Raw genomic sequence first — 112,769 nt, 5'->3', positions numbered from 1 at the left:
AGATTTCGGTACACCCCGGCAAGTTCGTCACGCTCTGCGTCGTTCAACTCGGCGAGGTCCGCCACATCGCGGCGGGGGGCCAGATGGACCTCGACCGGCCACCGTGACGCCGCCGGGACGTAGGCAACCCAGTGTTCGGCGTCGACGACGATGCGACGACCCGAACGCAGCTCGGCCGCAAGGACATCGGCCAGCAGTACTCGTCCGGTGCTCTCGAAGTGTGTGCGAGACTGCCGCATCAGTGCGTCGGTCCGGGGCGGGAGGTAGGGGTAGGCGTAAATCTGACCGTGCGGATGCGTCAGCGTGACGCCGATTTCCTTGCCGCGGTTCTCGAAGCAGAAGACCTGCTGCACTCCAGGTATCGCCGAGAGCGCGGCGGTGCGATCGGCCCAGACGTCGATGATGGTGCGGACCCGAGAGAGCTCCAAAGACACGAAAGAAGCGTCGGGATCACTGGCGAAGCAGATCACCTCGCAGCGGCCCGTCCCGGGCGCGAGTTGCCACAGCGCCTCACCATCCACCTCGGTCGGAAGTGTTTGTTGTGCAGCAGTTTCGGACAGTGACGGGAACCGGTTCTCGAACACCACCACGTCGTAATCTGCCGCCGGAATCTCCGTCGCCGGCCGGTCCGGTCGGCTCGGTGCCAACGGCGATGCGTCGGCCGGCGGCAGAAACGTCCGGTCCATCCGTTGGGCGGCGATGACGATCCATTCGCCGGTGAGAACGTCGAATCGCATCTGCGACTGCGACATCGACGGCGAGAGAGCCCGCGTATCGACCAGGTCGCGGGTGGCACCACCGGAGACGTACGGCTCGGTGTCGTCGTAGTAGATCAGTTCTCGGCCGTCGGCCAGAGTCGTCGACGTCTTGCGCAATGCGTGCGTCGTGGCGTCATGCGCGGTCATCGAGTACTCGTTCCTCGTTCGTGTCGACAGGTTCTCCGGCGATCACCACGTCGTCGACCACCTCGGCCAACGCGTCCTGGACACCGGGATCGAGTCCGGCATCGGTGACGAACACGTCGACCCGAGAGAGCGGGATGGTGTTGGCAAGCGCACGCACACCCCACTTGGTGTGGTCGGCCAGCACGATGACGCGTCGGGACGACGCCACCAGTGCCTGATTGGTCTGCGCCTCCATGAGATTGGGGCAGGTGAGCCCCGATTCGATATCCACCCCATGCGTTCCGAGGAACAGCATGTCCAGGTGGATGCTCTGCAATGCGCTGACCGTGAGCGGCCCGACCAGCGCATAGGACGGTGTGCGTTGCCCACCGGTGAGCAATACGTTCTGATCCGTCCGACCACCGGTGTGGAAGACCTCGGCAACAGGAAGAGAATTGGTCACGACGGTGATGTCCGGGACGTCGAGCAGTTCCTCGGCCAGCGCGTGCGTCGTAGTGCCGCCGGAGATTCCGATGGATGTCCCCGGCCGCACGAAACGTGCAGCTGCTTTCGCAATAGCGGCCTTGGCGTCACGATCGAGTTCGGACTTGGCGGAGAACCCCGGCTCGAACACACTCGCCGATCGCGGCAGCGTGACGCCGCCGTGCACTCGCTCGACCAGACCGCGGGCGACGAGTTCGTTGATGTCGCGTCGAATGGTCATGTCCGACACCGACAGCGCAGCACCCAGATCGGCGACCTTGACTGCGCCCGAGGCCGTCACCTGGTCGAGGATCTTCTGCTGACGCTGATGGGCGAGCATCAGCGGGTCTCGGCGATCACTGCACTACCGCCTGCAGCCACGATCAGCTCACCGTCGACGTGCGCTCCGCTGACCAGGTCCATACCTGTGGCCGGCACGCTGACCTTGTCGGTTCCGTGGTTGAGTACGAAGAGCCAGGACTGCTCCCCTGACGATCGTCGTACGATCTCCACATCGGATCCGAGGTCGCGCCGGAGGTCGATACCTGCTGCAGCGCAGAGCTGGTCGGCCAGCGCGTCCCAGCCCGCCGCATCGGGAACGGTGGCCGCGTACCAGGCGGCACCGTGGCCGACGGTGCGCCTGGTCAGCGCCGGGACTCCACGCAGATGACCCTGCGTGTGCCGTGCCAGTACATCGACGTCCTCGGACGCGGTGAGGTATTCGCTCCAGATCTCGCCGAGGGTTTCGTCGTCGAGAGTCAGGGTCTCGTTGTCCGCGAGCGGAAAGAACTCCTCGACTCGGACGCCGAGCAGCTCGCGGAAAGCACCCGGGTAGCCGCCGAGTCGTACGTGATCGTCCTCGTCGGCGATTCCCGAGAACGCAGTGACGAGCACCTGCGCACCTGCTTCTGCGGCGCCGGCTATCCGCGCGGCGGTCTCGTCGCTGCACAGGTAGAGAGCGGGGACGACGATAACGTCGTAACCGTTCAGGTCCGTCGACGACGGGACGACGTCGCAGGTCACGCCTGCTGAGGTGAATCCACGATGTGCGCGTCGAGCAATCTCCATGGGCTGCATCGCCATCGAAGGATGGCCCTCCTGCTCGCACGCCCACTGCGAGGCCCAGTCGAAGAGCACGGCAACCCGAGCATCGACCGTGCTGCCGGCCACCGGGGCCATGCGACGCAGAGCTGCGCCGAGCTCGACGACCTCGCGCCAGCGAGCGGAGTCCTCACCTGCGTGCGGAACCAGAGCCGAATGGAACTTCTCTGCACCTGCTTTGGAGGCGCGGAACTGGAAGTAGGCGATGCCGTCTGCGCCGCGAGCCATGTGCGCCAGCGAGTTACGCATCATCTCGCCGGGAACCTTGGCGCGGTTGATGTGCTGCCAGTTGACGGCACTGGTGGAGTGCTCCATCAACAACCAGGGCCGACGGCCGGCCACGCCGCGGGTGAGATCGGCCGAGAACGACAGCTTGTGATGTGCTGCACCGTCCCCTGTTTCGGGTCCGACGAGGTAATGGTCGGTGGAGACGATGTCCTGCTCGGGGGCCCACGACGCGTAGTCCATGTTGCCGGCAAGCGCGGGGCCCTGGCCCATACCCACCATGAAGTTCGTGGTGACCGGCACTTCCGGTGTGATCCGGTTCAGCACGGCCTTCTCGGCGCGGTACTGCTCGAGCAGTGCGTCGGAACAAAAGCGTCGCCAGTCGAGCTGGTGGGTGGGGTTGCCGAACGTGGTGCTCACCGAGGGAGGAACGATCTCGTCCCAGTCGCTGTACCGCTGGCTCCAGAAGTCGGTGCCCCAGGCGGTATTGAGCGTCTCGAGGTCGATGTACCTGGCGCTGAGCCATTCCCGGAACGCGTGGGCACTGTCGTCGGAGTAGCAGAGAGCGTTGTGGCAGCCGAGTTCGTTGGAGACATGCCACATCGCCAGTGCAGGGTGCTCACCGTAGCGTTGCGCCATCTTCTCGACCAGCGTGAGTGAATGTTCCCGGTAGACAGCGGAACTGGGGCTCCACGTCTGACGACTTCCGATGGCGTACCGGTAACCGCGCTCGTCGACCGGACGCATCTGCGGGTAGGCCGTGGCCAACCAGGGCGGCGGCGACGCGGTGGCCGTGGCCAGGTCGACTCGAATCTCGCCCTTGTGCATCAGGTCCATGACTCGATCGAGCCATTCGAAGTCCCACGTCGCGGCAGTCGGCTGGAGGCGCGCCCAGGAGAAGACTCCGACGGTGACGAAGTCGACGCCGGCCTCGTGCATCAGCTCGACGTCGCGACGCCATACGTCCTCGGGCCACTGCTCGGGGTTGTAATCGCCCCCGAAAGAAATTCCCTGGGTCGGCCAGGTGCTGCGTCGCGCTGTGTCCATGCTCACAATATGAACCAGCAGCTTTCAGATGTCAACATGAATGAACATTTTCATACTTACCCAGGTAAACGAGCTACCGAGAGCTTGACAGACGTCATCTGGCCGTGCTTCTGTAACCTGCATCACCCCGAACGGTCATCAACTGCATCGGCTTGCACCGTGCAGATGTTCATTTCTGATCGTTATCGATATTTCCCGGCGAAGGACTCTCATGAACCCACACGAGTGGCCGCGTACATGGCAGCCGTCTCGGCGCGACTTCCTCAGGTCAGCGCTCGTTGCCGCGGGCGCTGTGACCGCCGGTGGCGTGCTGTCGTCGTGCTCGAGCAGTCTCGATCCCAACACGGTCACGCTCGGCTCACGGCTGTCGGACAAGAACTCCAAGGTCGGAGTCGAGGACTTCGTTGCCATGTATCGGCAGCAGACCGGTGGCGACATCCGCGTCAACACCGTCGATTCGACGTCGTTCCAGGAGAACGTCAACAACTATCTCCAAGGCACGCCCGACGACGTGTTCACCTGGATGGGCGGCTACCGCATGAAGTACTTCGCAGACAAGGGTCTGGTGGAGGACATCTCGAATGTGTGGGCGACCAACGGCGGCGGATACAGCGACAGCTTCAAGGAGAACTCGACCGGATCCGACGGCAACCAATATCTGATCCCGTTCTTCTACTACCCCTGGGCGGTGTTCTACCGGCCGAGCCTGTGGGCCGAGCGCGGATACGAACCACCCAAGACCTACGACCAGTGGGTCGCGCTGAACAAGCAGATGCAGGCCGACAACATCACCCCGATCGGCTTCGGCGCCCGCGACGGCTGGCCACCGATGGGGACGTTCGACTACCTGAACCTGCGCCTCAACGGCGTCGACTTCCACCGCACCCTGTTGGCCGGTGAGGTCAGCTGGACCGACAATCGCGTCCGCACGGTCTTCGACACCTGGCGCGAGATCCTGCCGTTCCACCAGCCGCAGCCGTTGGGCCGCAAAATCGCCGATGCGCAGACGGCGTTGCTGAACAAGAGCGTCGGGTCCCTGGTCGCCGGCATGTTCGTCGCACAGAGCTTCCCCGCCGGGGCCGAACGCGACGACCTCGATTTCTTCCCTTTCCCCGAACTCGACTCCGCCATCGGCAGTTCCGCGGTCGAGGCACCGATGGACGGTTTCATGATGCGCGCCGATCCGCGCAACCGTCCCGCTGCCGAGAAGCTGCTGACCTTCCTCACCGGGCCCGAACCTGCCGTCGCTTATGCGAAGCAGGATCCGCAGGCCATCCCCGCACACCGCGACGCCGACCTGTCGGAATTCCCTGCACTGGTGCGCAAATCGGCGGAACTCGTGCAGAACGCCGGCGACATCACGCAGTTCTTCGACCGCGACACGCGACCCGACTTCGCGTCCATCGTCATGATCCCGGCTCTGCAGCAGTTCATCGGCAACCCGAACGACGTCGACGGATTGGTCCGCAGCATCGAGCGACAGAAGTCGGCGGTGTTCGGAACATGATCGTGCGCAGTGTGATTCGGCCCCCATCATTCACCGACTTCGAGATCAGGTAATGCCATGACCGCACCCGAACGGGTCAAGTCGCCGAAGATCCGGCGCAGTGTTCGCGAGAAGTGGACCATCGCACTGATGCTCGGCGTGCCCGCGATGATCGTCATCGGCCTCGTCTGGATTCCCACCGTGTTCACGGTGATCCTCTCGTTCGCACGATGGGACGGAATCGGCGGTACCTCGAGTATCGAGTGGATCGGTCCTCAGAACTACGTCGACGCGGTGCAGGCGTATCCGCCGTTCCAGCAAGCACTGCAGAACAACGTGCTGTGGCTCGTCTTCCTATTCCTCGTCCCCACCGTCATCGGCATCCTGCTCGCGATTCTGCTGGACAAGAACCTCAAGGGATCTCGGCTGTACCAGAGCATCTTCTACATCCCCGTCGTGCTGTCGATGGCCCTGATCGGCTTCATCTGGCAGCTCATCTACTCCACCGAGGGCGGCGTCCTCAACAGCCTGCTGGGAACGGACGTCGACTGGCTCGGCGATCCGGACATCAATATCTGGGCCGTGATGGTCGCGGCTGGTTGGCGTCACACCGGCTACATCATGCTGTTGTACTTGGCCGGCCTCAAGGCCATCGACCCGTCCGTCCGCGAAGCTGCGGTGATGGACGGTGCCGGGCCGATTCGCACGTTCTTCAGCGTCATCTTCCCGCTGATGAAGAACACCAATCTGCTGATCATCGTCATCACCGTCATCGAGGCACTGCGCGCGTTCGACCTGGTGTGGGTGATCAACAAGGGCCGCAACGGACTCGAGCTGATCTCGGCTCTCGTGACGGCCAACGTAGTCGGTGAGGCGAGTCGGATCGGATTCGGTTCGGCACTGGCCACCATCATGCTCGGTATCTCGCTCGTCTTCATCGCCCTGTACCTCGCCATCGTTCTTCGGAGCAAAGACTGATGACCACTTCACTCACGCGCACAGCACCTCCCGAGCGCGATCCGTTGACCCGCAACCGCGCGGCCGTCGCCAATCGTCGACGCGCAGGCACCGCACAGATAGCGATCTACGTGCTGCTGACGGTCATGGCGCTGGCCTGGCTGTTCCCTCTGGTGTGGGCGGTGTACAACTCGTTCCGCGACTACGACTACGTGTTGCTCAACGGGTACCTGTCGGTGGGCGGCTTCACGTTCGACAACTACATCGACTCCTGGCAGATCGGCGGCATTCCGCACTACTTCCTCAACTCGATGATCATCACCGTTCCGTCGGTGCTGCTCATCCTGTTCTTCGGCTCGATGGCGGCGTTCATCCTGGCGCGGTTCAGCTGGAAGTTCAACATCTTCATGCTGGCCGTGTTCATCGCAGGTAACCTGCTGCCGCAGCAGACTCTGCTGACACCGTTGTTCCGGCTGTACAACGCAATTCCGGTTCCGTACTGGTTGAGTTCCTCGGGCTCGCTGTACGACAGCTACTGGGGACTGATCATCGTGCACGTTGCATTCCAGACGGGCTTCTGCGTCTTCGTGCTCAGCAACTACATGAAAACCGTGCCGTACGAACTGCTCGAGGCCGCGACCGTCGACGGAGCCGGGTTGTTCCGGCAGTACTGGCAGGTCGTCATGCCGCTGTGCCGGCCCGCGCTGGCCGCACTCGCCACACTCATGGTGACGTGGATCTACAACGACTTCTTCTGGGCCCTGGCCCTGATGGTCAGCGGTGACAAGCTTCCGGTGACGACAGCGCTGCAGAATCTGCAGGGCAGCTTCTTCACCGACACCAACCTGCTCGCCGCGGGCTCGGTACTGGTCGCCCTACCGACGGTCTTGGTATTCATTGCGCTGCAACGCCATTTCGTGTCCGGACTGACGATGGGTGCCAACAAGTGAGTTTTACCGTCCTGCGCCGTGCCGGTGTCATGGTGATCCTCGGACCGTCGTCCACCGCCGTTCCGGCCGTGCTGCACTGGGGTGCCGATCTCGGTGAGCTCACCGATCACGACCTTGCCGAACTGCGCAGGGCCGCAATACCCGCGGTTCCGCACTCGAGTGTGGACGTGCCGCGGTGGCTCACCCTCGCCCCCGGTGGCGACGACGCCTGGCAGGGCACCCCGGCTCTGGCCATGCATCGTGACGGTGCGGTGCAGTACCCGCGGTGGGCGGATGTGACGGTCTCCGCTACCGAATTCGGTTGCACTGTGGACGCTTCCGATAGCGAGCTGGCCATCTCGTGGTCGATCGAGTTGTCCCTGGAGGTCGGTGGATCACTGCGAGTTCGGCAGGGTGTTCGGAACGTGAACGGCGGACCCTTGACCGTCGACGGCGTCGTGACCCTGATGCCGTTGCCGGACACCGCAACCGAACTCCTCGATCTGACGGGCCGCCATTGCCGCGAGCGCACCCCGCAGCGTCGACGGTTCGACCATGGCTCGTCCGTGCGCGCGTCACGCCGCGGAAGAACCGGACACGACGCCACCCTGGTACTCACCGCAGGCAGCGAGGGCTTCGGCTTTCGCAGCGGCGAGGTGTGGGGTGCCCACGTCGCGTGGAGCGGCGATCATCTGCACCTGGCCGAGCGGCTGCCCGAACGCGCCGGTCAGGCCTCTGGTGTTCTGGGCGGTGGTGAACTGCTCGCTCCCGGTGAGGTGGTGTTGCAGAACGGCGAGACCTACTCGACGCCGTGGGTGCATTTCGTGTACTCCCAAGCCGGACTGGATGGTTCGGCGCGTTCGCTGCACCGCTGGATGCGTTCGCGTCCAGCGCATCCTTCGTCGCCGCGGCCGGTGGTACTCAACGTGTGGGAGGGCGTCTACTTCGACCACGATCTCACCCGACTGCGCGGCATCGCGGATGTCGCAGCGCGCGTCGGTGTCGAGAGATTTGTCCTCGACGACGGTTGGTTCCGCCACCGACGTGACGACCGCGCAGGGCTCGGCGACTGGCAGGTGGACGAGGGAGTCTGGCCCGACGGCCTGGCTCCCCTGTTCGATCACGTCCGAGCGCTCGGCATGAGCCCCGGCCTGTGGTTCGAGCCCGAGATGGTGAACCTGAACTCCGATATTGCTCGCGCACAACCCGATTGGCTGCTCGCCGCTCCTGGCCGCATCCCACTGGAGTGGCGTCATCAGCACGTACTGGATCTGACCCGCGACGACGTATTCGATTATCTCCTCTCGGCCATCGATGCGGTGTTGACCAACGAGCGGCCGGACTACGTGAAGTGGGATCACAACCGTGACCTGATGCTGGCCGTCGATTCGGACGCACGCGCTGCGGTGCACGCACAGACCTCGGCGTACTACCGATTGCTCGACGCCTTGCGGTCCCGGCATCCGCAGGTCGAGTTCGAATCCTGTGCATCGGGCGGTGCCCGCATCGATCTGGAGGTGCTCGAACACACCGACCGCGTCTGGGCGTCGGACACCAACGATCCGCTCGAACGTCAACGCCTGCAGCGTTGGACCACCCAGCTGCTGCCGCCGGAGCTGATCGGCTCGCACGTCGGTCCGCAGATCGCGCATACGTCCGGCCGTTGGTCGACTCTCCAGTTCCGTTGCTTGACATCACTGTTCGGCCATGCCGGATTGGAGATGGATGTCACCGAGCTCTCGTCGGAGGACCACGAGTACCTGACGTCGTGGACCGGGCTGTACAAGGACCTGCGCGGGTTGTTGCACACCGGCGATGTGGTGCGCGCCGACCATCCCGACCCGACCGTCTGGGTGCACGGTGTCGTGGCAGCGGATCTGTCGGAGGCCGCGTATTCGATAGTGCGGATGGATACCTCGCCCGAGGATCGAACCGATCGGGTCCGGCTTCCGGGTCTCGATCCGGCCGTGCGGTATCGCGTCGAGTTCGTGCGTGAGCTCAGCGACCTGGGCAACGGCATCGAGCTACCACCATGGATCGCCGACGGCGGAATCGTCGAGCTGTCGGGTTCGATGTTGGCGCAGGCGGGCGTGGCTCTTCCGGTGCTGTTCCCGCAGACCGGAGTGTTGCTGCGGGTGCGAGCTCTCTGAGGCGTATCGGGCCTGCGGTCAGTAGTCCTCGTCGCTGTCCGAGGCCGACTGGCCGCGCCCGATCCTGGTGAGATGCACGCGCCGGGCGAGGCGGATCATCGGCCGGATGAGCAGTTCGATACTTCCGAGGAGGAACAACCACGTGCCGGCCACGGTGGTGCTCTCGTGGAAGAACAGGATGCTGCCGATGATGAACCAGACCGCAACGAGGATGTCGTTGATGATGCTGACGACTTCCCATCGCTGCCGGATCACCAGTTCCTCGTGGCCGATGGTGAAGGTCAGGTCGTTCATGGCGGCTCCTCGGCGGAATGAGTGGTTCGGGTTTGCCTACCCCATTCGAGCTACTCGAACCACTGGACCCGAGACGCCATGGACAGTAATTTTGCGCGACGCGTCTCGTTCGTCTCGCCGATCCGGGCGATACGTCCGTAGACGTGTGCTCGAAAGTCGTTGTGGTCGTGCAGGTTCTGCTCAGATGGTCCGGTGCTGATGCAGTTGTGCAGCAGTGCCCTGAGATTGTCGTACTCCTCTCGGGGCACTGCCGGCCATGAGTTGACGACGAGCCCGGTCAGCTGTTGTCGCTGATGAGCACGTCGAACCCTGGTCTTGTCGGGATGAATCGTGAAGCCTTCGTCGTGGGTGATCTGGGAAATCAGCCACAGCAGTCTGTCGACGTCGATGTCTGCACCACCGGAGAACGCCAGATCGTCGGCGTATCGGCTGTAGCGGGCACCGACGGACCTGGCCAGGCCCGCGGCTCGGATATCGAGTTGTCGGGCAGCCAGATTCGCCAACGCAGGTGATGTGGGCGCACCCTGCGGCAAGTGGGTGGCGCGAAGCCGCGCCGCAGTGGGACGGTCTACCCCGACCAATTCGCCGGCAGGGGTGACTGTTGTGCAGAGCGCGGCGAGATTCGCCGCAACCCTCTTGGGGTAGCCGACCGCCTCGAAGATCGCGACCACTCGATCGAACCCGATGGACGGAAAGAAGCGTCGGAGATCCACCGAGACCACCACATCGCGCTCGGAATGCGGCATCGCGAAGGTACGCGGACTGCGCGCCTTCCGAAAGCCATGCGCCGCTGGATGGGCAGGAATTCGATCGAGTATGCGGCGCAGTATCTTTCGTTGAATCTCACGCAAGCGTGGTTTCGGGACCTCCAGCAGTCGGATGCCCTGACGTTTGTCGAGTCGTGCAGATCGGTAGTGCTGCAACGGGAACGGCGCAGTACGGAGCCGGCCCTGCAGGTCGGCGAACCATTCGATTTCGGAGATCGTCAGGTCGAGAGATCGAGCCAGCTGACCGGTCGTTTCGTACCGTGGTACGTCGAATCGCCATGGCTTGACGCCGGGCCTCGACTCGGGCCGCTGCGAGGACACGGAGGGCTCCGAGATGAACGGAAGGTCGCGTAGCAGAACAAAAATCGATGCCTCGTCGAATGGCGGATCGGGATACAGATTGATGATTCGATCCGCGAGCCACGACGCCCTCTCGGGCATCAGACGTGCGAACGCAACCTCGAGCCCCGACCACGTCCATTCGGCATCGGCGGCCAACCGCGCCAAAGTCGCGGCGGCCTGTGGGGTCAATTCGCGTTCGGTCACAGGCGGCTCTCGATCGGGTGCAGCGCTGTGACATGTAACGCTGTGACATGCAACGGCACGGGGCGACCGAAATCCTTCGTCCTCGGAGCAGTCAAGCACGCGGAGCGTGCCGAGCTGCTTCGGACGCAGTGCTCGATTCTCGTGATGTACCCAGGGGTTACCCCTGAGACCGGTCCCGCGGACCAACTCTCGCCCACGCGCCGCTGCATCCCTCCACCATGCCAAATCGACGCCGATCTGTCAGCGCGTTGCCCACGGGACCGTCACGGAAGGATCGAGTCGAGTGCGCCCAAGACGATGGTCGTCAACGACAGCCCGCCGGTTCCGAACGCCGCGGCCACGACGATGCCGACGAGGGCATCCTCGCGGGACGGCGTCGGTGGTTCGATCGTCTTGTTCACCATTCTGAACGGCAGCGACCACAACACCTCGATGCCTTCACCGAAAACGCGAGTCAACACCCCGAATTGGTTGTCGCCCCGATCCGACGAACCATCCAGTAGCACACTGTCTTCCAGATTTTTGGCGCGGAGCGACAGAGTACGTCCGTCGTACTGGATACCGACGCGATAGGACCGTTTGAAGAGCCTCGCGCGGCCGGGATCGAGAAGTATTTCGCAACCGTCGATGCTCGCTTTCAGCTGTGCGGCCCTGCGCGTGCCGATCGGGACTGTTGCCGATGTGCGAGCGCCTATGCGAGCGATCGTGGCGGTCATCGGTGGGCCTTCGCGATACGAGCCGCAGATTTCGTCGTCCCGGTAGATCAGATCCAGTTCCCCGTAGATACCGGTCTCGACCACCACAGTCGTGGAATCTCCGACACTGTCCCGGTCATCCTCCACGCTCGTCACCCTGTCATAGGTCTGCGACTTCCGAATCGAGGACCGTCGGGAACCGACGCGGGCTGTGGTGCGTCCAAGAACGTAGGTGTTCTCGAGGAACGGATAAGACCAATGCGCAGGGCACGTCGATGGATCCCCGTTGTATCTGCTTTTGCGCTGCTCGCTGGCTGCTCGAGCACCACCGAAGGGGAAGCGACGCCGACCCCTGCGGCCAGCAGCACCATCGCGGCACCGGCTACACCATGGGACCCCTGCACCATCCCCGACGCGGCCATCGAGCGAGCGGGATTGAACGTGGAGACGAAGGAATCGGGGATATTCGGCCGGGATCAAAACGGATTCAAGATCTGTGGTTGGGAGGATCGCCCACCGAACAACAAGTACTACGTGCGAATCTTCGTCGGGCTCGAAAGCATCGACTACGTCGATGACCCCGGCTACTTCGACCGGCTTCAACCCGTCCGAGTCGGCACGCGCGATGCCGTCCAGTATCAGCAAATCGGGTCCGATGCGTCTCTCAATTGCGGAGTCGCCTTTCCTGCGGGGCCCCAATTGATTCGAGCGACGCTGCTCACCGATGCAATTGACCGGAATCCGCCCTACGACCCATGTACCGAATTGAACTCGCTGGTCGCAGCACTCGATTCCGAACTTCCCGCCTAAGACCATTGCTCGAAGGATGCACGAACATGACCGATGCCCAGCCAAGCCTCATCGCACACTGGCAAGGACTCAACGCCCAGGCTGACGCCGGCACCATCACAATCCCGGCCGACGTCGCCAAACAATGCGACGCCGCCTGCGTCACCTACATCTCGCACCTCAGGCAGATGAAACGCGACGCTCGCGGACTGACCGAGGTTAAATCCTGGGGCGACTTGAAGTCTGCGCAAGATCTGCAAGCCCGGTTCGGTCGTCTCGCCACTGGCACCGACCGGTCTCTCGACATCATTCTGCAGCAACACATCGAGGTCATCGAATCCATGCGAATGCTCTTCCGCCGCTACTTCACCGAGACCGCCGCTACCGATGATCTGACGTGGTCGAACATCACGGCACTCGCTCCACCCAACTGAAGGCGCACAACCCTTCTCGATTCCTTCGGCTGTCAGATTCGTTCTCGTAGTCCACGCCGGGTCACCACAACGGTTGCGGCGGTGGCGAGAGCCAAACATCCCGCAACCACCCCCAGCAGCGTCGTCCCCGAGAGCTGGAGACCCACATCCGTTTCGGTCACCTTCGACAATCCGGCCGCCATCGCCAGCAGTGGGGGCACGGTCACCATCACTCCGAGCGCAGCGCCGATCAGAACGACCACGCTGGTTTCACCGACGGCCGCGGACAGGAGTTGCCGGTCGGTGCCACCAGTTCCTTTCAGGATCGCGATGTCGTCTCGGCGCCCGTATGCAGTCATCGCCATGCTGTTCGCCACCGCAAGGCCGCTGTAGCCGACGGACATCGTGATCAGCACGACTGCAAGCCAATTGGTGAGCCTCGCATCGACCAGATAGTCCTGCAGCGCGAACCTGTGCGCGTCCTCGACCGAAGCACCCGCAGTCGAGAGAGTCGGTGCCATGTCTTCGGGAAGGAACACGACCTCGGTCAACGCAGACGGATCATGATCGCGTACCAGCGCACGCGGCAATACGAATGCACCACGAGCAGGGTCGAGCGGGAGCACCTGCGACACCACTACGGTCTCGGAACGACCGTCGGCGAAGGTCACCGCCATCTCCTCACCGGACCGCTTACCGAGCAGATCTGCGGTTGCCTCGTCCAGGACCGCCCGACCCGGCGCAGCATATCGCTCATCGAGACTTCCGACCGCGTCGACGACGGTAACGTTGCCGCCCGATCCCGTGACGAACACCCGAGTCGGCAATCCGGCAGTGGTTCCTGCCGGTCCCGCACCTGTGTCGGCCACCACCTGGTCGCTCAGGCCCGCGGTTTCATCAGGGGTCACGGCTGCCAGTCCGCGTAATTGCTCGGTCTGCTCGGCCGGATACGCCACGGCCATCGTCTGCACCATTCCGCTCAACAGCACCGCGAAGCCGACGGCAGCGATGACCGGGGCAGCGGTAGCAGCGACGCGGCGTGAGCCTGTGGTCAGCTCCGCTCCGACCAACATCGATGCGGCCGAGCGCGATTGGCGTGAGAACGGCATTGTAACGAGGCCGGCGATCGGCCCGATCACGATCGGCGCAAGTAGCGCCGCGGCCAGAATCAGCAGCATGGCCGCGGCGACCGCAGTATTGACTCTGCTGTCTGTCGCCGCTGATGCTGTCGACACCGTCGCAGCCAGACCGCCGACGAGCGACACAAGCCCGGTGAGCAAACGCAACGTCGACATGGAACGTCGTTCGACGGCTGAGTTCAGAAGTGCCTCGATCGGGGCCACCGTGGCAGCCGATCGAGCGGGCACCCACGCGCCTGTCACCGCCACACAAACTCCGATGGCCACCGACACCAGTGGCGGCCACGCCGAAATGCGCAGCTGGAAGTCCGGCGGTTGAACGTCGAGTTTCAGCAGCAACAGCCGAAGCACAGGAGCCCCCGCCAGGCCGACGACCGCACCGACAAGGCCACCCACCACTCCGATCACCGCTGCCTCTCCGAGCACCATGCGTCGCACATGTCCCGTCCCAGCACCGATGGTTCGCAGCAACGCAATCTCTCGTCGGCGTTCGGATGTCGAGAGAGCGAACGTCGATCCCACGACGAAGACGGTCGTGAACAGGCCGATGGTGGCCATCGCGACTATCAACTGATTGCCCAGATTCCGTCGATGCGAGACGAACTCGGGCTCCAGCGCTGCGCGATCGCTGCCGACGGCTACTCGAGCTCGGTCACCCAGTCGTTCTTCTACCCGTGTCACCAGATCGTCGATCCGCGCATCGGCCCTGGCTACGATGCCGATTGCGCGCACTCCGGGGTCGAGTTGGGTGGCACGGTCGTCGGTGAAGAACATGCCAGGTCCATCATGCGTTCCTGCGACCGTGAAGATCTCGAGTCCTGCCGCAAGGTTGACCGAAACCGACTCGCCCACACTGAAACCCAATGAGTCGGGGACGACAATCTGGTCAGGGTTCGTCGGTGCTGCACCGGATGTCAATCGTGAGGGCGACAGTTGCGCACTGGCCCAGCCGTGGCCGGCGTCCTGAGCTCCCTCGTCTGCGACCGGCGCACCGTCGATGAACGGCTGGGCATAGAACGACCTGTCTGTGACGGCGGCCTCCGCCCCGGGCACTGCACCGAGATCGGCGGCGATCCGATGAGCCTCCTCTGCGCTCCACGGAACGAAGTCGGCGACGTTGCCGAACTCGTTCTGGGCCTGCGCGGGCAGGACGAGCACTGTCGCGCTCTCCAGCCGTGGCTGTACTACCGGTCGTGCGGAGTCGTAGATGATGAGCGTCGCGCTCATCAGGGCAACCCCGAACGTCGTAGCCAGCAGTGTGGCCAGAAAACTTCTCCAGTGAGTACGAAGGTTCGCCGCTGCCAGCATCATCCGTCCAGTCCGGCCATCCGAGCGGCGATCACTGCGGCATTGTCCGGTCGCTCGCGTTCGATCTCCAAGGAGTCGACTATGAGCCCGTCCTCGAGGAAGATCGCTACGTCGGCGTAAGAAGCGGCAAGCGGGTCGTGCGTGACCATCAGCGTGGTCTGCTCGTGATCGTCGACGAGCTTACGGATCAGCGACAGAACATCTTTCGACGAACGAGAGTCCAGGGCACCGGTCGGTTCATCCGCGAAGAGAACGTCCGGTCGGGTGATGAGCGCCCGCGCCAGGGCAACGCGTTGCTGCTGGCCGCCCGACAATTCGGCCGGACGATGCGACGCGCGATCGTCGAGACCCACTGCTGCCAGTGCCGCCGTCACATTACCCGCCGGAAGACGAGTGCCAGCGAATCGTGCTGGTAGCTCTACGTTTTGCGCTGCCGTCAACGAATTCACCAGATTGAAGGCCTGAAATACGAACCCTATGCGGCGGCGACGCAATTCGGTGCGCGCCTTCTCGTCGAGCTGAGAAATGTCGGTGCCCGCAATGGTGACGGTGCCGCTGGTCGGACGATCGAGACCTGCCGCGCACTGCAACAGCGTCGACTTTCCCGAGCCCGAGGGACCCATGATCGCAGTAAAACTGCCCCGCCCGAAGTCCATCGACACCCCGCCCAGAGCGGTGACTGCGCGATCACCCTTGCCGTGGACCTTCCGAACCTCGTCGAGCCGAACTGCGGGTTCATATCGAATCATGCACTCATTGGATCTCTTTCGCCGACACAGCACAGTGCCGCACGCACTACACAATATTCGGGGGTCAGCCCTACCCACTGCGACCTGAGCGGGGCTTACGATGGCCAGCCCCTCGATCTACGCCCAGGCTGGTCGAACGCACTTCGTCGACGGGTGAAGATCCCACCATCAGATGCATACCTGGCACCTGGCCCGAGAAGGGAACCGAAAAGTGCCGGCCTGCGTCAAATGAGTTGGGACTTTCGCGAGAACAGGTGAAGCAATGCGTGGCGCACGTCGATGGATAACGGCAGCAGTGGCACTTGCGCTGCTCACTGGCTGCTCGAGCGATGCCGCGGGGCAAGCGTCTCTCAAGGATCCGACCAGCAGCATCAGCGCAGCGCCCACAACGCCATGGGACCCCTGCACCATCCCCGACGACGCCATCGAGCGGGCGGGATTGAACGTGGACACCAAGGAGTCGGGAATTTTCGGACGCGACCAATACGGATTCAAGATCTGCGGATGGGAGAACCGGACGCCGGCCAGCAAATACTACGTGCGGGTTTTCGTAGGGTTCCAAACCATCGACTGGATCAGCGACACCAGTCGTTTCAATCGGCTCGAACCGGTGCGGGTAGGTGCACGTGCGGCTACCCAATTTCAGCAGGTCGCTTCGGATGCGTCCCTCGACTGCGGGGTTGCTTTCACTGCTGGGGCCGAACTGGTAATGGCGACACTGAACACGAGTGCACTGGCCGATCACCCCATTGACGATCCGTGCGCGGAAGTCAACGGAATTATCGTGAGGCTCGATTCCGAGCTACCCACCTAGAAGTGCCGATACGAGAGATGTCGAAACCGTGGCCGATTCCCAACCAGATCTAATAGCGCATTGGCAGCATCTGAACGCCCAAGCCGACGCTGGCACCATCACAATTCCTGCCGACGTCGCCGCCAAATGCGACGCTGCCTGCGTCACCTACCTCGCACACCTCGACAAGATGAAGGTTGACGCTCGAGCGATAGATGTCGTTACTTCCTGGGGCGACTTCAAGTCCGCCCAGGATCTACAAGCCAGGTTCGGACGCTTGGCCACCGGCACCGACCGGTCTCTCGACTTCATTCTGCAGCAACACATCGACATCATCGAATCCATGCGCATGCTCTTCCGTCGCTACTTCGACGAGACGGCCGACACCGATACCCAGACGTCGTCGAACATCACGGCGCTCACCCCGGAGAACTGATAGACCCCAACGCTTTTCGATGGACCTCGACTTCGCGTTTGTCGTTGTCCAGACGCCGTTCCATAGTTTCGTAACCGCGGGAACGCCACCATCCGATGCTCTCGACCATGCTCACCATCGGACCCACGAACACATGGGTCCACCCCTGTGCCTCGAGAATGCGCTCGAGCGCCGCCAGAACCGGATTCGCCACCCGGTTATGCTCGAGTTCCCCGTCGACGATCAGACTCCCCACCCACGGTTGACCTTCGCGGGGATGCGGAACCAGCAGCGTCATCGCCCCCACGATTCGTTCTGCCGCACGAATCACCAGGCAGTGGGAGTTCTCCATGACCGTGTTGTGCCAGAGGAACTTCTCGACATCCTCGCAGGTGAAGGCGGTGACTCCGGTACGCAACGTGCTTGCGTCGAGGAACTCAGGATTGCTGTTGAACACCGCCAGGAAGTCCTCGGGACTATCACTGCCGTCGACCTCACGCACCGCATACGCTCCCGCGTCGAATCCGAATTCCATCCCGCCACGATAGGTCCCCGCTCGATCCACGCCCCTGATCGTCAGGCACACCGCTCCGCTGCTGCGGTGTGGTTGTCCACGAGGGTCGTGAATCCCACGTGCTGGCCTTGTGACGGGCCCGTAGCTGCATTCGATCGTTTCGCTGGACCGGCACGACGCGGGAACGACGCAGTTTGGGCGCCGACTCCCGCTTCGTCGCAATCGAGAGTCTGACATCTCGCCGAATCGTCTGTACAGGAACCAGGTCGGTGACGGGCCCTACTCGAGAACCATTGCGGCCCGTGGTCATCTCCAGGCGACTATCATTCAGCTCGGACCGAGCCGCCCGCGAAAACATGTAGCTGAGCACGCACCTGGTGGTTCGCGACCGTCGCTCGTGCGCGGGAAGCCGCCGATCCGATGCGATCGTGAATCCTCAGGTCTGCTGAAGACTCAGCCTCCGTGTGCCTCGACGGCCACCGGCTGCCATTCGCGCCAATTGGCCAGTCGCGACTCGTAGTCCTTCGTCGCGATCTGCAGCGGAGCATCGCCGAAAAAGACTCGCAGCGGGGGCTTTTCGGCATCGATCACCTTCAGCAATGCCGAGCGTGTTGCGCTCGGATCACCGGGAGTTGCCTGCCGGGCACTGCGCAGCTTTGCAGCCTTGTCTCGAATCGGGTCGTACGCGGCGATGTCGGTGGACTTCTTGGCAGACGGGCCGGACCAGTCGGTGGAGAACCCACCCGGCTCGATCAGCGTCACGTGGATGCCGAAGTCCTCGACCTCCTGGGCCAAGGCCTGACTGAATCCTTCGAGGGCCCACTTGGAGGCGTGGTACGCACCGACGTTGGGGAATGCGGAGATTCCGCCGATGGACGACACCTGCAAGATGTGGCCACTCCCCTGCTCACGCATGAACGGCAGCGCCGCCTGCGTAACCCAGAGCGCTCCGAAGACGTTGGTCTCGATCTGCGCGCGAGCGTCCTCCTCGGAGATCTCCTCGATCATGCCGAACTGGCCGTAGCCGGCGTTGTTGATGACGATGTCGAGTGAGCCGAAGGTCTTGTGTGCCAAGGCGACTGCTTCGAAGTCAGCCGCGCGGTCGTTCACGTCCAGCTCGATCGGCAGAATCGCGTCGCCGTATTTCTCCACGAGATCGTGCAGTGTCGCAGTGTTGCGAGCAGTGGCAGCGACTCGATCGCCGCGTTCGAGGGCGGCGATCGCCCACTCGCGTCCGAATCCCTTGGAGGTGCCGGTGATGAACCACGTCTTGGCTGTCATGAATCTCGTCCCTTCACTACACGGACAGAAGTAAGGACGACGTCCGCTGCAAACGCCTCTCGGCGAGTGGTCGCTCGTAGCGACAAATGGGGTGAGGCCCGGGGCTTGCCAAGCGAACGCCGTCGAAAGAGTCCAACGAGGTGCCGTCGCCGACTATTCCCCGCACGTCAGCTGTGTTCGGTGATCATCACTGCCATGGTGTTCGGCTCCAACGCCTCGAAGATGTGCGGCACGTCGCCCGGATAGGCGACATAGTCGCCCGGCACCAGCTCGACCGCCTCGCCCGTCGGCCCCACCAGGGCTCGCCCTGTACTGAGCACCACATGCTCGACGACATTCGGCGAGTGCGGATCCGACCGCCTCGGCTCGCCGACGTCGGCGCTGATCAGATAGATGTCTCGGCGAGCGTTCGGCGGTGACGACGCCAGCAGCGTTGCCGTGTAGTCCGCCCTGTCCGACGCGAATCGCGGCCCCTCGCCCGCCCGGATCAGGCGGACCGACTGCTTCGCCGGCTCGACCAATCTGGAGAACGGCACGCCCAGCGTGACGCTGAGCGCCCAGAGCGTTTCGAGACTCGGATTGCCGGTTCCCGATTCCAGTTGCGACAGAGTCGATTTCGCAATCCCTGCGCGGCGGGCCACCTCGGCCAGAGAGAGGCCGACGCGTCGTCGTTCCTGCTGGAGGGCTGCGGCGATAGCTGCTATCGGTGGACCGGCATCCGCCATTCGTTCACTCCATCGGTACGTGCGTTTGATTTGACGAACAGCTTAACATCGTCCACTATAACGATCATGCGTTCGACATGGCGAACCCCTCGGGGGGTCAACATCCGCGACATCGCGTTGGTCTGTTTGGCCGACGCCCTCGTCGGAGCCTCGTTCGGTGCGATCTCCGTGGCCGCCGACCTGCCGCTGTGGCTACCGGTGGTGATGTCACTGGTGGTCTTCGCGGGCTCCTCACAATTCATCTTCGTCGGCACACTGGCCGTAGGCGGCAACCCCGTCGCCGCAGTCGCGAGCGCTCTGCTCGCCAACGTCCGTCTGGTTCCGCTCGGCTTCTCCATCGGAGCTGTGTTCGAGAACGCGTCACCGCTGAGGAGACTGCTCGGCACCCACCTCATCACCGACGAAGCTGTCGCGTTCACCGTCGCAGAAAAGGACGAAGCGAGCCGTCGAACAGCGTTCTGGTTGTGCGGAATCGGACTGTTCGTGACGTGGAACATCGGCGTTGCGATCGGCACGCTTGCCGGCGGCGCGATCACCGATACGGCGGCACTCGGACTCGATGCCGCGTTCCCGGCAATTCTGCTGGGACTGATCATGCCCGCGCTACGGGACCGAGCTACCCGCAATGCCGCCCTCGCCGGCGCGGGTATCGCCCTCGCCGCCTCGATGTTCTTGCCGAGCGGGCTGCCCGTGCTTCTTGCTCTGGTCGCGGTCGTCCCGGCCATGCTGTCGAACCCGACTGTCGCACACAAGGAGTCTGCATGAGCCTCACGATTCCCCTGATCGCCCTGATCATCGGCACCTATGCGCTCCGCATCGCGGGGCCCGCCCTGCGCACTCGAATCACCATTTCCGCGCGCATCGACACAGTGATGACCACTGCCGTCGCCGTCATCTTCGTGGCACTGGTCGCCACATCGACGCTCCTTGTCGGCACGGATTTCGCGGGATTCGCACTTCCCGCAGGCGTCGCCGTCGCCGCCCTACTCGCCTGGCGACGGGCACCGTTCGTCGTGATCGTGATCGCGGCGGCCGCAACAACAGCAGCCCTCCGCTGGGTCGGCGTCACCTGACCGAACCGCGGCACCCCAAGTCCACTAGATGAGACATTGACCCCCGAAAAGTCCACCAAATGTCACATTGAGTGCATCGGATGGGGAACACGGGTGACAGCCATCGCCCCTTCGCGGACTACCGACACGGCAACGAACCAATCGCCACCTGGGCGACCTCGCTTACTGACCAGAGCGCCCACTATTTCTCTGCATCCACGGGATTCCGCCTTTCGGCCGAATTGTGGGCGCTGACATCAGTTGACCGGCGCAGCGCGAACCGCCGACCCCCACTGGACCCACCTGACCTCGCGCACCGCTCCCCGTTCACCGACAACCCGAGTCCCCTGGATGTGACATTGACCCCCGAAAAGTCCACTCCACGTCACATTGAGTACCCCCGGGCGGGGACAATGGAGAATGAACACAATGTCTCGATGTGGGGAGCAGCAATGACCGCGCTGGATGCAGTACGACGACGTTGGCCGAAGACGATGCCACTTCAGCCGCTTCCGTCGGAGTCGTGGGCCAAGCAGGAGCCGACGTGGAAGGGTGCGAATCCCCAGGTCATCGAGTCTGCGTTGAAGCGTGCGAAGACTCGGACGTCGGGTAATTGGTTCGTTTTCGCTGCGAGTCGTGACGTGAAGGCCGACAAGCCGTTCGGTCGCTATGTCGGCACCACCGAGTTGGTTGCGTGGCGTGATTCGGTTGGCAAGGTGCACATCGGTCCGGGTGCGTGTCCGCATCTCGGGGCGGCGCTCGATACCGCGAAGATCGAGTGCGACGCGTTGGTGTGCCGGTGGCATGGGCTAGCGTTGGGTCCGAAGGGTAAGGCGGGCTGGCGGCCGGTTCCTGCGTTCGACGACGGTGTTCTGGTGTGGGTCCGGCTCGACGAGCTGGGCGGCGAGGAGCCGACGCCGGTGCCGGTGGTTCCGATCAGGCCCCCTGCGTCGACGTCCATTCCTGGTGTCGTCACGATGATCGGGAAGTGCGAACCGGACGACATCATCGCCAATCGCCTGGATCCGTGGCACGGCGCATGGTTCCATCCGTACTCGTTCGCGAGGTTGACAGTGGTCAGCGCGCCCACCGACATCGATGTTCCCGAGGAGGACGATCGCTTCCTGGTCGACGTCACGTTCCGCGTCAGTCGCGGCATCGGCGTTCCCGTTCGAGCCGAGTTCGTCTGCCCCGGCCCACGTACCATCGTCATGCGCATCCTCGACGGTGAGGGGGCGGGAAGCGTCGTCGAGACTCACGCGACTCCCCTGGCTCCTGCGCCCGACGGCACCCCGCGGACGGCGGTCATCGAGGCGACGATCGCGAGCTCGGATCGACCCGGCTTCCAGATGGCGCGCAAGGTTTCGGGATTGCTGCGTCCGGCGATGAACTTCACCGCCGCACGTCTGTGGAAAGACGACCTCGACTACGCCGAACGCCGTTACGAACTGCGCTCGACGGGTCGCGCGTGATCTAGCCTTCGACGAACGCGGCGAGTTGACCGATGACGGTTCCCCATCCGTCCTGAAAGCCCAACTCCTCGTGCATCTTTCGGTCTTCTACGTTGCGGTGCATCACGTGCGCCCGGTACTCCGTCCCGTCGGGGTGGTCGGCGAACGTGATGACCGCGGTCATGAACAGTTGCGGGGCAGGTCGCCAACCTTCGACGAGGGAGTTCGTGAACACGATGCGTTCCTGGTGTTCGACGGCGAGAAAGCACCCGTCGATGTGCGGCTCGAAGTCGCCTCCGGATTCACTCATGAGCGTTCGGAATGCCCCTCCGGGCTGCAGATCCCACGCATCCACTCGGCACAGAGTCGGCGCAGGAATCCACCATTTCTCGAATTTCGACGGGTCGGCCCACGCATCCCACACCGTCTCGCGCGAAGCCGCGATGATGCGGGAGATACTCAGGTCGAGTTCGGGATCGAAGGAAGTCATTGCTGTTCACTCTCTTTCGAGGATCGGGTGACGAACTGTTCGAGGCGGTCGGTTCTCGATTCCCACACGGACCGTTGCTGTTCCAGCCACGCGGAGGCTACGTCCAGGTTGGCCGGCTCGATCGTGCATGCGCGTACCCGTCCGGTCTTGTGGGTGCGAATCCATCCGCTGCGCTCGAGTAGATGAATGTGTTTCATGAACGACGGCAGAGTCATGTCGAATGGTTCGGCCAATTCCCCAACGGTCGCAGGCCCGGACCCCAGCCGGCCCAGTACTGCGCGTCGCGTGGGATCGGCGAGCGCCTGGAACACGTCGTCGAGAACCTCGGAATACTGAGCCATATGGCACAGTATCTCCGCAACAACACTTAGCGCAAGGGCACAGTATCGGCGGTTCGATGTGGACCCGCCGGAACCATCAGTCGAACCCGAGCTCGGCGACCCAAGCACCCCCCCACACCCAGTTGACGTAGAGAGCGCCCCTAGCCAGGACTCGAACCTCACCGCCGCCACGACCGTCCCCTCTCGGCAACACCGCCCGAAACCAGAACGAGCCTGAACCGCCCCACGACGACGACCCCTTGACTACACCCGAAACCGCTCCCAACCCGCCAGGACGCCACACAGAGACGGCAAACCAGGTTCTCAGCCCGAGGACTGGGGCCGAGACCGACCGAGGACTCCGACACTGGCACCCCAACCGAACCAAGCACGCCGGCGGACCCACCACCAGAGACACACAAAACTGGGGAGTTGCCATAACCGCAGCTCAATGCACCCACAGCATGGAACCGGGACTAACTGTGGCGTAGGCCTTACCCAGCACTGAATGTCGAGCAGACTGTGCACCGATACGTCCCGCATCGCGTTTGCCATCCGTACTGTGACGATATGAATCCGCTGACTGCGATGATCAGTCCCCTCTTTCTTGTCTACCCACCTGTAACAAATCGCGTCGCGATTTGGGTAACTGAGGATCCAGATGTTGAGAAGACCCTTAGATCGAGCGCTCTATACATGATTGCGACGCGGGCAGAAGCAACCTTCACCCCGCCCACCGATCACAACGGCGTCCTCAGCCTCGAGCTCACTACCGGAGACACACTCACGGACAGTTTCGAGTTGGACTGTGTGACTCTGGCTAATAACGCCGAGATCGACTGTGCACCTGATGACATCATCGCGACCTGGGGCCCCAAAATCATAAGGCTGTACGCAAACGCAAGTGCGGACGACATCGAATCAGGTCGAGCCGAGATGTTCGAGTGGTTCACGGCGGACAAGCTGATCTACGACGTCGGGCGGAGGAAACCTGGCATCACCGGTCTCACACGACATCGGGAGTTCGCCACCTACAAGCTGCTCTACGTGGGAATCGCAAAGAACACTGATACCTACGAACGTCTGTTTGCTGGTGCCCACGCAAAGCGCCAGAAGATCCTCGGTAGTGAGGATCCGATCCGAACAGGATCCCAAATAACGGACGAGATGCTCTTATTCGCCTGGGCAGCAGACCCGCTCGTGGCGAAGGAAATCGAGACACCGGAAGACTATTTCGACACCCAGCATCAGGATTGGGTCGCCCACTACAAGGCGGTGATCGCCGACGCAGAGAAAGCATTCGTGAGCCTACTCAAACCGCAGTACAACGACGTGCAGTTTACGAAATACCCCAAGGGGGCCGATGGGCTATACGACTATCACTACAACGGACACAGCTTTGCCATCGCCGAGAACTACACATTCCAAGGCCCAACAGTCTCCATGTACGGCTCTTGGTCAGGCTTCGAGAATATGGCAGGTAACGACGCAGATGCGATCTGCATTAGCGGAGATAGCGTCACCCTGTACCAAGACCCAACGCACCACACAACGGACAAGGCAGCAACCCCTGATGCCCACACAGGCGACTAATGCCACCGCGATTTCGCGTGACATTCTGGCACTATGACACCAAGCCACTATCTCGGTCCCGATAAGCCTCGATTCGCGCCTTCCACCTGGAATGAGATCGAGATCGCCGCTGCCGCCGGAATCCTGAACGAAGGCCGATGGGTCGAGCTCAAGAAAGAGATCCCCGCAACCAACAAAACCACCAACAAAGAACTCGCGAAAGACCTCGCGTCTCTGAGCGTCGATGGAGGCACCCTCATCATCGGTATCGAAGAGATTGCCGCAGGTGTGGCCGGCGAAGTGGTCGGTGCCGATCTCGGCTCCCTACAGATCCGGATCAACCAAGTCAGCCAATCGACAATTAGGCCACCCCTTCATGTCTCGACCAGCACCTTCCCGAAGCCAGATGACCCCGGCCTCGGCGTGATGGTCGTAACGGTCCCCGCCTCGGCAAGCGCACCCCACATGGTCGACGGGAACTACTGGGGCCGGACCGAACACGGCAAGTCGCCACTCTCGGACGATCAAGTGCGTCGACTGATGGAGAACCGGCGTCCCGCGGTGGAGGAGTTCAGAGCCCGACTCGCCGCGGTCGGCGAGGATCTCGACGCACTCGATGCAACATTGCGCCGGAGCGGGCAACTCGTCCTACGCTTCGAGCCGATCGCCCCGTCCTACTCAGGGCCTGTCTCGGATGCGATGACCGGACACCCCAGCCATACGATCACCGAGCTGACCACAGGCATGCCGCGCATACACCAACCGTTTCTGTCAGATGCAGATCAGAAATATCCCCATTCCGACGGCTGGTTTGCCACATCATTGAGGAAGCACGAGACCCATGTCTCACCACAGCCCAGGGGGTCGGTCCTGGTCGAAAAGACTAGGGTATCGGTCCTGGTCGATGACGAGGGCGCATGGAGCATCGTGTCCGGCGGAGCCACCAGGCCGGCTGGGAACGACCCCGACGGTGCACTGTGCGTTTACACCAAACACATCCTCGAACTGACACATGTTGCCTGCGCCGCCGTTGCTAAGTTCTCTACCGATAAAGCGCCCTACTACGGAGAATGGCGAGTCGGCGTTCTCATCGACAACCTGGAGGACAAGAAGCCGGCCGAGGCTTTCCCCCACACCCTCTCTCGATTCGCCGACGTGGAACCTTTCAAACGATCCACATACGAATCGGTGACTACAACCAGCACTCAGGAGCTTGAAGACCAGCCGAGCCAGGTCGTGGAAAGGCTCCTCAAGAATCTGCTGCGCGGAATGGGATTGGACCACTACTACTTTCCCTACACCGACCTAGCCGACAGGATCTCAACCTACTAGCTGGACCGATGATGACACACCGGTCGAAGTCGAAGACTGGATCGATCTTTCGGCTCATCCGCAACGACGGAACACCCCACGACAGCACCACCGAGAACAACGAACGGACACCTCGATGACCAGCCCCACACCCCCGCCGGGATGGCACCCAGACCCTAGCGAACCAGGACTGATCAGGTACTGGGACGGAACCCAGTGGACCGAACACACGCAACCCGCCGCCGAGTCGACAGCAGAGGAACCAGCTCCCACCGGTGCCGCTGAACCCGGCCAGCCCGACCGGGCAGGCGTCCCTCGTGCGGTCAAGATCGTCGGCGGCATCGTCGCGGCGTTCGTTGTGATCGGCGTGCTCGGTACCGTGTTCGGCGACGACGAGTCCGCGGACGACTCTCAGGCTGCTGCACCGTCCACGACGTCGAGCGCCGCAGCCCAACAGTCGTCCACGCGCGCCCCGTCGACAACCACACCGCCGGCCACCACCGTGCAGCCGAGTACGACCACGACCACCACGTCAGCTGTGGCCGCTGCTCCCCCGGCTCCCGCGACGTATACATCCGATCCGCGATGCGCCCCCGCGAATCAGTCACTCGTGGATCTGGTGTCCTCCGGCTTCTCCGAATCCGGCCTGACCCTGACCAACGGCACCGTCATCGACTCCGGCGACTACACCTACATCGGCGGAACCACCCTCGACTCCATAGGTCGTGTCGAGAACCGATCCGATGTCTGGGTCATCGCCAACGGCACCGTCTACTCCTCGACCGGAGGAGCTCGGAACACCACGAGCTGGCCACGAGCCAGCTCCGAATTGGATGTTTCCCCCGGCGACCCCGACGTCCAGGCTCTCGACGCCTGCGTCGTAGACCTCACCCGATGACGCCGCCCTCAGGAGACGCTCCAGGGTCGGCCGAGAGCATTCTGCAACTGCCTCCGGACCAGAGCCAGGTGTGGACGCGAAACACCTACCTGGTTCGAGCCTGCGAGCTCGTCCTGGCCCGCACGGTCGACCCCGTACCGAACAGCGCCCTCGATCGGGTCGACGCCATCTACCACTGGGAGAAGGTTTCGGTCTGGACGCGCAGTTACCTGCTCTCCTCGGCCGAGAACCTGTCACTGTGGGCCGATCTGGTAGCACCCTATGAATTCAGGCCAGGTGCCATGAACAGAGTGCGGACGCGGCCGTATCTGCTGCTCGCGCGGTCCGGACTCGAAGCGGCCGCTCACGCCCTCTGGATCCTCGACCTCACATCTTTCGAGGAGTGCGTACAACGACACGTCCGGCTCATGCACCACGACTTCAAAATGCACAAGAAAGCACTGGTAGCCAGAAAGAGTGATCCGAGCCGAATCGAGCAACGGATCACCGATCTCGTATCCCGCGCAGCGGATCTCACGTTCGAGACGACACCGACGCGCAAGCCGCCCGGCTATGAAGATCTGGTGCGCGGCGCTGCGGAGTCCACAGGCAGCGACCCGAACGAGTGGGCGTATCTGTGGAACGCAGCCAGTGGAGCTGGCCACGGACAAAACTGGTTCGGTCTCGAGGGCTTCGACCTGGTCCCCACAGAGGAGTACGAGCCAGGTCATTTTCGGACCACCTCGATTCCGGACCCCGTCTACATCACAGATACCGTCGACGCTGCAGTTCGCGCTTTGCTGCGAGGAACAATGCGATGGCTGGAGCTGGGTGGCCACGACGAAAAGATGATCGGTGCAGTGGCACCGGAAATATTCGCCAAAATGCCGAAGACATCCGACGATCTGGGCTCCTAGGGCGATTGAACCAGCCGCCACCAAATCCCTCGTGCGTACCCAACCCCGAGCCGAGGGGTCTAATCTCCTCGGCACGGGGCTTCGCAGCGCTCATAAGCCGTAAAGCCGTCTAGCTAGATCGACGCGCGGCCAAACCTGCTCGAGCAGCTCACTTGGGGGGCGTGCACGCCCACAGAAGCGCTATCGCCGGACGGCACGGCTGTCGATGAACATCACTCCGGCGCCGCTCGTAGGCTCCTCAGTGTCGCCGTCGCCCGGATACAGCACCTCGGAATCGGTCGAGCCGTACACCCACGTGCCATTGATTTCATTGTCACCGAGTAGACGAGGCGTGAAACTGACCAGGTCAGCTTCGAGATCTCGGGGTCCGTATCGGGTGTCCCCACCCTTCGGGGCCTGGTCGATCAGCGAGTCCAGCGCCCCATCCCGAGTGAGCTGCTCACCTCGTGCAGCGGCGGACAGCCGCAACAGCTGTGGCCACCCGGCCCGACCACAGCGATCGAGCTCGTCGAAGAAGTCGACCAACCGCGTTGGAACAGTCCCAGAAGTTGCGGAGAAGTACACCAACGGCCCTACCTTGATGCTGCGTCGAGCTGCGTTCCGGCAGGTGTACCGGACTAGGAGGCGTGTGTGCTTGGCCGGTTCCGGGCCTGTCGGGTTCACGGCCAGAGCAACCCCGACGTCCGCTGCGGTCAGAACGAACATCCAATCGGCGAACCAACTGTGCCGCTTACGTCCCCGCTGGAACGCGATCTCGGCGACGTCCGCACCTCTCGATGCCGCGTTCGCCACCAGCAAGCCGCGCCAGCGAGGGGCGGGGTAAACGTAGAACGGCTGCTCACCCAACGGCCGCTGCAGGTAGCGCCACAGTTGGCGAACATCAATGTTCACGTCGTGGTGTTCACCGTCACGGCCGTGATTGGTGGCGGTTTTAATTTCCAACCTGACGGCTTTTCCGGGACGAGCGGGAATCGACCCGATTGACACGTCCTCCCCGAGGGCGGGCCACCATAGCGACGCCCACGTCTTGTACCGGTAGTTGACGTATTGGCTGACCCAGTGTTCGAGCGTCTTCTCGGGGATCGTGACTTCACTGTTGGCCATCACCGGCGAGCGTAGAGCAGACCACCCTGCCTCCGCTGGCATCATGAAAGCTCGGGGCGTCGCACGGCAATCTCTCTATCCATCCATGGTGGGCTCTCTCGCTCCACCAGGCCAAGCACACAGGCGAATGCACCCGGACGCTGTCGATGTTTGGATCATGCACACGTGCCCTGCCCTCCAGGACAGAGGACGGGGCACGTGTGCCATCGGGTTCGAGGCGGCGAGGACGGTCAGCCGCTACCAACTGGCTTCGATGGACAGGTTCAGCAGATGACTTGGGCGTTAGCTCCGGCGGTGTAGGTCTCGGCGTAGTGCTGCCCGTTCGGGTGCTTGAGGTGGACCTGGAAGTACACGCACGTGGCACCCGGTGCGTAGACCTGCATGCTGTAGCTCGATCCGGTTCCGTAGTCGACCTCGTTCAGCGCTGAGTAGTTGGCGGTCCAGATGCTCTTGATGGCCGCACCTCCAGCTGGGTTGTTTCGCACTCGAATCCAGTTGGTCGAGCAACTGTGCGAGTAGTAGACGTCCACGTAGGACACGACTTGACCGGATTCGGTCTCGATACCGCGAGTTGCGACCAGCGAGGCGTTCTGGTTGCACCCTGTGGTGGCCGGGTTGGTGCCGTTGTGTTGGGAGCCGGCCGAAGCAGACCCGGTGCCGAGCCCCAGCGCCGCGATGGTGAAGCAGGCGATGAGCCATACAGCAAACCAGTGCCGCCGGCGGTGGGGCGAATGTTGCCGAGAAGTGTGGGAAGCGCTGTCTGTCGGTGTGGTTGAGGTCGAACTAGTTGTCATGTCGTTCTCTTTCTCACGGTTGAGCCGGATTGCTCGAACGTTGCGTAACCGACCATCACCGACCAAACGTCCATCTACCTCGGTGGATGGACGGTATAGATGGTGAAGGATGGTTGTTCTGGCACATCATTAAGGGGCGGGCACGACAAGCGGGGGTGGCAGGGATGAACAACGATCAATACAGCAATGAGGAGGACTCGGTCGATGAGTTTCTCGGAGATCTGCGCATGCTCCGCGACAGGCACAATCCGCCTCGTTCGTTCAAGGGGATCGCGCAAACCGCTGGGCAGCGCGGTATGCCCACCAGTCACGGGTCGATGCACAACGTGTACCGGGCGATCGATCTCCCGACCGAAGGTGCCCTTCGCTCCTATGTAGTCGCGCTGGCAGGCAGAGACGCGGTCGAGTCGTGGGTCACGCGTCGGGAATCGCTCAGCCACGGAGCATCGGGGACTGGCGAGTCCGACCAAGCGCCGGCCCACGCGGCATCCGGTCAGCACCCAGCGGAAGTGCCTCGCTCGGATCGGCGACCTGGTCGGTGGTGGTGGATCACCGCGGTGGCCGTTCTGGTTCTGAGCAATGTGACCACGGGATTAGTCGTCGCCAGGTCTACACAGTCCACCGGGCCCGACACCGATAGCAATTCGTTGCTCCCTGTCACCGGTACCGACCCTGGTACACAGCCCGAATGTTTGGAGGATGTGGTTGTTGCAGCGAGCTCGAACGAGGGCCAGTTCCTACTCAAGCTGCTTTACTCCGCCACGTGTCAGAGCGCATGGGGGAAGGTCGATCGAACCGACAACCGGGGTGAAGGCAACACGATCAGCCTGACCGCGAATCTGCGCGCGGAGCCCGAAGGACCCTCGACTCAGCGTGCCGTCGAATCCGACGTTCAATCTGCGTACACCGCGCTCATCGTTCGCGAGGATGCCGCCGACCGGATCTGCGTCAGCGGGGCTGTCACCGTTGGTTCAGAGACCATCGAAGCTTCACGGCCGCTGTGCAACTAATTATGGGTTCGCATTGATGTCATCCCACGCGTCTAACGCGTGTTGGAAAGCCGCCACAGCGCCCAATTCCGTGGGAGCAGCGCACAGCGAAATTGTGGCCCTAGCAAGCGACGCGATCGCAAGATCCCCCAGATCCAGGAGAGCGTCATCGCCACCACTCAGCAGAGCAAGCACCGTGGTAGCCATCATTTTGGGATGTTCCAGGACCTCGGCGGGCTGAGGCTGGCCCAACTCGATCAGGGGCAGAGTCTCGAGAAACATTGGTACGGCGAACGCCACCCTCGGATTGACTGCGCTCATGCCATGAAGGTTAGCAATCGCCCGAACACCGGATGTTCCGGAGAATCTCCGTCTCGTCGCCTCGGCTGAGCGAGTAGCCGTAGTCGCAATGCTCAACTCCGTCGACGACCACACGTACGAGCCTGGCACAGCAACCGGGGCGAAGCCCGTATCGAGCGCCCTGCCCCACCCCATGGAACGTAATCCGCCAGCGCGCGGTATCCGCACGTTCGGTCGGTCAGCGCTCCTTGCCCACCATGCCGTTCATTGACCACGCCGTCCCCGTACGCCTGGCCACTTCGTCAGTCGGACTGTCCGCTGTCTTCGCCGCTGGGCCGGGTGCCGTTTGCGGGGCGGTTACCCCCGCCTCCCGGTGGTGGCGGGGGTGGATCGGACTCGACACGGGGACGTCGGGCAACGGGTCGATAGCCCCTCTCCTCAGTGTCTGAGGTGTCCAACCGATGCGTCACCGGGCCCTCGCCTGTTTCGTTGCTCATGATGAACCGGTTCCCGCAGCTGCCGGTGCCTGACGAGACACCCCTGCAGGGCCTGCGGGGGCCGGAGGGGGGGTGCCGGTCGTGTTTCGGTCTCTTACTACTGGGGTGTATCCGCCGTTTCGTGGAGGCAGCCATCCACGACCGCGTTTGCGTAGCTGGGGCTCGATTGTGTGCGCTCCATTGTTCGAGGCAGCCGAATCGCTCATCAGTTCGCTCCTTCGCTGGTGCTGTCCGATCCATTGTGCCCGTTATCCGCCGGACCGGTATTACGAACGCGCTGGACCAGCTGAGCATCGGAACAGTCGATCCAGACACCCTCCGAGCCGGTCACCGGTCCCCCGAACTGGCCGTTGGTGTCAATGGCGTATGCGGTCTCGAGAAATATTTCGCGCGCCTCCGGGTAGCCGGTGAAAAACCCCGTCACACCGACTCGCCCGCCGCACCAGTCTCCGCTCTTGGTCAGAACACGAACGAAGTCGTCGTCCGTCGTAGTACGAAACCCGAAGTCCCACGCCGTCGGTGTGGGGTCGTACGACCTCATCCGCTCTTTCCATTCCAGTTCCGGATGAACCCTCCTCTGTTTCCAGAAAGCTTCGCCGAAACCCAGGACCGTCGGAACGACGAACACCAGACAGAACGCCCATACAGCGTGAGCTCGAACATCCTCAGTCAGTGTGTCCTCCGGTGCGCGCACTACCCGAATCAACGATTCGCCCAGGACGGCGATGTAGAACAGCGCCAACGCACCCGACACCGAGATCGCGCGTAGCACCCGAACACTCAGCTCCCGCTCTGCCGGCACCGGACCCAGAATGCTGCGGCGTACCCCCTGCCATACGAAACCGGGGACGATGACCAGTAACACGGTCAACGCCTGCTGCCAGTTCACCAGCACTGCGTACCACCGTCTCTTTCTAAGACAACTTTCATAGGACCATTCTCGCGTGCTGACCGACGTTGTCGGCAGCCCGAAATGTCGTTCTCCCCCACTATCATTGACCGTCAGCGGCAGCCGGGAGCGGTGGCCCCCACAGCCGGGTCATGGTTTTGGCGGCAGCGGGTCGAGCAACCGATGCGCGGTATCCCCGATGTCCGCACTGTTAGCGAGTTGCATGCACACTTGCACGCGCCTCTGCCAGCGCATTTGCTTGCAACGGTTCGACCGCCCCATCGCTCAATCGCGAGACCTTCCGATCTCTTGCGCTTACAGAGTTGTTGCAGTCGAAGCTATCGTCGTCGCTCAAGGTGTCACACGCCGAGGCGTACAGCAGTCTCAGGCTCTGCGAAATCCCCAATCCGACCACTGCCAGCCGTTTCCCGCCCGCCCTGAGGGCACGACGTCAGCTCTGGCCGAGACCAAGGCCAGAACTGACGTCATTCATTCTGCGCGACAAACCGTTCGACGTGAGAAGAACTCGATGTGGGCTACCGGATCCACATTCTCACGACGTTATCGTCTGTCCCGTGCCGCTGAGCCATCGGATCCAGCCTCGCTCGAAGTTGACCTGTTTGCCACCGGCGACGTCGAATTCATCGCTCGTCGGGAAGCCAAACCGTCCGCCTTCGTACCCTTCCTGCCCGTAGCGCACGAAGATCGCACCGTGGACCAGATGAGCCCGCCCGACAGGAAACCCGAGATAGATGTTTCCGTTGACAAATCTATTGAACCGTCCCTGGCGATTGGCGGTACCGAGTTCCCCGCTCGACGGCCAGCTCATCGGTCCGCTGGGACCGCCGGTGGATTCGTACTTCTGACCGATTGAGCCGAAGGTTTCCCAAGCTCCTGAGCCCGCCTTTCCTCCGAGGTGATCGTATTCGTCACTGGTCGGGTACCCCCATGGCCCTTCTTCGTAGCCGGTTGCGTTCCACTTCTGCTGGGAGGACTCCCCAAATAGGATGTGCTCCGGTCTGCGACGACCAGTACATGACGCCACCTTGGAAGAGTTGGCCGCGTCCTTGGTACTTGTTGAGGTCCAGTTCGTCACCGACCGGATACTTGAGCGCGCCGCCCTCATACCCCAGTCCTGCCCACTTCTGGCCGATTACGCCGCCGATTCCGTGTGCGCCCGACGCTGCGGACCAGTAGATGGTGTTGCTGACCTGACCTTTCTTGAACTCCTGCCGCTTGCCGAACCCATCGGGGTTCGTGAACTCGTCCGATGCCGGGTAGCCGAGGTATCCGCCTTCGTACCGCGCCTGGGCCCACTTGTCACCGATTGCGCCACCGATGGGGTAGCGTCGGCGAGGTCCTTGAAAAAGCGGGCGACGGGCCACCGCTCGAAACCACTCTTCTCGTAGACCGACCGCGCCGGCGCATGACCGGGATCGTCACCGGTCTCGACCATTACCGTTCGCATTTCGGCGGATCTCACTCGTGCGAAAGACCGATCGAGGAGCGCCATTCCGACGCCGGCTCGCTGCTGAGCTGGGTCGACCACCAGGACGTACACCTCACCCATGTCGTCATTCGGGTGCAGGCGGGTACAGACCCAGCCGACCGGCGTGTCACCGTCCACGGCCACGTCCACGCTCTCGGGTTCGTCGTCGACGACGGATGCGAGATCGTCGTACTGACGCGCCTGCCACCCCTGGGGATAGAAGCAGTCATACACGAACGACGGGACCGCCTCCTGCACGAGCGGAAACACCGGTTCCCATGCGCGAAGTGACAGCGCAAGCACCTCGGCTCGGTACTGCTCGTGGTACGGCACTATGGTCATCACCAGTGTGAGTGTAAGCGGTGGTGGAGTCCGCGACCGATCATTGTCAGCCAGTCGGGCCACGAACCCGACCCCTGCTGCGCCGCAGCACTATTGAAGCTGAAAATTTCTCGAGAAGCTGCCCTAAGACTCTTGGCACTCCAAGGGTGAGAGTGCTAATTTCTGTTCTGCACAGTTGAGGAGCGACTCACCACAGGGGTGAGCGCATCTGAGTACAGGAGGTGGTTGCTGTGCTTCGATTCGATCCGTTCCGTGACGTCGATTCACTGGCCTCGGCAATGCTGGGTGTCTCTTCCGGTTCGGACCGCGCCCCACGGTTCATGCCGATGGATCTGTACAAGGTCGATGATCACTACGTACTCAGTGCCGACCTGCCCGGCATCGACCCGGGATCCATCGACGTCGACGTCGATCGCGGCACCCTGACGCTCACCGCTCATCGCTCGGCACCGGAAAGCTCAGGTGTGCAGTGGATTTCGTCGGAACGCTTCGCCGGAACCTATCGTCGCCAGGTCTCCCTCGGTGACGGCATCGACACCGAGCGTATCGCTGCGTCCTACGACAACGGCGTTCTGTCGGTGACGATTCCGCTCGCAGAGCGTGCGAAGCCTCGGAAGATCGACATCGCTCGCACCGAATCGACCAACGAGCAGAAGTCCATCGAACACGAGCCGGCCTGAACCGACCACGACACGGCAGTGGGGTTGATGCGCAATGGAATCCGATGCAGTGGTGTGGAGAGAATCGACCGACCGTGAGCACTGGTGGCGCACGGTGGTAGGTGCCGAGGCGAGCATAAGGGAGTGCTCGACGGCGGATGTGCTCGATCAGTGTCGAGCCGAGCCTCTCGACGACGATCTCTATCCGCACATCCAGCACGCAGCATGACGAGAGGGCCGGCCCCGAACACCCGGGGCCGGCCCTCTGTGCTGGGACCTCTACAGAGACAACGTGTAGAACGTGCTCGACGGATCCAGCACGCAGTCGCCGAAGGGCGGGCACTCGACGAATCCGTGGCGCACATACAACCTGCGGGCGGCGGCGAAGTAGTCCTGAGTTCCCGTTTCCAGGCTCACCCTCCCGTACCCGCGTCGACGCGCATCGTCGAGTACGTGAACGAGCAGATTCGACGCCACTCCGCGACCTCGTGCCGCAGCCGACGTACGCATCGACTTCAACTCGCCGTGCTCAGGGCTGAGTTCTTTCAGCGCCGCAATGCCCCACAGCGAGTCCGCATCCCATACTGTCCACACGCTGACATCCGGCCCCCTCAGACCGGACAGATCGAGGGCGTGCACGCTCTCGGCAGGCGAGGTGGCATGCATGTCCGCGAGATGCTCGGCGAGCAGGGCACCAACGGCAGGTCGGGTCAGATCATCGACCTCGATCCTCACCTGTTCATGAGCTTTTCGATGGCGTCGAACATCTTGAATCGTCCACTCGTGGGTACTGTTTCGATAGCGTGGCCGGCGATGCCCCAGCTGGACAGCAATGTGTTCGCAGCCTCGAGCCCGGTGGTCGCCGCGCGTTCCATCAGGGCCACCGGTAGGTCGATGCGGATGCCGTCGCCCGCGAGGACCAACGCAGGTTCGGGAGTACGGACGGTCGGCCTCTCGGCGAACGCTCCGAGTCCGAACATGGGGCAGTCGTCTCGCCATTCGGACCGTTCCGCAATCACCTCTGCCGCAGCCGTTTCCGGATAGATCTCGTACATCCGATCCATCAGCTGCTGCCGCGTGACCTCCTCCGATTCCTCGGCGGCGTAGGCGTGCAGTTCGACGACGGAGCCGCCGGTGCGGGCAGCCCACTGCGCGGCCTCGTCCTCGAAACGTTCGAGCACACTGATGTTGTCGATCGGTGGCATCCCGCCGGTGCCGATGAACGCGGGGCGATCTGCGTTGACCGGCTTGCTCAGCCACACTCGGTGTACCAGGAACGGCGGTGTGTTCTGTAGCGCCGCAATCTGTTCACGCCACACCGAGGTCCCGAGTTCGGGTGATTGCGCGAGCACCTTCTGCAATCCGGCGATGTCGGTGGCGAGGACAACGGCGTCGGCGTCGATGATTCCGCCGGCATCGACGCGGAACTTGCGCAGACCGCCGCGGGTGATCTCGCCGCATGGTGTCGACGTTCGGATGTCCACACCGAGTCCGGTGAGGTACTCACCCAGGGGGTTCCACAGTGCCTGTGGATACGCGTCACGGGGGACGTCGAAGATCAGCCCCTCGGAAGAACCCAGGAAGTAGATGTGGAACATCATCGCCAACTCGGCGGCCGACATCTTCTCGGGATCGGCGAAGAAGCTACGCGAGAACACTCCGAACGCCAGATGGCGCGCGGCCTCGGGGAAGTTGATGTTGCGCAGGAATTCTGCGGCCGGGGTGGTGTCCAGCTCGTCGAACGTCTTGGGCACACTCACCGTCATCAACGGCAGCGCCGCGATGCCGTTGAGGTCGGTGAGGTCCTTCCACCGGAACGTCGGACTGCGCTTGACGAACGCAAACGCGTTGAGCGGCGGCGTATCCGGTAGTCCCTTGAATCCGTCGATTCGGCCGTCGCCGTCGATCAGCGGGTAATCGTCGACCGGCCGCAATCGAGCCAATGCCGGGTCTGTGCGGCGCAACAGGTTTCGGAGGTTGTAGTACTGACGGAAGAAGGCGTGGAAGCCGCGGCTCATGGTCGCGGGCGAGCCGTCCTCGAGTGTCGTGTCCCACCCACCGACACGGCCGCCGAGGTAGCTCTCGCGCTCGACGACGTGCACCTTGACGCCGCGCTCGGCCAGAGCAGTGGCAGCGCTCAGTCCGGCGATACCGCCGCCGACCACCACCACATGCGGAACGTCGGCCAGCTGACCGGCATCGGAATAGCCCTGCGGCGCAGCGTGGGTGACTTTCTTGGAGTCGGTCAACGTTCTTCCTCCGCGGGCCGAGAGCCCAGGAACGTGTGCACCACACCGTTCTGCCATCCGGTCATCGTCTCTCGGGCGACACCGGTGTAACCCGCGCGCTGCATCCGCCGCATGAAGGCGGAGGCACCGTCGAAGGTCACGACGCTGCGCCACAGGTGCCGGTACAGAGTGGCATCGCGCGTCGCCAGCCAACCCAGCGGAATGATGATGCCCCAACTCACCACGTTCCAGGAGATCCTGGCCCTGAGCGAATCGTGAACGGAGTACTCGTGGAACGCGATCGTCGAGCCCGGACGAAGCAGCGACAGAAGCGATTTGAGCTCGGTGTCGGGTTCGTCGACATTCCTGATGAGATACGCGGCCAGGATCGCGTCGAACGGGCCGTCGACCCCGTTGACCGCCAGGTCCTCGACACGCGAGTGCACGAACGTCACGTTCGACGGCCAGTCCTTGCTCCGGGCCACCTCGAGCATTTCGGCAGACGCGTCGGCCGCGACGATCTCGGCGTGCGGAGCGGCTTCGAGCAGCGCGGCAGTGGATGCACCTGTGCCGCAACCGATGTCGAGCAGACGGAGGCCCGTTCCCAGATCAGGGATTCGCAGGCGCTGGGCCGACTTGACCAGATGTTCGTGATAGCCGGGGTTCGCCCCGACGAGACGGTCGTACGCCTTCGCGCCGACGTCGAATGCTCCGGGAACTTCGTTACGCGGCAGTCCGCTCTTTCCGACCTTCACAGTGCCTCTTCCTTGCTCACGCGGGCAGAGGGCCCACCCTGGACCGTCACGACATCACCATGCTGCAACTGCCGTCCGCGCCGCACATCGACGTCCCCGTTGACGCTCACCAGACCGTCGGCGATGACGCCCTTCGCCTCGGCACCGGATTCGATGAGGTTGGCGAGCTTGAGGAACTGACCCAATCTGATCGATTCGTCGCGAATGGGGACATCGTGTGCGTCGGACATGGCTCCATCCTGTACTAGCGCGCCGTTCGCTGCTACCAACGAGTCACATCGACGAGCGGAACCTGCGCAATCGCAGACTGTTGCTCACCACGAACACCGAGGACAGCGCCATCGCGGCACCGGCGAGCATGGGGTTGAGCAGGCCCGCAGCGGCCAGCGGAACGGCAGCGACGTTGTACGCGAAGGCCCAGAACAGGTTGCCCTTGATCGTGCTCAGCGTGCGCCGCGAGAGCCGGATCGCGTCGCCGACGGCCCGAAGATCTCCTCGCACCAAGGTGAGGTCGCTGGCCTCGATCGCCACATCTGTACCGGTACCCATTGCGAGCCCCAGGTCGGCCGTGGCCAGGGCGGCCGCGTCGTTGATACCGTCGCCGACCATCGCCACGACCTTGCCGGACGCCTGCAGTTCACGGACGGCATCGACTTTGCCCGACGGTAGGACACCGGCGATGACCTGATCGATTCCCACCTCGGCGGCGATGGTACTGGCGGCGGCCTCGTTGTCGCCGGTCAGCATCACCGGTGTGAGGCCGAGAGCCCGCAATTCCGCGACGGCCTGCTTCGAAGTCGGCTTGACCGAGTCGGAGACCACCAGCACCCCGCGGGCTTTGCCGTCCCACCCGAGCGCGACGGCTGTCCGGCCCTGACGTTCGGCTGTCTCGAAAGCATCGGCCAACTCTGTCGGCAGGGGCATCGACCAGTCGGCCAGCAATGTGCGACGTCCGATGACGGCAGCGCGACCGTCGACGACGCCCTGTACACCGAGTCCCTCAAGGGCGGTGAAGTCCTCGACCGTCGAGGACGGGTTCGATCCTGCGATGGCCCGTGCGATGGGATGCTCGGAGCCCGATTCCAGGGCAGCCGCGATGTCGCGCACCGTGTTCTCGCTCTCACCGTTGGCGACGTGCACCGAGTGCAGCGTCATCTCGCCAGTGGTGACGGTGCCGGTCTTGTCCAGGACGACGGTATCCACGCGGCGGGTGGATTCGAGAATTTCCGGTCCCTTGATCAGAATCCCGAGTTGCGCGGCCCGGCCGGTGCCGACCATCAGCGCGGTCGGTGTGGCCAATCCGAGCGCGCAGGGGCACGCGATGATGAGCACTGCCACCGCGGCCGTGAACGCACCGGCTGCGGAACTGCCTGCACCGAGCCAGAACCCGAGCGTGGCGACCGAGATCGCGATGACGATCGGCACGAAGATGCCGGAGATGCGATCGGCCAAGCGCTGCGCCTGCGCCTTACCCGTCTGCGCGTCCTCGACGGCCTTCGCCATCTGTGCCAGCTGAGTATCCGATCCGATTCGGCTTGCCCGCACAACGATTCGGCCACCGACGTTGACCGTCGCACCGACCACGGCGTCGCCGATACCGACCTCCACGGGCACGGATTCACCCGTCAGCATCGATCGGTCCACGGCCGAGGATCCGCTCTCGACGGTGCCGTCGGTGGCTACCTTCTCACCCGGGCGCACGACGAACAGATCTCCCACGACCAACTGCTCGATGGGAATCTGTTGTTCCCGATCATCTTTCAGAACCGAGACCGTCTTGGCACCGAGGTCCATGAGGGCGCGGAGCGCCGCCCCGGCCTGCCGCTTCGATCGGCTCTCGAACCAGCGGCCCGCCAGAATGAACGTGGTCACCCCCGCAGCGGCTTCGAGGTAGATGTTGTTCGCCCCGTCGGTTCGCGCGATCGTGAACTCGAACGGATGCGTCATACCGGGCGTGCCTGCAGTGCCGAAGAACAGTGCGTACAGCGACCACCCCAGCGCCGCAAGGGTTCCCATGCTGACGAGGGTGTCCATCGTCGAGGTGCCGTGCCGCAGGTTGGTCCACGCGGCGCGGTGGAACGGTAGAGCTCCCCACACGACGACGGGAGCGGCAAGCGTGAGCGAGAGCCACTGCCAGTTGGTGAACTGCAACGCCGGGATCATCGCCATCGCGATCACCGGAATGCTGAGCACCGCCGAGACGATCAGTCGCTGCTTCAGTGGATCGGAGGGAACGTCGTCTGCGGGTTCGTCTGCAGGCAGCGTCGCGGTGTAACCCGCGGCTTCGACAGCGGCGATCAGATCCTCGGTGGCCACGCCGTCACTGGTGACGCGCGCCTTCTCGGTGGCGTAGTTGACCGTCGCCGACACCCCGTCGAGTTTGTTGAGCTTGCGCTCGATGCGGTTGGCGCACGACGCGCAGGTCATGCCGCCGAGGATCAGTTCCGTTTCCTGGCTCATGCCTGCCCCTCCTGTACCTCGATGGTGAATTCGGCGGTGTGCACGACGCCCCCGTGCTGGAAGTCCAGATAGAGCGCATATGTTCCCGCCGTGGGCGCGTCGACGGTGAAGTCGACGGTCGGGCCCGGCGGACCTTCTTCGGGGTGTACGTGCAGGTATGCCAAGTCGTCGGCTCGCAGTGCCACCAGATGTCCGTAGGCCCCGAGATACGGCTCGAGGTCGGTGACCTCCCGACCGTCCTGATCGATGGTCAAGGCAACCGTGGATTCCTCCCCTGCGGTCACTGCGCCGGCCAGCGTCACGTTGTAACCGTCGGCACTCGATGTCACATTCGGTGGACTGAGGGGCTGAGGCCGATAGTCGCCGGGCACGGTCAGCTCGGCTCCTAGTGTGATGTTCTCCCCGCCCGCCGGGGTGAAGTCCGCGAACAGACGGTAAGGACCGGGCGTCGTGAGATCGAGAGCCGTCGACCACGTTCCCGATGCGTCACGCGTCGGATGTACGTGCTGGAAGTCCGTCAGATCGCGGCGGACGACGATGAGGTGCAGTTCCTTGGTATGCATCTCGTCGTAGTCGGTCAGAGCAGCCCCGTCCGGTGCTCGGATCGTGAAAGCAACCGGAACGGCCGGGCCGGACTCGACGACGAATCCATCGAGCTCGAGGGTGTAGCCGTCCTGGGTGGCCTGCAGCCCGGCCGGAATAGAGGTGGACGCAGCCATCGCGTCGTGCGAATCGCGATCGGTGTGCGCGGCCGCTGTGGCTGCCGGGGCGTCGGGCCCGATCGCGTCTCCGACGAACAGTGCCGCGAGAAACAGAAAGGCGATTCCCACGAAGAATCCGACGAGCTTGGTGGGGGCGTCGAGTTCCTTCCGTCCGAAGTTCATAACAACTACCCTACCCCCCCAGGGTATCTAAGCAATAGTGTCGAGCTGCATCTTGAAGCCGACGTGCGAGTCGCCGAAGCCGAGTCGGGTGTAGAAGCGATGCGCGTCCGTGCGACTGACATCGGAGGTCAACTGCACCAGAGCGCACCCCCGCCGCATGGCTTCCTCGATCGCCCACCTGATCAGCACACCACCGAGTCCCCGGCTGCGCCACGCAGCAGCCACCCGCACGGCTTCGATCTGCGCCCGCAGCGCTCCCCCGCGCGCCAGCCCCGGAATGACCGTCAACTGCAGTGTTGCCACCACCTCGTCACTGTGCACCACCACGACCTGCAGGTTCCGTGGATCCGACGAGATGTCCTCGAAGGCGGCGCGATACCGACCCATGTCGTCGGCTGACTCCCGCGAGACACCCAGCGGGTCGTCGACCAGCAACGCAACGATCGATTCGAGGTCCGACGCCACCGCCTCACGCACGACGCACGTCGACCCGTCGGTCAGGCTGAATTCCGTCGATGTCATTCGGTCGTGAATTGTCATGCGCACGACGGTAAATCATCCACTTTGTAACGCGAACCACCCCGAGTACGAAATGCCGGGTAACCCACTGGCAACTGCAGTCGGGCAAATCGGTTCGGGCGTAAACGATGGGGATCGAAAACATGAATGTTGGCAAGTCGAAGCGTGCTCGCGTTGCGTTGAGCGCGTTCGCGATCGGAGCACTCGGTGCCGGGGTTGTCGTTGCAGCTCCATGGTCGACACCGGCCACCAGCACCGAAGCCTCCATCGAACTGGTGTCCACGGCAACGTGCTACGACATGGTCAGCATCGCCATCGGCGGACGCAACGACACACCACGCGACGGCGTCAAGTGGCTCACCACACCCGATGGCGAACGACTGCCTGCCGCGATGTCCGGTGACTACTCGAGCGACTGGATCGACCAGGTTGTGCGAGCTCCCAACAACGGCAACGTCGTTCCGGACTCCTACGCGGCGGTCTACGTCGAGTACCCCGCAAACATGGCGAGCTACGACAGCGCCGTGCAGACCGGTGTCACCAACTCGCAGACCATCATGAAGTCCATCACTGCCTCCTGCCCCAAGACCCGCTTCGCAATCGTCGGCTACAGCGAGGGTGCAGACGTGGCCCGCCGGACGGCTATGGAAATCGGCAACCAAACTGTCCCGGCGGACGGCAAGTACGGCATCATCGACCCCTCTCAGGTGGTCGGTGTCGTTATCCTCGCCGACGCCGGCCGCCAGGCCGGTCAGGGACCGTTCCCCGGCGCCGACAATCCGTTCGGCAATCCCGACGGCTTCGACACCAAATACCAGAATGGCAACTCGCCGATATCGGGCCAGGGTGCGTTGCCCGGAACCTCGGGCGGCTTCGGCGCACTCGACGGCCGAGTTGCATCCTTCTGCTCCGAGGGTGACCTCACCTGCGCTCTGCCGGAGAACACGTCGCTGCTTCATCTCGCTGCCAACATCGGCCGACAGGTCAACGCCGATGCATTGGAGAAAGAGCAACTGACGCCCGCCACTGGAGCCGATCTGGCTCTCGCCTTGGGCCGCATCGCAGTGAATGCCTTCAACGACATTGCTTCGCAGCCCAATTGGATGCAGAGCGACGAGACATTCCTCGACGTGCTGATCAAGGTCTCCGAACCCACGTACAAGCCCGGCACGGCAACCACACCGGTCGCTGCCAAGGTGGACGGGGAGCAGGAGCCGATCGAGACCGGTCAGATGATCGACATGGTCTACCTGCCGCAGAAGATCTTCAGAGAGATCACCGGCTTCCTTTCCTCCAACCAGAACACCATCCCGGTTGTGATGAACGACCCCTACGGACTGACCCTCGGGCCAGGCTCGGGACACCACTTCGATTACTGGCGTGATGCAGACGCGGCCAACGGTAAGCCTTTGACTTCCGCTCAGTACGCAGGAGCCTGGCTGACCGAATTGTTGGAAGAGGCCAACAGAGGTGAACCAGTGAAGAGCAAGGAGGTTCAGGAGAAGGCGGGACGCGCAGCGATCCAAACGATCGTGGCACCCGCGACCACCTCGGCAACGCCGACTCCGACGGCCACCACGACCGCACCGGTCACCTCGACGCCCGTCGTTACCACCACGGTTCCGGTTGCGCCCGCCCCCGCGGCAGTAGCACCGGCACCCGCAGTAGCACCGGCACCGGCGTCCGAGCCCGTCGCAACCCCCGAGTGCACCGTCCCCGTCGAGGGTGAGACCCCCGTCGAAGGCGCACCGCCGCTCTGTGTCACCGCGACCGAGACGGCTGCCGAGACCGCAACCGAGACTGCGGTTCCGACGACCACCGAGGTTGCACCCGCGCCGTAGTCCGACGCATACAGAACGCTCACGAGCCCGCCCACCTGTTTCGTTCGTGGGCGGGCTGGTGTGTTTTCGGTGGAAAAGATCTGTTCGACTGACCAGCGTGACTCAGGCCGTGCCGCGTAGCTTTCCCCGAACCACGATGCCCACGATCAGAAGTGCCAACGCCACGAACACCACCATCGACGGACCGCCGCGGTCGAGACCGGTCAGCGTCGGAAGCGGCGCGAGCAACGCCAGCCCCAGCGGCGGCAGAGTCGACGCGCCGACGCCGACGCCGTACCAGAACCCCTTGATTCGGTTCCAATCAGAACGACTCTGAACCCGATCTTCCAGATGCACCATGGCAATCGACAGCGGTACCGCCGCGAACAGCCACAGCAGCGGGGACAGCGGCAGACCTACCCGCCCCAACAGCGCGTCGGTGATGAGCGTCGCGCCGAAATACGAGGGCAAGAACATCGCAACAGCGAGACAGAAACCCAACGTCACGTCGGAGACGTCGTCGGGCACTTCTCTGTTCCGGCTGTGATCGGACATGAGATGCACGCTACGGAACATGGTGCCCACACCGGGGATCGCCGCCGGCGTCAGACGCGCGGCGGGTCAGATTTCTCGGTGGGCCTGCGCGTCAACACCGCGCAGGCGCACGTCATCACCGCGACAACCACGAGCCCGACCGCCGAGAACACCATGGGGTCGTGTTCGGTCGTGGGAGTGAACACCGCGCGGTCGTAGACCGAGGCGGTCTGAAAGCTCGCGGCATACGCCGTCACCGGCAGGGTCGTGGTGAACAGCGCAGGCAGCGACAGTGCCAGAGATCCCGGCGAGATCGTCAGCGCGGACACCACCACGTAGGCAGCGATCAACGGCAAGACGAACTCCGACCCCGTCTGGACGTCCGCATAGCCCTCGATCACGCCCGCAACGGCAATGACGAGAAGGCCACCCAGCCCGACGTACAGGTGGGGCCACCGGTAGCCGATCCCTGCTCCGAGGATCAACAGGCCCACCGTCAGGGCCAGCTGGGCACTGTTCCCGGCGGCCATGCCGAACGTGCCGAACACGCCTGCCGACAGCGCACAAAGCACCAGCAGCAGGCGTCCATCGCGTCCGGGAAGTAGAAACGACGCCACCACTGCGGAGGCCGTCATACCGGCGAGGCCGACGAGCCAAACCGCGCTCCCGGCGTCGTGACCTGCGGCAATCCATCTCACCACACCGACGGCGACGGGTAGTGCGAGGCCGACCAGCAGAATTCGCCGGGTCTCGTGCGGCTCCGGTTCGTCATTGCGGTGGGCCAGAAACAGAGCAGCCGCAGTGGCCGATGCGAGAATCACCATCACTATCGCCCGCTGCGGGCTCACATCGTCCTCGGCACCGACCACGTCCCAGACGAAGACGGGACCGTCGTTCGCCTCCACGAGCGCGTCCAGCGGACCACCGAGGAGCCCGGCACCGAGTACGGCAACCGCCAACGTGGCCTGTTCACCTCGATGCCGCCCCGCCAGCACTGCAACTGCGGCGAGTACTGCACCGGTGGCCACTGCACCGGCCCAATGGCCGAGCAATCCGGTCACCATTCCGACGGTCTGGAACACGACGACGAGCGCCGATGCGATCGCCACGACGATCGAGACGCGTGCTCTCGCACGCGCCAGCGCGACCGAGGCCACGCAGGCAGAGATCGCAACGACAGTCAGTCTGTTGACAATTGACCAGAACGAACCGAACTGCGCGGTGCTGCTCAACAGCGAATCGAACGGGCCGATGTCGCTGATGGCGTAGCCGACAGTAAGACCGGCCAAGAGCATCGACAGTACTTTCATACTGCCGATCATGCCGTCAGCCGAACTTCACTCCCTGCGCCAGGGGCAGTTCGTTGGAATAGTTGACGGTGTTGGTTGCACGGCGCATGTAGGCCTTCCATGCGTCGGAACCGGATTCGCGTCCGCCGCCGGTTTCCTTCTCACCGCCGAAGGCACCGCCGATCTCTGCGCCGGAAGGTCCGATGTTGACGTTCGCGATGCCGCAGTCAGAGCCGGCGGCGGACAGGAAGCGCTCCGCTTCGCGCAGGTCGGTGGTGAAGATCGACGACGAAAGACCCTGCGGCACATCGTTGTGCAAGGCGATCGCCTCGTCGAGGGTCTCGTACGTCAACACATACATAATGGGTGCAAAGGTCTCGTGCTGGACGATGTCGGTCTGCGCGGGCATCGTCACGATCGCAGGCTGGACGTAGAACGAGTACTCGTCGACCACGTTCACCCGCTCGCCGCCGACCACAATCGTTCCGCCGTCGGATACAGCGATCTCGAGGGCTTCTCGATAACCAGAGAAGGCACCCGCATCGATCAGCGGTCCAACCAAAGTGCCACTCTCCAGAGGAGATCCGATCGACAGAGTCTCGTACGCTGCCACCAGTTTGGCGACCAGTTCGTCCGCAACGGAGGAATGCACGATGACGCGTCGGAGCGAAGTGCAGCGCTGACCGGCAGTCCCGGCGGCCGAGAACACCAGCCCACGCGTCGTCAGGTCGAGATCGGCCGACGGCGTCACGATCGCCGCGTTGTTGCCGCCGAGCTCGAGCAACACTCGGCCGAATCGCTGCGCAACCCGAGGTGCCACCGCCCGGCCCATTCTGGTCGAACCGGTTGCCGACACCAGGGCCACGCGCGAATCATCCACCAGCGCTTCACCGGACGCACGGTCGCCGATCACCAGCTGAGCGATCTTGGGGTCCACTCCCGCTGCGGCGGCAGCCCGCTCGAACAGTGCCTGCACTCCGACGGCGGTCAGCGGAGTCTTCTCCGACGGCTTCCAGATGACGGTGTCACCCGCGACGAGCGCGAGGGCAGTATTCCAACTCCACACGGCAACAGGGAAATTGAAGGCCGTGATGACGCCGACGACACCGAGCGGATGCCACTGTTCCATCATGCGATGTCCGGGCCGCTCGGTCGCAATGGTGTTGCCGTAGAGCTGACGCGAGAGTCCGACGGCGAAGTCGCAGATATCGATCATCTCCTGCACCTCACCGAGGCCCTCGGACACGATCTTTCCGGCCTCGATGGACACCAGCGCGCCCAGGTCCTCTTTGTGCACGCGCAGTAACTCGCCCAGTTCGCGGATCACCTGACCTCGCCCGGGGGCCGGCACCTGCGACCACGATACGAAAGCGGTGCGCGCGTCGGCGATGACGCCGTCGACATCGGCTGCCGACGCAGACGCCAGCGTCGCCAGGTTTCCACCGGTGATGGGCGAGCGCGCCACGATCGCGTCGGGTCCCGCGGGGGCGTCGAGCGCGATCGTCGCACCCAGCCGGTCGAGGATGGCGCGAGTGCGCACACTCAACTCGTCGTGGGTGATGGATGCAGACATGCGCGTACACCTTCCGTGGAGAGAACCGAACCGTCGGAGATCAGCCTACCGATGAGGGTCACAACCGTATAATTTCCTGCGTATTGGGCTTGATTACGGAATATTAACGCGTATGTTCGACGTCATGACGCAAGTATTACAGCGCACCGGAGTGACGATCGACGCCTCCAACGTCCGCGACGTGATCGGTGAACACCTTCTGGCCGACGGTTTCGAGCTGGTCCTCGACCTCGATGCCTCGAACGGTTCCACCCTGGTCGACGCCAGGGACGGCACTCGCTACCTGGACCTGTTCACGTTCTTCGCGTCCAACGCCCTGGGTATGAACCACCCGGCGCTGATCGACGACCCGGAGTTTCGGGCGGACCTGATGCAGGCGGCGATGAACAAGCCCAGCAACTCCGACATCTACACCGTGCCCATGGCACGATTCGTCGACACGTTCGCGCGGGTCCTCGGTGACGCCCGCCTGCCCCACCTGTTCTTCGTCGAGGGCGGTGCACTGGCGGTGGAGAACGCGTTGAAGGTGGCGTTCGACTGGAAGTCACGCTGGAACGAGCGCCACGGCATAGACCCGTCGCTCGGCTCCCAGGTGATGCATTTCGAGCATGCGTTCCACGGACGCTCGGGTTACACGATGTCTTTGACGAACACCGACCCGAACAAGGTCGCCCGCTTCCCGAAGTTCGACTGGCCGCGTATCCCGTCCCCGTACATCAGATCCGACGCGAACATGGACGAACTCGAGGATGCATCGTTGGCCGCGGCCCGCCTGGCCTTCGAGGCCAATCCGCACGACATTGCCTGCGCCATCATCGAACCCATCCAGGGCGAGGGAGGAGATCACCACTTCCGGCCCCGCTTCCTGCAGAAGTTGCGCGACCTCTGCCACGAGTTCGACGCCCTGTTCGTCATGGACGAAGTTCAGACCGGTGCCGGAATGACCGGTACCGCATGGGCTTTCCAGCAACTCGACGTCGTTCCCGATATCGTCGCCTTCGGCAAGAAGGTTCAGGTCTGCGGCGTCATGGCCGGCGGTCGCGTCGACGACATCGACGACAATGTCTTCGCCGTCAGCTCCCGCATCAATTCGACGTGGGGTGGCAACCTCACCGACATGGTGCGGTCGCGTCGAATCCTGGAAGTGGTCGAGTCCGAGAAGCTCATCTCTCGTGCCGGTGAACTTGGAGCTGTATTGCTGAACCAGTTGCAGGAGTTGGCAACTCGGCACATCTCGGTCTCCGAGGTACGCGGCCGTGGTCTGATGTGCGCCTTCTCCCTGCCCGACGCCGCTACCCGCGACCGAGTGATCGAACTGTTGCGTACCGAGGAACACGTCCTTGCACTCGGTTGCGGCGACGCCGCAGTGCGATTCCGTCCTGCGCTGACCATCACCGAAGCCGAGCTGACCCAAGCCGTCCAGTCCATCGACCGTGTGCTGGGCATGCTGTAAAAGTGTCAGGTAAATCTTGACAAACCGACCTCCTATTGTCAGGCTGTTCCTGACACAGGAGGTCGAGCATGGATCCCATCACACTCGCCATCGAGGCGGATATCTCTGATGCAACGCGGTCGGTTGTGACAGCAGCGGCCATCGAGGCCGGACGGGTTGCCGACGAGATCATCGGCACAGGTCCCCTGCCGGGCACACCGGATTGGGAGGCCGAGCAATCGACCGACCTACCGGCGCGACGCAGCCTTGCGTGGCATCTGTTGAGTCTTCGCGTCCAGCTGGCAGCGGGGCTCGACGGCCTCGAAACCGTTGTGGTGCTGAGGGTTCAGGGTGCAACGTGGGCGACGATCGGCACCTCTGTCGGCATGTCGCGGCAGTCCGCGCACGAACGCTGGGGTGCCCGATCGGCGGCGATTCTGGACCCCGTCGGCGATGGACTGCCCGAGATCGTGCCGAACGACAACCCGGCCTGAGCTACAGCAGCATCCTCGCAGCACCTGCCGCCACGGCGTCCGCTGCTCGCTGGAGTGCGGGGGAAGACAGCGACCATTGCTGCCAGTACAGCAGCACGTCGTCGATTCCATTGTCATCGAAGCACTTCAGCGAGTCACGGGCCTGCAGATCGGGGATCATGCCCCAGCCGAAGCCCAAGTCGACGGCCCGCGCGTAGTCCGCGGACGCGGGCACCAGGTGCCGGGGCGGCTCGTGGGGTTCGACACCGAATCGCTGTAAGTAGTTGTCCTGCAACCGGTCGTCGGCATCGAAGACCACCACCGGTGCGGCTCGCAAGGCGTCGTCCGTCACCCCTGCCGTGAACCACCGTTCGATGAATTCCGGCGTGGCCGATGGCCGGTAGCGCATCGCACCGAGGCGTCGAACGGTGCAGCCACGAACCGGCTCGGCCACCGAAGTGATTGCGGCGGAGACGATTCCGTCGTGCAGTAGTTGAGCGGTACGGTCCTGATCTTGCCGATGCAGGTCGAAGGTCGTCTGGGTCGCCAGTGGCGCGAGCACGGGCAGTACCCAGGTCGCCATCGAATCCGCATTGACGGCGAGGGAGACGGGAGCGGCGATTCCGTCGTCGTTCAGTTCGGCCCGAGTCTGGTCGGTCAGGGTATCGATCTGGCGCGCCAGACGCAGCACTGCGATACCGGACTGGGTGGCCACCACCGGTTTGCTTCGCTGGACCAACGTTCGCCCCAACGACTGCTCGAGTGTCTTGATTCGCTGGCTCACCGCCGACGGCGTCACGTGCAACGCCCGAGCCGCGGCCTCGAACGTTCCGCCGTCGACCACTGCTCTCAGGGCTCTGAGCTGCTCGATCTCCACCGTATGAAGGTACGCTAATCGGCCGTGAAAAACATTCGCTGGACCTAATCATGCGACCCTCCTAGCGTTGCAACCATGACCTCGCTCGCCGCCGCACAATCGACCCTCACCGGATTGGGCGTCGGACTCTCACTCATCGTCGCCATCGGCGCGCAGAACGCGTTCGTGCTGCGCAAGGGCCTGCAACGCACCCACGTACTGCCGGTAGTGGCGGTGTGCGCTGTGTCCGACGCGGTCCTGATTCTGGCCGGGGTGGCAGGCATCGGGGTACTCGTCGACCGCTTTCCCGTCGCACTGCGCGTCGTGACCATCCTCGGTGCGGTGTTCCTGCTCGTCTACGGACTGATGGCGCTCAATCGCGCGCGCACTCCCTCGACGATGACGACCGAGACGACCGGTGGCGGTTCACTGATCGCGGCCCTGGCCACCTGCCTGGCGCTGACCTGGCTCAACCCGCACGTCTATCTCGACACCGTGGTGTTCCTCGGTTCGATCGGCAACCGTCAGCCGGGAGACCTGCGGTGGTGGTTCGCCGTCGGCGCGATGCTGGGCAGCGTGCTGTGGTTCACCGCGCTCGGCTACGGCTCACGTGTGCTCAGTCCGCTGTTCGCGCGGCCGTTGGCCTGGCGAATACTCGACCTCGGGATCGGGATCATGATGCTGACCCTGGCGGCGCTACTGGTGTTCGGCTGAGAATGGACACTCGGGTCACCACCCGATACGAAGGACCTATGGCACAGCTGACGACATTTCCCGAACCGAGTTCCGCCCTGTCCGATCCCGCCGATCTGTTCCGCGAGTACCTACGCTTCTATCGCGGCGAGTTGGTTCGGCGCATCACTGCGCTGAGCGAGGAATCCCTGACCACCACAACCGTTCCCTCCGAGTGGACCCCACTGCAGATGCTGACGCATCTGGTGCACATGGAGCAGCGCTGGTTCGTCTGGGGGTTTCTCGGACGAGCAGTCGATGCGCCCTTCGGCGACGAGAAGGACGGCTCCTGGCACGTGGCGACCGATGTGGACGCCGAGACCCTCCTGACCAGGCTCGACGACGGTGCCCGGCTCACCGAGGAAGTATTGAGCACACACCGGATGGACGAATTGGCGACGCTCGGTGGACGATTCACCGATGAGAGGCCGACTCTGATCTGGATCTGCTTCCATGTACTCCAGGAATACGCCCGTCATCTCGGCCACCTCGACGTCTCTGTCGAATTGGCCGGCGGGCCGAGAGGTGAGGGACCAGCATGAGAATCAACATCACCAGCGTCTTCGTCGACGATCAGAACAAGGCGCTCACGTTCTACACCGAGGTGCTCGGCTTCGTCGTCAAGCACGATGTCGCCATGGGCGGCCCCGATCGCTGGCTCACCGTCGTCTCACCGCAGGACCCGGACGGCACCGAATTGCTGCTCGAGCCCAGCGGTCATCCCGCAACTGCTCCGTTCAAGAACGCACTCTTTGCAGACGGCATCCCGTTCACGCAGTTCGCGGTGGACAGTGTTGCAGCAGAATACGATCGGCTCATCGGCCTCGGGGTTCGGTTCACCCAGCAACCCACGGAGATGGGCCCGGTGGTCACTGCGGTGTTCGACGACACCTGCGGCAACCTGATTCAGATCATCGCTCCCGCGAACTGATACTCGGACGTTCGCGTACACCGTCGAGCCGCGTCAGCCCCAGTTCGCGGCATGTGTCAGGCAGAAGGGATGTCCTGCCGGGTCGAGCAGCACGCGCCAGGTCTCGCCCGGCTGGTCGTCGGGCAGCGTCGCCCCGAGTTTCACGGCGGCCGCCGCCGCGGCGTCGAGATCCTCGACCGCAAGATCGAAGTGAAACTGTTTGCTGCCGTTCGCATTGGGCCACGCCGGCGGCTGGTAGTCGTCGACTCGACCGAATCCGAGCGCACTGCTCGGGCCCTGCAGCATCGCGTACGCCTGCTCCGAATGTACGACGCTCCAGCCGAGCAGCGACGACCAGAATGTGGCATTGGCCTCGGGGTCGGCGCAGTCCAGAGTGACCATCTTCAGCGTGGCCACGGGTGTCTCGGTCATGGTGTTCCTCCTCCATCTCGGGTGTCGGACCAGACTCCTACACTGACTCGCGTGCCGGATAGGAAAAATGCGACAGCCACCCAGTCCGGCGTCCTTCGACCGGATCAGCTGGCGCAATACGTCGACCTGGTTCGGCTGCCGTGTGCGGCGGCGTTGCAACCATGGGTCGAGAACTACTGGCAGCTTCAGTGGAATCTGCCGCCCGGCATCTCCTATCGCAGCTCGACGCTCCCGCACCCGGCCTGCACGCTCAGCGTCGAACACGGCTGGACCAGAGAAGGCGTGGCCGACCCGGTGGTGGTGACGGGAGTGCTCACCCGCCGCTTCGACGTCGTGCTCGCAGAATCCGGATGGGTCTTCGGCGTCAAGTTCCGGCCGGGCGGCTACGCGGCCTTCACAGGAACGGTGGCCCGCGGCCTGCGCGATGTCCAGGTGGCTCCGCCCACTTCGTTCCGCGCCGATACCGTCGACGCACTTGCGGAGCTGGGCCCACCCCTGGACGCCGACCACTGCCGAACCGTCGTCGACGCGGTTCTCACGCCCTATGCGCCTGCGGTCGAACCGGAGTACGAGATCGTTCTCGACATCATCGGGACCATGCTGGGCGACCGGACGCTGATACGCGTCGCCCAGGTGGAAGAGCGGTGCGGCATCGGCACCCGGCGGCTGCAGCGGCTGTTCGAGCGCTATGTCGGAGCGACGCCCAAGTGGGTTCTCGGTCGGTACCGCATCCACGATGCTCTCAGTGAGCTCGACAACGGCTACACCGGCCCCCTGGCAGACCTTGCGGCGCGATACGGCTGGTTCGACCAGGCGCACTTCACCCGCGAGTTCACCGAACTGGTGGGAATGCCGCCGAGTACGTATCAACTGTGAGTAACGCCTTCGTCACGCATTGGGACTTTTGCCGATTCGTTTGGCACAGTATCTCGCGGTGCTCGGTTGCACCTGGCGGGGAACAGCAGCACAGAGGAAGAGTGGGCTCCAACGCATGATCAACATTCTCGTTGCCGGTGGAATCGCGTTGGCGGTCTCGATTCTGTTGACGCCGTTTCTCATCGCGTTGTTCACCCGGCAGGGCTTCGGCCAGGAGATTCGCGTCGAGGGACCCGTGAGCCATCAAGCCAAACGAGGGACGCCGACGATGGGCGGCGTCGCGATCATCGTCGGTCTGTGGGCCGGATACCTCGGCTCCCACCTCGTGGCGATGGGCGGCGACGGCCCGTCGGCGTCTGCCCTGTTGATCCTCGGTCTCGCAACCGCGCTCGGGATCGTCGGTTTTCTCGACGACTACATCAAGCTCCGCATGAAACGAAGCCTCGGCCTCAAGGCAACGGGTAAGTACGTCGGGCAGATCAGTGCAGCGGTGATCTTCGCAGTACTGGCGCTGCAGTTCCGCAATGGGAACGGGTTGACGCCGGGCAACGTCGAACTCTCGCTCGTGCGCCAGTCGACGTTCTTCACGATGGCACCGATCGTTTTTGTGCTGTTCTGTGTCTTCCTCATCGTCGCGTGGTCCAACGCGGTCAACCTCACCGACGGGCTCGACGGGTTGGCGGCAGGGTCCATGACCCTCGTCCTCGGTGCATACACGGTGATGACGTTCTGGCAGTACCGGCAGTCGTGCGCGACCAACTCCGTTGCCGGGTGCTACCAGGTGCGCGATCCACTCGACCTCGCCGTCGTGTGCGCCGCCGCTGCGGGTGCCTGCATCGGGTTCCTCTGGTGGAACGCCGCCCCGGCCAAGATCTTCATGGGCGACACCGGTTCGCTCGCCCTCGGCGGACTACTCGCAGGCCTGTCGATCGTGAGCAAGACCGAACTGATCGCCGTCGTCTTCGGAGCTCTCTTCGTCGCCGAAAGTGCTTCCGTCGTCATTCAGGTCGCCTCGTTCAAGAGCACTGGCAAGCGGCCGTTCCGAATGGCGCCGATTCACCACCACTTCGAGTTGGGTGGCTGGGCGGAGACGACGGTCATCATCCGACTGTGGCTCTTCGCCGCGATCGCGTCGGCGCTGGGGCTCGGGTTGTTCTACAGCGAATTCCTCGCAGCCGTCGGCTGACCTCTACGCTTGGCGATATGACCGACGAACTGTCTCCGGTGGCCAAAGTCGACGCTCTCGCTGCCGAACTCGAACAGCTGGATGCTCGACGCGTCGCCATCGGGGTCGAACTCGTCAACCTCCAATTCGGCCTCGATGGAGATGCCAAGATCCGCGCGACCGAGGTTTTTCACAGCGACTACCTGGAGCGACTGTTCACGTTGGTCGACGAACTGCGCACGGACGAGTAGTTCTGGCTCGCCGCGTCTGTCCTGTTGACCTGAAGCATGGTTGAGGTTCTACTGTCGCTTTCATGAACGGACAAGCACGACCGATGCAACCACCCGAGCGACAGCCGATCGGATTTTGGACCGCCCGCGCCGGCGAGGCCATCCGAGCACGCACCCGCGGTGCCCTCCACGACATCGGACTCACCCAGCCCGAATGGTGGCTCCTGCATCAGATCTTGCTGCACCCCGCAGGGGCCGACCGGGAAGAGACGATCGAGAAGATCGGCCACAACGACACCCCGGAGGCAATCGTCGAGGCGATCGACTCCGCCCGTACCAAAGGTTGGATCGTCGAATCGACGTCGCGCGTCACGTTCACCCCGGAAGGTAAGGAACTGTTCCGACGGGCGGCGGACGTTCAGCAGATGTTGCAGGACGAACGTATGCAGGGCATCGGTCAGGACGAGTTCGTCACCGCAATTCGAGTGTTGCAGAGAACAATCCAGAACGTCGGGGGCGACGCCTGGCATTGGTGAGCGTCAGTGTCGTCGAATTCAGCCAAACCAAGAACCGATGAGCGGCAACAACTTACTCACCGCTCCGTGCCGCGTCGGCAGCCGTTGCAAAGGCAGACATGCTCGGGAATTTCATGTCGACCTTGTACTTCTCCGTGGGCTCAGGGGTTGCGCCCCAACCGGGTCGGTCGTGCCGCCGATCGATCCACGCCGAGGCGATGCCGTGACGCGTGGCCGGTACGTGGTCGTGGAACAGACTTTGGGCGACGTGGAGCAGTCGTGACCGTGGGACACCCAGCTTCGCAAGTACCCCGTCGAGCGCGTCGAAGTGATTGTCCGCCGGCTTGTATGCGCCCACATCCTGCGCTGTGACGATGGCGTCGAACTGGACGCCGAGTCGCCGATTGCTGCCCGCGAAACCATCGCGATGGACATTGGACAGGACGACGAGCTTGTAGTTCTCGGCGAGACTCGCCAATGCCTCAGCGGAATCCGGAAACGCAGGCCAGTCGGGAACGGACGCTCCCAGCCTGCTCGCCCAGTCCCGTGACACCGTCACTTTCAGCGTGTCGCCGGTTCGTCGGAACGCTTCGGCGAGTATCTCGGGGTACAGCATTGTGGGTGAATCCTGCTGCACTCTCGCCTCGTTGACGGCATAGGCGGCGAGTAATTCGTCCCCGGACAGTCCCGCACCGGCCTGCTCCGCCCACGGACCGAGAACGTTCAGTATGCCTGTCTCCCAGTCGATCAATGTCCCGTAGCAATCGAAGCTCAGGACGTCGTAGTCGGCGAGATTCATTCGGCGGGCACTCCTCAGGGATTCGATGACGGCCGACTGCCTGTGTCGAAACCGTCCGCAGGCCATCGTACTGCGATCTACCGGCCCTCGACCGACTACCGGTCCTCGGCTCAGCGGAGTGCACCGAGCTCAAATCCGGACGTCCGACGCTGCGCCCGACCGGACGCGGTCTTGTCGACCGAGACGTAAACCTGCTGCGCAACAGCGTGTATCGAGCTGTTCACATCTATCCTGCATCCGAGCTGATCGACGGTAGAGTTCTTCGTGACAGTCGATCGGCTGACGATGAAAGGCAGAACCCATGAACATGGGCAAGGGCGACGAAGTACGTAACGTCGTCGAAGCGTTGCATGCGATCGACAAGCCCTGGCAACCGCATCGACTCGCCAGCATCAACGACTACGACGTCAAAGTGGTCAAAATTCTTGGCCAATTCGTCTGGCATACGCATCCCGACACCGACGAGATGTTCTTCGTTCACAGCGGAGAACTCACCATCCAACTGCGTGACCGCGACGTTGTACTCGGGCCTGGTGATGTCTTCGTCGTCCCCGCGGGCGTCGAGCACTGTCCCAAAGCAGCCGAGGAGGTGTCGGCTCTGCTGTTCGAGCGATCGGGCACCGTCAATACCGGTGATGCAGGCGGCGACAGGACATCGCAGGTCAGAGACTTGTGACGGCAGTTCTGCTGCGGCCCGCCGTTCGGTCCGACGCCGAGTTTCTGTTCTCGATGGCGTCGGACATCGAGGTGGTTCGATGGGTCGGCGACGGAACGGTTTGGAGCAGAACCTATTTCGATCGGCGGTTCGCCCAGGCACTCGATGCGACGGGAAGCCACCAGCCGGATGTGCCGAGATGGTTCATCGGGACTAGCGCGCAGTCATTGCGCGTCGGGTTGCTCAGCATGATTCGTCGATCCGACCACCTCGAGGTCGGTTATTGGGTACATCCGCATCACTGGGGTCTCGGCTACGCGGGCAAGCTCCTCGTGCACGCCCAAGAACTCGCGGCCGGCCTGCCACTGGCAGCGCAGGTCTATCGCGCGAACGCGGCCTCTCGTCGGGTTCTCGATCGGGCCGGATTCGCACTCGTCGACGATGGAGATCCGCTCACCTACCGGAGTTGTCCGATGCCCTGACTCACCACGTCCTGACAGGCCGAGGACGAATGGTGGTGCGGCCGGTCGTGACGCCACGCACCATGGGGCGCATCAGAAATTCGTGGGGAAACCCGGCGTCGACAGCGCTGACTGTCTGGAGTCTGTCGAGCTGCGATTGGTCGAATTCGACATCGAGAGCGGAGATGTTCTGCTGCAGCTGTTCCAACGTCCGCGCCCCGATCAGCGAGCTGACGACCGATGGATGCCGAAGAGTCCAGGCCAACGCCACCTGCGCAGCGGTCACCTCGAGTTCGTCCGCGACGTCGACGACGATATCCGCAATCTCGAGTCCGCGCACGGTGAGCGTTCCGCTTGCCCTCGCGTGGTCGCGACGGGTTCCTGCTGGGCTGTCGGAACCCACCGCCGCCAGGTCCGCGGCAGAGTATTTGCCCGACAACACCCCACCGCCGAGCGGAGCCCAAGGAATCACACCGAGTCCCAAACTCGTTGCCATCGGCAGCAATTCCCGTTCGGTTGTTCTTTCGATCAAGCTGTACTCCACCTGGAGTGCCGCAAACGACGGCCAACCGCGCAACTCAGCTGTGGTCTGCATGCTCGCGACTTCCCATGCAGGGGTGTCGGAAATTCCGATGTACAGGACCTTTCCCGAGTGGACCAACTCACCGAGCGAGGCGATGATCTCGCCACTCGGCGTCACGCCGTCCCAGGCGTGCAGGTACAGCAGATCTATGTGGTCGGTGCCGAGATTCCGCAGGCTTGCTTCGACGGATCCGCGCAGGCTTTTTCTACCGCCCCCACCTGCATTCGGATCCGACGGATCACGCGTCGCCGCGTATTTCGTGGCGACGACGACCGAATCGCGGCGCCCTCGGAGAAATCGGCCCAGGTATTGCTCCGACTGGCCGTCGGTGTAGATGTTGGCGGTGTCGACCATGTTTCCACCGGCATCGAGGTAGGCGTCGAAGATTCTTCTCGAGTCGGCCTCGTCTGCACCCCAGCCCCAGGCGGTTCCGAATGTCATGGCCCCCAGCGAGAGTGGTGAAACTCGTAGACCGGAGCGGCCCAGCAATCGGTAGTCGTCCATGCGTGTCATGGTCATCCCTCCTTCGTGTGCGGTCCTACTTACGGTCCCTGCCCGGTCGGGTCGTAGGAAGGACAAGATCATCCTGGGAAGGGTGGTACCAGGCCGATTGCCCTGAATTGGCCTACCGTGGATCGTGTGAGTAGGCAGTTGGGTCGAGACGAACTGGCAGCATTTCTGCGTGCCAGACGCGAGGCGCTGATCCCGTCGGACGTCGGTCTGCCACCGCGAATAGGGGCTTCGCGCACGCCCGGTCTGCGGCGTGAGGAGGTCGCCGCGTTGGCTGGACTGAGCGTCGATTACCTCGTTCGGCTCGAGCAGGCGAGGGATGTTCGGCCATCTGCCCAAGTGGTGCAGTCCTTGTCGAGTGCCTTGAAACTATCCACGGATCAGAGGACCTACCTGTTCACTCTTGCCGGCCACCGCGCACCGGAGCAGGCCGCCGCCCACGAGGTGCCCGACGGCATCAGGCAGTTGATCGACGACGTCGCCCCACTGCCGGCGATGGTGCTCGATCACCGACTCGACATCCTGGCCACGAACGACATGATGGCTGCGCTACTACTCGACATCGACCGACGACCGGTCGCGGACCGCAATGTCCTTCGAATGTGTTTTCTGGACAGTCGATTCGATGGGTTCTACGAGGCGCGCGACGACGTCGTTCGGGGTGCAGTGGCCGACCTTCGCGCTGCCTGGGTGAACCACTCACACGATCAGAAGTTGGCAGCGTTGATCGAGGAACTCGAACGAGAGAGCCCGGAATTTTCCCGCTACTGGCAGTCCCGGGAAGTCTCCGTGCGAAATCGAGGTGACAAACCGATGCGGCATCCCCTTGTCGGGCCGATCATCGTGACATTCGACGTTTTGACGCCTCTCGGAGACCCGGATCTTCGGTTCATCGTCTATCGTCCGGCGAACAACCAATCCCGTTCTGCGCTCGATGAACTCGGGCGTCTGCGCGCCCAGCAGTCGCAGCGGCACCTGCATACGATCTGAATCCGACTGCACCGGGCACAGAAAGTCGGGTTTACGCTGCCGCTTCTGCCTATCGTTGCTGTCGGAACAAGGGAAGGTCTGGCGGCACATGCTCGAACGATGGAACGCAGCACTCGATTACATCGAGGACAACCTCGACCACGAGATCGACACGACCGAGCTCGCTCGCATCGCACTGACATCGGAATACCACTTCCGGCGCGTGTTCTCGGCCCTCGCCGGAATCCCGCTGTCGGTGTACATCCGACAGCGCCGAATGACATTGGCAGCAGCGGAGATCCTCGACGGACAGGGCGTACTCGACGTTGCGACCAAGTATGGCTACTCGGCAGATGCATTCACTCGGGCCTTCCGAGATCTACATGGCGTCACACCGTCCCAGGCACGCCGACCCGGCACCATCCTCCGTTCCCGACAAGCAGTGACATTTCACCTGACCATCGAAGGACGAAGCACCATGCGATACCGCATCACCGAACTACCGCCATTCCACATCGTCGGCAAAACCACCCGAATCCCACTTCGGTTCAGCGGCGAGAACACCGCAATGACCGAATTCCACCGAAGCCTGGCCCCCGGAACCGGCGACCGACTGCGTGAACTCGCCGACCTGCCTGAGCTCCCAGGGATCCTGTTCGTCAGCGACGGCTTCGAACCCCAACGCGAGGACGGCAGTCTCTTCGACTACTACTTCGCCGTCGCCACCACATCACCCGCACCGTCCGAATGGAACACCCTCGCCGTACCCGCATCGACCTGGGCGGTATTCGAGGCACACAGCGAGACCGCACTCGCCCCCGCGCTCCAACAACTCTGGGCCGACGCCTTCGGCGAATGGTTCCCGTCCAACCCCTACGAAGCAATCCCCGGACCCGAAATCCTCACCGTCACCGAAAGCACCCCCGACTGGTCGTCTGGAGCGGGAGAACTGTGGATCCCGATTCGACGAAGCCTCTAGCCGCTGCGTCCGGTCCTGCGCTCGCACCCGCCATTTCACGACACTCAATGTGACCTTCGGTGGCCTTTTCGGCGGTCGATGTCACGTTCAGTGGACTGCGCGCGGGGGTCCGGCCTCGAGTGCTCGGTAATCTCGCGATATGGGTACGAGTCGACGGCAGTCGGTGCGTCGTCGATATTTGTCCCTGGGGTTGGGCGAGTTGGCCGCAGCCGGGGTGTTCCTGACGATCGCATTTGCCGTGGTGGTTCCAAGGCTCGACGACGGGAGCCGTCCGGCATTGTGGTTCGCGTTGGTTCCACTCCTGGCCGTGCTGGTGCAAGCGGGAATCTATTGGCTGCTTGCTCGCTCCTGGGTTGAGCGTCATCCGATGCCACCTTCTCTCCGCAGGATCTACCGCGCCCTTCGCCAAGTAGACGTCGCGTTGCTGGTCGGCGGTTTCCTGGGAGTGTTCGTGTCGCTACCAGACAGTTTCGGTACCCGTCTCGGAGTGCTGGCCATCTGGCTCTTCGGGGTCATCGAGTACGTCAACTACTTCCTTATTCGACTGTCCTATCCCCCTCGCCTCTGGCTGTCGACCGTCGGCCAGTTGCGCAGACCTCGCTTGGTCCGGGATCTGGACACCGGCAGCTGACCCCCTCAGAGCACGGACGCGCAATGCACTCGATGTGACATTCGGTGGCCTTTTCGGGGGTCAATGGCACATCGAGTGGACTGCAGGATCTCAGACGTCGAAATCAGGAAGCACGGCGAGCCAGGATCCTCGTGAGGTCGGCCAGGGCCGGCGTGGCCTCAGACAGTGCTCGACGACCGGCCGGGGTCAGTTCGTCGAGCGCATCGGAGAGCACCTGCGAGCTCACCGCGTCGTACTCGGCCAATAAGCGAATTGCTTTCGGTGATGCTGTGAGGGCCGCTCCTCGCAGGTCGTCCGAGGCAGCCGATCTTTCGACGAGTTCGGCGTCGACCATTGCCTTGATCAGATTGCTCACGGTGGATCGTGCCAAGTTCAGGTGTTCGGCGAGGCTCCCCGGGCTCATATTCGGCTCAGCAACAAGGGCTCTCATGACCTCGACGTGCGAGTCGGGAATGTCGGGTAAGTGCGCGGCTTCTCTCGTCGCACGAAGCAGCGACCGCCGCAGCGGTCCCAGTTGCCGACCGAGTTCGATGGCGGTGGAGTGCATAGTTCGATGGTCTCACAATTAGTTTTGCCGCAAACATAGTTTTGTGACAAAATGGAGTCATGAGCGCAGAGACCACCGTCCAAAACCCGGTACCGACTCAAGACCTCAGCGGCATCGTCGGACACCGTTTCATCTACACCTACGCCAACGGCTGGCAGTACGAGATGTACGTCAAGAACGCGACCACCATCGACTACCGCATCCACACCGGAATGGTCGGCGGCCGATGGGTCAAGAATCAGGAAGTCGATCTCGTCCAACTCGACGACGATGTCTACAAAATCTCCTGGAACGAACCCACCGGAACATCCGTCGTCGTCAACGTCATACCCGGTAAGCGACGTCTGCACGGCACCATCTTCTTCCCTCAATGGATCGAGCTGGACGGTACTAAAACCGTTCTGTACCAGAATGATCATCTCGACGAGATGCGCGCCTACCGTGATGCCGGCCCGACCTACCCCATTTACGTGGTCCCCGAATTCGCCCGAATCACACTGTTCGAACACGTCGGCGTCGACGACGAGACGATCGTGTCGGTCGGACCCACCGATCTGCCCGACGGTTTTGCCGATCGAACCAACTGACGTGAGCCCCGAGCTGATCTTCGTCGCGCATCTGTCCGTGACCGTGGGCGAACCGATCGACGTGGGCAAGGTGATCGACGGTCACCGTCGCCTTGTTCCGATACTCGGTGGGACCGTCGAGGGGCCCCTACTGCGCGGGCGAGTCCTGCCCGGCGGGGCCGATCACCAGATTCTCCGCACGGCCACACTCACCGAGTTGGACGCCAGATACGCGCTCGAGACCGACGACGGCGAGCGAATCGCCGTACACAACATGGGCATACGAAGTGGCACCGAAGAGGACATCGACGCACTTGTCCGCGGCGAACATGTGCCCGCCGATCGCATTTACTTCCGAAGCCAACCACGCCTGTCCTCCGCCGCAAGCCGCCTGGCATGGATGAACGAGCGACTGTTTCTCGGAGATGGCCAGAGATTGCCGGACTCGGTGGAGTTGGACGTGTATCAGGTGACCTGACCGGTGCGATGACATGCACTCGATGTCACACTTGGTGGCCTTTTCGACGGTCGATGTCACATCTAGTGGACTCGAAGGGGCGGGTCAGGTGAGGGACTGGCCGTAGACGTGGGTCACAGCGATCGTCACCAGCACTCGTCGGTCGGCGACCATGACTGCTCGGTATTCGTTCCAGTCAGGGTGCTCACCGGCCGCGGCGCGGTAGTAGTCCACCAGTGCATCGGTTTCGGGGCTGTTCGATGACGTACCCGGGCCGGTGAGGGTGACGGTTCCTTCAGCCGTTGCCCAGGCCGTGCCGTCGGCGTTGGTCACTTCGAGAGCGGCACGTGGGTCTCGGCGCAAGTTGGCCGTTTTCGCTCGCCCTTCGGTCACCGAGATAAGGATGGTGTCGGCGGCGCGATCGTAGAACGGCGTCACCGGCGACAGCTGCGGAAGTCCGCTCGACTTGATGGTGGCCAGCACGCCGATTCGGCTCTGCTCGAGAAGTTCGTGTGGATCGAATGCATTGTCGATCATGGATTTCCCTCGGGTCGTGTGGATAATTTCGGCTGCGTAGGCCCCGATTGCTCGACGATATTTCCCTGTCGCAGGGCTCGCAGCCTGAAGTGCACTCCGTAGCGCCTGCACCGCATCCCCGATGTCCCAGAGAGTCAGCGCGACGAATGCGTCACGGGCGGGGATGTATTGGTTTGCGAACTCGAAATCTCGGAGCACACGTAGTGCATCGTGTGGTCGCCCCACATTCCGCAGCGAACTCGCCAATTGGATCCGGGCCTGATTCTCCCGATCGTCGTCGAGCCCACCCGACAAGGACGCTTCGTACAACGGGACCGCAGCAGCTTCGTCGCCCAGAAAGTCTGCGAGCGATGCCCTCTCGAACAGCGCCCGTGCATCGGAATACGCTGCGGCCGCGAGCATGTGTTCCATCTCGACTCGCATGCGGACGGGGTCGGTGTCATCCGCGTGGTCCCAGAACTCCGCTAGCGAATCCACCGCGTCTCCCCTGTGATCTATTCTGCTGCTACGAATTCGATTCGATTGCCCACACCGTCGCTGGTATGGAAGCGTCGTCGCCCCGGTATCTCCTCCGAGTCGGCCCAGTGGACTGTATAGCCGGCAGATACCAACGCCGCAGCAGTGGTATCGACATCGACGACGAAGGCGGGGTGAGCCTTCCGCGCCGGCCGGAAGTCGTCCTCGATGCCGATGTGTATCTCACCATCGGGACCGCCCACACCGGGCACCCGAAACCAACAGCCCCCGCGCACAGCCAACAACGGCGGCTTCGCGATCTCCTGCCAGCCGAGAGCACCCCCGTAGAACTCACGCTCGCGGTCCTCGCCGCCCGCCGGACATGCGACCTGCACATGGTGAATCATCGAACGAACGTACCGCCATCTCGATTGACACGTCGGTGAACGGTAGGCAAACGTATGGGCATGCAATTGAGATTTCTGGCCGGCGTCTCGACGGCCTTTGCAGTCAAGCTCCTGGTGATGCGAGCGCTGACACTCAAGCTGCAGCGAGACATCGACGCACTCAACAACGGCGACTACCGTCCCCTGCTGTCATCGTTCCATCGAGATGCCGTGCTCAAATTCGCCGCCGGTGACAGCCGCTGGTCCGGCACCCACCGCGGCCGCCCGGCCATCGAAAAATTCTTCCAGGACTTCGTTGCCGCAGGCATCAAGGGTCAGGTCACCGAAATCTACAGCGGCGGCGCACCCTGGCGAATGACCCTCCTCGTCCGCTTCGACGACCAAGCCCACGCAGCCGACGGCACCGAGCTCTACAACAACCGAACCGTGCTGCTGGTTCGTACGAGCTGGGGAAGAATCGTCTCGCAGGAAGACTTCTTCGAGGACACCACACGAATCGACGCATTCGAGAAGAAGCTCCGCCGACTCTGAAATCGCCCACCATGCTTCGGTGGACCACTCCCGCCTGCACTCGATGTGACATTTGGTGGCCCTTTCGACGGTCAATGGCACATCGAGTGGACTTACGGCCCCGGTAGCGAGGGGAATCAGGGACGTCGATAGGTGACCTGTGGATAGTTGTCAGCGTTCGTAACGCTGGCGTGCACGTTGTATACCGTCCGGACCAGCTCCTCGGTGATCACATCTGCGGGCGTTCCCGATGCCACGATGGCTCCGCTGTTGAGCACGACGATGCGGTCGCAGAACATCGCAGCGAGGTTGAGGTCGTGCAGCGCTATGTAGCTGCTCAGAGGTAGACCCGCGACGAGGGTGAGGATGTCGAGCTGATGTTGAATGTCGAGGTGGTTGGTCGGCTCGTCGAGCAGTAATTCGGTGGGCTGTTGAGCCAGAGCGCGCGCGATCTGGACACGTTGCCGTTCGCCGCCGGAGAGCGTGTGCCAGCGACGGGTGGCTTTCGACGCCATGGCGGTGTCGTTCAGTGCCCGGGCTATCGCGATGTCGTCGTCGGCCGCGTCTCCGCCGAAAATTCCGTGGTGCGGTATTCGCCCGAGGCGCACGACATCGCGGACGCTGATGTCGACGTCGGTGTCGGAGTGTTGGTCGACCATCGCCACGCGCCGGGCGACGCGCCGTCGACGCAATGTACGGAGGCTGTCTCCGTCGAGCAGCACGTCGCCACTGTCGGGGGCGACGATGCCCGCAAGTATTCGCAGAAGGGACGACTTGCCGGATCCGTTGGGGCCGATGAGACCGATGGTCTCCCCCGGTTCCGGCTCGAAGCTGATTCCGTCGAGAATGGGGTGGCCGCCGCGCGTCCAGCGAATGTCTCTGGCGTGCAGTGTCATCGGGATCTCCTGAGCCGGAACAGAATGAGAGCGAAGGCAGGCACTCCGATCAGTGCAGTGACCACTCCCACCGGAATTTCCTGAGGTGCGAACACCGTTCGGGCGATGGTGTCGACCCAGACCATGAAGATGGCACCGATGACGACCGTCGTCGGCAGCAGTCGGCGGTGCCGCGCCCCGACGAGAAAGCGGGCCGCATGCGGGAGGACGAGACCCACGAACCCGATTGCCCCTGCAGCGCTGACGAGGGCGGCGGTGATCAATGCGGTAATGACCAGCAGCAGGATTCGCACCCATTTCACCGGAACGCCCAGCGATGCGGCCGCGTCGTGCCCGAATGTGAAGGCGTCGAGGGCGGAGGTGTTGAACAGGCACACCGCCATTCCCAGCAGGGTGACCGCACCGCACAGTGCCACGTCCGTCCAGTCGGCACCGCTCAGGGAGCCGAGCAGCCAGAACAGCACCCCACGAGTTTGCTCGGCGTCGGCCGAGGAGATGACGATGAACGACGTCAAGGCCGAGAACAGTTGCGTACCGGCCACTCCCGCCAATACGACGCGGTCGTTCCCACCGCCCGCTCCGACGGCGAGCAGCATCACCAGCACGAACGACAGCAGCGCACCCGCGAATGCTCCGGTCGACAGCGACAGTGCACCGCCGCCGACTCCGAGCACTGCGACGACCACGGCACCGGTGGACGCTCCCGACGAAATTCCCAGGACGAACGGGTCGGCCAGGGGATTGCGCAGCAGCGACTGCATGATTGCGCCACAGAGCGCCAGTCCGGCACCACAGACTGCGGCAAGCAACGTCCGGGGCAGCCGCAGCTCCCAGACGATACCGTCCTGGATGCGACTGACCTCCGCTGTCCCGATCCCGATGTGTTCCAATATCACTCGATACACATCGGAAACGGAGACACTGGCCGGACCGACCGTCACGGCCACTCCGATCGACAGCACCAGCACCGCACAGCCACCGAGCAGAAGCGGGATCAGCAACCCGCGATCGGTTCGGGTCATCGGGTGGCCAGTCCCCAATTCTTCAGCGCCGCAGCCACTTTCTCGACTCCGTCGACGGTGCGAATCGACGGGTTGAGATCGGCGCCGTTGACGACGATGTAGCGCTTGTCCTCGACGGCCGGCAGTCGGCTCGTGACGGCATTCGATTCGAGAAACTCGATCTTGCTGTCGAGGGCATCTCCGGCGATGCTGCGCCGGCTGAGGCCCGCGAGGACGAGCGCCGTCGGATTCCGGTCCAGAACACTCTCCCAATTGACCTGGGGCCATTCGTCGGTCGTGTCGGCATAGATGTTCTCGGCACCCACGGAATCGGTGATGATGCCCGACGAACCGCAGCACCCCGCCATGTAGGGAGTATCGGTGTCGGCGAACCAGTACGCCAACGTCGTACCCGAGGCGTCGACCGCATCGGAAGCCGTCGCGAATCGGTCCTGCAGCTCGCTGACGAATCGCTCACCACGATCACGCACGTCGAAGATCGCCGCCAGATCACGTATCTCCTGATACACCGTCTCGATCTCGAGCGGCCGAGTGCGGGCACCGTCGGAATTGACGCTCTCGTCGGTCTTTCCGTTGCAGTCGGTCGGTGAGAGGTAGTTCGGTACACCGAGTTGATCGAACTGGCTTCGGTCGGCGACGCCCCCCGGGCCGAGGGTGCCACCGAACGAGGCCGACACGAAATCGGGCTCGGCATCCAGCACGACCTCGAGGGACGGCTTGTTGTCCGCGAGCCTCGGCACTGTGGCGTTCTCGGATTCCAGGTTCGAGCGAACCGGATCGGTCCAGGTGGCGGTGCCCACCATTCGGTCGGCCAACCCAAGGGAGAGCAGAATTTCCGTCGAGCTCTGATTCAGTGACACCGCGCGTTGCGGCGGTGCGTCGACGACGACCTCGCGACCGCAATTGTCGATGGTCAGCGGATAGCTGCCAATTGTGTCGGTGGACGCATCGGGCGTCGGTGCCGTAGAACAGGCAGAGACGAGGAGGATGGAGACAGCGCCGAGTACGGCGAGAGTGGTGCGCATCGAAGAGCTTCCTGCTTGGGGCTCGTGTCGCGGAGCCGCGGGTGGGGGTGAATCGCGACGTCCGAGCATTCGGACTTCGAGCTCTCACCCGTCACCGTTGCGCGCCAGCTCCGGAATTGCACCGGATTCCCTCGTTCGTCGTGTGCTGACACTATCGTGCGGGGTACCGCAACGGTCAGCGTGCCGCTGCTGTCACCGGCTCCTGCGCATAGCTTCGAGGAAACGTGTTGCGCGCCAGTACAACCACCGTCAGGGCACCAGCAACCAGAATCGTTGCAGCAGCGGTGACGGCAACGATGCCACTGACGTCGACGACGACGCCGCCCACCAGGGCTCCGGTGGCAATCGCCAGTTGGAACGCGACCACGTAGATCGCCGACGCCTTGTCCGCGTCGGCCGGTGCCGCCCGCACCACGGCAGATTGGATGCACACCGGGAGCGTGGTGAATGCCAGTCCCCACACAGCAATGGCCACGACAGCGAACACGGCGAAGCTGCCCGGAGCTCCGCTCAGCGCGCACCACAGAATTGCCACCGCGACGGCAACTGCACCGAGGGCCGCGATGGTGGAGTTACGTGGCCAACGGTCGTACGTTCTGCCGATCACCCAAATGCCGACGACTCCGAACAGGCCGTACAGCATCAACATCAGCGTCAGTGTGGTTCCTGCCGAACCGATCGCCCGATCGACGATCAGAGCGAAATATGTGTACGCGGCGAAATGACCGAGAACGGCAAGAAACGTCACGCCACACAGAATCGCCAGGGTGCCGTCGAGCACCCGCGGTGTCTTTTTGCTGTCGGAGACAGCACGGCTGACGGGTAGGGACGGAAGTACGAAATACAGCGCGACCGCGATGGCAGCCGCGACGACGCCGAGAACTGTTGCGGCGGTGCGCCATCCGAGCCATTGCCCCAGTGCAGCGGTGAGTGGGTTGCCGGCAACCAATGCCAACGAGGTTCCCGCATACACCGTGGCGATGGCCTTGCCCTGCTTGCCGGGTAGCGCCAGTGACGCTGCGACGGGCGCAACGACGGCCCAGAAGATGCCGTGTGTTGCCGCACAGAGCAATCGCGAGATCACCAACATCGGAAAGCCGACGGACACCGCGGACAGCAACTGTGAGAGTGCAAGTGCAGCAACGGTGATCACCACGACTCGGCGACGCGGCCAGTCGCGAACGAACCTGATCAACGGCATGGTCATCACGGCGACGCCGTACGCGTAGAAGGTCAGCAGGAGCCCGACGGCCGATTCGCTGACACCGAGGTCACCGGATATCTCCGGGAGCAAGCCGACGGGCAGCGTTTCCGCCGTGACGTAGATGAAGGCGGCCGCTGCGAGCACCAGCAGCTTCGGTACGGGGGACGACATGGTGTGTATCGTTACACATCGTTCGGTCTCGCGCTACAGTGACCCGGTGAACACTCGGGTGACCATGGCCGACGTCGCCGCGGCCGCAGGCGTCTCCACCATGAGCGTTTCCTACACCTACAACCGACCGGATCGCGTGTCGAATGCAACCAAGGACCGCGTCCACGCGGCAGCGGCGCATCTCGGCTACACCGGGCCCAACCGCGCGGCCCGCTCGCTGCGGAGCGGCAAGCACAACAGCATCGGAGTCGTACTCGGAGAGAAGCTGACCTATGCGTTCGAGGATCCGCAGGCCCGACGGTTCCTGTCGGGAATCGCCGACGCGTGCCTGGACGCGGACACTGCACTGGTGATGCTGCCGAACCTGCATCGCGACAACGACAATGCCCGAATCCGTGACGCCCAGGTAGACGGATACGTGGTGTGGACCACCGAGAGCGACGATCCCCTCCTCGACGTACTCGTCGACACCGGCCGTCCCACCTGTATTCAAGGTGGGCCCGACCATCCGGGCCTGGAGTGGATTGCCATCGACGACCGAGCCGCCGCCGACGCCGTGGCCACAGTTGCGCTGAAGAACCGATCACGACCGGCCATCGTGGCCCTTCGACCGGATTCGCGACGCACGTCGGCGGTCGTGTGCGGCGCGGACCCGTCGGACGTCTCGATGCCGGTGACGCGCGCTCGATTGGACGGTTATCGCGACGCGTGCCTGCGCCTGGGCATCGACTGGTCGACGGTGTCGACCCTGTTCACTACCCACAACGCGCGCGCAGAGGGTGTTCGCGCTGCGAGAATGTTGCTGCAGGACAACATGATCGACGCCTTACTCGTGATGAGTGACGAACTCGCCCTCGGAGTTCTCGACTCCGCGGCGGCGACCGGTGTCGAGATTCCAGCACGGCTGGCCGTCACGGGTTGGGACGATTCCACTGCGGCAGCGGCCGCGGGATTGACTACGGTGGCGCAGTCCTTGTTCGACCAGGGACGCTCGGCGGCCCGGTGGGTACTCGGGCTGAACGACTCCGTGGACGCAGCTGCCTGGAGGGTCGAAGAACGAGGGTCGACAGGACTCGAAACGGGCCACAAACCGTGATTGACGTGATCTAATAGGTCGTAAAAAGGGGATGTCCCCGGTTTATAGCGTTAAAGCAAACTCTGGGCTAGTATCCGTTGTGGCTATCCGGCCATGAGGGGGAACAGTGAGCCGAGAGCACGACGCGCCGCCCCGTCATGTCGCCGCCACCCGACACGACGCGCTGACCGGACTCGCCAGCCGTGACGAGATTCTGGCCCTCATCACTGCAGAATTCGACTGCCACAGCCCGGAGAACGACTTCAGCGTCCTACTGGTCGACATCGACGCCTTCCGAGAATTCAACGACGCGCTCGGGCCGGCCCAAGGCGACGAACTACTGTGCATGATCGCCGACCGACTCACTGCTTCTTTGCGCGCCGGCGACACCATCGGCAGACTCGCCGGTGACGAATTCGTCGTCATCGCGCGCCGGTGCCACTCCATCGCCGCCCGAGCGATGGCCGCAGGATTCGCGAGCATCTTCGAGCCCGCCTTCGAGCTCGGCAGTCGGCAACTGACTCTCACGGCCAGCGTCGGAGTCGCCTCCAGCACCGATAAAAACATCAGCGCAACGCAATTGCTTCACAACGCCACCGCAGCAATGCACGCCGCGAAAGCTGTTGGGCGAAACCAATACCACGTATTCACCGACGAATTGCACAACACCAACCGCACCCGGTTGGAATTAATCGAACGGCTCCGCGGGGTCGCCATGGCCGAACATGAACTATCGATGGCCTACCAGCCCATCGTCGAACTGGCGACGGGAACCGTGGTCGGCGCGGAAGCGCTCATCCGATGGAACCACCCCGAACTCGGCCTGCTGATGCCCGACACCTTCATACCCCTCGCCGAAGAAGCCGACCTCATCGTTCCATTGAGTATGTGGATCATCGCCGAGGTCGCGCGCAAGATCGCCGACTGGCAGGCCCGCAACATCCACCTCCAGATCGGGGTCAACGTCAGCCCGGCGCACTTCGCCACCGGAACCCTCGCCACGGACGTCATCGACATCGTCGACACCTACCGCATCGAACCCGGACGACTTGCACTCGAACTGGCCGAATCGCAGACACTGCACGACCTCGACGCCGTGGATTATCAACTGCGTGACGTCCAACGGCACGGCGTTCTCATCGCCATCGACGACTTCGGCACCGGCTTCTCCTCCCTCGAGCGACTCGCGACCCTTCCCGTCGACATCCTCAAGATCGACAAGTCCCTCACCCAGCACCTCGACAGCAATAACCTGCACCGACGCCGCGCCATGACCACACTGTGCACAGCCCTCGTCGATGTCACCTCCACCCTCGGTAAAGACACCGTCATCGAGGGAATCGAGACGGCAGAACAACTCCAGATCTGCACCGACATGGGCGTAACCTTCGGCCAAGGACACCTACTCGGGCGCCCCATGTCCAGCACAGCACTCGAACAATTCATCGCCCGACACAGCAGCCACAGCGAATCCGCATAACCCGAGGAACCGAACGTGAAGATCGACAACGAAGTTCAACGCTTCACCGACGCACCCCGCGCTCAGCTCTCCACCATCAACCCCGACGGCACACCACACCTGGTACCGATTGTCTTCGCCGTCGCGGACGCCGGCGACCGCATAGTCACCGCCATCGACTGGAAGCCCAAGACAACACAAAAGCTTCAGCGACTCGACAACATCCGCGCCGACTCTGCCGTCAGCCTCATCGTCGACCACTACACCGACGACTGGTCCCAGCTCTGGTGGATCCGCGCCGACGGAAACGCCCACATCGCCGAATCCTCCAGCCCCGACGGCACAACGGCCATAGATGCCCTGGTTGCGAAATACAGTCAATACAAGAACAACAGACCCGAGGGTCCGGTGATCATCATCGAAAAACTGTCGTGGCGATCCTGGTCCGCTTCCTGACACGCAATCGGCCCGTCCACTCAATGTGACATCAGGTGGCCCTTTCGACCGTCGATGGCACATCGAGTGGACATGACAGCGGGCGAGCGGGCAACGAAAATCGTTCGCCGATGTGCCGCGCGGTTGTCAAACTGATCACCATGGCTGCCGTACCTCCCGATTGGCTCCGCACCGAACGCCTGGTGATTCGTCGTGAGTCGGCGCACGATGCCATTGCCGTTGCCGACGCGATCGCGCGCAATCACACTCGGCTACTTCCGTGGATGGTCTGGGTGACGGATGACTCTGCCCAGGTCACCAAGCAGATAGCTCGTATCGCAGATGCACGTGAGCAATGGGACGCCGGCGAGATGTTCGACTACGGGATCTTCGACCTCGTCGGCGGGTCCTTCATGGGCAAAATCGGTATGCATCGCAGAATCGGCCCGCACGGAATCGAATTGGGGTACTGGCTCGACACCGACGCCGAAGGACGTGGAGTGATGACAGAGGCGACCGCGGCGCTCGTTCGGGAGGCACTGAAACTCGACGGCATCACACGTGTCGAAATCCACTGCGATGCAGCAAATTCGAGGAGTCAGGCCGTGCCCGAAAGACTCGGCTTCGTCCTGGACCGCATCGAGCATCGATTGATCGCGGCGGCGGCAGAAACCGGCCGACACATGGTGTGGGTGTATCAACCGGATCGTCGGTAGGTCCGGTCCGTTATAGGGCGCGCACTGACGTCGGGGCGATCCCGTGCTTTGGCCTGTTCGTAACGCGACCGCAGGTCCGACAGCACCCGCTCGGGATCGTCGCGTATGTCGCTCGGAAGGTGCGTCACCACAATGAGACCGGCGTTCTGCGCTCGCTCGCGCCTCTCCACAGTCGCTCTGTGAGCCACCGGCGACAGGTGAAATTCAAGCGAGTCGATCTCCCAATCCATTGCAACATCGTCGAGCCAATTGTCAGCGATCAGAAGAAAATTTCCTTGTGCATCGTAGACCGCCACGTTGTGTTGCATCGCCGGAAGTCCGCTGCGCACATACAGTTTCTGGGCTTGGGCTTCGGCCACCGAATGCGCGCCCGCAGCCAGTTCGCGCAACACTCGACGGGGCATCGCAGTCCCCCGCGTGCTGCCGGCGTCGAGCTCCTTCATGATCGCGTCCACCGTAGCCGCTCCACGCTGAACGACACTTGCGATCAAAGCCATGCACTGTTCGGTATTCCGCATCCGCCGTACCGCATCACACAGGCACCGAACAATCGGCGCGACGCGCAGTCCCGACTTGATCTTCGGGGTCGGCATCCGCCACGTGCGCTCCACCGCAGCGAAGCCTACGGACTTTCGATGCTGCGACTCGGGAATGAGTGCAAACGTTTCCTCGAACGACCCGGCCGACCCCAATCCATGCAACGCCAACCCTGCCCGACCGCTGATCACGGCATCGCGGCCACAGTAGATCGACACCGCAGTCGCTCGTTCCATGGCCGTCAAGGACCGGTTCTTCAAGAACACGAGGCCAGGCAGCGCTCGCGACCAGATGCCGTCAGGAAGCGTGCGTCGAACAATTGTCTTCGACGCCACCCCGAGCTCGAGCAGATGCGCCGTCCGCACCAATCCACGATCCGACGCAGCCGCGATCACTTTCGCATCGATTTTTGCGCCGCCCCGCTTCATACCGTTGATGATGCGCTGCCCGCACGAGACGGATCGCACACAACGACGGCATACGTTCCGGGCTGTGGATAACTCGCATCCTGTGGACAGACGCTGGGCGATCCGATGCGGCACCGGTCGACGATGATCCGGCAATCGGCGCCCATTCGGGAGTCAGGGGGGCCACTCGATGTGACATTGACCGTCGAAAGGGCCACCGTCGGTCACATCGAGTGGGCGAGCGGGGTGGGAAATGGTCGCCTGACTCGAGGCCGACGGGGATACCGTCTACCTTGCATAGGTGCATTCTGACTTCGGGAGTGAGATATGACGGCGACAGCAGTTCCCTCGGAGCGGTCCGGTTCTTCTTCTCCTCGGTCGTTTTCGCCACCCGAGCGCGGTCGTTTGCGCGAGGTTCCGCATATCGCCGGCCTGGTGCTCGGGGTATTCGCAGCGGCGTTGTTTCTGTGGAGTCTGTCGCCGACTCTTCGCTACTTCGTTCACGCCCCCCGCGAATACGTCGACAGGTACTACTTCGATGCGCCGGATACGAGCTTGTCGTGGGCGCTCGTTGTCGGGCTGCTGGCGGCGGCATTGGCGAGTCGCAAGCGAATTGCGTGGTGGTTGCTGACCATCTATCTGGTGTTGTTGGCGATCACCAATGTCGTCGAAGGTATCCAGGACAAGGACGTCAATTCGTGGATCGCGCTGGCGGTTCACGTTGTGGTGGCAGGGTTGCTGATCGCGGCGCGCAAGGAGTTCTACACCCGTGTTCGTCGAGGTGCGGTGTGGAAGGCGCTCGGCGTACTCGTTCTCGGGGCGGCCGTCGGGACCGTCATCGGCTGGGCGTTGGTGGCGTTGTTCCCCGGTTCGCTGCCCGAGAGTCAGACATTTCTGTGGGCGTTCAACCGCGTCACGGCGTTGGCGACCGTGGACAACGAGCAGTTCGACGGTAGGCCGAACGGCTTCGTCAATACGGCGTTGGGACTGTTCGGCGCGCTGGCGCTGTTGGGTGCGGTGGTCACGCTGTTCCGATCGCAGCGGTCCGGCAATGCGCTCACGGGTCGCGACGAATCGGCGCTGCGTGGCCTGCTCGACAAATGGGGTGCCGACGATTCCCTTGGCTACTTCGCGACGCGACGCGACAAGGGCGTCATCTTCGCCACCAGTGGCAAAGCGGCGGTGACGTATCGCGTCGAGGTGGGGGTGTGTCTGGCGAGCGGTGACCCGATCGGTAACCCGGAGGCCTGGCCGCATGCCATCTCGGAATGGCTGGACCTGGCCGAGAAGTACGGCTGGACCCCAGCTGTCATGGGGGCCAGCGAGATCGGAGCTACCGCCTACAAGCGCGCCGGGCTCAGCGTCCTCGAACTCGGCGACGAGGCAATCCTCAAAACCAAAGATTTCAACCTCAATGGACGCGAGATGCGCCCCGTGCGTCAGGCGGTCAACCGGGCTCGCAAGGCTGGAGTTGTGGTCACGGTGCGTCGTCATCGCGATATTTCGGCGCAGGAGATGGCGGAGATCATTTCCTGCGCGGATGCGTGGCGCGATACCGAGACCGAGCGCGGATTTTCGATGGCGCTGGGCAGGTTGGGTGATCCGCTCGACGGCGATTGTCTTCTGGTACAGGCGGTTCAGGACGGGAAGGTGGTGGGTGTTCTGTCCCTGGTGCCGTGGGGACGAACCGGCGCGTCGTTGGATCTGATGCGCCGCGATCCAGCGTCACCGAACGGAGTCATCGAACTGATGGTGACCGAACTGGCCACCGGCGCAGATCATTTCGGTGTGAGCAAGATTTCGCTGAACTTCGCGGTGTTCCGGGCTGCATTCGAGGAGGGCAGCCGAATCGGTGCCGGACCTGTGCTGCGGATCTGGCGCAGCATGTTGGTCTTCTTCTCTCGGTGGTGGCAGCTCGAAGCGCTGTATCGATCGAACGTGAAGTATCTGCCGCAGTGGGAGCCGCGTTACCTGTGCTTCGCCGACAATCGAGTGCTGCCCAAGGTCGGCATCGCGTCGGCCATCGCCGAAGGCTTCCTCACGCTCCCGACCTTCCGGCGCGCATCGAAGCACACCGGGTCCCATGTTGCGGTGCCTGCCGCACTGGCCGACGCCGAGGACATCCACCCCGACGGCAGCGGACCGGACACGCTCACGGACGAACTCGTGCCCGGTCGCAAACGTCCCGACCAGGTGCGCGTCCGTATGGCCAAACTCGAACGCCTCGAACGCGATGGCATGGATGGCTATCCCGTCGCCTATCCCCCGACTCACACGGTCGGCGAAGCGGCGGCATCTCCCCAGGGCACGACGGTCCGGATCGCTGGCCGAATACTGCGCATCCGCGACTACGGCAGCGTGTCCTTTGCTGTCATCCGTGACTGGTCGTCCGATATCCAGGTGCTGTTCGACCGCGAACGCGTCGGCGACAGAATCGAAGAATTCGATGCCGACTTCGACCTGGGCGACCTCATCGAGGTCAGCGGAACCATCGGGTACAGCAGGCGTGGCGAATTGTCGCTGCTGGCCACCGAGTGGCGGATGAACGCCAAATGCCTGCATCCCTTGCCCGACAAGTATCGCGGTCTGACCGACCCGGAAGCGCGGGTGCGGCAGCGCTATGTGGATCTGGCGATCAATCGCGACGCCCGCTCGCTCCTCATTGCCCGGTCCAATGTCGTGAAATCGCTGCGTGATTCGTTGGGAGAGCGCGGATACATGGAGGTCGAGACCCCGATTCTGCAGCAGGTGCACGGTGGTGCGAACGCGGCACCGTTCGTCACCCATATCAACGCCTACAACCTGGATCTGTATCTGCGAATCGCCCCGGAGCTGTATCTCAAGCGCCTGTGCGTGGGCGGTATGGAGAAGGTCTTCGAGATCGGCCGAGTGTTTCGTAATGAGGGCGCAGATTTCAAGCACAATCCGGAGTTCACGATTCTCGAAGCGTACGAAGCTCATAGTGACTACGAACGCGCAATGGTGTTGTGCCGAGAGCTGATTCAGCGAGCGGCTGTGGCGGCGCACGGTCGCGAGATCATCCTGCGTCCCGACGGACCGAACGGGGAGATGGTCGAGATCGACATCTCCGGCGAATGGCCCGTCAAAACACTGCACGGTGCCGTCGCCGAGAAATTGGGTGTGCCCGTCGAGCCGGCGACTCCACTGGAGGAGCTGCAGCGGTTGTGCGACGAGAACGACATCCCGTACGAGAAGTCCTGGGACGCGGGTGCCGTCGCGCAGGGAATGTACGAGCATCTGGTGGAGGACTACACCGAATTCCCCACCTTCTACAAGGACTTCCCGACGTCGATGTCGCCGCTGACCAGACCGCATCGGAGCATCCCGGGCGTGGCGGAGAAGTGGGATCTCGTCGCGTGGGGCGTGGAACTGGGTACGGCGTACAGCGAACTGACCGACCCCGTCGATCAACGGCAGCGCCTCACCGAGCAGTCGTTGTTGGCGGCCGGTGGCGACGAGGAGGCGATGAGCCTGGACGAGGACTTCCTGCATGCGCTCGAACACGGCATGCCGCCGACCGGCGGTCTCGGCATGGGCGTCGACCGGGTCGTCATGCTGATCACCGGAGGAAGCATCCGCGAAACGCTGGCTTTCCCGCTGGCCAAGCCACGTCAATGACCCCCTCCACGGCCGTCCCCACGAGGCCGAGTGTGCAAAACCGGGAAAATGATGGAAACTGGAGCGTGAAACAGTCGACAAGTCGGTAGCGCATCGTGGGGAACAACATATGGACAACGGGGATCGAGCCGAACGTAGTGCGTTGTTTCCCGTGAAACATCCTCCCGGTCAGTACGTCGAAGTGGACGGGCAACGTCTGCATCTGCTCGTTCGCGGAACCGGCCCCACCGTTGTGCTGTGCGGTGGCCTCGGGAGCAACTGGTTCGATTGGAACGACACCGTCGACATCTTGAGCGCCCACCACCACGTCGTCGTTCTCGACCGTCCTGGCTTCGGGCTCAGTGATCCGCTTCCCGCCGGTGTCACCCCCACCGTGCGAGGCGAAGCCGACCGCATCATCGGAGTTCTCGACGCACTCGGCGTCACCGAACCGGCGGTGGTTGCAGGCCACTCGATCGCAGGTTTCTACGCCGAGGCCGTTGCGCGGCTGTACCCGTCGCGCATCCGCGGGATTCTGTTGCTCGATTCCAGCGCAGAATCGGACCCCCGACGCATCGTTCCGGCTGCCGTGCGCGTCGAGACTGCACGCGTGGTCGCAGCCGTGCTCAGTCGAACCGGCCTGCAGAAACTGGTCGGCCCCCGTGTGCGCCGGGTCCTCAATCAAGCGACGCCGCCGGACGGCACACCTCAGGAAACATTCGACTGGGTGGACGACATCTACCGTCGGCCCACCTACCTCACAGCTGCACTCGTCGAAGATGTCGTGTATCCCGACCTGGCCGTCGAACTGAACAAACTCCGAAAGCGCTCGACGCTCGTCGCTCCGGTCATCGTCGCTGCAGCCCACACCGGACGACCCTCCCCGTGGGGCAAGAAATGGGTCAGGACTCAACGCAAGCTCGCCGAGTACCTGCGGGCCGACTTCACCGTCGTCATGCCGGCACATCACCACGCCATGATCGACAAGCCCGCCGAGGTCGCAGCCCTCATCACCGAACTGGTGTGAACCGCTCGAGGCGACGCACGTAACGTGTGTCACCGAGCCCGCAGCCCAAGACCCGAGCCGAAGCTCGGCGATGGCGCGGTAGCACGAGAGGAAATTGAACATGGGTGCGATCAACACGACGCAAGGTCGACAGTCGAAGATGCTCGGTTTGGGCGTTCACCGCCCCGAACGAGTAGTCACGAACGACGAGATCTGCGAGTTCATCGACTCCAGTGACGAGTGGATCCAGACGCGTTCGGGTATCAAGAATCGGCGCTTTGCCGAACCCGAGGAGAACGTCGTTCAGATGTCCATCTCGGCAGGTCGTAAAGCCCTCGAGGCCAGCGGAATCACGGCCGACCAGGTCGACACCGTCATCGTCGCCACTTCCACACACCTCGAACTGACACCCCAAGCAGCTGCGAAAGTCGCGCACGGTTTGGGCACCAAGGGCCCCGCAGCTTTCGACATCTGCGCCGGCTGCGCGGGCTTCTGTTACTCCCTGGCCGTCGCATCAGACCTGGTCAAGGCTGGAACCTCGAAGTACGTGCTGGTCATCGGTGCCGAGCAGCTCAGCGTCACCACCGACCCCTACGACCGAACCACGCGATTCATCTTCGCCGACGGTGCCGGTGCGGTCGTCGTCGGAGAGAGCGACGAAACCGAAATCGGACCCGCCGTCTGGGGCTCCGACGGCTCGCAGTCCGACGCCATCGTGCAGACCACGGACTGGTACGACTACATCACCAAGGCCGACCTGGAACGACCCTGGATCCGGATGAACGGCATCTCCGTCTTCCGCTGGGCCGCCTTCGAGATGGGCAAAGCGGCGCAGAAAGTCCTCGACGTCGCCGGCATCGAAACGGACGAACTGCACGCCTTCATCCCCCACCAGGCCAACAGCCGCATCACCGAACTACTGGCGAAGAGCCTCAACCTGGACGAAGGCACCACCGTCGCCAACGACATCGCGGAAACCGGCAACACCTCTGCGGCATCGATCCCATTGGCGATGGAAGAACTGCTGCGCACCGGCAAGGCAAAAGCGGGAGACACCGCACTCCTCCTCGCCTTCGGAGCGGGACTCTCGTACGCCGGGCAGGTAGTCAAACTCCCCAACCTGTAGTCGACTCGGTTCATCACCGCACTCCGATCCCCAGTGCACTCGATGTGACATTCAGTGGCCTTTTCGGCGGTCAATGGCACATCGAGTGGACTGCGGGGGCGTTGTGGGCGGAATCAAGACCGGAGCCGGGGTCGAGTCGTAAGGTTGTCGTATGCCGAAGCCCCCGTTGCCCGATGCTGCAGTGGAAATGTTGACGAAGCCGAATCCCGCTGTCATGGCTGTGGTTCGTGCCGATGGAACGCCGATTACCGCACCCACGTGGTATTTGTGGGAGGACGGAAAGATCGTGCTCAATTTCGACGCGTCTCGGAAGCGTCTCGAGCACATCAGAGCCAATCCGAAGGTCTCGATTTCGGTGTTGGACGAGGCCAGCTGGTACACACATGTGACGGTGCACGGCTCGATCGAGTTGCAGGACGACCCGGATCTGGTGGATATCGATCGCATTTCGACGCACTACACGGGAAATCCGTATCCGGTTCGGGATCAGCCTCGGGTGACCGGGTACGTGACCGTCGACGCGTATGTCGGCTGGGGCAAACTCGGGACGTAGTCACTGTGTGTGCGCGCTTGCGACGACGGTGTCGAAGTGTCAAACTCCCGCAATGGTGAATCCGCAGGGCGAGGGCAGCGATCCGTTCGACTCATCCAACAAGGATCAGCCGTACCCGGGACAGCAGCAATATCCGCAGTACCAGAACCCCAACCCGCAATACCCGCAGTACCAAAATCCCCAGTACGCGAACCCGCAATTCGGGACCGCGCCGTATGCGGGCGGGTATCAGACGCCCGCACCCACGAACACGCTGGCGATCGTCTCCCTCGTCTTGGCGATTCTGGGTCTGACGTTTCTGCCGCTGATCGCATCCGTCTGCGCGGTGGTCTGCGGTCACATTTCGCGTGGTCAGATCAAGCGCACCGGCGAGGGCGGATCCGGGTTCGCCACGGCAGGCCTGATAGTCGGGTACGTATCGATCGCGCTGTTCGTCATCGTCGTCGGAGCGATCATCATTTTTGCTGTCGCTGCCGCGAACTCATCGACCTACTGAGACAGGCCTCGCCAGACGCCCGCCCAGGCACGCGGCCCAGATTCCTGCGACGACGACCAACGCAATGACGAACAGCGCCAACGCGTTCCATCCCAGGGACTGAAAGACCACGCCGCCGAGCCAGCCGACGATGGACGATCCACCGTAGTAGAAGAGGTTGTACAGCGAGGTCGCCTGAGCTCGTCCGTGTACTGCGCGTTGCCCGGTCCATCCCGACGCGATGGCGTGGGCGGCAAAGAAGCCCATGGTCAGGATCACCAGGCCGATCAGGATCACCGCGAGGTTCGACGCCATCGTCAACGCCACTCCGACGATCATCGTCGCGGTAGCTCCGGCGAGAACTGCCGAGCGTCCGTGCTTCGTCGCCAGCTTCCCGCCCACTCGCGAGGAGACGGTACCGCTCAGGTAGGCCACGAAAATCAGGCTGATGAGCGATTGCGGAAGCCCGAAAGGCACTGCCTCGAGACGGAATCCGAGGAAATTGTAGATCGCGACGAACCCGCCCATCAGCAGGAAGCCTTGGCCGTACAGCGCCAGCATTCCCGGCTCGCGCAGGTTCACCCAGAGCCGACCCGGTAGGTCGCGAATCTCACTGTGCACCAGTGTCGTTCGCGGTTTCGGGGCCAGCCACACGAAGAGGGCAGCAGCCAGCGCAGCAATCAACGACACGGTCAACGTGCCGATACGCCAGTTGGTGAACTCCGCCACGGGTCCGGCGACGATGCGGCCCAGCAACCCGCCCAGCGTCGTCCCCGAGACGTAGGTGGCGGCGGCCAGTGCGGTGTGACTGCGATGCACTTCCTCACTGAGGTACGCGATCGCAATTGCCGGAAGTCCGCCCAACGCAGCACCTTCGAAGAACCGAACAGCCAGCAACACCTCGAGGGACGGCGAGAGCGGGACCAGCAGACCCAGCGTCGTCGCAACGAGGATCGATACCGTCATCGCCCGCACTCGGCCGACGCGATCGGCCGCCACGGACCAGGGAATCACCGACACTGCCACCCCGACCGTCGCGAGTCCGACGGCAAGCGAGGACTGCGACGGCGTGATGTCGAGGTTCGCCGCGATCAACGGCAGAATTCCCTGGACCGAATACAGCTGAGCGAAGGTCGCGACTCCGGCGAACAGGAGTGCCAGCACCAGCCGTCGGTACTCGCGCGATCCCCTGGGGTGCCCCTCCCATTCGAGAACCTCGGTACGCGTCGTAGTCATACCGATCACGTTAGAAGTGCTCACTACATTCGTCCAATGCATGAGAGGCGTCCAACCGATACGTCAGCGCTATGATTTGCCCATGCGGCGCGAGACGATCGAGTTGTTGCCCCTGCTGCCGACGCTCGTCGCGGTAGCCGACACAGAGCACATGACCGACGCAGCCCATGTTCTCGGTGTTCCGCAACCGACCGTCAGTCGACAGGTCGCTCGCGCGTCGGCGGTCCTCGGCGTCGACATCGTTGAACGACGCGGCCGCGGCATCGTGCTCACCAGCGCCGGACGCGTGTTGATCCCGTATCTGCAGCGCGCATTGAGTGACCTCGACGCCGGCATCGACGCCATGACCGAGCACGACGCCCGAGCTCGGGGCCGTATCGCCGTCGCGTTCCAGAACACTCTGGGCGAGGACGTCGTACCCGCGCTGATCCGCCAGTTTCGCGTCGACCACCCGGCCGTCACATTCGATCTGGACCAGGGTGCCCGCGCACGCTGCCTCGAACGGCTCGCCGATGGGGTATCCGACCTGGCGTTCGTGTCCCTCAGCGCCGAGCACACCGACGCCAACTCGTTCCAGCTCTACGACGAGCGACTGATGCTCGTCGTGCCCTCCGATCACCGCCTCGCGTCGAGAAGAACCGTCGATCTGGCCGACACCGCCGACGAGAACTACATTGCGATGGGCCACGGCTTCGGAATGCGCTCGATCTGCGACGAGCTGTGGGCCGATGCCGGTTTCAGTCCGCGCATCGCATTCGAGGGCCAAGACACCCACACGGTGCGCGGACTCGTCGGAGCCGGTCTCGGGATAGCCATCCTGCCGCGTATCCGTGCGCACGGCGGCGAGGGCGGGACCGTCGACGTCGGCCTCACCCAACCCGCGGCACGCAGACGCATCGGCATGGTGTGGGAAGCTCGAGCCGACTCACCGCGTCAGGTGGCGGCCTTTCGCTCGATGGTGCAGCGCAGCGGTCGCACACTCGTGATTAGGTGAGTCGATGCAACTGGTTCTCGTCCGGCACGCCCTGCCGCAACGTTCGGAGTCCTCGGCCGATCCCGTTCTCGCCGAGCTCGGCGTCGAACAATCCCTGCGGGTGCCCGACGCCGTGGCCCGGTTCCCGATTTCTCGAGTCGTCGCCAGTTCCCAGCTCCGCGCCGTCCAGACGGCACAGCCGTTGGCCGATCGGCTCGGTCTGACCGTCGAACCGGACGAGCGATTGGCCGAATACGATCGCGATTTCGGTGGCTACGTCCCGATCGAAGCGGCCAAGACCGAATTTCGGGAGGCATTCGACCGCATCAAGGCCGGTCATCTCCCCGAACAAGTAGACGAACACGCGTTTCGTCAGCGCGTGTTGGCCGGAGTAGCCGACATCGTGTCGGCCGGCGAGCACAACGACACCGTCGCACTCTTCGCCCACGGCGGCGTCATCAACATCCTGCTGCAGGACATCCTGCAGACCCCGAAAGTCCTGGGATTTCCGATCGACTACTGCTCGGTGACCCGCATTCTGTTCTCCCGGAGCGGTGCGCGATCGGTCTCCTCGGTGAACGAAACCGAGCACGTATGGGACCTGCTACCGCGCAATCGGTAATCCACAGAGACCTCTTAGAGTCCCAGGTCAGCACGGTCGAAGCAGGCGTCGTGGATCACGCGTCGGTTCGGAAGGCCGCCGACGGCAGTTAGCCTCGAACTCATCATGGGTGAACTGCGTATCTTCCGACGTCCTGCCGTTGCTCTCACCGCACTGGCGTTTCCACTGGTGGCGGTGGGTGCTTTTGCACTCGGCACCGGCTACGACCTCGGTGGTGAGTCCGCTGCCGACACGACCACCGTCGTGGCCGACACCGAGCAGGCACCGGCACCGGAGCAGGCGTCGGCAGATCCCCTGTCGAAGGCCAGGACCAGTCTCAACAGCGCCTCGCTCCCGATCACGTTTCTCTCCAGTGGCATCGGTCAGCTGACCCAGGGCGGAACGCAGCTCAACGACGGCGTCGGGCAGCTCGCCGACGGCATCACCCAGGCGCACGACGGAACCATCCAGCTCGCCGACGGGTTCGGCCAGTACCGCGACGGCATCGGTCAGCTCGGAGACGGCGCATCGCAGATCAGCGGTGGCGTCGACCAGGTCGTCGACCAGCTCGCCGGATTCGGAGCTCTGCAGGCCGACTTCACCGCAAAGCTCGCTGCCACGGCAGACACGGTCGATCGCTTCCCGCATCCGGGGTCCGACGCGATTTCCAGCGAGATCCGCGGAGTGATCGACAACCTCAACACTCAGGCGTTCGGTCCCGATACGCTCGCTCAGCTGCAGACCCTCAAGGGCGGTGCCCAGCAGCTGTCGACGGAACTCAACGACCCGAACAGTCAGTTCCTCGGAGCCACCGCGCAGCTCGGCGACGCCACCGTGCAGTTGCGTGACGGACTCGGCCAACTCGACGACGGCGGCCAGCAGCTCAAGGCCGGCACCGATCAGCTCGTGACGTCGGTCAAGCCGGTCGAGGGGATTGTCAACGGCATCGCCACCAACGTGCGGGACGCCTCCGCGGCCCTTCCGCCGGGAACCACTGCCGCCACCGACGACGCCACCTCCGAACAGAACGTCGCAACCACGTCGACGAGCACCGGCACCGGGGCCACCCCGTACCTGATCGCCGCCCTCGTGGCTCTCGGAGCTCTCGGCTGCGTCAGCCTCGTGCGGGTCCTGGGCAAGGACACCAAGCCGCGCTGGCTCGCCGTTGGAGCGGCCGTCGCCGCGGTGGGCGTCAGCGCCGCCTTTGCATTCGCCTTCGCCACCGATGCGGCCCTCGGGCCGGTGATCGGAGCGGGCGTGTTCCTCGTCGTCTCCGCCGCGGCGTATCTCGCCGCAGCGGGCGCAATTCAACGCGTGCTCGGTGCCGTCGTCGGACAGATCGTCAACGTTGTCGCCCTCGCAGTGCAGGTCGTCGTCTGCGGTTTTGCGTACGCATCGACGGCACCCATCTGGAGCGACTTCGCCGCATTCATGCCGATGAGCTACACCGCCGCCGGTGCCCGCATCATCGCGTCGGGCGAGATGAGCGGGACCGGTTGGCTCGCGATCGGTGCCACGGTAGCTCTACTGGCTGTCTCGGCACTCGTGTACGTGAGCGCGCGGGGCAACTCAGCCGACGGGCCGGAGCGGGTGGATGGCGGGCGGGGCCGCGAGATGGGCACCGAACTCGCTTAGCGCGTGCTGCAGATGTGGAGTCTGCATGTGACCGTCCAGGTCCTCCTGCGACTTCCACAACTCGACGGTGATGAAGGTTCCCGGCTCTACCGCCGACTCGAACAGCTCGTACGAGATGTTGCCCTCTTCCTTCCGGGTTTCGGCGACCAGGGCCGACAATCCGTCGCGCACGGCGTCGACTGAGTCGGGCTTGGCGATGATCGTCGCGACAACCTTCAGATCGTTGCTCATGAGGTGATGTTTCCTTCGTTCGGCGAGTTCCACTTTCCTCACCGAACGTACTCCCGACACCCCTAAGCTGAGGTGTCCGTACGGAAAGGGAAGTCACAGTGAGCCACAGGACTATCGAGCAGCGCGCCACGAAGAAGGATTGGCTGGGCCTCGCAGTACTGGTGGTCCCCATTCTCGTCGTGTCGATGGACATGTCGGTGCTCTATCTGGCCCTGCCGTTCATGACGGCCGATCTCGAACCCACCAGCAATCAGACGCTGTGGATTCTCGACATCTACGGATTTCTCCTCGCCGGCCTGCTCATCACCATGGGCTCTCTCGGTGATCGAATCGGCAGGCGCACCCTGCTGATGATCGGTGCCGTCGTGTTCGGTGCAGCGTCGCTCGCCGCGACGTTCTCCACCTCGCCCGAAATGCTTCTCGTGGCACGCGCTCTGTTGGGAGTCGGTGGAGCGACCATTGCGCCGAGCACACTGTCGTTGATACGCAACATGTTTCACGACCCCGCTCAGCGCAAGGAAGCCATCGGACTGTGGACGGCAGGTTTCGCCGGGGGCGCCGCCGTGGGTCCTGTCATCGGAGGTGTTCTGTTGGAACACTTCTGGTGGGGTTCGGTGTTCCTGATCAACATCCCGATCATGGTGGTGCTCTTCGTCGCCGCACCGCTGCTGGTGCCCGAGTTCAAGGATTCGGACCCCGGGAAGTTCGATCCGATCAGCGTGATTCTCGCGATCTCCTCGATGCTCTTCATCGTCTACGCCATCAAACACGGCGCGCAGGACGGGATCGATGCAAAGACGATCGTCACCGCCGTCGTCGGACTCGCACTCGGCACGGTGTTCGTCATCCGGCAGAGAAAGGCCGCGAACCCGCTGATCGACGTCACGCTCTTCGCCGAACGCGCCTTCAGTGCAGCGGTGGTCGTGCAGTTCCTGGTCATTTTCGCGATGACCGGGTTCAGCCTGTTCGCCTCGCAATACCTGCAGCTCGTCGTCGGGTTCGGACCCCTCGAAGCCGGACTGTGGCTGCTCATACCTGCCGTCGCGGCGGGAGCCGGAGCCGTCCTCGCGCCGACGCTGAGCAAGATGCTCGAGACCGGCACCATCATCGCCGGTGGCCTACTGTTCATCGCCTTCGGCTGCGCCGCAATGGTCTTCATCGCCGCCGACTCGGGCCTGCCGCTACTGCTCACCGGCATGGCAATGGTGACGTTCGGTATCGGAGCGGCATCGACCCTCAATTCCGATATCGTGCTCACCGCCGCCGCACCCGAGAAGGCCGGTGCCGCATCGGCATTGTCGGAGACCGGAGCCGAATTGGGCGGGGCCGTCGGCATCGCGATCCTCGGCACGATCGGCAGCACCGTCTACCGCCACCGCATGGAAGACGCCATCCCGGTGGGCACGCCCAGCGAGGTCGCCGACCCCGCCCGGGAAACCATCGGTGGTGCCACCGCCGTCGCCGACTACCTACCGGAGCCGTTCGCCTCGCAGCTGTCCGCCGTCGCCAACTCGTCCTTCGTCGACGGCTTCAACCTTGCTGCCGGGTGGAGCGCAGGTCTGATGGCCGTCAGTGCGCTGGTCGTCTTCGTACTGCTACGTCGTCAGACCGCGTCTGCCAAGTAGCGCGCCAGCCACCGTGTCGCCGACTGACCGCCATCGACGGCGTAGCTCTGGTACTCCTGGTGGATTCCGGAGCGGTAGAACGCTTCGATCTCTCGGCGGCGCTGTTCGTTCGCCTGGTCGGTGAGCTGGCTCTGCAGGACCGGGAGCCCGCCCGCGGCCGCGAGATCGCCTATCAACGACTGCGCTTCCTGCGCGTACTGGTCGGCCACATCGGGCGCGGGGTTGGACGAGACGGCCAGGAACCCGGCCAAGCGCGCGACGTAATCGTCCTTCGGCGTCGAGCAATACAGATCGCCGACGGCACAGAACGTTCGCACCACGGGGCTGACAAAGCCGAAGCCACCGACGCGTGGGCCGCCGACACCGGTGCCCACCACGGCAGGCCCGACCAGAGCGTCGGTGTCGGAACGCTTCGGGTCCGAGATCAGACCCACCGCCACCACCTTGTCCGCGGGGACGATGCCGACGCCGGTGCCGATGGCTGCGGCGAGATCACCGGCTGCATCGGCTCCCTGGCTGTATCCGATGATGCCCAGTTTTGTTGCGCCACAACGATCTGCCATTGCCTTCAGCATCCCGCCGGCGTTGGCTACCGCAGCTGCGCGCGACTGCCCGTAGACCTCGCCCTCCCACGGGAACGCGGTGGCGGGATACGAAACGTAGTCGGTACGAATGCCGTCGCCGAGACGATCGGTGACATCGGTGAGCATCCCGGGCTTCGGGGCGGCACCCGAGCTGGTCTCCCACGTCCCCGGAATGGCGACGACGTACATCGACGGGCAGTCGCCGGGATCAGCGGCAGCGGGCGACGCTCCGACCACCAGACCTGACGCAACGGCTGCAGCGACGCCGACACCGGCGCAGAACTTCTTGACACTCATGGGAGGGGGCCTCACTGGTGATCGAACGCTTCGTTGTTCGATCCTGACAATGCCAGGGGCCTGTGACCATCAGATGCCTACATGGTTAACGGACGTAACCGTCCGTCACACGGTTGTCTCTTCGCCCGCCCGCCGTCGGTATCGCCCACTTCCGCCGGGATCGCCCACTCCCGTCGGGATCAATGTGGCTTTCAGTCACTCAGAGTGCAAGAAAGGGACATTGATCCCGACGGGAGGGGCGGACAACTACCTACCGCTGCGGTGCCTGGGTAGGCACGATCGGCGACGGCAGTGCGGTTGCTCCCTGCAGGAACGTGTCGACGGCAGCCGCGCAGGAGCGGCCCTCGGCGATGGCCCACACGATGAGCGACTGGCCGCGGCCCATGTCTCCGGCCACGAAGACACCGGGGACGTTGGTGACCCACTCGTTGGTGCGCTCCACGTTGCCGCGCTGGTTGAAGTCGACACCGAGGTCGGTCAGCAGACCGCCCTTGTCCGGTCCGACGAATCCCATGGCGAGCAGCACGAGATCGGCCTCGAGGGTGAATTCGCTGCCCTCGACCTTCTCGAACTTGCCGGCCTTGAACTCGACCTCGCAGGCTTCGAGTGCGGTCACCTTGCCGTCTGCACCGACGAAACGCTCGGTGTTGACGGAGAAGACGCGCTCGCCACCCTCCTCGTGTGCCGACGCGACGCGGTACATCAGCGGGTACGTCGGCCACGGGGTGGACGTCGCACGCTCCTCGGGCGGACGGGCCATGATCTCGAACTGGTGCACGCTCTCCGCGCCCTGACGGTGCGAGGTGCCCAAGCAGTCGGCACCGGTGTCACCGCCGCCGATGATGACGACCTTCTTGCCCTCGGCGCTGACGGGCGGCGCAGCGAAGTCGCCCTGCTGAACGCGATTGGCGTGCGGCAGGAACTCCATGGCCTGGTAGATGCCGTCGAGTTCGCGGCCCTCGATGGGCAGATCGCGCCAAGCGGTGGCTCCGCCGGAGAGAACGACAGCGTCGAACTGCGCGCGCAGTTCGTCGGCCGAGATGTCCACGCCCACATCGACGCCCGTGCGGAAGACGGTGCCCTCGGCCTCCATCTGCGCGAGCCGTCGATCGATGTGGCGCTTCTCCATCTTGAACTCGGGGATGCCGTAGCGCAGCAGTCCACCGATGCGATCGGCACGCTCGAACACCGTGACGGTGTGGCCGGCGCGGGTGAGCTGCTGCGCTGCAGCAAGTCCCGCGGGTCCGGAGCCGACGACGGCGACGGTCTTACCGGTCAGGTGGGTCGGGTAGACCGGCGTCACCCAGCCCTCTTCGAAGGCCTTGTCGATGATCTCGACCTCGACCTGCTTGATGGTCACCGGATCCTGGTTGATGCCCAGGACACACGCCGCCTCGCACGGAGCCGGGCACAACCGTCCGGTGAACTCCGGAAAGTTGTTGGTGGCGTGCAGGCGATCGATGCTGTCACGCCACCGGTCTTTGAACACCAGGTCGTTCCACTCGGGAATCAGGTTTCCAAGCGGACAACCGTTGTGGCAGAACGGAATACCACAATCCATGCACCGGCTGGCCTGGGTACGCAGTGTGTCCTTCGAGAAGTCCTCGTAGACCTCTTTCCAGTCCATCAGGCGCAGATCGACGGGCCGCCGCTTCGGTACTTCACGAACCGTGTTCTTCAAAAATCCCTGTGGGTCACCCACGAGCTGCCTCCATGATCGCTTCGTCCACGTCCGCGCCGCTCTTCTCGGCTTCGGAGATGGCCAGCAGTACCTTCTTGTAGTCGCGAGGCATGACCTTCACGAAATGGTTCACCTGTTGTGACCAGTCCGCGAGGATCCGCTCGGCCACCTCGGAGCCGGTCTGCTCCTGGTGACGAGTGACGATGTCCTTCAACCAGGTGAATTCGTCGCCCTCGAGCTCGTCGATGTCGACCAGCTCCGTGTTGAGGTTGGCCTCGAACGTCTTGTTCGGATCGAAGATGAACGCGACGCCGCCGGACATGCCGGCACCGAAGTTACGGCCCGTCGCGCCGAGAATGACCACCTTGCCGCCGGTCATGTACTCGCACCCGTGATCGCCGACGCCTTCGACGACGGCCTCAGCGCCGGAGTTACGTACGGCGAACCGCTCGCCGACGACACCGCGGATGAGAGCCTCGCCGCTGGTGGCACCGAACAGGAAGACGTTGCCGCCGATGATGTTGTCCTCGGCGACGAATCCCTTGGGCGCACTCAACGACGGCCGCAGGACGAGATGCCCGCCGGACAGTCCCTTGCCCACGAAGTCGTTCGCGTCACCGTGCAGGCGCAACGTCATTCCGGACGGGACGAACGCACCGAAACTGTTGCCGGCCGAACCGGTGAACGTGATGTCGATGGTGTCGTCCGGGAGCCCGACGCCGCCGTACGCCTTGGTGACCTCGTGCCCGAGCATCGTTCCGACGGTGCGGTTGACGTTGGTGATCTTGGATTCGAAGACGACCTTCTCGCCCTTGTCCAACGCGTTGCGGCTGGCCGCGATGAGCTGCTGATCCAGCGCCTTGTCGAGGCCGTGATCCTGAACCCCGGTGTTGTAGAGGTTCTGGTTCATGAAAGCCGATTCGACCTCTTCGAGGATCGGCGACAGATCCAGCTTCGACGCCTTCCAATGCTCCTTGGCCGCAGTGGTATCCAGCAGACCCACCTGGCCGACGGCCTCGTCGAGTGTGCGGAACCCGAGCTCGGCCATGAGCTCGCGAACCTCCTCGGCGATGAACATGAAGAAGTTCTCGACGAACTCGGGCTGACCCGCGAAACGCTTGCGCAGCAACGGGTTCTGCGTCGCAACACCGACGGGGCAGGTATCGAGATGGCAGACGCGCATCATGATGCAGCCCGAGACCACGAGCGGAGCGGTGGCGAAACCGAACTCCTCGCCGCCGAGCAGCGCGGCGACCATGACGTCACGGCCGGTCTTGAGCTGACCGTCGACCTGCACGACGATGCGGTCACGAAGACCGTTGAGCAGCAACGTCTGCTGGGTCTCGGCCAGGCCGAGCTCCCACGGTCCACCTGCGTGCTTGACCGACGTCAGCGGCGTTGCGCCGGTGCCGCCGTCGTGGCCCGAGATGAGCACCACGTCGGCGTGCGCCTTGGACACACCGGCCGCGACCGTTCCGACACCCACCTCGGAGACCAGCTTCACGTGAATGCGGGCCTGCGGGTTGGCGTTCTTCAGGTCGTGGATCAGCTGTGCGAGATCCTCGATCGAGTAGATGTCGTGGTGCGGCGGCGGCGAGATCAGGCCGACGCCGGGCGTCGAATGCCGAACCTCGGCGACCCACGGGTACACCTTGTGCGCCGGAAGCTGGCCGCCCTCACCGGGCTTGGCTCCCTGCGCCATCTTGATCTGGATGTCGGTGCAGTTGGTCAGGTAGTGCGAGGTGACTCCGAAGCGTCCCGACGCGACCTGCTTGACGGCGGATCGACGCGAATCACCGTTCTCGTCGGGGGTGAATCGTGCGACATCCTCGCCGCCCTCACCGGAGTTCGAGCGTCCGCCGAGACGGTTCATAGCGATGGCGAGGGTCTCGTGCGCCTCGGCCGAGATGGAGCCGTAGCTCATCGCGCCCGTGGAGAATCTCTTGACGATCTCGCTTGCCGGCTCGACCTCGTCGATCGAAATCGACTGTCGCTCTTCGGTCTTGAAGCGGAACAGACCGCGCAGAGACGCAAGCCGCTCGGACTGGTCGTCGACCATCTTCGTGTATTCCTTGAAGACGTCGTACTGACCGGTGCGAGTGGAGTGCTGCAGCTTGAAGACGGTGTCGGGGTTGAAGAGGTGGTACTCCCCCTCGCGCCGCCACTGGTACTCGCCGCCCGTCTCGAGCTCACGGTGAGCGCGTTCCTGACGGTTGTCGAGGTAAGCGACCGCATGTCGCGCTGCAACGTCGTCGGCCACCTGATCGAGATCGATGCCGCCGAGGTGGCTGTTGAGCCCGGTGAAGTACTCGTCGACCAATTCCTGCGAGAGGCCGATGACCTGGAACAGCTGCGCTCCGGTGTACGACGCGAGCGTCGAGATGCCCATCTTGGACATCACCTTCAGCACGCCCTTGCCTGCGGCCTTGATGTAGTTGCCGACGGCCTTGTCGAAGTCGATGTCGGTGAGCGCGCCGCGCTCGATCATGTCCTCGATCGACTCGAAGGCCATGTACGGATTGACCGCTGCCGCACCGAATCCGATGAGCAGAGCCATGTGGTGCACCTCGCGGGCGTCACCGGCCTCGATGATCAGACCGACCTTGGTACGGGTCTTCTCCCGAACCAGGTGATGGTGCACCGCGGAGGTCAGCAGCAACGACGGAATCGGAGCGAGCTTCTCACTGGACTCGCGGTCGGAGAGCACGATGATCCGTGCGCCACCCGAGATCGCAGCGGAAACCTGAGCGCGGATGGCCTCCAACGACTTTCGGAGACCTTCGCCGCCCTCGGCAACTGCGTACAGGCCGCGCACGACCACCGAACGAAGCTCTTCCTGCGTGCCCTCGTCGTTGATGTGCACGAGCTTGGCGAGATCGTCGTTGTGCAGGATCGGCTGCGGCAGCACGATCTGCTTGCAGCTGTCGGCGTTCGGGTTGAGCAGATCGCCCTCGGGGCCGATCGTGCCGCCGAGGCTGGTGACGATCTCTTCGCGGATCGCGTCGAGCGGCGGGTTGGTCACCTGCGCGAAGAGCTGTGAGAAGTAATCGAACAACATCCGCGGGCGAGCCGACAGAATCGCGATGGGCGTATCGGTGCCCATGGACCCGATGGCCTCGGCACCGGCCTTCGCCATCGGCGAGACCAGCACGTTCAGTTCCTCGGTGGTGTAACCGAAAATCTGCTGCCGGATGAGAACGCGATCGTGCGGCATGTGCACGTGCGGGCGCTCGGGCAGATCGTCGATCGAGGTCAGACCCTCGTCGAGCCACTGCTGGTACGGATGCTCGGCGGCGAGTTCGTCCTTGATCTCGTCGTCGGAGACGATGCGGCCCTGTGCGGTGTCCACCAGGAACATCCGGCCCGGCTGCAGCCGCACCTTGCGGACGACCTTGGACGGGTCGATGTCGAGAACGCCGACCTCGGATGCCATGACGACCAGGCCGTCGTCGGTGACCCACAGCCGGCTCGGACGAAGACCGTTCCGGTCGAGGACCGCGCCGATGACGGTGCCGTCGGTGAAGCACACCGAAGCAGGTCCGTCCCAGGGCTCCATCAGCGAGGAGTGGTACTTGTAGAACGCCCGACGCGCGGGATCCATGGACTCGTGCCGCTCCCAGGCCTCGGGAATCATCATCAGCACGGCGTGCGGCAGGCTACGTCCACCGAGGTGTAGCAGCTCGAGCACCTCGTCGAAACGGGCTGTGTCGCTTGCTCCGTGGGTGACGACCGGGAAGATCTTCTCGAGCGCCTCGGAGCCGCCGAACACGTCGGAGGTGATGAGCGCCTCGCGGGCGCGCATCCAGTTCTCGTTGCCGGTGGCGGTGTTGATCTCACCGTTGTGCGCGACGCGCCGGAACGGGTGCGCCAGCGGCCACGACGGGAACGTGTTGGTCGAGAAACGCGAATGCACAAGGCCGAGTGCACTTTCCACGCGCTCGTCCTGCAGGTCGAGGTAGAAGCCCTTGAGCTGAGGCGTCGTCAGCATGCCCTTGTAGACGAAGGTCTGCGAGGACAGCGACGGGAAGTACACCGTCTCGCGGCCGGGGCCGTCCTTGCCCGCGCCCTCTTCGCCCAACTCGTGCTCGACGCGCTTGCGAATGACGAACGCGCGACGCTCCAGATCGAGATCGGTGACCGATGCGTCGGGTGCGGCGAGAAACAGCTGACGGAAGGTCGGCATAGCATCGCGAGCCAACGCGCCGAGGGACGAGTCGTCCGTGGGAACCTCACGCCAACCGAGGACCGTCAGGCCTTCGCTCTCGACGATGCGCTCGACGCCCTCGCAGGCGCGTGCTGCGTCGCTGCGGCCCTGCGGCAGGAATGCGACGCCGGTTGCGTAGGCACCGGCAGCGGGGAGTTCGAAATCTACGACGGCGCGGAAGAACGCGTCCGGAACCTGGATGAGAATGCCTGCACCGTCACCGGTGTTCGGTTCGGAACCGGCAGCACCGCGGTGCTCGAGGTTGACCAGTGCGGTGATCGCCTTCTCGACGATGTCGCGACTGCGGCGACCGTGCATGTCCACCACGAACGCGACACCACAGGAGTCGTGCTCGTTGACGGGGTCGTAGAGGCCTTGCGGGCCCGGAGTGTGCTTCATACCTAGCCTTCGGATAAGTCCAGCCTTGAAACTCGTCGGCGACGGTGTGGTGTAACCGGCTGCTCGAACGGCCTGCGGTGCGTCCTCGCCGTTGAAGCAGCACCTGTCGATCGTCGACGCTTTCCTCTGCACGGGCGGGTAGGCACGTGATAGAAAAGTGAGGGTCTCGACGGATTCGGCCGTGGTGAGGCCGATCCAATTACGAACGATAAGTCAGCACCTGGGTACCCCCGCAAATAAGGTAAGCCTATTGTGGGCTCCCACCTGCGATTTTCCGGACATTCGTCGAGGTATCGGGCCCCTCTCGGGACGCCGGTGGTGCACCGACCGAAAAGTACACGCGTGTAAGACGATCCGACTTTCACCACATAAAAAACTGGCCGCAGCGATTCGAGATCAGCTGCGACCAGTGTGGTGGGCGGAGGGGGACTTGAACCCCCACGTCCCGAAGGACACTGGCACCTGAAGCCAGCGCGTCTGCCATTCCGCCACCCGCCCGGGTGACGGCGAGAACACTAACACGCACCCTGCCGCGCCCGAAAATCGCGGCCTCGCGTGGTCCGGAGCGGGCGGCGGCACGCGGTCTGCGTCGGCGGCACCGTATATCATGCTTGGAGCGCGCCCTCGTGATGACACGCGGCTGTCGCACCCTGCGCACCTGCAGGCACCACACGGTGGAAGAACACAGTGAGAGGAGGGGTCACGATGGGCATCGTTCAGCGTTTCGAACGCAAGCTTCAGGGCGCTGTCGGCGACGTCTTCGCCCGCGTGTTCGGCGGTGGCGTCGTACCGGCCGAGGTAGAGGCGGCGCTCCAACAGGAGGCGTCGGATCTGGTTCGGCCCCTCGACGGCGGCCACCGACTGGCACCCAACAGCTATGTGATCACCATCAACAGCTCGGATCACGCCGAGCTCGCCGGCGATCGAGAACTCACGGTCAAGGCGTTTTCGCGCCACCTCGACGATTACATTCGCGATCAGGGGTGGCAGACCTACGGTGACGTGGTGGTTCGCTTCGAGCCGTCGCCCACTCTGCACACCGGTCAATTCCGGGCCAGTGGCTCGGTCGACCCCGATGTGGGACGATCGGCGACTGCTGCACCGAACCCGTCTGCGCAGCACGGCCCGTCGGCCGAGCAGAACGTATCGGCCGAGCCGGCACCCAGTCCCGTCCCTTCAGCCACGCAGCGACCGTCTGCCCCACCGATGTCGATACCAGGAGCCGGCCACATGACGCAGAACCCAGGCTACGACCCGCAGCGCGACCCCGCGGACGGTCAACGTCCCGATCCGCGCGCTCGCAACGGTTATGCCGGTGGCCAGGATCCCCGCTACGCCGCGCATGAGCAGAACGGGTACGACGCCCAGGCCTACGCGCCTGCCGATTACGATCCGCGTTACGACCAGCAGCCGTACAACGGCCAGGGCTACGACGAGCAGCAGTATGCCGACCAGGGTCAGGCATACAGCGCCGCGGGCGGCCAGGATCAGGGTTACGACCCGCACGCCTACGGTCAGGACCAGGGTTACGACGCGCAGGGCTACAACGCGCAAGGCTATGACGCCCAGGGATACAACGCGCAGGGGTACGACGCCCAGGGGTACCAGTACAACGGTGCCGACGGCGGTGCCTACTCCGAGGCCCCCTACCAGGAGCAGGCTTACAGCGACCAGTCGGGACAGTACGCCGAGCCCCAGGCAGCCGGATATCAGCAGCCCGGCTACCAGCAGCCTGCATACGACTACCCGGCTGCCCCGGCTGCCTACGGCCGTGGCTACCCGCAGGGCGCGGGCGATCGCAACGGCGGGTACGGCTACGACCAGCCCGCCGCGTACGCCGGTCAGGCTCAGTCGCTCGCAGCCACCCTGCAGCTCGAAGACGGCAGTGGCCGCTACTTCCAGCTCCGTGACGGTCAGAACATCATCGGCCGCGGCCAGGACGCACAGTTCCGGCTGCCCGATACCGGTGTCTCGCGACGACACATCGAGATTCGCTGGGACGGCCGCGTGGCCATGCTCTCCGATCTCGGCTCCACCAACGGCACCACCGTCAACGGTGCCCCCGTTCAGGACTGGCAGCTGGCCGACGGCGACGTCATCAGGGCCGGGCATTCCGAAATTCTGGTCCGGATCGTCTGACACACGGGCTGCCAGGCACGAGTGATGGTCGACTCTCGTGCTCGTCCACCCGAATGTCGTCCACCCGAGCGGCTTCACCCTATGATGCTGCGAGACAACCATGTCTGCCGCGCCGCAACGTTCAGGCGGGTGGGCAGCAGGTCCTATCGCGAAGGAGGAGGTGAATCGTCGTGCAGGGATTGATTCTGCAACTGACCAGGGCGGGCTTCCTGCTTCTGCTGTGGTTCTTCGTCTGGGCCGTCCTTCGCACCCTGCGCAGTGACATCTACGCGGCCGCAGGCATGCGAGTGCCCGCCCGCTACTCCGGTGGCTCCAAAGTTCTTCCGTCGTTCAACAAGCAGAAGGTGGCCAAGTACCTCGTGGTGACCCAGGGCGGTCTCGCCGGAACGCGCATCTCGCTCGGTACGCAGCCTGTGCTCATCGGACGCGCAGACGATTCGACTCTCGTTCTGACAGACGACTATTCGTCCACCCGACACGCCCGCCTCTCCCCTCGTGGCGGGGATTGGTACGTCGAGGACCTCGGCTCGACCAACGGTACCTACCTCGACCGAGCAAAGGTGACCACCGCAGTGCGCGTACCTCTCGGAACCCCCGTTCGCGTCGGCAAGACCGTGATCGAGTTGCGCCCGTGACCCTCGTTCTTCGTTATGCCGCTCGCAGCGACCGCGGTCTCGTCCGCTCCAACAACGAGGACTCGGTGTACGCCGGAGCTCGACTGTTGGCACTGGCAGACGGTATGGGTGGGCACGCTGCCGGTGAAGTGGCCTCCCAGTTGATGATCGCCGCGTTGGCCCACCTCGACGACGACGAGCCCGGGGAGGATCTGCTCGGGAAGCTCGAGGCAGCCACCCGGGAAGGCAACGCATCCATCGCCGATCAGGTCGAGGACGAGCCCGAGCTCGACGGCATGGGCACCACATTGACAGCAATTCTGTTCGCGGGCAAGCGAATCGGACTCGTTCACATCGGCGACTCTCGCGCATACATGCTGCGCGACGGATCGCTGACCCAGATCACCCGCGACGACACCTTCGTCCAATCACTCGTCGACGAGGGCCGCATCACCGCCGAGCAGGCGCACACCCACCCGCAGCGATCGCTGATCATGCGTGCCCTCACCGGCAACGAGATCGAGCCGACGCTGACCGTGCGGGAAGTACGGGCAGGCGACCGTTACCTGCTGTGCTCCGACGGCCTGTCCGATGTCGTCAGTGACGAGACCATCGAGAACACGATGAACGAGGGTGAGACCGGTCCCTGCGCCGATCGCCTCATCGAACTCGCACTGCGCAGCGGTGGACCCGACAACGTGACCGTCGTCGTCGCCGATGTCATCGACCTCGACTACGGACAGAGCCATCCCATCCTCGGTGGCGCCGCCAGCACCGAGGACGAGGAGGACGCTCCTCCCCCCAACACCGCAGCAGGACGTGCCGCGGCAATGCGACCGCCCCGCTCGACGCCCAAGCGCGTCACCACCCCGGTGGTCACCCCGGAGAGGAAGTCGCACAAGCTGCGCTGGACTCTGATCGCTCTGACCTTGGTGGTGCTGGCGGCAATCGGTGCGCTCGTTGCCAATTCGATCATCAAGGGCAACTACTACGTCGGTGCCGACAACAGCAAGGTCACCGTTCTGCGGGGCCTGCCCGGCTCGGTACTGGGGTACTCGCTGCAGAGCGTGGAACTGACCGGCTGCCTCGACGGCGACGGAGCCATCACACTGACCGCTCCCGATGCCGCGCCTGCGGACTGTGTTCCCTTCGAGATCGACGACCTTCTGCCTGCCGCACGCGAGCAGGTCACGGCCGGATTGCCGTCGGGATCCCTGAACGACGCACGTGGCCAGGTCGAGCGCCTGGCGTCGGGTGACCTGCTGCCGGTGTGCGAGACCGAGACCGGCGTCACCACCACCCCCGCACCGACCCCCACGACGACGATCATTCCGCCTCCCGGGGTCCCGTTGCCACCGGCCGCGGATCCGGTCCCGGAGGCGGCGCCGACGACAACCGCGGTGCCGACACCGCCGGTTCCGCAGGTCCCCGGCCAGAACTGCAGGACCGGTACTCGATGAGTTCCCCCGCCTCCACCGGAGGGTCCTTTCCGAGTCCGCCCGGAGGGTTCGCTCCTGCACCGATCCAATCGAACCGGCGCGGAGTGGAGTTGCTTCTGCTCGGCGCTGCGGTTCTGATCACGACGATTTCGTTGGTGTTGGTCGAGGCCAGCCAGGAGCAGACCATCACCTGGGATCTCGCGAAGTACGCGCTCGCGTATCTCGCGCTGATGACCCTGGCGCACTTGGCCGTACGACGCTTCGCCCCGCATGCCGATCCGTTGCTGCTCCCGATCGTGGCACTCCTCAACGGCCTCGGTCTGGTGCTCATCCACCGACTCGACCTGGCCGATCAGCAGCAGGCGCAGTATCTCGGCAACCCGATTCCGTCGCCCGACGCCAACCAGCAGGTGCTGTGGACGACGCTGGCGATCGCCGGTTTCGTGGCGTTGTTGGTGCTGCTGCGGGATTACCGCACGCTGGCCCGCTACGGCTACACCGTCGGGCTCGCGGGCCTGATTCTTCTCGCCATCCCGGCGATGCTGCCGTCCGCGTTCTCGGAGGTCAACGGATCGAAGATCTGGATCCGACTGCCCGGCTTCAGCATTCAACCCGGCGAGTTCGCGAAGATCCTGCTGCTCATCTTCTTCGCTTCACTGCTGGTCGCCAAGCGCGAATTGTTCACCGTCGCGGGCAAACACGTGCTGGGGATGGACTTCCCGCGAGCCCGCGATCTGGGTCCGATTCTGGTCGTCTGGATCGTCTCGGTCGCAGTGCTGGTGTTCGAGAAAGACCTCGGCACATCGCTGTTGATCTTCGGAACCGTGCTCGTGATGATCTACATCGCGACCGAGCGGGTCGGCTGGCTGATCATCGGGTTCGGCCTGCTGATCGTCGGATTCCTGTTCGCGTATCAGGTCTTCGGCCACGTCAAGATCCGAACCGACACCTGGCTGCACCCGTTCGACGACTACAACGACACCGGCTATCAGATCGTCCAATCGATGTTCAGTTTCGCCACCGGCGGATTGGCGGGCACCGGCCTCGGAAGCGGCCGGCCGTCCCAGGTGCCGTTCGCCAAGACGGACTTCATCATCGCAACCGTCGGCGAAGAACTCGGCCTCATCGGTCTGACGGCAGTGCTGATCCTCTACTTGCTGTTCATCATTCGGGGCCTGCGCACGGCGCTGGCCGTCCGGGACAGCTTCGGCAAACTGCTGGCCGCCGGCTTGTCGTTCACCATCGCAATCCAACTGTTCGTCGTCGTCGGCGGCGTCACCAAGCTCATTCCGCTCACCGGCCTCACCACGCCATTTCTGTCCTACGGAGGATCTTCGCTTCTCGCCAACTACCTGCTGCTCGCGCTGCTGATCAAGATCTCCGATGCGGCCCGTGAGCCGGCAACCCCGAAGAAGAAGCCCGCTCCTGCAGCACCTATCGCGGACGCTCCGACCGAAATGGTGAAGCGCCCATGAACACTCCTCTGCGCCGCGTGTCCATCGCTGTGATGGTCATGGTCGTCGCGTTGCTCGCCAACGCCACCTACCTCCAGGTCATCAAGGCCGACGATCTGCGAACCGACCCACGCAACTCGCGTGTGTTGCTCGACGAGTACTCACGCCAGCGCGGTCAGATCTCGGCCGGCGGCCAGGTTCTGGCGTCCTCCGTCGCGACCGACGACCGCTACAAATACCTGCGTACCTACCCGCAGAACTCGATCTCTCCGGCCAGCCCACAGGCCAACGCACCGGTCACCGGCTACTACTCGATGCTGTACTCGAGCAACGGACTCGAGCGGGCCGAGGACCCCGTGCTCAACGGATCCGACGACCGCCTCTTCGGTGGGCGCCTGTTCGACCTCGTCTCGGGCCGAGATCCGCGCGGCGGCAACGTCGTCACCACCATCGACCCCGTCGTCCAGCAGGTTGCATACGACCAACTCACCGCCAAGGGGTACACCGGTTCGGTCGTGGCACTCGATCCCGCCACCGGCAACGTCCTCGCCATGGCCAGCACCCCCAGCTACGACCCCAACCTGTTGGCCAGCCACGACGGCAGCACGACGACTGCAGCCTGGGAAAACCTGAGCAACGACCCGGCCAGGCCGATGGTGAACCGGGCCATCTCGCAGACCTATCCCCCCGGATCCACCTTCAAGGTGATCACCACCGCCGCCGCGCTCGAATCGGGTGCGACGCCCGATACCCAGCTCACGGCCGCGTCGAACATCACGTTGCCGGGAACCTCGACGACATTGGAGAACTACAACGGTTCGACGTGTGGGGGCGGCCAGACGGCAAGCCTGCGCGAGGCGTTCGCACGGTCGTGCAACACCGCGTTCGTCGAGCTCGGCATCGACACCGGAGTGGACAAGATGCGCGACGCCGCAGCCGCTTTCGGTATCGGCGAGGACACCTCCATTCCGCTCCCCGTGGCCGACAGCACCATCGGCCCGATCGACGACGACGCGGCCCTCGGCCAGTCCAGCATCGGCCAACGCGACGTTGCGCTGACCCCCTTGCAGGACGCCGTCATCGCCGCCACGGTCGCCAACGGTGGCGTACGGATGGCCCCGAACCTGGTGCAGCAGCTGCAATCTCCCGACCTGTCCGACCTGTCGAGCTACCAGCCGAAATCCATGGGAGAGGCCATCAGCTCCGATACCGCTGCAACCCTGACCGATCTGATGATCGGATCCGAGAACAACACCAGTGGTGAGGGAAAGATCCCCGGAGTCCAGATCGCCTCGAAAACCGGTACCGCAGAGCATGGTTCCGATCCACGCAATACCCCACCCCATGCCTGGTACATCGGATTCGCGCCCGCGAGCGATCCCAAGGTCGCCATCGCAGTCATAGTCGAAGACGGTGGAGACCGAGCGTTGGCCGCAACCGGTGGCTCCGTGGCCGCACCCATCGGGCGCGCCGTCATCGCGGCCGCATTGCAGGGGAGGTGACATAAGGTGCCATTGAGCAACGGGGCCGTAATCGCCCAGCGCTATCGACTGCTGCGCCTCATCGCCACCGGCGGTATGGGGCAAGTGTGGGAGGCGATGGACAATCGTCTCGATCGCCGAGTGGCGGTCAAGGTACTCAAGGCCGAGTTCTCCGAGGACCCGGAGTTCTTGCAGCGCTTCAGGTTCGAGGCTCGGACCACGGCGCAGCTGAACTACCCGGGGATCGCGGGAGTCTACGACTACGGCGAAACTCGTGACGGCGCAGGCGAATCTCTGGCCTACCTCGTGATGGAACTGGTCAACGGTGAGCCTCTCAACGCGGTGCTGGGCCGCATGTCCAGGTTGCCACTGGGCCATGCCCTGGACATGCTCGAGCAGACCGGCCGCGCTCTGCAGATCGCACACACGGCCGGCGTCGTGCACCGTGACGTCAAGCCCGGCAACATCCTGATCACCCCCACCGGGCAGGTCAAGATCACCGACTTCGGCATCGCCAAGGCCGTCGACGCATCCCCGGTGACCAAGACCGGAATGGTCATGGGCACCGCGCAATACATCGCCCCCGAACAGGCACTCGGCGAAGAGGCCACCTCGGCCTCCGACGTCTACTCACTCGGTGTCGTCGGATACGAAGTCCTCGCAGGTTCGAGGCCGTTCGTCGGAGACGGAGCCCTCACCGTCGCGATGAAGCACGTACGCGAACAACCGGCACCGATGCCGGTCGACCTGCCGCCTGCCGTACGCGAACTCATCGAGATCACGATGGTCAAAGACCCGGCCGCGCGCTACGCCAACGGCGGCGAATTCGCCGACGCGGTCGCCGCCGTCCGTGCGGGTCGCCGCCCACCCGCGCCAGGGAACTCCCGAGGCTCGGGTACCGGCCGGGTCATGATGCCCGGCGTCGTGCCGAGTCCGCAGCCGCCTCCGCCGTCGAGCACCCAGATGATGCCCACTTCCCAACGCGAGTACCGCGGACCGGCCACCGGTGCGGCTGCCGCAGCAGTGCCGGAGCCCGCCGGAATGTCCTCGGCACAGAAGGCATTGGCCTGGGGTGGCGGTGCCCTGCTGCTTCTTGCCATCCTCATCGGCGGTTACGTACTGCTGACCGGGGGTAGGGACGATACGCAGACACCGTTCGTGCCGCCGACCACCACGACGCAGCCGGTCACGACCACACGGACGACCACCGAGCCGACGACGACCACCACCGAAGAGACCACCACCGAAGAAACGACCACAACGACCACCACCACGACCACCGAACCCACCACCACGACGACGAGCCCCACCACGACGTCGGAGGAGCCGACGCAGACGACGACCACTACCCCCCGGCCGCTGTTCGAGAATCCGTTTCAGCAAGAGCCACAAGGACAACGATGACGACTCCCCGTACGCTCTCCTCTCGCTACGAGCTGGGCGAGATACTCGGTTTCGGCGGTATGTCCGAGGTTCATCTGGCTCGCGACACCCGACTCGACCGCGACGTCGCCATCAAGGTCCTGCGCGCCGATCTCGCCCGCGACCCCACGTTCTATCTGAGGTTCCGACGCGAGGCCCAGAACGCCGCTGCCTTGAATCACCCCGCCATCGTCGCCGTGTACGACACCGGTGAAGCCGAGACCGAAGCCGGTCCGCTCCCGTTCATCGTCATGGAGTACGTCGACGGCGACACCCTGCGCGACATCGTCCGTGCCGAAGGCCCCATGCCGCCGCGCCGGGCCATGGAGGTCATCGCCGACGTCTGTGCCGCGCTCGATTTCAGCCACCGCAACGGCATCGTGCACCGCGACGTCAAGCCCGCGAACATCATGATCAACAACGCCGGCGCAGTGAAGGTGATGGACTTCGGCATTGCACGCGCCATCGCCGATTCCTCGTCGCCGATGACTCAGACCGCCGCCGTGATCGGAACCGCGCAGTACCTCTCGCCCGAACAGGCTCGCGGCGAGCAGGTCGACGCTCGGTCGGACGTCTACTCGCTCGGCTGTGTGCTGTTCGAGATCCTCACCGGGGAACCACCGTTCAAGGGAGACTCGCCGGTCGCCGTCGCCTACCAGCACGTACGCGAGGATCCACAGCTGCCGTCCCTCGTCAACGACACGGTGCCACGCGAGCTCGACTCGATCATTCTCAAGGCGATGGCGAAGAACCCGGCCAACCGATACCAGAGCGCTGCTGAGATGCGGACCGATCTGGTTCGCGTTCTCGGCGGTCAACGGCCGAGCGCCCCGATGGTCATGAACGACGAGGACCGCACCACCATCCTGGGTTCGGTCGACTCCCGCCAGGCCGACTTCTCGGGCCGGGACAAGCCTGCCGCGGCCGCCGAAGCATCTCGCCCCTCGCGGCACGCCGGACCCGACGAGGAGCGCCGGAGCCGGCGCGGCCTGAAGATCGGCCTCGTCTCGCTCGCGGCCGTGATCGTCGTCGCCATCGTCGGTGCCTTCCTGTGGTCGCTCGGACCCGGTGCGGACCCCAAGACCGTCACGGTGCCGACCGTCGCCGGACTGGCCGCGGACGAGGCCCAACGCCAGCTCGAGGAGGCCGGACTCCGCGTCACGGTCCAGGAGAAGCCCGATGCGTCGGTGCCGGAAGGATCTGCGATCGGTACCACTCCGGCGGCCGGGTCGCAGACCGAGTCCCCGGGAGCCATCTCGCTCGACGTGTCCTCCGGACCTCAGCAAGTGCAGGTTCCGCGACTGACCGGACGAACGCAACAGCAGGCGTCCGACGCACTGAACGAGGTGGGGCTCGAACTCGATCCCACCATTGCCCGCGCGCCGTCGACGCCGGAGAACCTGGACAAGGTCGTCGAGCAGAATCCGTCGTCGGGCGTGAGCATGAACGCCAACTCACAGGTGCGCATCACCCTGGGATCCGGACCGGCGCAGGTACGCATGCCCAATGTCGTCGGCCAGCTCGTCGAGGTCGCGCAGCCCAACGTGGAGGGTGCCGGCCTGCGCGTGCAGGTCCAGAACATCGACTCCTCGCAGCCGGTGGGTCAGGTCGTCTCGACCGATCCCGGAGGCGGCACCAACGTCGCCGAGAACACCGTCGTCACGCTGCGGGTGTCGAACGGAGACAAGATCCCGATGCCGGACCTGTCCGGCCTCACCGAAGCACAGGCCCTGACGGCACTGGAAACGGCAGGATGGACCGGGACCACGGCGAACCTGACGGCGACGAGGCAGGCGACGCTGGATCCACTGATGGTCGGGCGAATCGTCAGCCAGACTCAGCCTGCCGGCTCGGAGATCAGCAAGACCGACACGATCACGGTGAGCATCGGGGCGCTGGGAATTCCTACCGGCTAGGCGTCAGCTCAAGCGAAGGCTTCGGATACCTGAGCTTCGAGTGCGGCGACGAGGCCGGCGTCGGTGGGCATTCCGCAGACGGCGAGCCAGTTGGCCAGCATGCGGTGCCCGCCCTCGGTGAGGATGGACTCCGGGTGGAACTGAACCCCGTGAATCGGGAATTCGGTGTGCCGCATCGCCATCACCAGGCCCGATTCGGTGCGGCCGATGATCTCGAGTTCCGCAGGAATCGTGTCCTCGCGGACGGTCAGTGAGTGATAGCGCGTGGCGGTGAAGGGATCGCTCATGCCTTCGAGTACACCGACGCCCGAATGATGCACCAGACTGGTCTTTCCGTGCAGCAGTTCCGGGGCTCTCTCGACGGTCGCACCGAATACGGCTCCGATGGCCTGGTGCCCGAGACAGACTCCCAGCAGCGGCGTCTTCGCGCGGGCGGCGGCCGACACCAGATCCATCGTGGCACCGGCGCGCTGCGGCGTACCCGGCCCGGGACTGAGCAGAATTCCGTCGAACTGCGCCGCGATCGCATCGCGATCGGTGAGGCGGTCGTCATCGTTGCGCCAGACCTCGACATCGACGTTCAGCTGGCCCAGGTACTGGACGAGGTTGAAGACGAAGCTGTCGTAGTTGTCGACGACGAGAATGCGCATGTCGACAGCGTACTCAGCGTGGCTGTGCGTACCGCATGCGCACCGATTCGGTGTACGCGGGCACCGAGACGTCCGCTGAGGTCTCGACGTCGTAGCGCAGGCCGTAGCGCAGCGCGTACTGCTCGTACAACCGCACGCCGGGCTCGTTCTTCAATGCCGCGCGCAACCGGTCCTGGTCGCCGATCGCCGTCATCACGTACGGCGGACTGTACGTCCGGCCGCCGAGCAGCAAGGTGTTGCCGATGCAGCGCGGAGCAGACGATGCCACCAACCGCTGATCCTGCATCGCGATCGCCGAGGCACCGCCGGCCCACAACGCGTTGAGCACACTCTGCACGTCGACCTGATGGACCACCAGATCGTTGGGCGAGGCGTCGGATGCATAAGACCCGTCAGGACCCCGGGGCGCGTCGGCCATCGTCACGGTCAGGCCGGCCCCGGACGCGGCCTCACGGCCCGCCGCATCGGAGAGGTCATCGATGCGGGCCAACGCGTCGGCGACGTCGGTGTCGCCGGAGGCGGTGCGCTGCTGGATGGTGTCCACCTGTTGCTCGAGCGCTTCCCTGCTGCGCCGAGCCTCCTCGCTGCTCCCACGAGCTGCGTCGACGAGATCGGCGAGACGGGTGGTGTCCCCACTGCGCAACTCGTTGCCGTCCGAGACATGTCTGGTGGTACCGAGGAGCAGACCCACAACGGCACACACCACGACGGCGAGAACCCACCAGCGGGTGTCGGCGCGGGTCGATCGTCGTGTCACGGGTGCTCGCAATTTGTCCGATGGGTCGGTGCTGGGCTCACCTGGGTTAGCGTGTACAGCAACTGGGTCGGTGACCGTCACGGTCCTCGGGGAGACAATAGCCTGGGGATGAGCGATACCTGCCGATCCACAGGTCCCGTCGTCAGTTGTCCACAGATCGGTCGCAGGACCGACAGCCGCCAAGAACGCGAAGAGGAAGCAATGCCGAAGTCGAAGGTACGGAAGAAGAACGACTACACGACCAACGCAGCGAACCGTACGCCGGTGAAGGTCAACGCCGGGCCGTCTCCGGTCTGGTATGTGGTCCTGATGCTGGGATTCATGCTGGTCGGCCTGCTGTGGCTGATCGTCTACTACCTCGCTGCGGACGACATCGCGTTCATCGGAAACCTCGGGGCCTACAACTTCTTGATCGGCTTCGGCTTCATGGTCGTCGGGCTCGTCATGACCATGCGGTGGCGCTGACAGTCGAGCGAGTTACACCGATGTCATTCATCCCCAATGTGGATAAACCCTGTGGATAACTTCTCGAACGATCCACAGGGTGTGTACGAAGAGCGCTGGGCAACACCTGTCGTCGCCATCGGAGCACTGGTGGTGGGCGGTCTTGCCCTCGGAATCGGTGCCGTGCTCTCATCGACCGATGCTGCCGGAGCGTTCCTCGTCGGACTGGCAGCCGTCGGAATGTGGGTGATCGCAGCACTCGCCGCCGCGCAGCGTCCGCGATTGGCCATCACACGCGACGGTTCCCTGACGATGAAACGTCTCGGCGGCGTGCGCACGTACTCCCGCGCCGACATCGTGCGCGTCAAAATCGTGCGCTACCCGCGACTGGGCCGACGCGTCCCGATGCTCGAACTCGACCTCCGCCCACCAGGCGAGGACGACGACCGACTGATCATCTTCGGTAGATGGGACCTCGGCACCGACCCGCGGGATGTATTCGACGCACTGAACACCCACGGTCTGGTGCCGCCGAACTCCTGAAGGTCGACCGCCCCGGGGTACTCGATGTGACGTTCAGTGGCCTTTTCGGGGGTCAATGGCACATCGAGTGGACTCCGGGTCAGGGCTCGATGGACGGCGGAGGGTCAGATACCCATCTGCGCGCGCAGGTCGAGCACGCGCACCGCGATGATGCCGAGGGTCACCACAGCAACCGCGATCACCGAAATCCAGGCCATGGACACACCGGCCGAGGTTCGTGGACTCTCCGGCCCGCGACGCCTGTTGGGGAGAAACACCAAGCCGGCTGTGGCGGCGGCACCTGCGACGAGTCCGCCCATGTGACCCCACAGCGAGATGCTGGGGATCGAGATGCTGATGAAGATGTTGAGGGCGATGACGATCAGGACCGGTGCCGGGCTTCGCTTGAGTCTCAGCAGGATGACGGCCTGAGCACCCAGCAGCCCGAACACCGCACCGGACGCTCCGGCGGTAAGAGACAGTGGGTTCTCGAACACCATGACCGATGCGCTACCGCCGAGCAGCGATAGGAAGTAGACAGCGAGATATCTGCTGCGACCCAGAACCAGTTCGACATCGCGACCGATGAGATACAGCGCGAACATGTTGACCAACAGATGAATCGGCCCGATGTGCACGAAGCCACTGCCGATCAGGCGAAACACTCCGCCATCGGCCACGATCAGACTGTTCAGAGACCAGGCCTGAGCCAGAGCAGAACCGGTGAAGTTGCTGGTGACATTGCCGGATTGGGCGGCGGTGATGCCGAACACCACGACGTTGATCGCGATCAAGGCGTAGGTGAACGGGGTCTTGGCAGATCGTGTAACCGGGGCTCCGGCGACCGTCTGCGCAGTGCGAACGTTCTTGTTCCCCTCGCGCACACAATCGACGCAATGCTGACCTACAGCGGCGGCCTGCAGGCATTGCGGGCACGCCGGGCGACCGCACCGCGAACACGCCAGGCCTGTAGGGCGGTCGGGATGTCGGACGCACACCGACTGGGGTGGGTTGGGTTGGTCACCGTACGGGCCACCCCAGCCGGGGTTCGTCATCGTGAATCTTTCTGTGGAACTAGATCAGGCGATCGTCACGCTGTTGATGACGACCTCGTCGACCGGACGGTCACCGCGGCCGACCTGCGTGCTCGAGATCGCGTCGACGACCTTCTTGGACGCCTCGTCGGTGACCTCACCGAAGATGCTGTGCTTGCGGTTGAGGTGCGGGGTCTTGCCGGTGGTGATGAAGAACTGCGAGCCGTTGGTGCCGGGGCCTGCGTTCGCCATGGCGAGCAGGTACGGGCGATCGAACGACAGTTCGGGGTGGAACTCGTCCTCGAACTTGTAGCCCGGTCCACCGGAGCCGGTGCCGGTCGGGTCGCCGCCCTGGATCATGAAACCGTCGATGACGCGGTGGAAGACTGCGCCGTCGTAGAACGGTCCGGTCTTGGCACCCGATGCGTTCTGCGTCGTGTACTCCTTGGATCCGTCCGCGAGGCCGACGAAGTTCGCGACGGTCTTGGGGGCGTGATTGCCGAACAGTTCGATGACGATGTCGCCGCGGTTGGTGTGCAGCGTTGCCGTTTGGGTCTTGTTTGGTGAAGTCACGCCCCCCATCGTGCCATCTCGGGCGTCCGGGTAGTGAGCAGGTCGTGTATCGGGCGGGCCGGCGGGGGTCCTGTTGTGGAACAGTGAGGGCATGACGAGCACTACGAAAACCGAGCAGGTTCACTCCTCCACCGGCGCGGCGGCATCGACGCTGCTCGGTGCCGCTTCTGTCGTGAGCAAGGGACCTGCCGGAGTGGGTCTGCTGCTCGCCAAGCGCGGCTACGGACTGGCACGCAAGCAGGCCGCACAGCGTCGCGCTGCGACTGCGGAACGGATCGCCGAGGCCAATCTCACCAGGACGGCGTTGACAGTCGAGCCGAAGTCGGGAAACAAGCGCCGCGTTCTGGTGCTCGGCGTTGCCGCTGCGGTCATCGGTGGTGTCGTGTTCTACCTGGGCCGTCGCCGAAACGAAGTACCGCCACCCGCCGACGTTCCGCCGAGCCTGGCCGACTACGACGACGGCTCGTCATAGATACAGGAGCTTCTGCAGTAGGTCGTACAGGGCCGGCCTGGTTCTGATCACGGCGTCCTCGCTGCGGCCGGCCACAACAAGCGCGGTGTTCTGTCGACTGGTCGATCCCTCGGCGAAGTAATCGCTGTGACCGATCGACCCGGTGCGCCCGTCGGAGCCATCGGTCGAAAGCAACGTGACCCCGTCCAACGTGCCCGGATCGCGGCCGAAGGCACCGAGGTCGGCGACGATATCGCCGACGGCTTCGGCCGAGAACACGTGCCCGTCCGGTAGCCGTAGGTCCGCGGCCGTGTGAGTACCCCACCCTGGGGATCCGAGCGCCACGAAGTCGTCGACCCCGGTGTCGGCTCGCAGTGCCGACGCTGCGGTGAGCGACCCGTAGGAGTGCGCCAGCACCGACAGGTGCGGATCGCTCGCCCGCGCTGCGTCGAGTCCGTCCAGAAATGGACCGAGCCGATCTGCCCCCACGTCCGCCGCCGTCGCGGACAACACGGTTCGGCTGGGGTCGAGCAAATTCCAGCCGAGCTGCGGGGCCTGGTAGTTCATCCACGTCACGACCGCCGCAGTCTCGCCCTGGCCTCCTGGAAGTAGCTGCTGCACAGTCGACTTCAACCCCTCCATATCTGCGTCGTAGCTCTCGATGTCTCCGTGCACGGTCGAACCGAGACCGGGTACGAATACGGCGACGTGAGTGGCTGTATCCACATCACCCACAGCAACAGCCGCTGTGGTCTCCTCGTACGAGGTGTTGTCCAACACCAGAAGTTGCCGATCTCCCTGCGCCAATACAGATTCGATCGCATCGAGCGACGCGAGTCGCTTGCGCGTCTGGTCCAACCCCGCGTCTGCGTCACTGAAGATTCCTCCGAACACGTTGCTGTCCAACTCGTTCCGTAGCTCGGCCTCGGCCGTGAGGAGGCGCGACCGCTCGGCAGCCAGTACCCGGCGGTTCGCACTGTCTCGCACTCGACCCGGCACACCGTCGAGATTGCCGATCAGCCCTGGTTTCTCCACCATGAGCCGGGTGCGCGCGGCAGGCGAGAGCGCGCTCCAGAACGCAGCGTTGGCAGCCGGAGTCGCGCCCGGAGTCACCGAGGCCGTTACTGCGGTCGCGACCTGCATCTCCGAGGTCCCCCCGACGAGGCGTCGGGCAAAGGTTTCGTCGAAAGCCGTTGCTGTGCGCACCAACTGGCAGATTCGTGCCGCCAACTCCTCACGAAGACGCCGACGATCACGCGTCGTCGACCAGAGGTCCGAAAGCGCAACCGAGTACGACTCGAGCGTGTCGGTCACCGAACCGTCGGAGTCGATCCCGAACCGTGACTCGACGGCCTCCTGCTCCACCGCCCGTAGAGCCGCGATCAGACTCGCCACATCGATCGAGGCGTCGGCGATGCATATCGCGATCCGAAGCAGCTCGTCGGAGGAACTGCGTGCGTCGGATCGCACGTCTCTCATCAACTTTCGGGCCGCATCGGCGGCCGCACCGACCCATTCGTCGCCGAACGCGGCGTCCGGAAACGACCGATGTAGGACGACCAGTTCGCGCCATTGCCGCATCAGACCGTCGGAGGCCGTGATCAACTCACCGCTGTTCCACAATCTGAACTCGTCGAGTGTGACCATCGTGAATCCCCCGCAGCGTCGTCGTATTCGACGAGTCAACGCGACGGACGAACCTCGGTGCACAATCTATCCCCAGCCTGTGGATGAAATCTGGGGATCAAGGAGGCCAGGAGCGTCCTGTGCACATCACTGCGCGATTCGGTGAACCGGTCCGCTGAAGCCGTCTCCTGGGTCGGTCGGGCGACTGGCCCGAGGCGGCCTGCTCCGTTTCGCCCGGTACAGATCTGCGTCGGCCGCCCGGTAGATCTCACCCCACCGACGACCCGCCGGCATGCACGCGAGGCCGACGCTCCATTCGGCCCGGTGGGCATGGCGCAACCGATCGATGATCTGCAAGGCTTCTTTCTCGAGAACCCCGGGCATGAACAACACGAACTCGTCTCCCCCGAGGCGACCGAGAACATCTCGTTTGGTCAGCTGCCCCTTCCACGCTTTCGAGACCCGAGTCAAAAGTACGTCACCCGCGATGTGGCCGTACTCGTCGTTGATCTCCTTGAAATTGTCGAGATCGAGCACCGCCAGGCTGACCGACAGTCCGCGGGCGGCGCAGGACGGAAGCATCTTTTCTATCTTGGACTCGAAGCCGAAGCGGTTGAGCAGCCCGGTCAATGCGTCGTGGGTCGAGAAATACCGCATCCGGCGTGCGAAGACGCCGAACACCTCGGTTGCGCCGACGATTCCGAGAGCGACGAGAATATAAGAGATGAACGGTGTCCCGTACGGCGCGATCGCAGCACCGATCACTGCTGAAACAGCAAGCACCGCAACCCAGATGCCTGCGTTTCGCTCCGACCAGAAGGCACCGATGTGCATTCCGAGGAACATCGCGGCCTGCACACAGATCAAGAAGGCCGGCATGGTGTCGCTGCTACCCAGCGCACACGCGAGTCCCACCACCGACAGCGCAGTCGCACAACCCACCGCCCGTTTCGGGCTGGGCACGCCCGCACGCACCAGAACCGCGATCGCCAGGGGACCCATTGCCAACGCAAGCGCGGCCAGAAACTGCTGGGGACCGGACAGGTTGGACCACGATGCGACAGCGCTCGCGGCGTAGAGGACGGTGGTCACGGCCGCGAACACTGCGAGCATGCGGCGGGATTCGTCGAACCTCAACCTGCTCACCAGTCGGTGCCGGTTGCGTCGAGCGATGCCTGCTCGCGGCAACGCACACCGAAACCAGCCACACCTCTCACCTGATACCCCCCAGGCACCATCGGGCCTCCCCACGCACTAGGGCCATCGACTCACATGACCCAACGATGCCCGGACTCTAACACCTCGAAGGCGCGACCACGACTCTGCGCGGGGAAGACGCAGCAGGTCAGGAAGCCTTCTCGGCGCGCTCGGCCTCCCTGGCGAGCAAGCGATCCCTGGACTCCTCGAACTTGGTCGCCTTGGATTCCAAGTCCTCCACGAACGCGGCCAGCCGATCGCGATCCCGCTCGCCCTCACCGGTGAAATCGTTGCGCTCGAAGACGTTCCACTTTCGCAGAACGGGCATCAGCACTTCGTCCAAATGCTGACGGAGGTCGTAGATTCCATTCTTGGCCAGAATCATGGCGTTCTTGCGGAAATTCGGCATGTTCAGGCCGGGCATCTGGAAGTCCGTTGCGACATCGGCGATAGCGCGAACCATCTGATCGGGCACGAGATCCAACGACGCCTCGCCGAGGTTGCGATAGAAGATCATGTGCAGATTCTCGTCCGCAGCAACACGAGCCAACATTCGATCAGCCACGGGATCCCCACACGCCAACCCCGTATTACGGTGCGACACCCGAGTCGCCAACTCCTGGAATGTCACGTACGCCACCGAATGCAGGAAGTTCGCCCCGTCCATCGGCGCATCCACGCCCACGGTCATGTGATGCATCCGAGCCCGCTCCAGCTCCACCGGGTCGACTGCACGTGTCACCACCAAATAATCGCGCATGACGATTCCGTGGCGATTTTCTTCCGCAGTCCAACGCCCCACCCACGTGCCCCAGGCACCGTCCAACGAAAAGTTGTCCGCCAATCCTCGGTGATACGACGGCAGATTGTCCTCGGTGAGCAAATTGGTGATCATCGCGGTGCGGGCCAATTCCGACAGCGACGACTGCTCGAGAGACCAGTCCTCCCCACCCATCGCGGCGAAATTCCGGCCGAGATCCCACGGAACGTAGTCATGCGGATGCCATTCCTTGGCCATAGACAGATGGCGATTCAAGTTGGCTTCCAGGGTGCCGTCGAGTTCGGTCAACAGCTCTTCATGATCGAGAACACGTGTCATCTGCGGGGCTCCTTCGAACATCGAGGTGCCCGAACCGCCAATCGATTCGAGACAGTGGCGAACGACGTCCGCCGAGACAGTTGCGACGGCACACCCCCCTGCGGTGTGCCGTCACGACCGTTCACGCCGATCATGGGACCGACGTTCTTGCACACCGACCACGCTAGGGACGACGCTCCCAATAGGAAACAGAACAGTCGAGGGTCTGGACATATGGGCGCCGGCGACAAGCGCACTTGGGTGCGGTCACAACCCCCTCCTGCGGCCGCCTCGGCTCCATCGGCACTCAATGTCACATTTGGTGGCCTTTTCGGGGGTCAATGGCACATCGAGTGGACTTTGGGTGCCGGTGTGGGTGCAGACACGAAAAAGGACGCCCACGACGTGGACGTCCTTTTGATTGTGGAGCCTAGGAGATTCGAACTCCTGACATCTGCCTTGCAAAGGCAGCGCTCTACCAACTGAGCTAAGGCCCCGGGTGTTGCGGTTGAACGTGCACGAACATTACACGTTCGATCCGAGCGACTGTCACCCGGTGGAGATGCTGTGCCAGACGCCGTCCGAGCTGCGCGTGGAGCGCACCTTCGATATCGTCACCACTGCGATCACCACCGATGCGACGAGAAGAAGGATTTTCACGTCCTGCCTCTTTTCGTTCGTTCGGTGTGGGCCTAGGAGGACTTGAACCTCCGACCTCTTCCTTATCAGGGAAGCGCTCTAACCGCCTGAGCTATAGGCCCTCATCACTGCTCTGGGCCGAAGAATTGCTCTCCTCGAACCGAGGGATGAGATTACCGTATCGGGCCGCTGTCTTCCAAAACGGCCCGATACGGCTACTCGTTGTGCAGGTCAGTCGCGGTCTGCCAGTGTCACTTCGACACCACCGACCAGGTCCGACGACAGGTTGTAGATGAACGCGCCGATTGTGGTCAGAGCGGTGAAGAGTACGACATTGATCACACCGATCACCGCTGCGTACCCGAACACCTGACCGGCGCTGACGAGTCCGCCGTCTCCGGACTCGTTGACGATCTCGGTGAAGGCACTGTTGAGACGGTCCCAGACGCCCATGCCGTCCAGCACGGCGTACAACAGGCCGACGGCAACCATCCACACGAAGAACAGTGACACCGCGATGACGAGAGCGATCTTCAGCGTCGACCACGGGTCGATCTTGCGGATCTGAATGGTCGCGCGCAGTGGGTTGCCGTCCGCGCTGGGCACCGCCGTGATGGCGGCGGGCGCGGCGCGGTCCGTCTGGGTCTGT

At 63.6% G+C, this 112,769-nt stretch carries 113 protein-coding genes, 3 tRNA genes, 2 pseudogenes and 1 riboswitch (2 of these 119 only partly in view); of the genes and pseudogenes, 59 read left to right on the top strand and 59 right to left on the bottom strand.

Features of this window, described 5'->3' with window-relative positions; translation table 11 throughout:
* The 3 genes in view from galT to AC5WEY_RS04950 are tightly spaced (each overlapping or abutting the next) and all read right to left on the bottom strand, a layout consistent with a single transcriptional unit that may run on beyond the window.
* Positions 1–905 carry the 5' portion of a galactose-1-phosphate uridylyltransferase gene (gene galT, locus AC5WEY_RS04960; RefSeq protein ID WP_495644924.1) on the bottom strand. Its footprint begins 241 nt before the window's first position, so 905 of the gene's 1,146 nt are visible here — the first part of the coding sequence; its start codon is at positions 903–905; its stop codon lies beyond the left edge, outside the window.
* Entirely contained in the window at positions 892–1,707 is an 816-nt protein-coding gene (locus tag AC5WEY_RS04955; RefSeq protein WP_495644923.1) for a DeoR/GlpR family DNA-binding transcription regulator, read from the bottom strand. The genes galT and AC5WEY_RS04955 overlap by 14 nt, the downstream gene beginning before the upstream one ends.
* Positions 1,707–3,740 carry a beta-galactosidase gene (locus AC5WEY_RS04950; protein WP_495644922.1) on the bottom strand — a complete coding sequence of 678 codons (2,034 nt, stop codon included), beginning with the start codon at positions 3,738–3,740 and terminating at the stop codon, positions 1,707–1,709. Before AC5WEY_RS04950 ends, AC5WEY_RS04955 begins: the two co-directional genes overlap by 1 nt.
* Before the next feature lie 211 nt (positions 3,741–3,951).
* Between AC5WEY_RS04950 and AC5WEY_RS04945 the strand changes: the two genes are divergently transcribed.
* From AC5WEY_RS04945 to AC5WEY_RS04930, 4 genes are read left to right on the top strand one after another with little or no spacing between them, the layout of a single operon-like run.
* Positions 3,952–5,247 carry an ABC transporter substrate-binding protein gene (locus AC5WEY_RS04945; RefSeq protein WP_495644921.1) on the top strand — a complete coding sequence of 432 codons (1,296 nt, stop codon included), beginning with the start codon at positions 3,952–3,954 and terminating at the stop codon, positions 5,245–5,247.
* A gap of 57 nt (positions 5,248–5,304) precedes the next feature.
* Positions 5,305–6,204 (top strand): carbohydrate ABC transporter permease, encoded by a 900-nt coding sequence (locus AC5WEY_RS04940; RefSeq protein ID WP_057478457.1) that lies wholly within the window; start codon positions 5,305–5,307, stop codon positions 6,202–6,204.
* The gene (locus tag AC5WEY_RS04935) at positions 6,204–7,133 is read left to right on the top strand and encodes a carbohydrate ABC transporter permease (RefSeq protein ID WP_082521074.1); all 930 of its coding nucleotides are present in this window, start codon (positions 6,204–6,206) and stop codon (positions 7,131–7,133) included. Before AC5WEY_RS04940 ends, AC5WEY_RS04935 begins: the two co-directional genes overlap by 1 nt.
* Positions 7,130–9,262 (top strand): alpha-galactosidase, encoded by a 2,133-nt coding sequence (locus AC5WEY_RS04930; protein ID WP_495644920.1) that lies wholly within the window; start codon positions 7,130–7,132, stop codon positions 9,260–9,262. The genes AC5WEY_RS04935 and AC5WEY_RS04930 overlap by 4 nt, the downstream gene beginning before the upstream one ends.
* Before the next feature lie 18 nt (positions 9,263–9,280).
* Here the strand turns inward: AC5WEY_RS04930 and AC5WEY_RS04925 are convergent, their stop codons facing one another.
* From AC5WEY_RS04925 to AC5WEY_RS04915, 3 genes are all read right to left on the bottom strand, one after another.
* Positions 9,281–9,556: a YrhK family protein gene (locus tag AC5WEY_RS04925; protein ID WP_057478456.1), complete on the bottom strand. Its 276-nt coding sequence runs from the start codon at positions 9,554–9,556 to the stop codon at positions 9,281–9,283.
* 50 nt (positions 9,557–9,606) lie between these two features.
* Positions 9,607–10,869 (bottom strand): reverse transcriptase family protein, encoded by a 1,263-nt coding sequence (locus AC5WEY_RS04920; protein WP_495644919.1) that lies wholly within the window; start codon positions 10,867–10,869, stop codon positions 9,607–9,609.
* Between the two features lie 263 nt (positions 10,870–11,132).
* Positions 11,133–11,711 carry a hypothetical protein gene (locus AC5WEY_RS04915; RefSeq protein WP_495644918.1) on the bottom strand — a complete coding sequence of 193 codons (579 nt, stop codon included), beginning with the start codon at positions 11,709–11,711 and terminating at the stop codon, positions 11,133–11,135.
* A 111-nt stretch (positions 11,712–11,822) separates the two neighbouring features.
* Between AC5WEY_RS04915 and AC5WEY_RS04910 the strand changes: the two genes are divergently transcribed.
* Complete coding sequence (locus AC5WEY_RS04910; RefSeq protein ID WP_495644917.1) at positions 11,823–12,374, top strand: DUF3558 domain-containing protein; 552 nt, start codon at positions 11,823–11,825, stop codon at positions 12,372–12,374.
* Between the two features lie 26 nt (positions 12,375–12,400).
* Positions 12,401–12,787, top strand: coding sequence for a hypothetical protein (locus tag AC5WEY_RS04905; protein WP_495644916.1), 387 nt, complete (start codon positions 12,401–12,403; stop codon positions 12,785–12,787).
* 32 nt (positions 12,788–12,819) lie between these two features.
* Here the strand turns inward: AC5WEY_RS04905 and AC5WEY_RS04900 are convergent, their stop codons facing one another.
* Both AC5WEY_RS04900 and AC5WEY_RS04895 read right to left on the bottom strand, forming a co-directional pair.
* Complete coding sequence (locus AC5WEY_RS04900; RefSeq protein WP_495644915.1) at positions 12,820–15,216, bottom strand: ABC transporter permease; 2,397 nt, start codon at positions 15,214–15,216, stop codon at positions 12,820–12,822.
* The gene (locus AC5WEY_RS04895; RefSeq protein WP_495644914.1) at positions 15,213–15,962 is read right to left on the bottom strand and encodes an ABC transporter ATP-binding protein; all 750 of its coding nucleotides are present in this window, start codon (positions 15,960–15,962) and stop codon (positions 15,213–15,215) included. Before AC5WEY_RS04895 ends, AC5WEY_RS04900 begins: the two co-directional genes overlap by 4 nt.
* A 262-nt stretch (positions 15,963–16,224) precedes the next feature.
* On the opposite strand from AC5WEY_RS04895, the gene AC5WEY_RS04890 reads away from it, so the two are divergent.
* Positions 16,225–16,776: a DUF3558 family protein gene (locus AC5WEY_RS04890; RefSeq protein ID WP_495644913.1), complete on the top strand. Its 552-nt coding sequence runs from the start codon at positions 16,225–16,227 to the stop codon at positions 16,774–16,776.
* 28 nt (positions 16,777–16,804) lie between these two features.
* On the top strand, positions 16,805–17,191 hold the full coding sequence (locus tag AC5WEY_RS04885) for a hypothetical protein (protein ID WP_495644912.1): 387 nt from the start codon (positions 16,805–16,807) through the stop codon (positions 17,189–17,191).
* Here the strand turns inward: AC5WEY_RS04885 and AC5WEY_RS04880 are convergent.
* The 3 genes from AC5WEY_RS04880 to AC5WEY_RS04870 form a co-directional block, all read right to left on the bottom strand.
* Complete coding sequence (locus AC5WEY_RS04880; RefSeq protein WP_495644911.1) at positions 17,175–17,705, bottom strand: GNAT family N-acetyltransferase; 531 nt, start codon at positions 17,703–17,705, stop codon at positions 17,175–17,177. The two genes, AC5WEY_RS04885 and AC5WEY_RS04880, sit on opposite strands and share 17 nt — an antisense overlap.
* A 432-nt stretch (positions 17,706–18,137) precedes the next feature.
* Positions 18,138–18,965 carry an SDR family oxidoreductase gene (locus AC5WEY_RS04875; protein ID WP_495644910.1) on the bottom strand — a complete coding sequence of 276 codons (828 nt, stop codon included), beginning with the start codon at positions 18,963–18,965 and terminating at the stop codon, positions 18,138–18,140.
* A 167-nt stretch (positions 18,966–19,132) separates the two neighbouring features.
* Entirely contained in the window at positions 19,133–19,690 is a 558-nt protein-coding gene (locus AC5WEY_RS04870) for a helix-turn-helix domain-containing protein (RefSeq protein ID WP_057478448.1), read from the bottom strand.
* 66 nt (positions 19,691–19,756) lie between these two features.
* On the opposite strand from AC5WEY_RS04870, the gene AC5WEY_RS04865 reads away from it, so the two are divergent.
* From AC5WEY_RS04865 to AC5WEY_RS04855, 3 genes are all read left to right on the top strand, one after another.
* Complete coding sequence (locus AC5WEY_RS04865; protein ID WP_495644909.1) at positions 19,757–20,455, top strand: AzlC family ABC transporter permease; 699 nt, start codon at positions 19,757–19,759, stop codon at positions 20,453–20,455.
* Complete coding sequence (locus AC5WEY_RS04860; RefSeq protein WP_495644908.1) at positions 20,452–20,763, top strand: AzlD domain-containing protein; 312 nt, start codon at positions 20,452–20,454, stop codon at positions 20,761–20,763. Before AC5WEY_RS04865 ends, AC5WEY_RS04860 begins: the two co-directional genes overlap by 4 nt.
* A 431-nt stretch (positions 20,764–21,194) precedes the next feature.
* Positions 21,195–22,214: a Rieske (2Fe-2S) protein gene (locus AC5WEY_RS04855; RefSeq protein ID WP_495644907.1), complete on the top strand. Its 1,020-nt coding sequence runs from the start codon at positions 21,195–21,197 to the stop codon at positions 22,212–22,214.
* 1 nt (position 22,215) lies between these two features.
* Here AC5WEY_RS04855 and AC5WEY_RS04850 read toward each other — a convergent pair whose 3' ends face one another.
* On the bottom strand, positions 22,216–22,683 hold the full coding sequence (locus AC5WEY_RS04850) for an SRPBCC family protein (RefSeq protein WP_495644906.1): 468 nt from the start codon (positions 22,681–22,683) through the stop codon (positions 22,216–22,218).
* The gene (locus AC5WEY_RS04845; RefSeq protein WP_283310853.1) at positions 22,680–23,024 is read right to left on the bottom strand and encodes an ArsR/SmtB family transcription factor; all 345 of its coding nucleotides are present in this window, start codon (positions 23,022–23,024) and stop codon (positions 22,680–22,682) included. The genes AC5WEY_RS04850 and AC5WEY_RS04845 overlap by 4 nt, the downstream gene beginning before the upstream one ends.
* A 549-nt stretch (positions 23,025–23,573) precedes the next feature.
* Between AC5WEY_RS04845 and AC5WEY_RS04840 the strand changes: the two genes are divergently transcribed.
* From AC5WEY_RS04840 to AC5WEY_RS04825, 4 genes are all read left to right on the top strand, one after another.
* A complete protein-coding gene (locus AC5WEY_RS04840) occupies positions 23,574–24,596 on the top strand; it encodes a hypothetical protein (RefSeq protein ID WP_495644905.1) in 1,023 nt (340 codons plus the stop codon).
* Between the two features lie 33 nt (positions 24,597–24,629).
* Positions 24,630–25,907, top strand: a complete 1,278-nt coding sequence (locus tag AC5WEY_RS04835) for an AlbA family DNA-binding domain-containing protein (protein ID WP_495644904.1) — start codon at positions 24,630–24,632, stop codon at positions 25,905–25,907.
* Between the two features lie 115 nt (positions 25,908–26,022).
* Positions 26,023–26,784: a DUF2510 domain-containing protein gene (locus AC5WEY_RS04830; RefSeq protein ID WP_495644903.1), complete on the top strand. Its 762-nt coding sequence runs from the start codon at positions 26,023–26,025 to the stop codon at positions 26,782–26,784.
* Positions 26,781–27,680, top strand: coding sequence for a hypothetical protein (locus AC5WEY_RS04825; protein WP_495644902.1), 900 nt, complete (start codon positions 26,781–26,783; stop codon positions 27,678–27,680). Before AC5WEY_RS04830 ends, AC5WEY_RS04825 begins: the two co-directional genes overlap by 4 nt.
* 180 nt (positions 27,681–27,860) lie before the next feature.
* Here the strand turns inward: AC5WEY_RS04825 and AC5WEY_RS04820 are convergent, their stop codons facing one another.
* Positions 27,861–28,784 (bottom strand): hypothetical protein, encoded by a 924-nt coding sequence (locus tag AC5WEY_RS04820; RefSeq protein WP_495644901.1) that lies wholly within the window; start codon positions 28,782–28,784, stop codon positions 27,861–27,863.
* 263 nt (positions 28,785–29,047) lie between these two features.
* A complete protein-coding gene (locus AC5WEY_RS04815; protein WP_495644900.1) occupies positions 29,048–29,578 on the bottom strand; it encodes a DUF2690 domain-containing protein in 531 nt (176 codons plus the stop codon).
* A 164-nt stretch (positions 29,579–29,742) separates the two neighbouring features.
* Here AC5WEY_RS04815 and AC5WEY_RS04810 point away from each other — a divergent pair, with 164 nt between their 5' ends.
* On the top strand, positions 29,743–30,588 hold the full coding sequence (locus AC5WEY_RS04810; RefSeq protein ID WP_495644899.1) for a DUF2690 domain-containing protein: 846 nt from the start codon (positions 29,743–29,745) through the stop codon (positions 30,586–30,588).
* On the opposite strand, the gene AC5WEY_RS04805 is transcribed toward AC5WEY_RS04810, so the two are convergent.
* From AC5WEY_RS04805 to AC5WEY_RS04785, 5 genes and pseudogenes are all read right to left on the bottom strand, one after another.
* On the bottom strand, positions 30,589–30,888 hold the full coding sequence (locus AC5WEY_RS04805) for a hypothetical protein (protein ID WP_495644898.1): 300 nt from the start codon (positions 30,886–30,888) through the stop codon (positions 30,589–30,591). It abuts the gene before it with no gap.
* Between the two features lie 681 nt (positions 30,889–31,569).
* Positions 31,570–32,253: a DUF6338 family protein gene (locus tag AC5WEY_RS04800; protein WP_495644897.1), complete on the bottom strand. Its 684-nt coding sequence runs from the start codon at positions 32,251–32,253 to the stop codon at positions 31,570–31,572.
* Positions 32,254–32,806: 553 nt separating this feature from the next.
* Positions 32,807–33,082 (bottom strand): LGFP repeat-containing protein, encoded by a 276-nt coding sequence (locus AC5WEY_RS04795; protein ID WP_495644896.1) that lies wholly within the window; start codon positions 33,080–33,082, stop codon positions 32,807–32,809.
* Positions 33,083–33,182: 100 nt separating this feature from the next.
* Positions 33,183–33,638 (bottom strand): LGFP repeat-containing protein, encoded by a 456-nt coding sequence (locus tag AC5WEY_RS04790; RefSeq protein ID WP_495644895.1) that lies wholly within the window; start codon positions 33,636–33,638, stop codon positions 33,183–33,185.
* A 44-nt stretch (positions 33,639–33,682) separates the two neighbouring features.
* Positions 33,683–34,084, bottom strand: a pseudogene (locus tag AC5WEY_RS04785) (GNAT family N-acetyltransferase); the annotation flags it as partial.
* Between the two features lie 230 nt (positions 34,085–34,314).
* On the opposite strand from AC5WEY_RS04785, the gene AC5WEY_RS04780 reads away from it, so the two are divergent.
* Positions 34,315–34,764: an Hsp20/alpha crystallin family protein gene (locus AC5WEY_RS04780; RefSeq protein ID WP_495644894.1), complete on the top strand. Its 450-nt coding sequence runs from the start codon at positions 34,315–34,317 to the stop codon at positions 34,762–34,764.
* Positions 34,765–34,798: 34 nt separating this feature from the next.
* Complete coding sequence (locus AC5WEY_RS04775; RefSeq protein ID WP_495644893.1) at positions 34,799–34,972, top strand: hypothetical protein; 174 nt, start codon at positions 34,799–34,801, stop codon at positions 34,970–34,972.
* Between the two features lie 50 nt (positions 34,973–35,022).
* On the opposite strand, the gene AC5WEY_RS04770 is transcribed toward AC5WEY_RS04775, so the two are convergent.
* Genes AC5WEY_RS04770 through AC5WEY_RS04740 form a run of 7 tightly spaced genes read right to left on the bottom strand, consistent with a single transcriptional unit; the run spans position 35,023 to position 41,610 of the window.
* The gene (locus AC5WEY_RS04770; RefSeq protein ID WP_495644892.1) at positions 35,023–35,478 is read right to left on the bottom strand and encodes a GNAT family N-acetyltransferase; all 456 of its coding nucleotides are present in this window, start codon (positions 35,476–35,478) and stop codon (positions 35,023–35,025) included.
* Entirely contained in the window at positions 35,475–36,992 is a 1,518-nt protein-coding gene (locus tag AC5WEY_RS04765) for an FAD-dependent oxidoreductase (RefSeq protein ID WP_495644891.1), read from the bottom strand. The genes AC5WEY_RS04770 and AC5WEY_RS04765 overlap by 4 nt, the downstream gene beginning before the upstream one ends.
* The gene (locus AC5WEY_RS04760; protein ID WP_057478440.1) at positions 36,989–37,726 is read right to left on the bottom strand and encodes a class I SAM-dependent methyltransferase; all 738 of its coding nucleotides are present in this window, start codon (positions 37,724–37,726) and stop codon (positions 36,989–36,991) included. Before AC5WEY_RS04760 ends, AC5WEY_RS04765 begins: the two co-directional genes overlap by 4 nt.
* Positions 37,723–37,956: an RNA-binding S4 domain-containing protein gene (locus AC5WEY_RS04755; protein ID WP_032401604.1), complete on the bottom strand. Its 234-nt coding sequence runs from the start codon at positions 37,954–37,956 to the stop codon at positions 37,723–37,725. The genes AC5WEY_RS04760 and AC5WEY_RS04755 overlap by 4 nt, the downstream gene beginning before the upstream one ends.
* A 43-nt stretch (positions 37,957–37,999) precedes the next feature.
* Entirely contained in the window at positions 38,000–40,186 is a 2,187-nt protein-coding gene (locus tag AC5WEY_RS04750; protein WP_495644890.1) for a heavy metal translocating P-type ATPase, read from the bottom strand.
* Positions 40,183–41,070: a DUF8832 domain-containing protein gene (locus AC5WEY_RS04745; RefSeq protein WP_495644889.1), complete on the bottom strand. Its 888-nt coding sequence runs from the start codon at positions 41,068–41,070 to the stop codon at positions 40,183–40,185. The genes AC5WEY_RS04750 and AC5WEY_RS04745 overlap by 4 nt, the downstream gene beginning before the upstream one ends.
* A gap of 27 nt (positions 41,071–41,097) precedes the next feature.
* Positions 41,098–41,610: a GNAT family N-acetyltransferase gene (locus tag AC5WEY_RS04740; RefSeq protein WP_495644888.1), complete on the bottom strand. Its 513-nt coding sequence runs from the start codon at positions 41,608–41,610 to the stop codon at positions 41,098–41,100.
* 107 nt (positions 41,611–41,717) lie between these two features.
* On the opposite strand from AC5WEY_RS04740, the gene AC5WEY_RS04735 reads away from it, so the two are divergent.
* Positions 41,718–43,430 (top strand): cutinase family protein, encoded by a 1,713-nt coding sequence (locus AC5WEY_RS04735; RefSeq protein ID WP_057478437.1) that lies wholly within the window; start codon positions 41,718–41,720, stop codon positions 43,428–43,430.
* A 102-nt stretch (positions 43,431–43,532) separates the two neighbouring features.
* On the opposite strand, the gene AC5WEY_RS04730 is transcribed toward AC5WEY_RS04735, so the two are convergent.
* From AC5WEY_RS04730 to amaB, 3 genes are read right to left on the bottom strand one after another with little or no spacing between them, the layout of a single operon-like run.
* The gene (locus AC5WEY_RS04730; RefSeq protein ID WP_495644887.1) at positions 43,533–43,964 is read right to left on the bottom strand and encodes a hypothetical protein; all 432 of its coding nucleotides are present in this window, start codon (positions 43,962–43,964) and stop codon (positions 43,533–43,535) included.
* A gap of 50 nt (positions 43,965–44,014) precedes the next feature.
* Positions 44,015–45,253 carry a hypothetical protein gene (locus AC5WEY_RS04725; protein ID WP_495644886.1) on the bottom strand — a complete coding sequence of 413 codons (1,239 nt, stop codon included), beginning with the start codon at positions 45,251–45,253 and terminating at the stop codon, positions 44,015–44,017.
* 16 nt (positions 45,254–45,269) lie between these two features.
* Positions 45,270–46,805: an L-piperidine-6-carboxylate dehydrogenase gene (gene amaB / locus AC5WEY_RS04720; RefSeq protein ID WP_495644885.1), complete on the bottom strand. Its 1,536-nt coding sequence runs from the start codon at positions 46,803–46,805 to the stop codon at positions 45,270–45,272.
* Positions 46,806–46,929: 124 nt separating this feature from the next.
* Here amaB and lat point away from each other — a divergent pair, with 124 nt between their 5' ends.
* Positions 46,930–48,258, top strand: a complete 1,329-nt coding sequence (lat, locus tag AC5WEY_RS04715; protein WP_495644884.1) for an L-lysine 6-transaminase — start codon at positions 46,930–46,932, stop codon at positions 48,256–48,258.
* Positions 48,259–48,326: 68 nt separating this feature from the next.
* Complete coding sequence (locus AC5WEY_RS04710; RefSeq protein ID WP_495644883.1) at positions 48,327–48,731, top strand: hypothetical protein; 405 nt, start codon at positions 48,327–48,329, stop codon at positions 48,729–48,731.
* Position 48,732: 1 nt separating this feature from the next.
* On the opposite strand, the gene AC5WEY_RS04705 is transcribed toward AC5WEY_RS04710, so the two are convergent.
* Entirely contained in the window at positions 48,733–49,587 is an 855-nt protein-coding gene (locus AC5WEY_RS04705; protein WP_495644882.1) for a LysR family transcriptional regulator ArgP, read from the bottom strand.
* Between the two features lie 75 nt (positions 49,588–49,662).
* Here AC5WEY_RS04705 and AC5WEY_RS04700 point away from each other — a divergent pair, with 75 nt between their 5' ends.
* From AC5WEY_RS04700 to AC5WEY_RS04690, 3 genes are read left to right on the top strand one after another with little or no spacing between them, the layout of a single operon-like run.
* A complete protein-coding gene (locus AC5WEY_RS04700; RefSeq protein ID WP_495644881.1) occupies positions 49,663–50,280 on the top strand; it encodes a LysE/ArgO family amino acid transporter in 618 nt (205 codons plus the stop codon).
* A 38-nt stretch (positions 50,281–50,318) separates the two neighbouring features.
* Positions 50,319–50,840: a mycothiol transferase gene (locus AC5WEY_RS04695; RefSeq protein ID WP_495644880.1), complete on the top strand. Its 522-nt coding sequence runs from the start codon at positions 50,319–50,321 to the stop codon at positions 50,838–50,840.
* Complete coding sequence (locus AC5WEY_RS04690; protein WP_495644879.1) at positions 50,837–51,229, top strand: VOC family protein; 393 nt, start codon at positions 50,837–50,839, stop codon at positions 51,227–51,229. The genes AC5WEY_RS04695 and AC5WEY_RS04690 overlap by 4 nt, the downstream gene beginning before the upstream one ends.
* A gap of 33 nt (positions 51,230–51,262) precedes the next feature.
* Here the strand turns inward: AC5WEY_RS04690 and AC5WEY_RS04685 are convergent, their stop codons facing one another.
* Positions 51,263–51,640: a VOC family protein gene (locus AC5WEY_RS04685; RefSeq protein WP_495644878.1), complete on the bottom strand. Its 378-nt coding sequence runs from the start codon at positions 51,638–51,640 to the stop codon at positions 51,263–51,265.
* 51 nt (positions 51,641–51,691) lie between these two features.
* On the opposite strand from AC5WEY_RS04685, the gene AC5WEY_RS04680 reads away from it, so the two are divergent.
* From AC5WEY_RS04680 to AC5WEY_RS04665, 4 genes are all read left to right on the top strand, one after another.
* On the top strand, positions 51,692–52,516 hold the full coding sequence (locus AC5WEY_RS04680; RefSeq protein WP_495644877.1) for a DUF6597 domain-containing transcriptional factor: 825 nt from the start codon (positions 51,692–51,694) through the stop codon (positions 52,514–52,516).
* A 115-nt stretch (positions 52,517–52,631) separates the two neighbouring features.
* Positions 52,632–53,702 (top strand): phospho-N-acetylmuramoyl-pentapeptide-transferase, encoded by a 1,071-nt coding sequence (gene mraY / locus AC5WEY_RS04675; RefSeq protein ID WP_495644876.1) that lies wholly within the window; start codon positions 52,632–52,634, stop codon positions 53,700–53,702.
* Positions 53,703–53,719: 17 nt separating this feature from the next.
* On the top strand, positions 53,720–53,932 hold the full coding sequence (locus tag AC5WEY_RS04670) for an oxidoreductase (protein ID WP_094616168.1): 213 nt from the start codon (positions 53,720–53,722) through the stop codon (positions 53,930–53,932).
* Positions 53,933–53,994: 62 nt separating this feature from the next.
* A complete protein-coding gene (locus AC5WEY_RS04665; protein WP_495644875.1) occupies positions 53,995–54,447 on the top strand; it encodes a MarR family winged helix-turn-helix transcriptional regulator in 453 nt (150 codons plus the stop codon).
* Between the two features lie 52 nt (positions 54,448–54,499).
* On the opposite strand, the gene AC5WEY_RS04660 is transcribed toward AC5WEY_RS04665, so the two are convergent.
* Positions 54,500–55,225 (bottom strand): HAD-IA family hydrolase, encoded by a 726-nt coding sequence (locus AC5WEY_RS04660; RefSeq protein WP_495644874.1) that lies wholly within the window; start codon positions 55,223–55,225, stop codon positions 54,500–54,502.
* A gap of 307 nt (positions 55,226–55,532) precedes the next feature.
* On the opposite strand from AC5WEY_RS04660, the gene AC5WEY_RS04655 reads away from it, so the two are divergent.
* Positions 55,533–55,901, top strand: coding sequence for a cupin domain-containing protein (locus AC5WEY_RS04655; RefSeq protein WP_495645525.1), 369 nt, complete (start codon positions 55,533–55,535; stop codon positions 55,899–55,901).
* Positions 55,898–56,362: a GNAT family N-acetyltransferase gene (locus AC5WEY_RS04650; protein ID WP_495644873.1), complete on the top strand. Its 465-nt coding sequence runs from the start codon at positions 55,898–55,900 to the stop codon at positions 56,360–56,362. The genes AC5WEY_RS04655 and AC5WEY_RS04650 overlap by 4 nt, the downstream gene beginning before the upstream one ends.
* A gap of 1 nt (position 56,363) precedes the next feature.
* Here AC5WEY_RS04650 and AC5WEY_RS04645 read toward each other — a convergent pair whose 3' ends face one another.
* Entirely contained in the window at positions 56,364–57,437 is a 1,074-nt protein-coding gene (locus AC5WEY_RS04645) for an aldo/keto reductase (protein ID WP_495644872.1), read from the bottom strand.
* 126 nt (positions 57,438–57,563) lie between these two features.
* Between AC5WEY_RS04645 and AC5WEY_RS04640 the strand changes: the two genes are divergently transcribed.
* The 3 genes from AC5WEY_RS04640 (at position 57,564) to AC5WEY_RS04630 (ending at position 60,013) form a co-directional block, all read left to right on the top strand.
* Positions 57,564–58,424: a helix-turn-helix transcriptional regulator gene (locus tag AC5WEY_RS04640; RefSeq protein WP_495644871.1), complete on the top strand. Its 861-nt coding sequence runs from the start codon at positions 57,564–57,566 to the stop codon at positions 58,422–58,424.
* Between the two features lie 88 nt (positions 58,425–58,512).
* On the top strand, positions 58,513–59,382 hold the full coding sequence (locus AC5WEY_RS04635) for an AraC family transcriptional regulator (protein WP_495644870.1): 870 nt from the start codon (positions 58,513–58,515) through the stop codon (positions 59,380–59,382).
* 139 nt (positions 59,383–59,521) lie between these two features.
* Positions 59,522–60,013 carry a hypothetical protein gene (locus AC5WEY_RS04630; RefSeq protein WP_495644869.1) on the top strand — a complete coding sequence of 164 codons (492 nt, stop codon included), beginning with the start codon at positions 59,522–59,524 and terminating at the stop codon, positions 60,011–60,013.
* A 103-nt stretch (positions 60,014–60,116) separates the two neighbouring features.
* Here the strand turns inward: AC5WEY_RS04630 and AC5WEY_RS04625 are convergent, their stop codons facing one another.
* Entirely contained in the window at positions 60,117–60,560 is a 444-nt protein-coding gene (locus tag AC5WEY_RS04625; RefSeq protein ID WP_495644868.1) for a MarR family winged helix-turn-helix transcriptional regulator, read from the bottom strand.
* 59 nt (positions 60,561–60,619) lie between these two features.
* Here AC5WEY_RS04625 and AC5WEY_RS04620 point away from each other — a divergent pair, with 59 nt between their 5' ends.
* Together AC5WEY_RS04620 and AC5WEY_RS04615 are read left to right on the top strand one after the other, a co-directional pair.
* On the top strand, positions 60,620–61,147 hold the full coding sequence (locus AC5WEY_RS04620) for a phenolic acid decarboxylase (protein WP_495644867.1): 528 nt from the start codon (positions 60,620–60,622) through the stop codon (positions 61,145–61,147).
* Position 61,148: 1 nt separating this feature from the next.
* Positions 61,149–61,604 (top strand): DUF3237 domain-containing protein, encoded by a 456-nt coding sequence (locus AC5WEY_RS04615; RefSeq protein ID WP_495644866.1) that lies wholly within the window; start codon positions 61,149–61,151, stop codon positions 61,602–61,604.
* Between the two features lie 84 nt (positions 61,605–61,688).
* Here the strand turns inward: AC5WEY_RS04615 and AC5WEY_RS04610 are convergent, their stop codons facing one another.
* From AC5WEY_RS04610 to AC5WEY_RS04600, 3 genes and pseudogenes are all read right to left on the bottom strand, one after another.
* The gene (locus tag AC5WEY_RS04610; protein WP_495645524.1) at positions 61,689–62,120 is read right to left on the bottom strand and encodes a PPOX class F420-dependent oxidoreductase; all 432 of its coding nucleotides are present in this window, start codon (positions 62,118–62,120) and stop codon (positions 61,689–61,691) included.
* 39 nt (positions 62,121–62,159) lie between these two features.
* Positions 62,160–62,522: pseudogene (locus AC5WEY_RS04605) on the bottom strand (tetratricopeptide repeat protein); the annotation flags it as partial.
* 92 nt (positions 62,523–62,614) lie between these two features.
* The gene (locus AC5WEY_RS04600; RefSeq protein ID WP_495644865.1) at positions 62,615–62,983 is read right to left on the bottom strand and encodes a VOC family protein; all 369 of its coding nucleotides are present in this window, start codon (positions 62,981–62,983) and stop codon (positions 62,615–62,617) included.
* A 60-nt stretch (positions 62,984–63,043) separates the two neighbouring features.
* Between AC5WEY_RS04600 and AC5WEY_RS04595 the strand changes: the two genes are divergently transcribed.
* On the top strand, positions 63,044–63,514 hold the full coding sequence (locus AC5WEY_RS04595) for a nuclear transport factor 2 family protein (protein WP_495644864.1): 471 nt from the start codon (positions 63,044–63,046) through the stop codon (positions 63,512–63,514).
* 116 nt (positions 63,515–63,630) lie between these two features.
* Here the strand turns inward: AC5WEY_RS04595 and AC5WEY_RS04590 are convergent, their stop codons facing one another.
* From AC5WEY_RS04590 to AC5WEY_RS04575, 4 genes are all read right to left on the bottom strand, one after another.
* A complete protein-coding gene (locus AC5WEY_RS04590) occupies positions 63,631–64,389 on the bottom strand; it encodes an ABC transporter ATP-binding protein (RefSeq protein WP_495644863.1) in 759 nt (252 codons plus the stop codon).
* Positions 64,386–65,411 carry a FecCD family ABC transporter permease gene (locus AC5WEY_RS04585; protein ID WP_495644862.1) on the bottom strand — a complete coding sequence of 342 codons (1,026 nt, stop codon included), beginning with the start codon at positions 65,409–65,411 and terminating at the stop codon, positions 64,386–64,388. The genes AC5WEY_RS04590 and AC5WEY_RS04585 overlap by 4 nt, the downstream gene beginning before the upstream one ends.
* Positions 65,408–66,436: an ABC transporter substrate-binding protein gene (locus tag AC5WEY_RS04580; RefSeq protein ID WP_495644861.1), complete on the bottom strand. Its 1,029-nt coding sequence runs from the start codon at positions 66,434–66,436 to the stop codon at positions 65,408–65,410. Before AC5WEY_RS04580 ends, AC5WEY_RS04585 begins: the two co-directional genes overlap by 4 nt.
* Positions 66,437–66,442: 6 nt before the next feature.
* Positions 66,443–66,566, bottom strand: a riboswitch (cobalamin riboswitch).
* A gap of 45 nt (positions 66,567–66,611) precedes the next feature.
* A complete protein-coding gene (locus tag AC5WEY_RS04575) occupies positions 66,612–67,811 on the bottom strand; it encodes an MFS transporter (protein ID WP_495644860.1) in 1,200 nt (399 codons plus the stop codon).
* A 46-nt stretch (positions 67,812–67,857) separates the two neighbouring features.
* Here AC5WEY_RS04575 and AC5WEY_RS04570 point away from each other — a divergent pair, with 46 nt between their 5' ends.
* The 4 genes from AC5WEY_RS04570 (at position 67,858) to AC5WEY_RS04555 (ending at position 71,496) form a co-directional block, all read left to right on the top strand.
* Entirely contained in the window at positions 67,858–68,907 is a 1,050-nt protein-coding gene (locus tag AC5WEY_RS04570; RefSeq protein WP_495644859.1) for a LacI family DNA-binding transcriptional regulator, read from the top strand.
* A gap of 106 nt (positions 68,908–69,013) precedes the next feature.
* The gene (locus tag AC5WEY_RS04565) at positions 69,014–70,366 is read left to right on the top strand and encodes a putative bifunctional diguanylate cyclase/phosphodiesterase (RefSeq protein ID WP_495644858.1); all 1,353 of its coding nucleotides are present in this window, start codon (positions 69,014–69,016) and stop codon (positions 70,364–70,366) included.
* Positions 70,367–70,381: 15 nt separating this feature from the next.
* Complete coding sequence (locus tag AC5WEY_RS04560; RefSeq protein WP_495644857.1) at positions 70,382–70,801, top strand: TIGR03668 family PPOX class F420-dependent oxidoreductase; 420 nt, start codon at positions 70,382–70,384, stop codon at positions 70,799–70,801.
* A 140-nt stretch (positions 70,802–70,941) separates the two neighbouring features.
* On the top strand, positions 70,942–71,496 hold the full coding sequence (locus tag AC5WEY_RS04555) for a GNAT family N-acetyltransferase (protein ID WP_495644856.1): 555 nt from the start codon (positions 70,942–70,944) through the stop codon (positions 71,494–71,496).
* On the opposite strand, the gene AC5WEY_RS04550 is transcribed toward AC5WEY_RS04555, so the two are convergent.
* Positions 71,478–72,500, bottom strand: coding sequence for a hypothetical protein (locus AC5WEY_RS04550; protein WP_495644855.1), 1,023 nt, complete (start codon positions 72,498–72,500; stop codon positions 71,478–71,480). The genes AC5WEY_RS04555 and AC5WEY_RS04550 overlap by 19 nt on opposite strands.
* A gap of 267 nt (positions 72,501–72,767) precedes the next feature.
* On the opposite strand from AC5WEY_RS04550, the gene lysX reads away from it, so the two are divergent.
* The 5 genes from lysX to AC5WEY_RS04525 all read left to right on the top strand — a co-directional run bounded on the left by lysX (position 72,768) and on the right by AC5WEY_RS04525 (position 79,239).
* On the top strand, positions 72,768–76,079 hold the full coding sequence (gene lysX / locus AC5WEY_RS04545) for a bifunctional lysylphosphatidylglycerol synthetase/lysine--tRNA ligase LysX (RefSeq protein WP_495644854.1): 3,312 nt from the start codon (positions 72,768–72,770) through the stop codon (positions 76,077–76,079).
* Between the two features lie 109 nt (positions 76,080–76,188).
* A complete protein-coding gene (locus tag AC5WEY_RS04540) occupies positions 76,189–77,085 on the top strand; it encodes an alpha/beta fold hydrolase (protein ID WP_495644853.1) in 897 nt (298 codons plus the stop codon).
* A 100-nt stretch (positions 77,086–77,185) separates the two neighbouring features.
* Complete coding sequence (locus AC5WEY_RS04535; protein ID WP_057478405.1) at positions 77,186–78,190, top strand: beta-ketoacyl-ACP synthase III; 1,005 nt, start codon at positions 77,186–77,188, stop codon at positions 78,188–78,190.
* Positions 78,191–78,341: 151 nt separating this feature from the next.
* Entirely contained in the window at positions 78,342–78,743 is a 402-nt protein-coding gene (locus AC5WEY_RS04530) for a PPOX class F420-dependent oxidoreductase (RefSeq protein WP_495644852.1), read from the top strand.
* Positions 78,744–78,795: 52 nt separating this feature from the next.
* Positions 78,796–79,239 carry a DUF4190 domain-containing protein gene (locus AC5WEY_RS04525; protein WP_495644851.1) on the top strand — a complete coding sequence of 148 codons (444 nt, stop codon included), beginning with the start codon at positions 78,796–78,798 and terminating at the stop codon, positions 79,237–79,239.
* Here the strand turns inward: AC5WEY_RS04525 and AC5WEY_RS04520 are convergent.
* A complete protein-coding gene (locus AC5WEY_RS04520) occupies positions 79,225–80,454 on the bottom strand; it encodes an MFS transporter (RefSeq protein ID WP_495644850.1) in 1,230 nt (409 codons plus the stop codon). The two genes, AC5WEY_RS04525 and AC5WEY_RS04520, sit on opposite strands and share 15 nt — an antisense overlap.
* A gap of 82 nt (positions 80,455–80,536) precedes the next feature.
* Between AC5WEY_RS04520 and AC5WEY_RS04515 the strand changes: the two genes are divergently transcribed.
* The 3 genes from AC5WEY_RS04515 (at position 80,537) to AC5WEY_RS04505 (ending at position 83,663) form a co-directional block, all read left to right on the top strand.
* Positions 80,537–81,448: a LysR family transcriptional regulator gene (locus AC5WEY_RS04515; protein WP_495644849.1), complete on the top strand. Its 912-nt coding sequence runs from the start codon at positions 80,537–80,539 to the stop codon at positions 81,446–81,448.
* A gap of 4 nt (positions 81,449–81,452) precedes the next feature.
* Positions 81,453–82,049 (top strand): histidine phosphatase family protein, encoded by a 597-nt coding sequence (locus tag AC5WEY_RS04510; protein ID WP_057478401.1) that lies wholly within the window; start codon positions 81,453–81,455, stop codon positions 82,047–82,049.
* Between the two features lie 105 nt (positions 82,050–82,154).
* Positions 82,155–83,663: a phage infection protein gene (locus AC5WEY_RS04505; RefSeq protein WP_495644848.1), complete on the top strand. Its 1,509-nt coding sequence runs from the start codon at positions 82,155–82,157 to the stop codon at positions 83,661–83,663.
* On the opposite strand, the gene AC5WEY_RS04500 is transcribed toward AC5WEY_RS04505, so the two are convergent.
* The gene (locus AC5WEY_RS04500) at positions 83,598–83,894 is read right to left on the bottom strand and encodes a putative quinol monooxygenase (RefSeq protein ID WP_495644847.1); all 297 of its coding nucleotides are present in this window, start codon (positions 83,892–83,894) and stop codon (positions 83,598–83,600) included. The genes AC5WEY_RS04505 and AC5WEY_RS04500 overlap by 66 nt on opposite strands.
* A gap of 98 nt (positions 83,895–83,992) precedes the next feature.
* Between AC5WEY_RS04500 and AC5WEY_RS04495 the strand changes: the two genes are divergently transcribed.
* Positions 83,993–85,519, top strand: a complete 1,527-nt coding sequence (locus AC5WEY_RS04495; RefSeq protein WP_495644846.1) for an MFS transporter — start codon at positions 83,993–83,995, stop codon at positions 85,517–85,519.
* On the opposite strand, the gene AC5WEY_RS04490 is transcribed toward AC5WEY_RS04495, so the two are convergent.
* The 4 genes from AC5WEY_RS04490 to AC5WEY_RS04475 form a co-directional block, all read right to left on the bottom strand.
* Entirely contained in the window at positions 85,498–86,400 is a 903-nt protein-coding gene (locus AC5WEY_RS04490) for a cutinase family protein (RefSeq protein WP_495644845.1), read from the bottom strand. The two genes, AC5WEY_RS04495 and AC5WEY_RS04490, sit on opposite strands and share 22 nt — an antisense overlap.
* Before the next feature lie 250 nt (positions 86,401–86,650).
* Positions 86,651–88,102: a glutamate synthase subunit beta gene (locus tag AC5WEY_RS04485; RefSeq protein ID WP_495644844.1), complete on the bottom strand. Its 1,452-nt coding sequence runs from the start codon at positions 88,100–88,102 to the stop codon at positions 86,651–86,653.
* Positions 88,095–92,684, bottom strand: coding sequence for a glutamate synthase large subunit (gltB, locus tag AC5WEY_RS04480; RefSeq protein WP_495644843.1), 4,590 nt, complete (start codon positions 92,682–92,684; stop codon positions 88,095–88,097). The genes AC5WEY_RS04485 and gltB overlap by 8 nt, the downstream gene beginning before the upstream one ends.
* Positions 92,685–93,096: 412 nt before the next feature.
* Positions 93,097–93,182, bottom strand: a tRNA-Leu gene (locus AC5WEY_RS04475).
* Positions 93,183–93,389: 207 nt separating this feature from the next.
* Here AC5WEY_RS04475 and AC5WEY_RS04470 point away from each other — a divergent pair.
* The 7 genes from AC5WEY_RS04470 to pknB all read left to right on the top strand — a co-directional run bounded on the left by AC5WEY_RS04470 (position 93,390) and on the right by pknB (position 103,149).
* Positions 93,390–94,823, top strand: a complete 1,434-nt coding sequence (locus AC5WEY_RS04470) for an FHA domain-containing protein (protein WP_495644842.1) — start codon at positions 93,390–93,392, stop codon at positions 94,821–94,823.
* A 170-nt stretch (positions 94,824–94,993) separates the two neighbouring features.
* The gene (locus AC5WEY_RS04465; protein WP_027494977.1) at positions 94,994–95,458 is read left to right on the top strand and encodes an FHA domain-containing protein FhaB/FipA; all 465 of its coding nucleotides are present in this window, start codon (positions 94,994–94,996) and stop codon (positions 95,456–95,458) included.
* Positions 95,455–96,897 (top strand): PP2C family protein-serine/threonine phosphatase, encoded by a 1,443-nt coding sequence (locus tag AC5WEY_RS04460; protein WP_495644841.1) that lies wholly within the window; start codon positions 95,455–95,457, stop codon positions 96,895–96,897. Before AC5WEY_RS04465 ends, AC5WEY_RS04460 begins: the two co-directional genes overlap by 4 nt.
* The gene (locus tag AC5WEY_RS04455) at positions 96,894–98,351 is read left to right on the top strand and encodes an FtsW/RodA/SpoVE family cell cycle protein (protein WP_495644840.1); all 1,458 of its coding nucleotides are present in this window, start codon (positions 96,894–96,896) and stop codon (positions 98,349–98,351) included. The genes AC5WEY_RS04460 and AC5WEY_RS04455 overlap by 4 nt, the downstream gene beginning before the upstream one ends.
* Positions 98,348–99,832 carry a peptidoglycan D,D-transpeptidase FtsI family protein gene (locus AC5WEY_RS04450; RefSeq protein ID WP_495644839.1) on the top strand — a complete coding sequence of 495 codons (1,485 nt, stop codon included), beginning with the start codon at positions 98,348–98,350 and terminating at the stop codon, positions 99,830–99,832. Before AC5WEY_RS04455 ends, AC5WEY_RS04450 begins: the two co-directional genes overlap by 4 nt.
* A 6-nt stretch (positions 99,833–99,838) precedes the next feature.
* Positions 99,839–101,215: a serine/threonine-protein kinase gene (locus AC5WEY_RS04445; protein WP_495644838.1), complete on the top strand. Its 1,377-nt coding sequence runs from the start codon at positions 99,839–99,841 to the stop codon at positions 101,213–101,215.
* A complete protein-coding gene (gene pknB / locus AC5WEY_RS04440) occupies positions 101,212–103,149 on the top strand; it encodes a Stk1 family PASTA domain-containing Ser/Thr kinase (protein ID WP_495644837.1) in 1,938 nt (645 codons plus the stop codon). Before AC5WEY_RS04445 ends, pknB begins: the two co-directional genes overlap by 4 nt.
* An 8-nt stretch (positions 103,150–103,157) precedes the next feature.
* Here pknB and AC5WEY_RS04435 read toward each other — a convergent pair whose 3' ends face one another.
* Together AC5WEY_RS04435 and AC5WEY_RS04430 are read right to left on the bottom strand one after the other, a co-directional pair.
* Positions 103,158–103,799 carry an aminodeoxychorismate/anthranilate synthase component II gene (locus AC5WEY_RS04435; protein WP_495644836.1) on the bottom strand — a complete coding sequence of 214 codons (642 nt, stop codon included), beginning with the start codon at positions 103,797–103,799 and terminating at the stop codon, positions 103,158–103,160.
* Between the two features lie 13 nt (positions 103,800–103,812).
* Positions 103,813–104,556 (bottom strand): DUF881 domain-containing protein, encoded by a 744-nt coding sequence (locus AC5WEY_RS04430; RefSeq protein ID WP_495644835.1) that lies wholly within the window; start codon positions 104,554–104,556, stop codon positions 103,813–103,815.
* A 201-nt stretch (positions 104,557–104,757) separates the two neighbouring features.
* On the opposite strand from AC5WEY_RS04430, the gene crgA reads away from it, so the two are divergent.
* Together crgA and AC5WEY_RS04420 are read left to right on the top strand one after the other, a co-directional pair.
* Positions 104,758–105,021, top strand: coding sequence for a cell division protein CrgA (gene crgA / locus AC5WEY_RS04425; RefSeq protein WP_495644834.1), 264 nt, complete (start codon positions 104,758–104,760; stop codon positions 105,019–105,021).
* A gap of 36 nt (positions 105,022–105,057) precedes the next feature.
* Positions 105,058–105,543 (top strand): PH domain-containing protein, encoded by a 486-nt coding sequence (locus tag AC5WEY_RS04420; protein ID WP_057478383.1) that lies wholly within the window; start codon positions 105,058–105,060, stop codon positions 105,541–105,543.
* Between the two features lie 104 nt (positions 105,544–105,647).
* On the opposite strand, the gene AC5WEY_RS04415 is transcribed toward AC5WEY_RS04420, so the two are convergent.
* Both AC5WEY_RS04415 and AC5WEY_RS04410 read right to left on the bottom strand, forming a co-directional pair.
* On the bottom strand, positions 105,648–106,577 hold the full coding sequence (locus tag AC5WEY_RS04415) for a rhomboid family intramembrane serine protease (protein WP_495644833.1): 930 nt from the start codon (positions 106,575–106,577) through the stop codon (positions 105,648–105,650).
* Between the two features lie 24 nt (positions 106,578–106,601).
* Complete coding sequence (locus tag AC5WEY_RS04410) at positions 106,602–107,138, bottom strand: peptidylprolyl isomerase (RefSeq protein WP_156399583.1); 537 nt, start codon at positions 107,136–107,138, stop codon at positions 106,602–106,604.
* An 82-nt stretch (positions 107,139–107,220) separates the two neighbouring features.
* Between AC5WEY_RS04410 and AC5WEY_RS04405 the strand changes: the two genes are divergently transcribed.
* Positions 107,221–107,601, top strand: a complete 381-nt coding sequence (locus tag AC5WEY_RS04405; protein WP_057478381.1) for a hypothetical protein — start codon at positions 107,221–107,223, stop codon at positions 107,599–107,601.
* On the opposite strand, the gene AC5WEY_RS04400 is transcribed toward AC5WEY_RS04405, so the two are convergent.
* The 6 genes from AC5WEY_RS04400 to AC5WEY_RS04375 all read right to left on the bottom strand — a co-directional run.
* Positions 107,596–109,227, bottom strand: a complete 1,632-nt coding sequence (locus AC5WEY_RS04400; protein WP_495644832.1) for an alpha/beta hydrolase — start codon at positions 109,225–109,227, stop codon at positions 107,596–107,598. The genes AC5WEY_RS04405 and AC5WEY_RS04400 overlap by 6 nt on opposite strands.
* A gap of 126 nt (positions 109,228–109,353) precedes the next feature.
* On the bottom strand, positions 109,354–110,352 hold the full coding sequence (locus AC5WEY_RS04395; protein ID WP_495644831.1) for a GGDEF domain-containing protein: 999 nt from the start codon (positions 110,350–110,352) through the stop codon (positions 109,354–109,356).
* Between the two features lie 199 nt (positions 110,353–110,551).
* Positions 110,552–111,502 (bottom strand): acyl-ACP desaturase, encoded by a 951-nt coding sequence (locus AC5WEY_RS04390; protein WP_057478502.1) that lies wholly within the window; start codon positions 111,500–111,502, stop codon positions 110,552–110,554.
* 403 nt (positions 111,503–111,905) lie between these two features.
* Positions 111,906–111,978 (bottom strand) — tRNA-Ala (locus AC5WEY_RS04385).
* Positions 111,979–112,168: 190 nt separating this feature from the next.
* A tRNA-Ile gene (locus AC5WEY_RS04380) sits at positions 112,169–112,242 on the bottom strand.
* A 109-nt stretch (positions 112,243–112,351) separates the two neighbouring features.
* On the bottom strand, positions 112,352–112,769 hold the final stretch of the coding sequence (locus tag AC5WEY_RS04375) for a DUF3566 domain-containing protein (protein ID WP_495644830.1). It continues 917 nt past the right edge of the window; the window shows 418 of its 1,335 coding nt (coding positions 918–1,335); the start codon falls outside the window, past its right edge; its stop codon occupies positions 112,352–112,354.

It is taken from the genome of Rhodococcoides sp. S146-33, from assembly GCF_059489205.1.
Note: the sequence above shows the minus strand (reverse complement) of the source record. Positions and strands in the feature narration are given on the sequence as shown.

Bases quoted from the DNA above. Each gene is read 5' to 3' on its own strand.
- AC5WEY_RS04860 (WP_495644908.1), top strand. From the start codon at position 20,452: ATGAGCCTCACGATTCCCCTGATCGCCCTGATCATCGGCACCTATGCG.
- AC5WEY_RS04740 (WP_495644888.1), bottom strand. From the start codon at position 41,610: ATGACAATTCACGACCGAATGACATCGACGGAATTCAGCCTGACCGAC.
- AC5WEY_RS04590 (WP_495644863.1), bottom strand. From the start codon at position 64,389: ATGACACTGCACGCCAGAGACATTCGCTGGACGCGCGGCGGCCACCCC.
- AC5WEY_RS04815 (WP_495644900.1), bottom strand. From the start codon at position 29,578: ATGACAACTAGTTCGACCTCAACCACACCGACAGACAGCGCTTCCCAC.
- lysX (WP_495644854.1), top strand. From the start codon at position 72,768: ATGACGGCGACAGCAGTTCCCTCGGAGCGGTCCGGTTCTTCTTCTCCT.
- AC5WEY_RS04540 (WP_495644853.1), top strand. From the start codon at position 76,189: ATGGACAACGGGGATCGAGCCGAACGTAGTGCGTTGTTTCCCGTGAAA.
- AC5WEY_RS04905 (WP_495644916.1), top strand. From the start codon at position 12,401: ATGACCGATGCCCAGCCAAGCCTCATCGCACACTGGCAAGGACTCAAC.
- AC5WEY_RS04490 (WP_495644845.1), bottom strand. From the start codon at position 86,400: ATGAGTGTCAAGAAGTTCTGCGCCGGTGTCGGCGTCGCTGCAGCCGTT.
- AC5WEY_RS04750 (WP_495644890.1), bottom strand. From the start codon at position 40,186: ATGAGCCAGGAAACGGAACTGATCCTCGGCGGCATGACCTGCGCGTCG.
- AC5WEY_RS04895 (WP_495644914.1), bottom strand. From the start codon at position 15,962: ATGATTCGATATGAACCCGCAGTTCGGCTCGACGAGGTTCGGAAGGTC.
- AC5WEY_RS04645 (WP_495644872.1), bottom strand. From the start codon at position 57,437: ATGACACGCATGGACGACTACCGATTGCTGGGCCGCTCCGGTCTACGA.
- AC5WEY_RS04625 (WP_495644868.1), bottom strand. From the start codon at position 60,560: ATGCACTCCACCGCCATCGAACTCGGTCGGCAACTGGGACCGCTGCGG.
- AC5WEY_RS04520 (WP_495644850.1), bottom strand. From the start codon at position 80,454: ATGACTACGACGCGTACCGAGGTTCTCGAATGGGAGGGGCACCCCAGG.
- AC5WEY_RS04415 (WP_495644833.1), bottom strand. From the start codon at position 106,577: ATGACGAACCCCGGCTGGGGTGGCCCGTACGGTGACCAACCCAACCCA.
- AC5WEY_RS04525 (WP_495644851.1), top strand. From the start codon at position 78,796: ATGGTGAATCCGCAGGGCGAGGGCAGCGATCCGTTCGACTCATCCAAC.
- AC5WEY_RS04450 (WP_495644839.1), top strand. From the start codon at position 98,348: ATGAACACTCCTCTGCGCCGCGTGTCCATCGCTGTGATGGTCATGGTC.
- AC5WEY_RS04855 (WP_495644907.1), top strand. From the start codon at position 21,195: ATGACCGCGCTGGATGCAGTACGACGACGTTGGCCGAAGACGATGCCA.
- AC5WEY_RS04610 (WP_495645524.1), bottom strand. From the start codon at position 62,120: ATGATCGACAATGCATTCGATCCACACGAACTTCTCGAGCAGAGCCGA.
- AC5WEY_RS04500 (WP_495644847.1), bottom strand. From the start codon at position 83,894: ATGAGCAACGATCTGAAGGTTGTCGCGACGATCATCGCCAAGCCCGAC.
- AC5WEY_RS04585 (WP_495644862.1), bottom strand. From the start codon at position 65,411: ATGACCCGAACCGATCGCGGGTTGCTGATCCCGCTTCTGCTCGGTGGC.
- AC5WEY_RS04670 (WP_094616168.1), top strand. From the start codon at position 53,720: ATGACCGACGAACTGTCTCCGGTGGCCAAAGTCGACGCTCTCGCTGCC.
- gltB (WP_495644843.1), bottom strand. From the start codon at position 92,684: ATGAAGCACACTCCGGGCCCGCAAGGCCTCTACGACCCCGTCAACGAG.
- AC5WEY_RS04435 (WP_495644836.1), bottom strand. From the start codon at position 103,799: ATGCGCATTCTCGTCGTCGACAACTACGACAGCTTCGTCTTCAACCTC.
- AC5WEY_RS04630 (WP_495644869.1), top strand. From the start codon at position 59,522: ATGGGTACGAGTCGACGGCAGTCGGTGCGTCGTCGATATTTGTCCCTG.
- AC5WEY_RS04735 (WP_057478437.1), top strand. From the start codon at position 41,718: ATGGGGATCGAAAACATGAATGTTGGCAAGTCGAAGCGTGCTCGCGTT.
- AC5WEY_RS04695 (WP_495644880.1), top strand. From the start codon at position 50,319: ATGGCACAGCTGACGACATTTCCCGAACCGAGTTCCGCCCTGTCCGAT.
- AC5WEY_RS04595 (WP_495644864.1), top strand. From the start codon at position 63,044: ATGCAATTGAGATTTCTGGCCGGCGTCTCGACGGCCTTTGCAGTCAAG.
- AC5WEY_RS04950 (WP_495644922.1), bottom strand. From the start codon at position 3,740: ATGGACACAGCGCGACGCAGCACCTGGCCGACCCAGGGAATTTCTTTC.
- AC5WEY_RS04810 (WP_495644899.1), top strand. From the start codon at position 29,743: ATGAACAACGATCAATACAGCAATGAGGAGGACTCGGTCGATGAGTTT.
- mraY (WP_495644876.1), top strand. From the start codon at position 52,632: ATGATCAACATTCTCGTTGCCGGTGGAATCGCGTTGGCGGTCTCGATT.
- AC5WEY_RS04515 (WP_495644849.1), top strand. From the start codon at position 80,537: ATGCGGCGCGAGACGATCGAGTTGTTGCCCCTGCTGCCGACGCTCGTC.
- AC5WEY_RS04580 (WP_495644861.1), bottom strand. From the start codon at position 66,436: ATGCGCACCACTCTCGCCGTACTCGGCGCTGTCTCCATCCTCCTCGTC.
- AC5WEY_RS04775 (WP_495644893.1), top strand. From the start codon at position 34,799: ATGGAATCCGATGCAGTGGTGTGGAGAGAATCGACCGACCGTGAGCAC.
- AC5WEY_RS04405 (WP_057478381.1), top strand. From the start codon at position 107,221: ATGACGAGCACTACGAAAACCGAGCAGGTTCACTCCTCCACCGGCGCG.
- amaB (WP_495644885.1), bottom strand. From the start codon at position 46,805: ATGTCTGCATCCATCACCCACGACGAGTTGAGTGTGCGCACTCGCGCC.
- AC5WEY_RS04665 (WP_495644875.1), top strand. From the start codon at position 53,995: ATGAACGGACAAGCACGACCGATGCAACCACCCGAGCGACAGCCGATC.
- AC5WEY_RS04820 (WP_495644901.1), bottom strand. From the start codon at position 28,784: ATGGCCAACAGTGAAGTCACGATCCCCGAGAAGACGCTCGAACACTGG.
- AC5WEY_RS04730 (WP_495644887.1), bottom strand. From the start codon at position 43,964: ATGTCCGATCACAGCCGGAACAGAGAAGTGCCCGACGACGTCTCCGAC.
- AC5WEY_RS04945 (WP_495644921.1), top strand. From the start codon at position 3,952: ATGAACCCACACGAGTGGCCGCGTACATGGCAGCCGTCTCGGCGCGAC.
- AC5WEY_RS04700 (WP_495644881.1), top strand. From the start codon at position 49,663: ATGACCTCGCTCGCCGCCGCACAATCGACCCTCACCGGATTGGGCGTC.
- AC5WEY_RS04880 (WP_495644911.1), bottom strand. From the start codon at position 17,705: ATGGAATTCGGATTCGACGCGGGAGCGTATGCGGTGCGTGAGGTCGAC.
- AC5WEY_RS04390 (WP_057478502.1), bottom strand. From the start codon at position 111,502: ATGACACGTGTTCTCGATCATGAAGAGCTGTTGACCGAACTCGACGGC.
- AC5WEY_RS04745 (WP_495644889.1), bottom strand. From the start codon at position 41,070: ATGAACTTCGGACGGAAGGAACTCGACGCCCCCACCAAGCTCGTCGGA.
- AC5WEY_RS04795 (WP_495644896.1), bottom strand. From the start codon at position 33,082: ATGAGCTGGCCGTCGAGCGGGGAACTCGGTACCGCCAATCGCCAGGGA.
- AC5WEY_RS04660 (WP_495644874.1), bottom strand. From the start codon at position 55,225: ATGAATCTCGCCGACTACGACGTCCTGAGCTTCGATTGCTACGGGACA.
- AC5WEY_RS04575 (WP_495644860.1), bottom strand. From the start codon at position 67,811: ATGTCGTCCCCCGTACCGAAGCTGCTGGTGCTCGCAGCGGCCGCCTTC.
- AC5WEY_RS04935 (WP_082521074.1), top strand. From the start codon at position 6,204: ATGACCACTTCACTCACGCGCACAGCACCTCCCGAGCGCGATCCGTTG.
- AC5WEY_RS04690 (WP_495644879.1), top strand. From the start codon at position 50,837: ATGAGAATCAACATCACCAGCGTCTTCGTCGACGATCAGAACAAGGCG.
- AC5WEY_RS04805 (WP_495644898.1), bottom strand. From the start codon at position 30,888: ATGAGCGCAGTCAATCCGAGGGTGGCGTTCGCCGTACCAATGTTTCTC.
- AC5WEY_RS04840 (WP_495644905.1), top strand. From the start codon at position 23,574: ATGAATCCGCTGACTGCGATGATCAGTCCCCTCTTTCTTGTCTACCCA.
- AC5WEY_RS04890 (WP_495644913.1), top strand. From the start codon at position 16,225: ATGCGTGGCGCACGTCGATGGATAACGGCAGCAGTGGCACTTGCGCTG.
- AC5WEY_RS04925 (WP_057478456.1), bottom strand. From the start codon at position 9,556: ATGAACGACCTGACCTTCACCATCGGCCACGAGGAACTGGTGATCCGG.
- lat (WP_495644884.1), top strand. From the start codon at position 46,930: ATGACGCAAGTATTACAGCGCACCGGAGTGACGATCGACGCCTCCAAC.
- AC5WEY_RS04620 (WP_495644867.1), top strand. From the start codon at position 60,620: ATGAGCGCAGAGACCACCGTCCAAAACCCGGTACCGACTCAAGACCTC.
- AC5WEY_RS04910 (WP_495644917.1), top strand. From the start codon at position 11,823: ATGCGCAGGGCACGTCGATGGATCCCCGTTGTATCTGCTTTTGCGCTG.
- AC5WEY_RS04755 (WP_032401604.1), bottom strand. From the start codon at position 37,956: ATGTCCGACGCACACGATGTCCCCATTCGCGACGAATCGATCAGATTG.
- AC5WEY_RS04830 (WP_495644903.1), top strand. From the start codon at position 26,023: ATGACCAGCCCCACACCCCCGCCGGGATGGCACCCAGACCCTAGCGAA.
- AC5WEY_RS04865 (WP_495644909.1), top strand. From the start codon at position 19,757: ATGCGTTCGACATGGCGAACCCCTCGGGGGGTCAACATCCGCGACATC.
- AC5WEY_RS04725 (WP_495644886.1), bottom strand. From the start codon at position 45,253: ATGAAAGTACTGTCGATGCTCTTGGCCGGTCTTACTGTCGGCTACGCC.
- AC5WEY_RS04845 (WP_283310853.1), bottom strand. From the start codon at position 23,024: ATGGCTCAGTATTCCGAGGTTCTCGACGACGTGTTCCAGGCGCTCGCC.
- AC5WEY_RS04710 (WP_495644883.1), top strand. From the start codon at position 48,327: ATGGATCCCATCACACTCGCCATCGAGGCGGATATCTCTGATGCAACG.
- AC5WEY_RS04940 (WP_057478457.1), top strand. From the start codon at position 5,305: ATGACCGCACCCGAACGGGTCAAGTCGCCGAAGATCCGGCGCAGTGTT.
- AC5WEY_RS04530 (WP_495644852.1), top strand. From the start codon at position 78,342: ATGCCGAAGCCCCCGTTGCCCGATGCTGCAGTGGAAATGTTGACGAAG.
- AC5WEY_RS04955 (WP_495644923.1), bottom strand. From the start codon at position 1,707: ATGCTCGCCCATCAGCGTCAGCAGAAGATCCTCGACCAGGTGACGGCC.
- AC5WEY_RS04410 (WP_156399583.1), bottom strand. From the start codon at position 107,138: ATGGGGGGCGTGACTTCACCAAACAAGACCCAAACGGCAACGCTGCAC.
- AC5WEY_RS04635 (WP_495644870.1), top strand. From the start codon at position 58,513: ATGCTCGAACGATGGAACGCAGCACTCGATTACATCGAGGACAACCTC.
- AC5WEY_RS04505 (WP_495644848.1), top strand. From the start codon at position 82,155: ATGGGTGAACTGCGTATCTTCCGACGTCCTGCCGTTGCTCTCACCGCA.
- pknB (WP_495644837.1), top strand. From the start codon at position 101,212: ATGACGACTCCCCGTACGCTCTCCTCTCGCTACGAGCTGGGCGAGATA.
- AC5WEY_RS04825 (WP_495644902.1), top strand. From the start codon at position 26,781: ATGACGCCGCCCTCAGGAGACGCTCCAGGGTCGGCCGAGAGCATTCTG.
- AC5WEY_RS04685 (WP_495644878.1), bottom strand. From the start codon at position 51,640: ATGACCGAGACACCCGTGGCCACGCTGAAGATGGTCACTCTGGACTGC.
- AC5WEY_RS04850 (WP_495644906.1), bottom strand. From the start codon at position 22,683: ATGACTTCCTTCGATCCCGAACTCGACCTGAGTATCTCCCGCATCATC.
- AC5WEY_RS04470 (WP_495644842.1), top strand. From the start codon at position 93,390: ATGGGCATCGTTCAGCGTTTCGAACGCAAGCTTCAGGGCGCTGTCGGC.
- AC5WEY_RS04870 (WP_057478448.1), bottom strand. From the start codon at position 19,690: ATGGCGGATGCCGGTCCACCGATAGCAGCTATCGCCGCAGCCCTCCAG.
- AC5WEY_RS04400 (WP_495644832.1), bottom strand. From the start codon at position 109,227: ATGGTCACACTCGACGAGTTCAGATTGTGGAACAGCGGTGAGTTGATC.
- AC5WEY_RS04900 (WP_495644915.1), bottom strand. From the start codon at position 15,216: ATGATGCTGGCAGCGGCGAACCTTCGTACTCACTGGAGAAGTTTTCTG.
- crgA (WP_495644834.1), top strand. From the start codon at position 104,758: ATGCCGAAGTCGAAGGTACGGAAGAAGAACGACTACACGACCAACGCA.
- AC5WEY_RS04510 (WP_057478401.1), top strand. From the start codon at position 81,453: ATGCAACTGGTTCTCGTCCGGCACGCCCTGCCGCAACGTTCGGAGTCC.
- AC5WEY_RS04420 (WP_057478383.1), top strand. From the start codon at position 105,058: ATGTGGATAAACCCTGTGGATAACTTCTCGAACGATCCACAGGGTGTG.
- AC5WEY_RS04600 (WP_495644865.1), bottom strand. From the start codon at position 62,983: ATGATTCACCATGTGCAGGTCGCATGTCCGGCGGGCGGCGAGGACCGC.
- AC5WEY_RS04835 (WP_495644904.1), top strand. From the start codon at position 24,630: ATGACACCAAGCCACTATCTCGGTCCCGATAAGCCTCGATTCGCGCCT.
- AC5WEY_RS04455 (WP_495644840.1), top strand. From the start codon at position 96,894: ATGAGTTCCCCCGCCTCCACCGGAGGGTCCTTTCCGAGTCCGCCCGGA.
- AC5WEY_RS04655 (WP_495645525.1), top strand. From the start codon at position 55,533: ATGGGCAAGGGCGACGAAGTACGTAACGTCGTCGAAGCGTTGCATGCG.
- AC5WEY_RS04535 (WP_057478405.1), top strand. From the start codon at position 77,186: ATGGGTGCGATCAACACGACGCAAGGTCGACAGTCGAAGATGCTCGGT.
- AC5WEY_RS04555 (WP_495644856.1), top strand. From the start codon at position 70,942: ATGGCTGCCGTACCTCCCGATTGGCTCCGCACCGAACGCCTGGTGATT.
- AC5WEY_RS04875 (WP_495644910.1), bottom strand. From the start codon at position 18,965: ATGACAGCCAAGACGTGGTTCATCACCGGCACCTCCAAGGGATTCGGA.